Source organism: bacterium (genome assembly GCA_019695305.1).
In the GTDB taxonomy this organism is placed as follows: Bacteria; UBA10199; UBA10199; order UBA10199; family JAIBAG01; genus JAIBAG01.
In genome coordinates this window covers 229,481-324,107 of sequence record JAIBAG010000001.1, presented here as the reverse complement: position 1 = coordinate 324,107, position 94,627 = coordinate 229,481, and the positions used below count along the sequence as shown (strand labels likewise).

The following is a 94,627-nucleotide window of genomic DNA, read 5'->3' as shown; positions in this document are numbered from 1 at the left end:
ATCATCATCATCATCATGATCGTGGTGGTGAAAAAACCAATCAAACCACCAGAAGGTACGCGTTGAACTCGCACTGCGGTCAAATCCATCATCATCACCATCTTCGTCATCGTGATGTTCGCCCTGTTCACAGCCATCATCATTGTCATCGTGATGATGAGAACCTGTGGCCATAGCATGGGAAGAAAAGGCTAAAATAAAACCAAGAGTAATAAAGAGTAAAATTTTACGCATAAGATCCTCCAATTGATCTGATGGATGGGGACTTAGGACGGCTGGTCAAAAATGTCAATACGCCAAAATAAAAAGGGCACCTTTTCATCAGTATTGCGGGAAAGACATTTTAAGTAGCTTATGAGATATTATCACGTTTTTACCATATAAAATTGACTAAATATCACGTTTTTGACATATTATCTCTGTGAAACGTATAATTTTAGATCAACTCATAAAATGGAGCCGGGCACCAGGCCGTAAGCCCCTCATTTTAAGGGGAGCCAGACAGGTGGGCAAAACCTGGCTATTAAAAGAACTAGGGAAAAATTATGAACATCTGGCTTATTTTAACTTTGATGCCGATCCTCTCTTAAAATCCTTATTTGAAGCCTCCTTAAAGCCCAAAGAACTGATCAAAAAATTACAGCTCTATAGTGGGCAAACCTTAACTCCCAAAAATACATTACTTGTTTTTGATGAAATTCAGGAATGCCCCCAGGCTTTAAACAGCCTCAAATATTTTTGTGAAGAAGCTCCCGAACACCACATTGCTTGTGCCGGTTCTCTTTTGGGCATTCAAATGTCTAAAGAAAAAGGATTTCCGGTTGGAAAAGTAAATTTCATAAACATTTATCCTTTGTCATTTATGGAATTTTTAAGCGCAACCGAACACAATCATTTAAAGCAGTTTTTAATAGAACACGACATTACCAAACAAATGCCACAGGCTTTTTATACTGCCTTGTTAGAACAACTTAAATTTTATTTTTTTACAGGCGGCATGCCCGAAGTGGTGGATAGTTACGTAAAAAATCAAAATTTAGAAAATTGCCGCCATATACAAAATGATATTCTCAAATCGTACCAATTAGATTTTGCCAAACACACACCAGCAACCGACATTCCAAAAGTAATGAAGTTATGGCAATCAATCCCTCAGCAACTGGCCAAAGAAAATAAAAAATTTGTATACAGCGCTATTTCAAAAAATGCCCGTGCCCGCGAATATAACGACGCTCTTCAATGGTTAAAAGATGCCAATCTTATTTATCCTTGCCATGCCATCACTAAACCCGGAGTGCCCTTGGTACATTATAGCAGCGAAAACTTTGATAAATTTTATATGCTCGATGTAGGATTATTGGGAGCACTCAGCCATTTAACCAGTAAAACAATTCTTACTCCCAACGAACTCTTTACCGAATTTAAAGGAGCTCTTACCGAAAATTTTGTAGCACAAGAACTCACTTGCTATAGAGAACAACCACTCTACTATTGGACAACAAACAGAATGGCCGAAGTGGATTTTATAATTGAAAATGAGGGGAATGTTTACCCGCTGGAAGTAAAAGCAGGGCTCAGTAACCGATCTAAAAGCCTTGGGGTTTATAACCAAAAATATCAACCCCATATAGCTTACCGAATTTCTCAGAACAATTCGCAAAAGGATAACATCATACAAAACCTACCACTCTTTGCACTTTGCCACGTAAAATAAAAAAAGGCGTTTCCCGGTAAAGGAAACGCCTTTTTTATACTTATTTTATAATAGCTTAGCTTATTTTTTTACGAACAAGAGCTACGCCTATTAATGCAAAGGCTAATGCCATAAAACCAGTCATATTAGCCGAGGCATCGGCATTTAAGCTACAGCTAGAACCGCTACCTTGAATTTGGCTAAAAGCAGGCAATGGGACAACAGCTGGAGCAACATCCAAATTATCGCAAATGCCGTTATCGTTTTCATCCACATCCACTTCACCACAACCACACAAACCTTCTTCGGTTTTAGCGGGGTCATTGGCACACAAATCGTTACAGTTGGGAGTGCCATCTTGATCGGTATCGGTTTCAGCTACACCGCAACCGCATAAGCCAGCAACTTCCGATTTAGCAGCATCAAACGGACAAGCATCTAAGCAATCAGGCACTTCATCCGCATCGCTATCAAGGCTGTCATCACTGCCGTCACAACGGTCGTTACATTCTGCAACACCATCTACATCGGTATCCACATCATCTACACCACAACCACATTGGCCAGGCTCCATTTTATTTTCATCATTAGGACAATAGTCGCAGGTGTAATTTTCGTAATAAATATAGTTAATGGTACGAGGCACACTTTCGCCAAACACTTCAACAGCACCACAACCACAAGGTCCAACATTTTCAGTTTTACGAGGATCATTAGGGCAAGCATCCTGACAATCGACAATCAAGTCGCCATCGCTATCAAGATTATCGTTTTGACCAGGACATTGATCGTAACAATCGAAAACGCCATCACCATCGCTATCGGTTTCACCCGAACCTTCAGGGCACTCATCGATATAGCAAACAATCGAATCACCTACTTCATAGTCGGTATTTCCACATCCACATTCACCGGGTTCAGATTTGTAAGGATCGGTATCGCATTCTTCCTGACAATTAGGATAATTATCACCGTCGGTATTTACCGAATCGTCACATTCATCCACACAATCGGCAACACCATCGTTATCACTATCAGGAAAGCCTTCATCAATACCGTTTATACCGTTATCATCAATACCATTGCAGCTTTCAACATCACAGCCATCAGGTGTTTCATCACCATCGGTATCAACACTATCATCAAAGCCTTGGCAAATATCAACACAGTCGGCAACACCATCCTGATCAGTGTCAATACGGTTATCGCAGGTATCAGTACAGTTATCGATATTATCGCCATCATCGTCTTTGCCGGAGGGGGAAGCTGTAAAAATACATTGATTCTCAACACAGCTATCTTGGGTGCAAGCATTGCCATCATCACAACTAATAGCACCAGCTATAGCTAAAAATACTGTCGACAAATCAGCATCATCATTAGAACCCAAAGCTATATAGAAATTGTCACCGTCTTTATTTTCGTCTGTCCGCTCTTGCTCTGTCACATCATGATCATTTGCTGTTTTATCATCAGCAGCAGCATTACCTGTCATATCAGCAAGCACTTCACGGTATTTCTTTTCACCAGCAATTGTATTATCGTAAGCAATAGCAATAATTGTAATACCTTGCGCGCGAGCTTCTTCAGCAGCATCTTTGGCAGCACCTAAATAATCAGCTTCATGATCTGTAGCATCACTGTCATAATCTAAATGATCATCGCTCTCAGAATTATCTTCAGCCAACGAATCACGACGATTAGACTCACCATCCGATAAAAGGACAATAACTTTTTTAGTGTGCGTACCGTTTGTAATTAACTCTTTAGCAGCAACTTCAATAGCATCTTCCAAATTTGTTCCACTGCCTTGAGAGCTCATCGCAGCTGTCACTTTTGTTTTAAGCGTAGTATACGAATAAGAAGCATCGGACATGCTGTAATAAATAGCAGCGTCTGTAGTATCAGTTGGATCATTTGCATCATCAGCAGTATCATCATTAAAACGACCTACCGAAATTTTATGAGAAGTCCCTGTGCCTGTTACAGCATCAATAAAAGCGTTAGCAGCCGCAGCTTCTTTTGTACGGGTAGTAGATGAAATAGAACCAGTACGATCAAGCATCAGCACAATATCAGCCGCATTTTCCCCGCAAGGAATGGGTGCTACAGCCGCACCTTGAGCGGATGTAATTTGGAGTAAAAACAACAAACTTAGGAAAATTTTTTTCATATTGCCCTTTCTTAATGAAGTGTATGCAAGTAAGTATTCGATAGAGGCTTTAGTCCCACGGGCAAGAAATGTCAAAGTGATAATTGTGACATAAAAAAAGGGCATTCCTTTTGGGAATGCCCTTTCCTGTTTTTATTTTTTCAATAGTTTAGCTCATTCTTTTACGAACGATAGCTAAGCCCATCATCGCTACAGCCAGGGCTATAAAGCCAGCCATATTAGCCGAGGCATCGGTGCTTAAGCTACAACTACTGCCGCTACCCTGAATTTGGCTAAAAGCCGGTACGGGAGCAACAGCAGGGCTAACATCTAAGTTATCACACGTACCATCGTTATTAGAATCATCGGTAGCCGAATCGGGGCAAACATCGTTACAGTTTGCTACACCGTCTTTATCGGAATCGGTATCGGCTACACCGCAACCACACTGGCCGGGAGACGATTTAAGCTGATCATTAGGACATTCATCCACGCAATCGGCTTCGCCGTCGCCATCGTTATCGGCATCACTTACACCGCAACCGCAGATTCCAAGATCTACCTTGCTGCTATCAACAGGGCATTGGTCGCTACAGTTGGGGGTACCATCTTGGTCGGTATCGGTATCTTCAACACCGCAACCACACAAGCCGGGTTCGGTTTTATTGCTATCGTTAGGACACGAATCCAAACATTCGGCAACACCGTCTTCGTCGGTATCAATATCTTGCGTACCGCAACCACATTGACCAGCAGATTCCGATTTTAACGGATCGGCAGGACAAACGTCGTTACAATCTACAACTTGATCGCCGTCACTATCAGCATCGGCTACACCGCAACCACATATACCAGGTTCGGTTTTACCAGAATTATCAGGACATTGATCTAAACAATCAGGTGTTTCGTCACTGTCCGAATCGGTATCAGCTACACCACAACCACAAGTACCAGGTTGCGTTTTATCCTTATCATCAACACAATAGTCAATACAATCGGCTAAGCCATCACCATCGCTATCGGTATCAGCCACACCACAACCACATACACCTCTATTGGTTTTTAATGGATCATCTGAGCACTCTTCCAAACAATCAATGGTGCCATCTTTATCGTTATCAACATCGGCCGTACCGCAACCACATACACCGGGAGCTGTTTTTAACGGATCACTATCTTCGCCACCATCACACAAATCAATACAGTTGGCTACGCCATCATGATCTTCATCGGTATCGGGAACGCCGCAACCGCACTGGCCGGGCTGTGTTTTATCCGGATCGCTATCGCAAGTTTCTTGGCAATCTAAGAGCTTATCGCCATCCTCATTGCTATCGGCTACTCCGCAACCACAAACACCAGGTTCGGATTTATCCGGATCACTATCACACTCTTCCTGACAATCTAAGAAGTCATCACCATCTTCGTTACTATCAGCTACACCACAACCGCATTCACCGGGTTCGGATTTATCCGGATCACTATCGCAGGTTTCTTGGCAATCTAACACACCATCGTGATCGGTATCGCTATCAGCTACACCACAACCGCATTCACCGGGTTCGGATTTATCCGGATCACTATCGCAGGTTTCTTGGCAATCTAACACACCATCGTGATCGGTATCGCTATCAGCTACACCACAACCGCATTCACCGGGTTCGGTTTTGGCAGGGTCCGCGTCGCAGGTTTCTTGGCAATCTAATGTACCATCGCGATCGGTATCATTATCGGCCGTACCGCAACCGCATTCACCAGGAGCAGTTTTAGCAGGATCGGTATCGCAGGTTTCTTGGCAATCTACCAAACTATCACCATCGGTATTGGTATCAGCTACTCCGCAACCGCAAATGCCAGGAGCTACTTTACCAGCATCATCAGGACAGGTGTCTTGACAATCAAAAGCGCCATCTCCATCAGCATCGTTATCCGGCTGCCCGCAACCGCAAGTACCAGGAGCCGTTTTCAAAGGATCGGTATCGCAGGTTTCTTGACAGTCTAAAGCACTGTCACCATCTAAATTTGTATCGGGAGTACCACAACCACAAGTACCGGGCGCCGTTTTAGCAGGGTCCGAAGGACAATCATCATTACAATCGGCGGTACCATCACCATCGCTATCGGTATCGGCATTGCCGCAACCACAAGCTCCGGGGGCGGTTTTTGCAGGATCGTTATCGCAGGTTTCTTGGCAATCTAAAGCACCATCACCATCAGAATTGGTATCGGCTACACCGCAACCACAGGTGCCAACAGCAATTTTACCAGGATCCGAAGGACAAGCATCTAAACAATCAGCAGTACCATCACCGTCACTATCGGTATCAGCATTGCCGCAACCACAAGCTCCAGGAGCAGTTTTTGCAGGATCGTTATCGCAGGTTTCTTGACAATCTAAAGCACCATCACCATCAGAATTGGTATCGGCTACACCGCAACCACAGGTGCCAACAGCAATTTTACCAGGATCCGAAGGACAAGCATCTAAACAATCGGCTGTTCCATCACCGTCACTATCAATATCAGATTCACCGCAACCACAAATACCAGGAACAACTTTGGCTGGATCACCATCACACTGGTCAATACAATCGGCTTGGCTATCACCATCTGTATTTGTTTCAGGTTCGTTGCAACCACATTGACCAACGGTATCAAATTTAGCAGGATCAAGAGGACAAACATCAGTGCAATCCGGTGTACCGTCTTGATCGTTATCCAAATCATCTGAAACACCGCAACCACAAACACCGGGTAATTTTTTATCTGGGTCAAGAGGACAATAATCAAGGGTACAATCACTGGCACAGTTAGCACGATTTGGGTCGGATAGATTTTGCGGGTCACACTGTTCACCAGGATCAGTTACTCCATTTCCACATGTATATAAACACCGGCAACCATTACATACCGGTGAAACACTGTCATGAGTATCAGGATCAGTACAACCGGCTGTGCCAGGATCACCACATTCTTCAGCTGGATTAGGACCTACACCATTACAATCTAGACAAGCACCACAGTCTTGCGGACAAGTTTCACAAGTTTCAAAATCACTTGCATCACACAGATTACCATCACCATCTAAATCAATACCACAACCACATCCAAAAAATGGATCTCCATGCTTAGCATGACCTTTTTGCTGAGATGTATCGGATGGACAAATTGTAATTGTTCCACTCCCTGTATCATGACAAAAACATATGTTTACAGCTTTTGCCTCGCCCACATACCCACAAAACAAAAACACAGCAAACATGGCCAATAGTATTTTTTTCATAAATAACATCCTCAAATGGTTAAACGTATACCGCTGTATACAATAAAAAATTAGTGATTTGCCCCTTTGGCTAGTACTTTGCCCCTACTTAATTAAAAACAAAATTTTATGAATTTAATTATCAGATAAAAACCTAAGTGGCCTTTAACGCCGTGCATTAAAAAAGTCAATGCCCCAATCAAGTTTTTATCGGGCTAGTTGTCGGCAGGAGTAAAAAAAAGTTGCGGATTATTTGAGGGCACTGTGTTTTTTATTTTTGAATGGGGATTTTGTTAATGATTTAAGGGGGTTAGATTTAGTAACCACTTAAAAAAAGATTTATGGGTCCTCCAGACCTATTACCAATAAAAAGATCAGCTTTTCCATCACCATTAAAATCACCAGTTACCAAAGTATTTAAATGATAGCCGGCATTTAATGAAACATGATTTGTATTTAAAAAGTTACCCGTCGAATAAATTCTGAAAGTGGAAAACAATAAACTTTCTCGATCACCTGCCAACCAGAGCTCATGATTCACGACATATACATTCCCTTTAGAATTATCAGCTTGGTCTGCCCCAATTGCCAAATCACTTTGATTATCTCCGGTAATATCACCTCCGCTTAAACTATAACCTGCCATGTCATTATAAGCGACTCCATCAAAAGTAATAACATTTTGAAGTGGATCTGAAAGATTTAAATTCACATCTTGCTGCCCCAAAATAATATCGGCTCTTCCTGATTTTATTCCATCAAGATTGGAACAACCATTAGAACCAACAAGCACATCATCAAAATAGTCATTATTTACATCACCAACGGACGAAACCTCTATACCAGTTTGACATCCCACATCAGGCGCAATATAAAGATCTGCATTGTTAATATTTACATCAATAACCCCTGTAGCAGAACCCTTTATAACAAAGACAGCACCATACCTCTGATAGCCGATAGAAGTGAGGGCAATATCCATAAAAGCATCATGATTAAAATCGCCAGCACCACCAATTTCACTATAGTCACCAGGTATTAATACACCAAATTGAGACATATCTGTATCCACAACATAAGATAAATTTGTCAGATTTTTATAGATAATAATAGCGTTGTCCAAAATAGGAGACAGTGTAATAAAACCAAAATCTGTATCCCCATCAGCGTTAATATCGCCTAATGCCGCCATAGAAAAACCCAAACGCGCATTATCTTTTTTAGTTATAAAACTATGGCCTCGTATATTACCTGTTAAGCTAATATCTGATATATTAAAGACACCATGCAGTGTTTGATTGTTACACCCATCACCTCCACCATACAATACATATACCTTACCAGAATCAGGATGCACAACTCCATCCACTGTACTATCGAAATAATCTGCACTGATTAGAAAATCAGAACATCCATCATTGTCAATATCCCCTGCTGGTGCCACATTAGATCCAAATCTATCTCCTATCTGTTCTGTAACAAAAACAGCTCCTGGAATTGTGGAGCCTATGGAGGCCAAGCTAATATTTTGTGAAAGTGTAGTAGTATAATCGCAATTTAGACCATGCCCATAAATAAGGTAAACCTTTCCAAGTATATCTGATGTAGTATATGCAGGCGCCCCAATTAAAATATCAGAACATCCATCATTATTAACATCACCAGCATATGTAATCCCATTGCCCGCATATGAGCCAGCACCACCATTAAAAATAAAAGTAGCATGATTAGCCGGAATATCCCGCGCATTTCCATCACAATTATAATCATCATCCGATAAATACGCCCGTGTATTACCGGGGAAAGAATGCGCATTACTTGGCCCGCAATCTTGTGCATTAGCAAAACCATCACCATCAATATCATCATCACATGCATCACCAAATGCATCGTTATCTATATTACTTTGATCGTTATTTAAACCCGGACAATTATCATTAGCATCTAATGTTCCATCTCCATCGGCATCGGTATCGCAAACATCACCAACATCATCTCCATCCATATCCGTCTGATTAGCATTATACACACCCGGGCAATTATCTACCGTATCCAATGTTCCATCACCATCGGGATCTCCATCACAGGCATCGCCAACACCATTACCATTTAAATCTTGTTGATTAGCATTAGGCGTATTGGGGCAATTATCACTCTCATTATTTCGCCCATCACCATCTTTATCACCATCACACGCATCACCCAAGGCATCACCATCAATATTATTTTGATCGTTCGCAATATCCGGACAATTATCGGCACCATTTGGTGTGCCATCACCATCTCTATCGGTATCACAGGCATCACCAATAGCATCCCCATCAAAATCGGTTTGACTCTGATTAGCAACAAGCGGGCAGTTATCTAAACAATCAATAACAGAATCAGCATCGCTGTTTGTATCGGTAACACCACAACCACAAACTCCCGGATTAATTTTATTACCATCACTCGGACAATTATCACGACAATCAACAACCAAATCACCATCGGAATCAATATCCGGAACACCACAACCACAAATACCCACGGCTGTTTTCCCAGGATCACTTGGGCAATTATCATGACAATTGGGGGTACCATCAAAATCACTATCAGTATCAGCTACACCGCACCCACAAACTCCCGGTGTTAATTTATTGGGATCCAAATCACAGGTTTCAATACAATCTACCTGCGTATCTCCATCAGTATTGGTATCGGGAGTACCACAACCACAAATGCCAGGTGCCACTTTGCCGGCATCGTTATCGCACGCATCAAAGCACACAGCTATATTGTCATGATCGGCATCGGCATCTGGAATACCGCAACCACATTGACCAGGAGAGGCTTTGCGTGGGTCGTTAGGGCATAAATCGTTTCCTTCACTGGCTCCATCGCCATCCACATCGTCGTCACACACATCGCCCATGCTATCGTGATCGATATTAGATTGATTAGCATTGGCAACGCTGGGACAATTATCACTACCGTTGGCAACACCATCACCATCCAAATCCGAATCGCATACATCGCCAATATGATCGCCATCGGCATCGGCCTGGTTTGGATTTATCGTATTTTTGCAATTATCATTGGCATTCACAATACCGTCGCGGTCGTTATCTAAAATTACTGTTACTTCTTTGGTAACGGTGTTGTTACCCATGTTAGTGGTACGTACAGCCGTTAAGCGATAAGTAGCAGGTGATGTAATAATCGACGACACCTCTCCGGTTTTACTTAAATTATAGGCAAGCGTTTTACTGGCTGTCACATTTAAAATGGAGATTTGATTGGCATTAAATACATCCCAATTAAAGTGAACACTATCACCTTCCGAAACCACCGCATTTGCAGCATCATCTATAGTAAACGAATTGATGAACGGATTATTGGCCACTATCAGTTTAAACTGCGCCGTTGTATTGTATCCCAATTTATCGGTGGCCGAAAAAATAAGTTTTAATGTGCTGTTATCGCCCAATAAAGTTGTATTAATCGTATTGTCATAAGGATTGCCATTTACTTCAAGCGGCTCTAAAAAAAGACCTTCAATGGTATCATCATTGAGTATTTCAAAGATATCTAATCCACTAGGATCGATAGCCGAGACACGAAAATACACACTTCCAAAAATAGGATCACCATTTCTATAATTAATTTCATCACTCAAATCGCTGGATTGATAAACTCTTAAGGTAATATGCGGACCAGAGGCATCGGTACCGTTGGAAACATTAAGCGTAACTACTTTGTTTGACGTTATATCTTCATTATCGGTAGCCGTAACACGCAACTGAATAGGCCCATTGCCTACTGAAGTGGTATCCCAGTCTGCTGTAAAAAAAGCAGATGCAGGAGATGTATCAAACAAATCGGAAGGTTGATCAACACTAATTGATTTTACTCCATCGCGATCGACAGCCGAAATTTGTATTTGCACCGTACCCGATATGATTTGGCCTTCGGTAAGATTTTCTATAAAAATAAGAGGTCCACGATTTGAATTACCCTCAGGAACAATAACCGATGAGCTAAAAGAACTAGATAAGCCCGCCATATTGGTGGCTTTAATTGAAAATGGCAAGTTACCAGGCGAGGCATCTTGCACATTAAAGGACACGGTAAAGGTGCGCTCAACATCACCAAATGTGCCACTTAACTTTTCATCAACAACCGATTGCAAATAACTATTACCCGGAAACAAAATATCGGCCGTATCAATACCCAGTTTATCTTTAACGGTAACCGTAAGCGTAATGATAGATTCATCATCGGCCACTTCAGAATTTACCGCACCAATCTGTGGACCCGTAGGAATACTGTTTTGATCATTCACATTGGTTCCAGCTCTTATTTCGGTAAAATTACTAAACCCATCCCCATCACTATCCAAATTAGGCAAAATGTCGTTTGATATATCGGCTAAAATATCGGCACTCGCGCTGGCTGTGGTGTAAATAATATTATCTGCTGTAAAGGTGATGGTATCGTTGGCATCATTAGCTACGGTGTGAGTGATGTCTACGTAAGCAATGGGGGTGCCGTCGTAATTAAATACTAAAACAAAGCGATAAACCTTGGCGGGCTTTAATTTAACAATGTCGGCGGTAACAACAACACCGTTATTGGTATTGATAAAATTAAGTGCATCGTCATGAACTTTTTTATCCGCTTCTAAATCGTAAATAGTAATGCTGCCACTTAAGTGATCTACCGCACGCGCAATGGGGCCGGTTAAAGTGAGAAGATTGTTGGATGAAGAATTATCGGAAGAAGACGACGTAGACGTGCCGCAGGCCGCGAGAAGACATAACAAAGCAATGAGTAAGTAAGAACGCATGTTTCTGTTGATGATAAAAATTTATGACCGTACCCCCGGTATGAGGTCTATTTCATTTTAGATAGGAGAGATCAAGAGCAAAGATGACAAAAATATAACGCGCTGTGCAATAATGGAGCAGTTTTTATCCTATACTATCAAAAGGTAAAACCCGGCCTATATTTCTTTTTTGGACTTCTTTTCCTGCATACACAACGGTTTTTTGGAAAGTCTTTTTGGAAAAAGAAGATGCTGCTTTTTGCATGCCATCAAAAAAATGGGACGATATGGTTTGCGATGACTTAATTTCTATTAAGTGGCAACGGTTGGCCTCTACAAGAACCAAGTCAATCTCTACCCCTTTGTGATCGCGATAAAAATAAAACTGCAGATGCTGATCGTGATTATAATTTTTTTTGATATATTCCATAACAACCAAATTTTCAAACAATGCTCCTCTTAAGGGATGGTGCATCAGTTGTTTTACATCGTGTATCCCCAGCAAATAACAAGCCAGCCCCACATCATAAAAATACAACTTTGGTGTTTTAACCAAGCGTTTGCCAATGTTAGCATGATAAGGCTTGAGCAAATATACCAGATAACTGGCCTCCAAAACTGAAAGCCATTGCTTAAGAGTGGTACTGCTCACCCCCACTTCGTTAGCAAGCCCCGAAAGATTTAACACCTGGCCAATGCGCCCAGCACATAAACCCAAAAACTTCTGGAACAAACTTAAGTTTTGAATTTGCTCCAGCTGACGCACATCACGCTCTACATAGGTGGCAACATAATCGGACAAAAGTGTTGTAGCCGGAATTTTTTGATCGTAAATTCTAGGGTAAAATCCATTATACAAAAAAGCATCAACGCTATTTTTACTTTTAAAATTTTGAGCTTCGTTAATGGTAAAGGGCAACAATGTTAAAAGCCCCGTACGCCCCGCTAGAGATTGATTAATTGAATGGACCAAAGAAAAATTGTGGCTACCCGTTAGAATAAACTGGCTCTTTTTTTTACTATTTTGATCAACCAGCACCTGGATTTGCGATGTTAAATTGGGCACTCTCTGGATTTCATCCAGAATTACCCCATTATTAAATTGCTCCAAAAAACCCTTTGGATCATCTTGGGCAAAGTTTCGCAGCGATATATCCTCAAGATTTACATACTGATAAGCGGGAAAAACCATTTTGCATAAAGTGGATTTTCCCGATTGCCTTGGCCCCGTAATGGTCACCACAGGGTACTGCCTAGCCCTTTGCATCAACACCTTTTGCAACTCTCGCTTGATCACACCTCAAAGCCTACAGCAAGGCGGTGAAAATTTCAAGTACAACTTTAAATTTTCACCATTAATACAAAATAAAAGGACCCTCCTTGTGGGAGAGCCCTTTTTCCATTCCTCATTTTTTACTAGCCTCTAGTCCCTAACCCCAAACCCCTTAACACGCAGGCCAGCTAGAGCAAGAAGCATAAGCATGACCACAATACCTGCATCTTGGAACGAAGCCTGACTATTCAAGTTACAGCTTCCCCCACTACCCTGCACCTGTACCGTGGGGCCACTTGGGGCTGGAGATACGCCGGGAGTTGGGGTTCCTGTTCCAGCATCATCGGGTGTTGTTGAATTATCGGTGGTTTCACTGCCATCACAAATACCGTTATTGTTGGCACCGTTTAAGGCATCAGCCGGGCATTTATCGTTACAATCAGCAATCCCGTCGGCATCGGTATCCACATCGCTAAAACCACATCCGCAAAACTGAGGGGAAATTTTGGCAGGATCCAACTCATGCTGCGCCACTTAGGTGATCCACCGCCCGTGCAATGGGGCCGGTTAAGGTGAATAAATGTTGGATGATGAAACATCGGGAACACTGGGCGTAGCAGAACTGCAGGCGGAAAGCACACACAACAACGCAATAATAAAATAAGAACGCAACATATACATGATGGTGTATGGCTGATTCCCCCGAACGGAGGTCTAGTGCATTTTGACAAGATAGATCAACAGGAAAAATAACAAAAACATAACGCACTATGCATAACGGAGTGCTTTTTATCCAAATAAAAAGGGCGTTTCCTTTTGAGGGAAAACGCCCTTTATTGCTCTTTCTTGAAATACTATTTTATTTTTTTATGGAAAGTTTTTTTAAACCAAAACTAGCCATTAAAAGTATCATCATCAATGCAAAACTCATAGCATTTGATGAAGTTCCCGCATTTAAACTACAACTAGCCCCACTACCCTGAACTTGCGAAAAAGGCGCAGCAGGAGCCGCAGCCGCAACAGGAGCTTGATCACTACCATCGCCACCACCAGTATCTGGATTTTGTGAGTCCGGATTATCAGGGTTTTGGCTGTCGGAGGGACAAGTTCCTTCGGCTATACCACAACCACAAACACCGGGGCTGGCTTTAGTAGCATCGTTGGGACACTGATCAATGCAGTTTGCACTACCATCACCATCGGTATCGGTATCGGCTACACCACAACCACAAACACCGGGCTCAGTTTTATTTTGATCATTTGCACATAAGTCTTCACAATCAACTTTATCATCACCATCGCTGTCTAGATCAGACGTTCCACAACCACAAACACCGGGCTCGGTTTTTAATGGGTCAGCATTACACAAATCCAAACAATCGGCCGTACCGTCTTGATCACTATCCACATCGCTCACACCACAGTCACATACACCTGCTTCAATTTTGGTAGGGTCATTGGGGCAAGCATCACGGCAATCTACCGCATCATCACCATCGCTATTGGTATCAGGTATGCTGCAACCACAAACACCGGGACCATTCTTAAGAGGATCACCTTTTGAAGGATCATCGGGACATAAATCTCGGCAACCATAAATTCCGTCTCCATCGGTATCAATATCGGGCTGATCACAACCACAGCCCCCTGGAGCTATTTTATCGGGATTAAGAGGGCATTGATCGATACAGTTAGGAGTTCCATCGCTATCGATATCTTCATCAATACTGTTACAACCACAAACACCGGGTGAGGTTTTACCAGGATCATTGACACACAAATCGATACAATCGGCTACACCATCACCATCGCTATCAATATCGGTACTTCCACAACCACATTGACCAGGCTGGGTTTTAGCCGGGTCGTCCACGCACATATCGTTACAATCGGCCGTGCCATCACCATCGGTATCACCACTTGTCGCAGGATCAACAGGACATAAATCTTGACAGTCCACAACATCATCGCCATCACTATCGGCATCACTCACGCCGCAGCCGCAAATACCGGGAATAATTTTGCCGGGATCACTCACGCACTCATCGATACAATCGGGAGTGCTATCACCATCGGCATCGGCTTGATCACTCACACCGCAGCCGCAAATACCAGGTTCTGTTTTACCAGCATCACTGGGACAATTATCTCTGCAATCGTTGGCACCATCGCTGTCGGCATCGGGAGCAACGCTCACACAATGGTTTGTTCCAAAATCACAAAGGTCTTGAGAACAAGTATCTGCATCATCACACAAAATACTGCCGCTAATAGAAGTGAAAATTGAGCTAAAATTCGAAGAGTCAACAGCTACAAAAAAATCATCACCATCACCGTTTTCTTGAATGAGTTCGCCATCACTAACACCGCCTATTGTATCATCATCAGAACCATTGCTAGCCATTTGAGCCATCAACTCACGATACGGACCACCAGCCGAACCCGAGCTACCAAAAGAAATTGTAATAATACGAATTCCATGGGTATTTTTAGCCCAAAAAGCCGCATTATAAGCAGCACGTTTGGGAGTAGAGCCTGAGGTTCTAAAAGGAACAACCTCGGCAGCATCTTCGGCATCTGAATCATGTGTATTGGGAACGCCATCCGAAATAAGGATGATTGTTTTCATACCGGAATTGGCATTCAACACCAAGTGACGTGTGGCTACTTCAATTGCGTCTTCAAGGTTGGAAGATCCAGGGCTCGCATTGTCCAAGGCATCGGCTATTGCATCTTTAATAGACTGAGCACTGCCAGGGCTTGCTGTTGTAAGAGACAGAAAAATTTCTGCCGCCGTGCCACCAGCAGGAGTACCGGGCTCACCATCACCAAAACGACCAACAGCTATCCCAATACCCGATTGGGTACTGGCCACTAAATCCACAAAATGCTGTGCCGCTTGCATTTCACGCGTACGGTCTTGAGCCCCCATCGAACCAGTACGGTCGAGCATCAGAACAATATCACCGTGAGCGCTACCGCATGTTGCTTGAGCTAATATTTTTTGGGGTAATAAAAGAACTAAAAATAAAAAGACATAGGGTATTACTTTTTTCATAAGAGTCCTCCATAGACTCTTTCCCTATTTTGTGCCCGTGTTCTGCCTAGTAGCATTAACTTCCCTAGTCAATGCTAATATTCCAATTTTTTTAAAATGCGCCTTGGTCAACATCTTTGATTTTAATAAAAGCTATTGGACAAACAAGACTTGTAAAAAAAAATATTAGCCTTTTTACATAAAAGGCCATCACTGCAACTTCATTTATAATTATCGACAACTCTAGTAAAAAAGTTGCTTGTTTTTTTAAATAAAAGATAAATTTTTTGTTATTTCATTAATTTATAACCCCGCATAAAAAGAAGGATACAGACGGCGTAGATAATAAGGGAAAAAGCCCCTATAATAGATAAAGAAACTAGCGGATTTATATCAGAATGTCCTAAAAAACCATAACGAACCAGATCAACACAGTAAAAAATGGGGTTAAAATGCGAAATTTTTGCAAAAACAGGGGGTAACATGTCTACAGAATAGAAAACTCCCCCTAAATAGACGAGAGGAGTAAGCACAAAATTGGTAAAAACAGCAATTTTATCCCAAGATTCGGCTAAAAGACCGGAAATTATGCCTAAACCAGAGAAAAACATGGATGTAAGCACTAAATTTAGCAGAATAATGAATGGATGTGCGATGGGCAATTTAATGAGGAAAAAGGCCGAGACAGCCGTAGCCATTGCCACCACTATTCCACGGAGCAAACCACCAACCATATAGCCCGTTACAATTTGAAACGAATGAAGGGGCGCTACCAGATAATTTTCGATTGATTTTTCAAGCCGCGCGGCAAAAAGCGAGGTAGAACTATTGGCATAGGCATTGGTAATAACGCCCATCTGAAGCAAACCTGGAAAAATATAGGTGATGTAATCAAAACCGTGAATACTATTAATGTGGCGACCAAGCGAATAACCAAAAATTAAAATATAGAGCACAGTGGTAACAACAGGAGGCACCACGGTTTGACGAAACAGCCGCATAAAGCGAGCACATTCACGTTCAATTAAGGTAAGAAATGGTGTGAGTAACATCATTTATCTAATTTTCTCCCGGTAATTTTTAAAAACACATCTTCCAGCGTTCCACGGTCCACATGCAAATCGTCAATTTGGATATTGGGTGCCTGGTGGATAATACGATACAACGCATCCGTCATCTTGCCCGCATGCGGGCCATAGGCCACAATATCCCGGCCCTCCACATGCACTTTAAAATCGCACTCTTTGAATAATTCCTGATGAGGCTCGGTATTGGTGCGCACGGTCACTTTCTTTTCGCAGTATTTATCGATGAGCTCTTTTGGTTTTCCCATCTCACGGATTTCTCCCAAATGAATCACGCCAATTGTGTCGCAAAGCTCCTCGGCTTCATCGATATAATGCGTGGTAAGAATGATGGTGGTACCCGCTTTATTAAGTTTACGCAAATAATCCCACAGATGATGCCGCTGCTCCACATCCACACCGGCTGTAGGCTCATCTAAAATAAGTAATTTGGGTTGAGTGATTACTGCTTTGGCAATAAGAAGTCGTTTTTGCATGCCACCCGAAAGACGATAATAAGGAACGTCGGCTTTTTCTGTAAGACCAAATTCTTCGAGATACTGATCGGCAAGACTCGCCCGCTGGGCACGGGGAATACCATAAAAACCGGCTTGATACATCAGCGTTTTGCGGATAGAAAAAAAACGGTCCAGGTTCATATCCTGCGGGGCAAAACCAATGGTCTGGTGGGCAGATAAAGGAGAACGACTGACATCATGTCCAAAAACAGAAATTGAACCCGAAGATAACTTGGCCAAGCCTACAATGGAATGAATTAAAGTGGACTTACCAGCACCGTTAGGGCCCAAAAGCCCAAAAAACTGACCTTGTGGAACCGTAAGGCTCACCCCTTTAAGGGCAGCTACGCCACCATCAGTGCCGGCACTGCCAGCGCCGTAAATTTTTTTTACATTATCAATTGAAAGGGCGTTCATTTTGAACTATTTGTTATAAACACATCTAAAAAATCTGACTATGAAAAAATATTTTTTTGCTCTTTTACTTTTTACCTCTCTTAACGCACACGCTTATCAAGCAGCCGTTGTATCGGCACACCCCACGGCCAGCCGCATTGGATTAAAGGTGATGGAAAATGGCGGTTCGGCTGCCGATGCCGCAATTGCCACAGCCTTTGCCTTGGCGGTGTTAGAGCCCCAAAACTCTGGTTTGGGTGGTGGTGGTTTTTTGCTTTATTATCAAAAATCGGAAAACCGTTATTATTTTATTGATTACCGCGAGGCCGCTCCTGCTTCTTTAAAAGTTTCTAAACCGGTTGAAAGCGGTATTCAGTCGGTAGCTACTCCCGGCTTTGTAGCCGGCATGGAAGAAATTCATAACAAATGGCGCAAAGCTTCGTGGCCAGCACTTATTGATCCTGCCATCGATCTTGCTAAAAAGGGAATTTTGGCCAAAATTTCACTTAAAAATAAAATTAACGACAGCAAAGACAAATTTAACGATGCCGCCACGGCTGTGTTTGTAGATCCGTTAAATAACGGGAAATCGTCAATTACTCAAACTGATTTGGCCACAACACTGGAAAATATTAAAACAGGTGGCGCTAAAGAATTTTATAAAGGGGATTTATCTAAAAAAATTGCTTCTTTTTCTAAAAGCTTAGGTGGGTCACTCAATGCAGCCGACCTAGCCAACTACAAAGTATATTGGCGTAAAACCCACCAGTTTAATTTTAAGGGATATAATTTTATCTCAAGCCCTCTTCCTAGTTCGGGAGGAGCTGGTCTTGAGTATTTGTTTCGTCGCGCGGTAGTGAATAATTTGGCCAATGAAAAATTAAACCCCGATCGCTACGCCACCTTACTGATAGATAGCTACAAAGATTATTTTAGCTATCGCGAAATGGCCTTGGGCGATACATCCACAAATTTTGTGGCCCATACCACGCATTTAAGTGTGATTGATAAAGATGGCAACATGGCCTCTATGACCAACACCATCAACAGCCCCTTTGGCAGTGGTCTTATTGTGCCGGGTACTGGCATTGTTTTAAATAATGAAATGGACGATTTTTCCACCACACCGGGTTCGGCCAACCAAATACGTGCTGCACGCCGCCCACTGTCATCCATGGCCCCAACCATTGTAGCTAAAAACTGGGTACCCAAACTTATTATTGGCACACCCGGTGGCAAAACTATTCCGCTTAACTTGTTTCAGGTGCTTTTTCCGTATGTAGGGTGGAAAGCACCGCTTGCTAAAGAAGTGATGAAACCAAAAATTTATTACAACCCGGCTAAAGATGCTGTAGTTGCCGAAGAAAAATACTCGTCTAAAGTTTTGGAAAGTTTAAAAGAAGACAACACGGTTGAAACCGAAAAATCTATTGGTAACATTCAGGCACTTATTATTTTATCCGAACATCAAACACAAACGCTCTCTGACCCTCGCGGTGAGGGCGGCGGTGCGAGAGAATAAATAATTTTGTTATATTCATCCAAAGTGCTTACAGGCAAAGTATCCGATTCATATTTTCCAATGGAACGCAAAAAATAGCCACGTAAAAAAGCCTGAAAAGCTTGTTTTAAATGCTCGCCATGGGCATTCATATCACTAATAAGATATTCCCATTGGGTTTTAAAAACAGGATCGGCCAAAGGCTCTTTTAGAAAACCCTTTTCTTCTGCTTCACGCATACATTTATAAAATTCAATTTGTGTTTGTTGAATCAATCTATCCTCAAAAAAATGATCGGCGTGCATGAGATCGTGACACACAAACGAGAAGGCATCGCGTTCATCGTGAATGTAGGACGCAATTTCTTCTTTACCAAAAAAAAGATTTACCACACGCTTACCATTAATTTGATACGCCAGCAGTTTTTTGGCCGTTGGAATATTTGGCAGAAGTAAAATAGAATAATTGCCGCGGTACCATTCTACCAGTGCCCGGTTGATGCGCGGCGAACACAGGCGCAGACGATTTGTGGCGATAAAATAGATGATGGAGTTTTCGTGAATATTTTTTACATCGGCATGCGGAATAGATCCTTCGCACCATGTTTTGGGTTTCCAGGTTTTAAGAAAGAGAAGAAGATAATGGGCTGTGAGTTCCGCCGGATGAAGTTTCTCCATCTGACTTTGAAGCACGAGAAGTTCCGGATAAATTTTTTGAGCAATCTCGGGCAAAAGTTCGCGGGGAATAATTTTAAAACGTGGTTTGCCGAGAAGTTTTTTCACAAGTCAAAATAAGCATAAATCATTTAAAAATAAATAGAAAAAAATGTGATTCACCGTATAATAAATAAAATTTTAAACTAGGGAAATATTATGAAAAAAATTTCTTATTATATTTTCACCTCTATTCTTTTGCTATTTTCAGTATCTGCCAAGGCTACACTTGAAAATGTTAAATCTAAACTAGCAACGGCAGGCTGCCAGGAAATGCCAGGAGAAAAATATGGTATTAGCTTACAATTTAATACGTTGCTTGAACCCGGAATTGTCGACGGGCTTTTTACTATAGTTAAAAAAGAACAAACCACTTACCAATGTGCGGGGAGTAAAGTTGGTGTTATTGTTATTGATTACCCAGATGCTACAAATGCAAAATCGGCCTTAAGTTTTTTAGAAGGTTTCATCTGGGGCCCACAGGGCCGTTCGGCCATGCATCCCGAGAGAATTTATCAGCAAGATAATAGTATTGTTTTATTATCTTCTGCGCAAACAAGTGTGTTGGATAATGCTTTTGCAAACACACCTCCCTCTTTATCTAAAGCAGTGAGCGATTTATATACTCTTCTTAAGTGTCCTGCCGGGGTAAAAGAGGCCTGTACTACATTAAATGAATTTCAAAATGCGTCTATGCCTCAAACTTTAAAACCAGCCTATTTTACTTTAGCTCAAGGCATTACCCTTAATGGAAAGGGAGAAATTTTATCAAAACCATTTATGGCTTTTATGAGTGATAACAAAGCAGGCGTTCCAAAGCTTGATGTGTACGATATATATCCGGAAAATCAGGATGAAATTAAGTTTACTACTGGCTATATTGCTTCATTAAAGGAAGGAAAGCGTGACACCCAAAACCCCTTGCATCAATTTATGGCAGGAGATGTAGGCAAAAGGCCACTCATGACAACAAGCGTAAGTGATAATATGATCATGTTTAAATTTTCGGAAACTAAAACTGGGGTTTTATATACTGGTGGTGTCCGTGAAAATAAGGGTTTTTATCATGCAGTAATGAGAGGCGAACTTAAAAATGGGGAAGTAAATATAATATTAGTTACTTTTCCTATTGTACCTTAATTTTTTAACATTAAGGTTATTCATTTTGGGGCTCATTACGTCCTGATCTAAGATCAGGACGTAACGGTCACCGAAGCGAAGCGTAGTGGGATCGAGCCTCGTCCACGTAGCGTAAGCGAAGTGGTCCCCGAAATAAACAACGTGAATGGAGCGGGGTTCCCGCTCAAATAATTTCAGGCGCTTAGCTTAACTGTTGAGTGCTTTTTTCTTTTTACAGCCAGTTATGGGTGAATTTTGGGTGCAGTGGCTTTTCAACTTTCAAGAGTTGACCCCATCCCGTTCTCGGGGGATAATTTTATCACGCGGCTTGCCTAACTCTTTCATTCCCCAAACATACTTTTTATGTTAAAAAATGCTATGCCAAAAAAAATCATCCTTTTTCTTTTTTCTCTTCTTACATCTTCTATAGTTTTTGCCGGAACGGCCCCCTCGGTAACTAACCCCACAGATTCAACAGGCTATGATAGCTCTCAAGACATCAACATTGCCTTTACGCTGGATGTCTCACCCACGGCGGGATCGGTACAAATTTTGTGGGATAACCAAGATAGTGGTGGCACCGATATCACTTGGACTTTAGGCAATACTCAATCGTACGATTTTGAGGTTACTCCCTCAATGGCTGGCGCTGATTCCGATATTATGGCATCCACCAGTTTTACTTTGCCCGATGGTTTATATGATGTCACTATTTCCTATAGTGATAGTGGAACCACGCGTTCGACAGTTATTAATAACGTAGGCCTTGGCGATCCATGTGCGGCCGGAACTTACAGCGTTACCGGTGTTGATAACGGTGGCGCTTGCAGTGAATGCCCTATTGGTACTTATCAAGATGAAACCATGCAAACATCTTGCACCACCTGCCCTGCCAACACATTTGAAGCTTTTGAAGGCGGCATTGAGTGTCTTCCTTGCCCGGATGGTTACGAATCGGATGCAGGATCGATGACCTGCACCTCTATTTGTGGAAACGGTACCATCAATACCGATAACAATGAAGCCTGCGACGACAGCAACTTAGACAACATGGATGGCTGTGATGAAGCCTGTATGTATGAAGAAAATGTTGATTTGGAAGAGTTAAACAGCACTATTGATTTTGAAAGCCTTACACCCGGCGAAACTTTTGAAATTATCGGCGATAGCACAGCAAACACATCACTCACCCGTGCTATTTCATGCAATTGCACCTGGACACTCAATCCCGAGAGCTTTGGTACATTAACGGTAGAAGGCTCAAGCTGCGTAGCCCAGTTAAGTGATGTAACAGAAACAAGTCAGGCTAATTTGGAAGTAGAAGTAAGTTGTGATGACGCAAGCACCGTAACCCGCAATCAAACGCTCATTTCAACTGTAACACCCGAATCGGAAGGATCAGGTTCATCGGCAGGTGGCTGTTCGCTAAGGCCGGAGAGATAACGAGGCTCGATCCCACTTCACCCCTTTGAGGCTCCGGGGACCATTACGTCCTGATCTACGATCAGGGCTTCATGGACTCGCGACCCTCAGCTTGGGAATGGGTCCAGTTTGTTTTAAAGAAAATCCCCGCTTTTCAATATTTTAACTAATCAACTAATTCAATCACTTACACGATTGGATTTCGGAAGGCAACCGGAGGTTTCCGACCATTCTTGAAGGCCGCACCCAAAATTCACCCATAATATTTTTTTAGAAAATTATCTTGGTTCTGATGTCCAATTCCCTTCCGCATCATAATTTTTTGCGCCTGGCCATCCTGCGGCTTGCCATAATGCATCGAAGCACGGCCTTAATTTTATTGGCATAGGACGATCGTCGTCGTCATTGATAAGGACATCAGGTAAAACTATTAAATCTCTATCAAAAGAGTGGTCCCCATCCATTTCATCAAATCTGGTCAAATTAATATTAAGTTCTTTCATGCCATAAAACTTTATAGAAACTTGAATGGGATAGCTCTTTCCATATTTTTCAATAACACTTAAGTAGTGCTTAATAAAATCAATCAATTTATTTTGAATTGCATAGATTGCAATAGTTCCAGAAGTATGAACAGACGGCATTTCAGTTACTCCTTCTACTATTCCATTCCTAAATACCTGTGTATAGGCCAGATAAACTCCATCCTTGTTAATACTTTGAACTAAAAGACCATCTATATTAAATCTCCAGTTCCCAGTCGTGTAGTATATCAATTTATGATCCGTGTAAGATCTTTCTAACGATACGATATCAATATTTTCTTCTCTATCTAACGGATTGAAATGGACAATAATGAGTGGGGGTTTACGCAGTTGGCAGGGTGTTTCGCCCGCTATAATTTTTGAGGTTCGTTCTAAGTTATATTGGCGAATTGAATCGCCAATATTAGATTGATTTAGAAAAGCGGATTTGAGCTCACCAACATCTAAGGGGTATTTCCCACTAGAGTTTCTTGAGTAAAATCTAAATGTGCCAGAAAATGTAACAGCATGCGGCCCTTGGTAGCTATAAGGGATACGTATAATTAGTACGTTAGTTCCTGAAGATAGGGGAACTATTTGAAATTGACAGCCTATAATCCGGGGGCTTATCCCGTCTCTAATTGAGCTTTCTAGTTTTAATTTGAGCGAATCTAAATTAACCGTTACTCCGCATACATCTTCGGGGAACCCCGTGTTAAGGCCATCTTCAGATTTTTCACTAATCCCGAAAATTATATCTCCACCTCCTGCATTGGCAAAAGAAGACACATCCGCCAGAAACTCTTTTTTATCTTTATCGGCGTTACCCGGTACATCTTTTTTATAATCGATATTCTTATTTTCAATTACTTTATCGTGTACCAGGTCCCACAGATCTTCTTCTGTAATTTCACTGAGAGGCTTTTGTTTTATACTCATAAGTATATATGCCTGCTTTATTTTTGACAGATAGTAAATTAATAATTCAAAAATATACTAGGAGATTAGATCTTTGATTTCAACTTCTAGAGAGGAGGATATGCGTGATAATATAAGAAGTGAAGGATTGCCTTTTCCTCGTATCAGGTCATAGAGGTATCCCTTAGAAACGCCCCCTTCATAAGCAACTTTTTCTAAGCTGACACCACGTTTAGCAGTTAAAGAAGCTATACGTTTTCCCACTTTTATCAAAAGTTTAGACTCTTCGAGTGTCTTTTCAGAGGTTTTTCTTTTAGCAATCCTTTCGGCAGGCATGAAAAAACTTTACACTTTATTTCCGATATAATAGTCCGATATATCATACTTTCTATTATCAACTGACGGGAGCTTTATGAATAAAACTAATCATATTATATTTATCATATGTACTTTTTTGGTATTTAACGCATGTGGGGTTGCCAATACAGTAAGCATATCTTCATCCATTAGTGGCTATAATAAAGCAAAGAACCAGGTCCGATTAGGTGATCCCAAGAACAAAGTATTATCAATACTAGAGCCCACACAAAGAAGTCTTTTTAAAGGCGCAAGAAAACCACCAGAATCTTTTTTAGATCAGAGCGGTAAATTGACTGAGATTTATTATTTTAGGAGCAGCAGGCAAGCTGATGGTTTAACTACAGATGACGAATTTACACCTTATGTATTTTATGATGACAGATTAGTAGCCATTGGATGGGCTTCGATGGGCGGACCTCACACTCAAGGACAAACCAGACCTCAAATTAATATCCGCACAACAAACACAATATACCGCTAGAACGGTACATATGAAAATATTGGAAACTTTATTATTTCTCACAGGCACTTTTATAACCACCTGTGGTTTTTTTGGTTTTATACGTAATCTAAATACCCGAGGGTCAAATGGCTTTGTGCAGGGACTGGCAATTGGAGTTACAATAATTGTGTCAGGATTTCTTTTAAGGTCCCATCGAAGAGAAAAAATTCCCAAGTAAATTTTATAATCACCGCGTACTGGGATTTAACACCTTGAGGCCCCACCCCCGGGGTCAAAGGGGTGATTCGTTTTGTCATACACTTGCCACACATACGTAAATAAAATAAATTTTAAATAAACATCGTACGGGTATTGAGCGAGCTTGTTAGAAATGTTACTCTACTCAAGTGGAGGCAACTATGATTTCAACATGTACAGTATGTAACTTATTTTATGATCTCGAATCTGATTTTGATAAGGTGGCTCATGATGAGCATCATCGGCGTTGGAATCGGGGAATTAGAGCACTAGGCTATAAACCAATGCCATATGCTGAGAGAGAGGCTTTAAAGCGCCAAGCCGGAGAGCTTTTAAGAGAGGGAATGTCTGCAACCGAGCAAGCAGAGGGTGCAACTTTTATTCTTCGCGCATGGTATGACCGTGATTTAGAACAGGCCATCCAAAAGGGTAAAGTAAACACTTATCCTAGTTTCGATAAATACATACTGGAAAATTTACCCTCACTTAATTGTTCTCCAGAAGTGGCAGAACAAGTTAAGATAATGCATGTTTAAGCAGTAACTTTCGAACATGGCGGGGGTGATAGGCCAATTGAAACTTATCCTCGATGGTTTGAGAAAAATTATCTAAATTCCAAGCCGGACAAAGATATCCATTTTCCTGAGGGCCTTTGCTTAAAATCGTTTTTAATTTATTTTTTTGCTTATCCGTCAGAAAACTAGGCCTCCCAGTTCTGCCTCTTTCTATTAACCCTTCTACTCCTTCTGCTTCATAGCGTCTTATCCATTCAGATACTCGTGAAAGAGGATAAGAAAGTTGAAAGGCAATTTGACAGCTGGTAAACCCTTCGTGGCTTAATAAGATCGTCCTAACTCGTCTAACCAATCTAAATCGTTTATCTTCATCAGCTCGCTTTAAAAGATTTTGTAGGGATTGATAGAGGTCAGGTGTAAGTTTTATAAAACGCGGCTTCATGTTACATAACAAGTGTTTTGAAACACTTCAAAAGTGAGAAAAATATCTGTTCGATATTAGGCATTTACGTAGCTACTTTTTTGTACGTTTTGTAACACCCTTGATACCGTGGCATTGCTGATTCCCAAGCTTGAAGCAATGGCTCTTGTTGATAAGCCCTTATATTTAAGCAGTCTTATGCGTGCAGTAGAGTAATTAGCTGTTGGGCGCCCCAATCTTTTCCCGTTATTTTTGGCCTTTTCCAATCCGGCCTTGACCCTTTCTCTGATTAAGTCTCGTTCGAAACCTGCAATAGACCCTACTATGTTAAAAAGTAGTTTACCGGCTGGTGTTGTTGTGTCCATTCCTTCGGTATGGCTAATGAACTGAATCCCCAAGGCATGAAATTCATCGATTAAGGTTACTAGATGCTTTAAAGATCTGCCCAATCTATCAAGCTTCCAAACGAGTATGGCATCAAACTTTCTTTGTTTAGCTTCTAACAGCAATTGATCGAGCTGTGGACGTTTCTCCTTAATCCCCGAAATATAATCCACATACTCTTTATAAACTTCAAAACCTCTATTTTTACAATACTCCCGGAGAGGGAATAGTTGGGTAATGGGATCTTGGCCGTGATTTAGAGTTGATACTCGGGCATAAATTGCGATTTTCATCATTCATCCTTTTTAGAGTGTTATCTAATAAATTACATGTTATCTATTAGATGTCAAATGTTGTTATTTGACAGATAACTAAAAGGAGATTAGCGATGATTAAAGTGATTACTTTTAAACTTAAAGAATTATTAAAAAAAGAAGGTTACGAAGGCTGGTCTTATCGAAAGCTAGCCAAGGAAATAGGTGTATCTCATTTGCCTATATGGAAAATGTTAAACAACGCGCCCTATAACCCCTCTTTAGAAATGTTAGATAAGTTGTGTTCCTTTTTAAAAGTTCAGCCGGGGGACCTTCTAAAACATCAAAAATAACATGACGTTACCTCTGATTTACAGGTTTCTTAACCATAATGAGGAATATCTCAAAGATATTAAAAAATTAGCAAAAATACCTTGGGAATTAAAGGAGGGGCAACACCGTCACTATGAAAAACTGCCCGTAACATCAAAAGATAAATCTTACTTTGCTTATATGAGACGCATCTCTGGTGCACTCCCTTGGTTTACCGACAAAAAAAAATCACTCACTTCGGACGAATACGAAAAGCTATCAGGTCATTCTCATTATGGATGGAACCCCACGTCACTGTACCTTAAATTTCGGCACGAACTTACCGATGAACAACTTTACTGGAGAGAGCTAAAAATTGAAAAAGAATATCAGGGGGATGTGGCGGCCTTTATTACAGCCAATAATGAGGATCAAGAAACTGGACAGTTAATTAATAGCGCGCTTTCCTTTATTAAAAAATGGGGAGTAAAACCTCGCGACGAGTCAGGAAATTTACTTTGTTTTCCGTATTTAGGAGACGGCCTTACCAATAACCCTTATTATGATAGGAACTATATTTATGATGATTTAGGAGGTGGTACGTCGATTAGTCTTCCTGCTCCGGATTTTGAAAAAAAACATTATAAAAACTATCAGGAGATGTTTATTACCGATCCCCCGCCTTGGTCGAAATCACTGCCCAAAGAGAAACAGGATTTAATGCTGCAGCATTTCAAAGAACGCCGGGCCTATTGGGAAGAGCAATCTAAAATATTAAATAATCATCATAAAATGATCAGGATTAATTTAAACCAAACCCAAAGCGTGCTTCTGAAAAATTTAACTAACCTAATTGTTGAAGCAAAAAAAAGACAGCGTGCCTACATGCCACGGATAAATAAAAAAAATAAAAAACGCCTAGAACGCTGGCTAGAAATTTTGGATCTTCGTAAAAAAGGTAAAAAATGGCCCGAAATTGCTGAAAAGTTAGATCAGAAGAGATATTTGACCACCACCCCCGAGCAGCGTAAAAAAAGGAAAAGTGCCGGGGATAAAATCCATAACGAATACATTGATGAAATTGTGCCATTTATCGAAAACGATTGGAAAATTTTGCTCGGCTCCACTAACTGGGACCACCCAGAAAAGGAAGAATTCTAGGAAAAATTATATAAGTATTTCCTAGAATAAAGTCATAAAAATCAATAACTTATATTGCATCATGGTGCCACTATCCTTATGGTGGTGGCATGAAAACTTACAAATTATCTCGTAGTGTGATCCGTGTTCTTAGACTACACCCCAGTCCCCAGTATAAGATCGCTCTCCAAGCCGGTATTCATCCAAACACCCTCAGCAAGCTCATTCATGGCGCACTGCCCATTCAAAAAAATGATCCACGCGTGATTCGCCTTGGGGCTGTATTAGGCCTCTCATCTAAGAATTTGTTGGAGGCACAGCGAGAGGAGACTCTTTTAGCTAGGATTAATGAAGGAAGCCCCGGCGACGATCGCTACGACCTAGCAGAAGACGAACTTTTCAAAAAGAACGGTGGGTTTTAATGAAAACGGAAAACAAAAAGCTCGCAGCTGCACTTGAATATCAAAAAAGAGGATGGCCTGTTTTTCCACTTCATAACCCGCAAAATGGAGGCGGATGTTCATGTGGGAATAAAGAATGTAAAAGCGTAGGCAAGCATCCTCGAACCACACACGGGTTTAATGATGCCACTACGGAACCAGATCAAATTGAAAAATGGTGGAATGCTTGTCCAGACGCAAACATTGGAATATGCACAGGCGCAAAATCCGGCTTAGTAGTTATTGATATTGATCCGAGGCATGGAGGAGATACCAATCTTCTTGAACTTGAAAGGAAGCACGGAAAATTACCGGAAACTGTGGAAAGCCTTACGGGAGGTGGTGGTAGACATATTCTATTCCAGTATCCAGTAAGAAAAATTAAAACTAACGCTGGTGAACTAGGTAAAGGGATCGATATCAGAGCTGATGGTGGTTACATTGTGGCTCCTCCCAGTACGCATGTGACCGGGAAATCATACGAGTGGGAGATATGCCACCAGCCTGAAGACATTTCACTCGCCCCTTTACCTCCCTGGATTGAATCTCATGGCGACGATGTAAAACAAGATACTCATTCAAAAAGTTGGATTGTTGATGCCCTAAACAATTTAGGTGAAGGCAATCGGAACGAGACATTTACAAAGCTCGCGGGGAGACTCAACCATGATGGGTATACGCCAGAAGAAATAATAAATCTTTTACAGCCTCATGCTCATGAGGTTGGTTTCGATCAAAAGGAATTAAAAAATCTGGTAGTAGGTCTTTGCAATAGATACCCAAAAGTAAAAGGGGTGCTCCCGACACCAAATCTTATAAAACTTACCTCCCTCAAAGAACTAATGGCCGAACCGGAGGAAGTATTCGATTACTTAATTGAAGGGTTATTACCAAAAGGTGGGCTCTCTTTAATTGTAGCAAAACCAAAAACTGGTAAATCTACGCTTTCACGTCAAATAGCTCTGGCAGTGGCCAGAGGCAAAGATTGCTTGGGCCGAAAAGTCCAGCGAGGTTCTGTAATATACTTAGCTTTAGAGGAACGTAGAGCGGATTTTAAAAATCATTTTAAGGCTATGGGTGCCCTAGAGGATGAGAATATTTTAGCGTTTATTGGAATGGCTCCCAGTGATTGTATAATTCAGTTACGTGCTATTGCTGAAACAAAAAAACCCGCACTCATTATTGTAGATACCCTGGCAAGAATAACTAAAATTAAAGACCTTAATGATTATTCTCAAACAGTTTCCGGACTTGACCCTTTATTAGGTATTGCGAGGGAGGTTGGCGCTCATGTCATGCTCCTTCATCATGCAAAAAAAGGAGAGGGAAAAGGTATTGATATGGCCCTAGGTTCCACAGCTTTGACGGGAGGGGTAGACACTATCATTTGTCTTAATAGAACGGAGGAATACCGTACTATCGCCACAATACAACGAGACGGAAACGATATTCCAGAAACTATATTAAGTTTCGATCCTATTACTAAAATAACCTCTTTAGCAGGTACTCGAGAGGAAGAAGAACTAAAGCGGATGGAAAGAGCAATTTTAGAATTCCTTTATCCTCTAACAGAACCAATACCAGAAACAGAGATACATCAAAATATTGAAGGCAAACGGCCTGTTCGCCAAAAGGCGCTTAGAAAATTGGTTCAAGAAAACAAAGTGATACGAATAGGTGAAGGGAAAAAAGGGAAGCCGTACTTTTATTCTGGTAATACTGGTTTCCTAGTTCCTTTTATAGAGGAAGAACCAGAAAACCAGAATTCTTGGGACGAAAAGGAGCTTGCAAATGAAGAAACTGAGGAATAACCAGCAACCAGCAGCAATGCTCTTTGATAATCCATTATGGGATATAAACAAAACTGCCGCTATGCTCTCAGTTTCCGTGAGCACTCTCCGGGACTGGGTCTATAAACGGCAGATTCCTTTCAAGAAAGTCGGGAACCTCGTGCGGTTTGATCCTTCCGAAATCCAGAAATGGATTGAGGAAAGGAACCATTATGGCCATTGAAGTCATCAGGCTTAAAAAGGGTGCTGTCTATAAGGCAGTCCTTTATAAAAACCGTCACAGAATCAGCCGCTGTTTTGATCGTAAATACGATGCTCAACAGTGGCTAGACCAGCAACACACCCTCCATCAGTATGGTTATCAGGCAAAGATAACCTTTTTCGAGGCGTGCCGTATCTGGCTTGAAAATCATGCCCAGACTCGTAAGTCTCCACGATGTGCCGAATATGACCGAAGGATGATTGATAACTCCTTTAAGCCTTATTTTGGCGATGTGGAGCTTGGGAAAGTAAGCCCTTACAAAGTGGAGGGCTATATTGCTCAACTCCTCTCTACGGGAATTAAGAAAGCCACGGTAAATCGGTATCTCCAAACTTTAAGAGCTCTTTTAAACTACTTTGTAAAAAAGAGGCACTTATTGGTTAATCCGGTTTCTTTAGTCGGTCTTTTTCCTGAAGAAGATGCGAGCTACGATTATCTGAGCTATGAAGAAGCAGATCAGTTCCTCACATATGCCGAAGTAAAACACCAAAAGGATAAACGATGGATTTACCTTCTTTATCTTTTGGCTATTAATACGGGCATGCGTTGGGGCGAGATTGCCGCTCTACAATGGGATCGAGTTGATTTTAAAAATCAACGGATCACCATTTCGCGGAGCTACTGCGATGTATCAAAGCAGATACGCGAGACTACCAAAGGACGAAAAATAAGATACGTGGGTATTAATTCTTCCCTAATGCCAGAACTTAAGGCTCATTATGAGCGGTCCGATCAGAAGCAAGGCCTAGTATTTGTATTAAATGGCCGGGTCTTAGACCCCAAAAACTTCAAGCGGGATCGTTTTGAAAAAGACTTAAGAGAAGCAGAGGTAAAAAGAATTCGATTCCACGACTTACGACACTCGTTCGCCTCTCATTTCATGATGAAAGGTGGGAACCTTTATGATCTCCAAAAATTGATGGGACATAGCGATATCAGCACGACTGAACGCTACGCTCATCTATCACCGGAGTCACTGGTCTTACGGACAGAACTAGTCGCTGTTCATGGCGGGAAAAATAACGTCATTGATCTTAGCGAAAAACGTCGTCAACAAGCTTAAAAAAACCGACTGCACCCAAAATTCACCCATAAATGGCTGTAAAAAGAAAAAAAGCACTCAACAGTTAAGCTAAGTGCCTGAAATTCTTTGAGCGGGAAACGAGGCTCGAACTCGCGACCCTCAGCTTGGGAAGCTTGTGCTCTACCAACTGAGCTATTCCCGCACATTACTAAAATCTAAAAGACGGGTTATCCCGATTTATCGGGGTTCCCGCATTGGTACGTAAATCAAAATTAGTACTTTTTACTCGATTGTGCAACCAACTGCCAGCCAGAGGCTGGTCCGCCTTTGGCGGAAGCTACTTCCGCATAAGTACAACGAATCATCACTTACACGATTAGATTTTGGAAGGCAACCTGAAGGTTTCTGGCAACAACGCCCCTGTCTTTATTGGTTCACAATAAACAGTGAGGGCATTTTATTGGGGGATTTATTTGCGCTCCAGCCTATCAGTTTTTCAATAGTTCCATCCGCTTTTCTTTGCGCCATTTGAAGTGACGGGCCACCATCTAAATTAACAGCATGGAGGGCGCCCATTTTAACCAGTAAGTCGCCAAATTGCGCCAGAGTAATAGGTGTGCCGGTTGCTACAATTGATACACTGCCATCTATATTGGCCACCAAGGCACTGCGGGTAGCTTCACGGGGGTCGGGGTTTTTGTCCTCTTTACCATCAGCCACCAAAATAACATTGCTCTGCACAATAAGCCGATAATCTTCTATGCTGGTGCATTGAGCTTGTTGGCACACTTGGTGAGATGAAGCCTCGTATTTAAAATCATTTTTTCTTATTAACGATGCATGACCGGCCATATCAAACATTAAATATCCACCGGATGTGTAGTGATCATTGGTGGGGGCAATCACTCTGCCTTGCTGAGCACCGGGTTTAAAAAATAAAAAAGCATCTGTCCAACGGGCTACCGGGCTACCACCTTCACCAAAATACATACCCCCTGCAACCACCTGAGCCGAGGCAAAATCGGCCATGGCTAATACTTCGTCGGCACTTCCCCCTAAAGGATTGGCAAAAATACCATTCAGCTTGCCTTGTAGCTCGGCGCCTGTAAAACCTTTTTCTTTTAAATAGGCTCTTTTGGCATTGATATCCACCACGGCCAACTTGTCGATTGTGGTGGTAACAGAAACCACATGCGCCCGTTCGGCAGGCCATAGTACATGACCAGCGGCATCAACCCGCGCAGGAATTTCCATTGTTGTTAATTGAACCTTGCCCATAAAAAACCCAGGGGGGTATCGGCTTATCTATGAAAAAGTTGCTTAATATGTCATCCATCGCAACCCTTGGGGTCAGGATGCGTCATCATACAAGCGAAATAGAATACACCAGAACTAGTATGATGACGCATCCTGACCCCATTGATTGGCACAAGGCTTACAAAATTACAAAAACTTACTCTATTTTTGTAATTTCACTATAACACGCTTCAAGATTAGCACTGCTGCCATCGCAGCTCAGAATACAATCAACATTTTCACGCGTTTTATAACCACAGGCACTTTCAAAAATTTGTTTTGCAACAGGTGTCCCTGTTACATCAATTTCCCAAATGATTACCGATTGTTCTTCACCGCTAAATGCCAACACATAACGATAATCACCCACCCACTTCCCTGCCACATGGCCCAATCTGCCGTCGTCGGATATGGTAGTATTAATTAAAAAATGTGGCCACGCCAAAAAGCGGTTGGCACGATAATAAACATGAATAACCTGAGAACCAAAACCAAATGGCTCTCCAATATTGTGTACACTCACTATCCATTGTGTATCTTTGGTTTCAATTGCAAAACGTGGGTACCGGTACCTTTTCCAATGACCAAGGAATAAAGAATCATTAAAACTTATCATAAGAAAAATTAAAGCGGCATTGATAAGCACAAAAATTACAAGTGATGAAAAAACAAGTCCCCTGAGAAGCTTTTTAAGCTTATCCACGCGAAACCAGCCAGCAATCAAACAAAAAACAAAACACATGTCTATAACCAAAACACAAGGCCACAAAACATCATCCAATGCTAAAATTAACAAGTGAGACGACCTTTTGGGAAAAACTAAAAACAGTTTACTAACCAGTAAAAATAAACTGACGACACCCGCCAATAAAGACCAACGATTAAAAATTTTTTTACGGTATAAAATAAAAGCTAAAATGGGTGCGTACAAAATCCAAAAAGCTGATAAACAAATAATTAAAATTTTAAGTGATTCTTCCATGCGACACTCTCTCAACCCTTATTTTGTAATCGGGGTCAACTCTTGAAACTTGAAATTATCACAAAACGTACACCCGAGGTTTTAACTACTACAGCTAACACGGCTGCATACACCGTTACTGCACGATTCACAGTATGTAATACCATTATCATCCACACAGGTGCGCCATATTGTGCCGTCTGGCTGGGGAGCATCCGCACAACTTGGTGTAGCCCATAATTTAAAAGGGATAATCAAGACTGAAACAAATAAACAAAAGGCCAATATTAAATTTCTCATAAAAACCTTTCTGGAATTTTTTGATAAAAATTAACTTTGGGATGATAGACAATACAATATTTCCTGGCACCAAGCTATACAAACGCAAATATCATAACAAAACAAGCATCCAAATTTTTGCTTTTCATTTCTTTTTTTTAGAGGTCTAATATCTGACATGCGCAAAATTAGCGTCATTATATTAGTACTTTTTCTGGGTACTATTTCGAAAGGCTTTGCCTACGACTATAACACCCCACTCTACCAAACGGGGTCTGCAGAGGCTCTCGAGCAAGCTATTGAAATTATTAAGAAAAGCAATCAGGAAACGCCCCAAATTCCTTCCGGAAAAGACTTAAAACCAGGAAAAAAGGATTCGCGAGTGTCACTTCTACGTAAACGCCTGGTTCTCAGTGGTGATTTAAGCCCAGATGCCGCCGACAGCAAAAGCGATACTTTCGATAAAGAAACTGTGGAAGCCCTGATCCAGTTTCAACGCCGCCACGGTATTTACGATAACGGTATTTTAGGGCCCGAAAGTTTGGGGGCTCTTAACACAAGCCTGGACGAACAGATTTCCAAAGCTCAGTATAATCTGGACCGCATCCGTACTTTATCATCCAAACTTTCGGGTCGTTATATTTTGGTCAATATTCCCGATTATCGCCTTCAGGTGGTGGATAACGGAAACGTGGTGCTCACCATGAAAGTTGTGGCGGGCCGCAACGAACGTCCTTCCCCAACACTTGATTCATCCATCACGCATCTTATTTTAAACCCCGAATGGCGCGTTCCTGCATCGATTGCCGTTAAAGACAAATTACCTCTCATTCAAAAAGACCCCGATTTTTTAAACAAAAATGACTATAAGGTTTACAACAAAGACGAAGACGAAAATGGGAATCTGATTCCTGTCGATCCTTCATCGGTAGACTGGCAAAATGTAAGCACGGAAAATTTTCCGTATTTATTAGTGCAAGGCCCGGGCGATTTAAACCCATTGGGACATATTAAATTTATGTTCCCCAATAATAACGATGTGTATCTGCACGATACTCCCGATAAAGATTTTTTTAATTATCCATCGCGCAATTTTAGCTCGGGTTGTATCCGTCTTGAAAAACCCTTCGTGTTAGCCCAGTATCTCTTAAGCGATAATCCACAGTGGGACGAATATGCTATCGAAGAAACACTTAAAAGTGATACTCCCAAAGTGGCTAGTCTTAAAACTCCTATCCCTGTTCACATTGCTTATATTACCGCTTGGGCTGGCAATAATAACCAAATCGAATTTCGTCCCGATGTGTATAAATATGATAATGTCTCTGTAGCAAAAACAACCGAAGAAGCACCACCAGCCAAATTACTCGACTCACTATTCACCACAAGTTTGGATAGTCTGCCGCTTGGGAAACTAAAATATATCTTACCTTCCTTTATTCAAATTACACCCGAAAGCACTCTTAATGGCTCTCTTAAATGGAATGTTGAAAGTTTATCGTTGATGAGTGTGGATACCGACATGACCATTACCGGCGTACGCATTCAGCACCCTGGCTTAGCGTCTCGTCCTGTGATGATTCCCGATTTATCGTTAAGAGGCACCATTACATGGGATAGAGATGAAAATTCCATCTCCTTTACTAATGTAGCGGTAGGTCGCAACAATGTATGGGTAAATGCTACAGGGCGTATTGTTCATAACACATCCAAAATAGTTGATTTACATCTCTCGCTGGCCGATTCATCTATTCAAGACGTGCTTGATGCATTACCAGCAGATTTGATTCCAAAATTAAAAGGCACACAGGTAGCGGGCACTATTGGTTTTGATACAGTTTTTTATGCCGATTCACATCATCCCGAAGCAACACGCTTTGAACCGGGCATCCGTATTAACAACTATGCACTCCTCCAAGAACCGGCCAATTTAAGTGTGAAGAATTTAAAATACGATTTTATGTACTCGGCCAAACAAAAAGGAGTTGTGGTGCGCCAGATGGATGTATCTCCCAGCAATCCCAATTTTGTACCTTTAAATGATTTGGGAAGCGAAACCCGCCAAGCTATTTTAAAAGCTGAAGATATCAATTTTTTTAGCCACAGCGGTTTTAATTTAGAGGCCATACGCCAGGCTATTGTAAGGAATGTGGGAGCGCAAGGTTATGTGCGCGGTGGTTCCACCATTACCCAGCAACTCGCCAAAAATCTTTTCTTAAGCGGCGAAAGAACTTTATCACGCAAGATACAAGAAGCCATGATCACTTACGCTATGGAACAAGAGCTTACAAAAGAAAGAATGTTTGAGATTTATACCAATATTATTGAATGGGGAGTAAACGTTTATGGTGTGGCCGAGGCCAGCGACCATTATTTTTCAAAATCTCCGGCTACACTCACAAAAGCCGAAGCCACACAAATGGCATCCATTATTCCCAATCCGCAAAAGCGCGATTTCATCCAAAATACCTCATCATTTTCGGCCCGTTAACCTGGCCTATAGTGGCACCAGCGCTTCATGTATAAAAATTACCTTTTGCGCTCTACCACCACAATATCCATCATCCGTATTTTTTGGAGGCAATGGAGTGGTGTGAACTTGTTGCAGCGCAACACCTGCCATCTCTTGTATATCGCCAGCCAAAAGACGGGTATTTACAGCTAAAGACAAAAGAATGAAAAATAAAATGCCCCATTTCATGATTAATGTAGTGTAACAATCAATGAGTCTCATCTACAGTCCGAAAATGAAACTTGATAGTCCGATTGTGAGACTCTCTTTTTTACCAATTCCTTTATTTTCAAATACTTATCATTTACTACAACTTGGCATCCCCCTTGCTTTATCACCCCTCCAAGAAGTTCATTTATTAACTTTAAGGAGAGTGTATGAAAAAAATTATTGTTTTGTTGGTGTTCATTTTACTGGCTTCTCTAAGAGCCCAAGCGGGCATTTTGGAGGCAGGTTCTAAAGTGTTTTTGGCCCCCATGGCTAATGGGATGGATAAATTTGTAGCGGCCGAAATTTTAAAACAAAAATTACCGATTACCATCACTACCGACGAAAACCAGGCCCAATACGTGCTCACAGGCAGCACGGTAGATAAAGGCAGCAATCACAAATGGTACGATGTGATGTTTGGCAGCGCCGGCATGCGCGATTCGGTTCAGGCTAGTTTCATGCTGGTTAGAAAAGCTGACAAATCCATCGTATGGGCTGGCAACGCCGGCGACCGCTCGTTTTGGTTTGGAGCCTTAAAACGCGGTGGCGAACGCAAAGCCGCCATTCGCCTAGTACGCAATATGAAAAGCCAGTTGTTTAAGAAAGGTTAATTTTTTGTGATTTTAAGTATGGTATATAATGTAATTATAGTGTATATATATGAGAGAAATAATTCAATTTGAATGGGATCCTGTTAAGGCTAAAAATATCTGCTGAAACATGGAATTTCATTTAACGAGGCAAAAACCGTTTTTTATGACTCTCTTGGTAAATTAATTTCTGATCCCGATCATTCACAAGATGAAGAACGATATATTTTACTGGGAATGAGCAACACATTTAAAATTTTGGTAGTTTGTCATTGCTATCGCCACGACACTTCTACCATTAGAATTATTTCTGCAAGAAGAGCCAATAAGCAGGAAGCAAAAATTTATAGGGAAAGTACCTTATGAGAAAAAATTACGATTTTTCAAAAGCCACTAAAAATCCTTACGCTAAAAAACTAAAACAACAAATTAGCATTAGACTAGATGATGAAGTTATTCTCTATTTTAAAAATCTTGCCAAAGAAACGGGGATTAATTACCAAAGTTTGATTAATTATTATCTCCGCGACTGCATGGAAGCCAAAAAGAAAGTAAAATTGAGCTGGGATCATTAATTACTTTTTCTGTAACGCCTTACTCACCACATTAAACGTGCCCGTAGCCATAGCCACCGGTTGTTTTTGACCTTTTCGATAAAGGATAGCATGCACCACACAGAGCTTTTTACCTTTAAACATCACTTTAGGTTCACAAATAAGAGTGTCGCCTACATTAAGCGGGCTAAAGTAATTTACTTTGAGTTCTACCGTAGAGCAAAAATCCTCGGGGCCCATGGTTAAAAAAACCGCAGCACCACAGGCAAAATCAAAAAAGCCCGAAATAACACCACCATGAATGCGTCCGGCCGGTGAGAGATGTTTTTCTTTTAAATCAAGTTCCAATAACGCCGATTTTTTTTTGGGATTTACTTTTTGAACTTTATAGCCAAGCCACTGGCCATATTTGTCGGGGAGTTTGTAATTCTTAAGCGCAAATTCTTTGGCCATAGTGCATCCTTTATTTCTCTACTTTTATATACTTCTGTAAAAAAAGAACAAGGATAGAAACAAGAAAGAAGACCGCTGCCAAAAAACCGTAAACAAAAACAGACCCCTCATCCCAAACAACATTCACCTGAGGATCAAAATAACGGCCTTCGGAATTATAAGGGAGAAGAGCGCGTTCTAGAGAAGTAACGCACAAAATAATGGAGAGTAAAAAGAAAAAAACACTCGCGAGTTTAAGGAATATTTTTGCGGCTTTTTTCATGCAGAAAAAACTAAGCTGCCAAACCATCTACAAGTACTGTTACCTTGTTGGATTCTACCGTGAGCAAGCCGCCGGTAATGTTAAATTCTTTAGCTCCGTCGGCTTGTTTTACAATGAGCTTGCCTTCCTGAAGTGCCGTTAAATATTCGGTGTGCTGGGGTAAAATTCCCACTTCACCGGCTACAGACGGCGCAATTACTTCGCTGGCTTCTCCTTTTAAGAGAGCCTTGGACGGAGACAAAATTTCAATGGTCATGTTTGCCATTTTTTCCTTTATTACGCGGCCAACTTTTCAGCCTTTTGACGGGCTTCTTCGATGGTTCCTACTAAGTAAAAAGCCTGTTCAGGCAAATCATCATGCTTACCTTCCAAAATTTCCTTAAAGCCACGGATGGTGTCGGCAATTTTTACATACTTACCTTCCAGGCCCGTGAACTGAGCGGCCACAAAGAAAGGTTGCGACAAGAATTTTTGGATTTTACGGGCACGAGCCACCAGCATTTTGTCGTCTTCAGAAAGTTCGTCCATACCTAAAATGGCGATAATATCTTGAAGATCTTTATAACGCTGAAGGATCTGCTGAACCTGACGCGCAATTTTGTAATGTTCATCGCCTACTACTTGAGGGCTTAAGATACGCGAGGTAGAATCCAAAGGATCCACCGCGGGATAAATTCCCAATTCTGCAATTTGACGCGACAACACGGTTGTAGCATCCAAGTGAGCAAAGGTGGTTGCAGGAGCAGGATCGGTCAAATCGTCGGCAGGAACGTAGATGGCTTGCACCGAAGTAATAGAACCACGGGTGGTGGTGGTAATACGTTCTTGCAAGTTACCCATTTCGGTAGCCAAGGTAGGTTGGTAACCCACGGCCGAAGGAATACGACCCAAAAGAGCCGACACTTCCGAACCAGCCTGAGTGAAACGGAAAATGTTATCAACGAATAAAAGCACATCCTGACCTTCAACATCACGGAAATATTCGGATACAGTAAGAGCCGATAAAGCCACACGAGCACGAGCTCCAGGGGGTTCGTTCATCTGTCCGTAAACCAGAGCTGCTTTACTTAATACGCCCGAATCTTTCATTTCATGCCATAAATCGTTACCTTCACGGGTACGTTCGCCTACACCAGCGAAGATGGAGTACCCACCATGTTGCATGGCCACGTTGTTGATGAGTTCCATGATGAGAACGGTTTTACCTACACCCGCACCACCAAAGAGACCAATTTTACCACCACGAGAATAAGGAGCGAGTAAGTCCACTACTTTAATTCCGGTTTCAAACATCTGTACGTTCACATCTTGTTCGGTAAATTTGGGAGCGGCACGGTGAATGGGCAAAGTCTTTTTAGCATTTACAGGGCCCATTTCATCCACAGGCTGACCCACCACGTTGGTGATGCGTCCTAATACTTCAGGACCTACAGGCATCTGGATGGGAGAACCGGTATTTTTTACAGGCTGACCGCGAACCAAACCATCGGTGGTATCCATCGAGATACAACGCACGGTATTTTCACCCAAGTGCTGAGCCACTTCTACAATTAAGTTATCGGGCTGGTCATTAATACCAGGGTTGGTGAGCGTTAACGCTGTGTAAATAGCGGGCAAATCGCTGGAAGGGAATTGCACGTCCAACACAGGACCGATTACTTGAGTTACTTTTCCTAATTTATTGTCTGTCATAAAGACCTCGTTTCTGATTCATTAAAAAAATTATTTTTTACTTAATTGATTCTGCTCCGTTTACGATATCCATTAATTCTGTTGTGATGGCAGCCTGACGGGCACGGTTATACTGCAAGGTTAATTTACCCATCATATCGCGCGCATTGCGTGTGGCATTATCCATAGCCGTCATGCGGGCACCTAATTCGCTAGCTACCGATTCTAAATGAGCTTGATATAATTGTTGTGCTAAATAGCGAGGAAGAGCTTGTTCCAACACTTCTATCTTTCCTGGCTCATAAATATAATCTACCAAGTTATCACCTTGCGCATTATCGCCCTTAAAAGCATCTACAGAAATGGGCAGTAATTTTTCGATGGTTACAATTTGTGTTAACGCCGATTTAAACTGGTTAAAAGCAAAATAGTATTCGTCGTACTTGCCTTCGTTAAAACCAGCCACCATGCCTTGAGCCAATTTTTCGGCATCGGCAAAAGTAAAGCTATCGGCATATTCCAAATAAACATTACTTACATTACGCTTACGCGATGAATAAAAATCACGACCTTTTTTACCAATTACATCCACATCAATTTGTTCGCGCGTTCCCATATCTGTTTTGATGGCGTTTTCCAATTTACGAAGCAAATTGCTGTTAAAGCCGCCGCACAAACCACGATTACTGGTAAAAACCAGCACCGCAACTTTTTTGGGAGTTTCTTTGGCTACAAACAAAGGATGCGAAAAATCGGATGTTTTAAGAGCAATAGAGGCAATAATTTTTTTCATGCCCTTGGAATAAGGGCGTGACGCTTCCACAGCCTGAGAAGCACGGCGCAACTTTGCTGCTGCCACCATCTTCATGGCTTTTGTAATCTTCTGCGTATTTTTTACAGAAACAATACGCTTACGAATATTTTTTAATGAAGGCATATTTTTGTTATACCAATTAAATTACAAATAATTTCTTAAACTCATCCAAAGCTTGCTTTAAAGCTTTTACCACATCGTCATCGAGAGACTTTTTGGTAGCTAAAAGCTGAACCACATCGCTTCTTTTTGCTTCTAAATACGAAGTGAGCTCTTTTAAATAACGTTGCAAAGCCGATACAGGGTAGTCATCGACGTAACCGTTAGAAGCTGCAAAAATTTGAATAACTTGCATTTCCACTTTCATGGGTTCGTATTGGCCTTGTTTTAAAAGTTCCACCAAGCGTTCACCGCGGTTAAGCTGGGCCTGAGTAGCTTTATCGAGATCACTACCAAACTGGGCAAAAGCAGCCAATTCACGGTATTGAGCTAAATCTAAACGAAGCGTACCGGCAATTTTTTTCATGGCTTTAATTTGAGCCGAACCACCCACACGCGATACCGATAAACCTACGTTCACCGCAGGACGTACGCCCGAGTAAAACAAATCGGCTTCGAGGTAAATTTGACCATCGGTAATTGAAATCACGTTTGTAGGAATATACGCCGACACGTCACCCGCTTGAGTTTCGATGATGGGAAGAGCGGTGAGTGAACCTGCACCTTCTGCATCGGATAATTTAGCAGCGCGTTCAAGCAAACGAGAGTGGAGATAAAACACGTCGCCAGGATAAGCTTCGCGGCCGGGAGGACGACGGAGCAAGAGAGAAAGCTGACGGTAAGCCACAGCTTGCTTCGACAAATCATCATACACGATGAGTGCATGACGGCCGGTATCACGGAAATATTCAGCCATGGTGCAACCGGTAAACGGAGCAATAAACTGTAAGGGAGCCGGATCGGAAGCGTTAGCCACAACAATGGTGGTGTAATCCATAGCACCATGTTGTTTTAATTTTTCAACCACCTGAGCCACAGTAGATTGTTTTTGACCAATGGCCACGTAAAAACAGAAAACGTTTTGACCTTTTTGATTGATGATGGTGTCAACAGCCACAGCGGTTTTACCGGTTTGACGATCACCAATGATAAGTTCACGTTGTCCACGACCAATAGGAATCATGGCGTCGATCGCTTTAATACCAGTTTGCATGGGTTCATGAACCGATTTTCTTTTAACAATACCAGGAGCTTTAATATCGATACGACGATTTTCTTTAGCAGCAATAGGACCCATGCCGTCTACAGCCTGACCCAACGCATTTACCACACGGCCAATAAGCGCTTCACCCACAGGAACTTCGGCAATGCGGCCTGTACGTTTTACAATGTCACCTTCGCGAATGGTAACGTCACTTCCCATGATGGCCACACCCACATCACCTTCTTCAAGGTTTAAGGCCATGCCGTTGATGCTGCCAGGGAATTCCAAAAGTTCGCCGGCCATTACTTTATCTAAACCGTGGATACGGGCAATACCGTCACCCACCGAGATAACAGTACCTACTTCGGCACGGTCAATCACTTTATCGTAATCTTTAATTTGTTTTTTTAAGATATCACTAATTTCATCGGCTCTAATTTGCATATTTTTTTCCTTCTATTTTAACTAAACACTTCTTTGCGTAAATTTTCGGTTAATTTATTGAGTTGCGACTTGATGGTGGCATCATAAATTTCGCCACCCAAATACACCTTAATACCACCTAAAACTTCTTCTTTAATATCTTTAATGATGGATACCTGCTTGCCGGTAACACCACTTAATAAACCAGCCAATTCGTTATATTGAGCATCGGTTAAAGCAGCGGCCGTTGTAACACGAGCTTCCATTTTGCCGGCATGCTCCAACACCAAAGCTTTAAACGAATCACGAATTTGAGGAAACAAAGTAAGGCGACCTTTTTTAATGAGTAATTTTAAAAAATTAACAACTTCGGCAGTAGCTCCAACTTTAAGTGCAATTTCTTCGGCCACTTTAATACGAGCGTTAATGTCGATAAAACGATTGGAAAGTGTAGCCAACAAATCGTGCTGCACACCAAAAGCATCGGCCACTTTTAATACAAGACTCAGCACGGCTTCAGGTGTGGACGTTTCGAGCGACACATCAAAGAGCGCCTTAGCATAACGACGGGCTATCGATAATTCAATCATGCCATCTCCTTTATGCGGCCCACATAGCTTTGATACAAACGGGCATTATCGGCATCGTTTAATTCTTGTTTAATTCCTTTTTCGGCCAGTTCTTTAGCTAAAACAATAGCAGTTTCACGCAATTCTTCTTTGGCCTTTTTAAGTTCAAGCCCTGCTACTTTTTGTACATCGTCACGCATTTTTTGTGCAGCTATCACAGCTTCTTCCATAATTTTTTTAGATTCAGCATTGGCCGAATCGATGTAGCTGGCATGAATTTCGGTAGATTCTTTTTCGAGGTTTTCAATTTTTTTGCGAATAGCACGGTTATTTTGCGACGCTTCGTCAAATACGCGACGGGAACCTTCGATAGATTCACGGATAGCCAAAGAACGGGCTTTAAAATATTCAATGGCCGGCTTTTTAATGGCCCACACCAAAACAAATACTAAAATAAAAAAGTTGATACATTTATACAGATAATCTTGCCACATGTTGCCATGGGCTTCGTGCTCGCTAGCCCACACGCTAGACGTTTGAATTAACAAAAAGGTGATGAGGGGTAAAATGCGCTTCATGCAACCTTTCTTTCAAGTAAACGGGCCACAATATCGCGTGAAAGTTCCTGTACATGCTGGCGCATTTGGAGAGTGGCTTCCTTCATTGCATGATTAATATCGCCACGCATGCCTTCCAAGGTTTTTTCAGCTTCGGCACGAGCGGCATCCACAATTTTATGTTGTTTGTCACGGGCTTCGGTTACCAAACGTTCGCGTTCTTTAGAACCTTTGGCACGCACTTCTGCAATATGTGTTTCGTACTGAATTAATAAACGTGCTGTTTCTTCATTTAATGATGTAACGGTATCTTTAAGCTTATCGGTTTGACCGTGACGAGCTTCCAAAATTTTGAGTGTAGGTTGAAACACCAAGGCATTAAGAGCAAAAAGAACCACAACAAAGATGCCTAACATGTAAAAAAATGTGAAATCAGGAGTAAGGTTAATCATGGATTTCTTAAACCCTAAAAAGGGCTATTTCTGACCAAATAAATTGCTGCAAAATGGGCATCAATTTGACTTGTCAAACTCTAAAAAGAACCCGCGAGTACCATACGCCCATACCCCTGTCAAGCCAGAATGAATGGGTATTCATGTCTCTTTTTATTTTATTCTATACAAGGCAAAAAACTTAAATTATGAAGCAACTTATATGGAAACATTTTCTTTTTCGCCCCTATGGGTTATCCCCTTTGTGCTCATTTTACTCTGCATTGCTATCTTGCCGCTGGCAGCGCCTCATTTTTGGGAGAATAACAAGAATAAAGCCTTGATTTCATTAGGAATATCATCGCCTGTTTTAGTTTTGCTCTTGTTTGAAAAGCCGCATTTACTCATGCACAGTTTAAATGAATATGTCTCGTTTATCATTTTACTGGGCTCTCTTTTTGTGATTGCCGGAGGTATTTTGCTCACAGGCGACCTAGAAGCAAAGCCCATCACCAATACCCTTTTTTTAGCACTAGGATCGGTACTGGCCAGTATCATTGGCACTACCGGCGCCAGCATGCTGCTTATTCGTCCGTTGCTTAAAACCAATTCCGAAAGGCATCACACGCATCACCTGCCTATCTTTTTTATTTTTTTAGTGAGTAATGTGGGAGGACTTTTAACACCTATTGGTGATCCACCACTGTTTTTGGGCTTTTTAAGAGGGGTTCCATTTTTTTGGACACTAAAAATGCTGCCCGAGTGGGCTGTGGCTACCGTCACTCTTCTCACCATCTTTTTTATTTGGGATACCCTGGCCTATAAAAAGGAAACTAAAAAAGATATTAAGCGCGACAAAACACACATTGTTCCCCTTAAACTGGAAGGCAAACTTAATTTTTTATGGTTAGCAGGTGTGTTGGGATGCGTATTTTTAGACAGCCCATTAAGAGAAGCTGGCATGTTATTTTTTGCTCTACTCTCGCATTTTCGTACAAAAATTCATATCCGCACCAAAAATCATTTTAGTTTTGGTCCCATCATTGAAGTGGCAGTTTTGTTTATTGGCATTTTTATTGCTATGGTACCAGCACTTGAATTGCTCAGAATCAACGGAGCGTCTCTTGGCATTAACTCACCGCACCAGTTTTTTTGGGCTTCGGGAATATTATCAAGCTTTCTCGATAACGCGCCTACCTATCTTACTTTTTTTACCTTGGGGCAATCGCTTGCACAAAGCACCGATGTGCTTGTTGCCGGTGTACCCGAAACCATTTTAAAAGCCATCAGCATGGGTTCGGTAACCATGGGAGCTATGACTTACATTGGTAACGGCCCCAATTTTATGGTTAAAGCCATTGCCGATAGTACCGGGCTTAAAACACCTTCATTTTTTGGATATATGTTGTACTCCATAACTATTCTGCTGCCTTTACTTGTATTGGCTTGCTATGCGTTTATCTAAAAAAATATTGATTGTGTGCTTGATGCTTTTGGCATCGTGCCTTACCCGCAAAGAGGGCCCGCGTCCCGCCGAGGTATTAGCCCTGGTAAACGGCCATTCTATTACAGCCGAAGATTTACGTGTACGGCTTGAATTAGAAAAACCTAAAGTAGGCGAAGAAGCTTTTAACAATGAAGACAGCTTCAATACCCTTAAAGAAACAATATTGGCCAAAGCCATTAAAAACCGTGTGATTACCGACTGGGGCAAGGCAAACAACATTTGGCTTACCGATGAAGAAAAAGCCCTAAGCACCCAACAACTTAAAAAAGGTTACACAGACCGCGAATTTGAGGCTTTTTTTGAAGAACAAAATATTTCTTATGCTTTATGGCGCGAAGTAACCGAGGAAAATTTGTGGGTACGCAAAATTGTACAACAAGCCGTTTACGACAACATTAAAATTACCAATCAGGAAATTGCCGATTACTACAAAGATCATTTAAAAGAAATGAAGGAACCCGAAAGTGTAAAAGTGCGTCATTTAGTAACCAACACCAAAGAAAAAGCCGACGATATTCGCAAAAAACTAGTAGCCGGCGAAAATTTTGCAAAAATGGCCATTTTACATTCGCTCTCGCCCGATCGCGCGGAAGGCGGTGAACTGGATTATTTTATAAGGGGAACCCATCCCAAAGAATTTGATGAGGCCTGTTTTAAACTGGCACCTGGCGAATTAAGTCCTGTAATTAAGAGCCCTTATGGGTATCACATTTTTAAGCTTATTGATAAACGCCCCGAACACACAAAAACTTTGGACGAAGTAAAAAACCGTATTGCCGCCGAAATACGGACAAGCCGTATGAAAGAAGAAGAAGAAAAATGGTACGCTTCGGTAATGGCGGCATCCCAGGTAACGTTAGTGGATAACCTCAATAAAAAATAATTGTTTTATTGAGCTAAAAATTCTACCGTAGGCTTCATTATATTATGATGAAAAAAATACTCCTTTCTCTTTTTTTCTTATTTCCTCTTTTTGCCCACGCCGGACAAATGGTGGATAAAATTGTGGCTACTGTAGACAACAAAGTAATCACACAATCGGAAGTAGACGAAGCCTATGCTTTTATTAAAAGTGGGCGCATCCCGGTTAAAAATCCTAACATCACCAAAACTCAGCTTATTGAAGAACTTATTAACCGTGCCATTTTAAACGCCGAAATTGAAAAACAAAACATTACTGTTACAAGCGCCGAAATTGATAATTTAATATCCTCCAAAGCACGCGAACAGGGTATGACAGTAGATCAGCTTAAAAAGAAATTTGATGAAGCAGGAATTAAATTTGAGTTGTATCGCGAACGCGCCGAAGAAGACATTAAGCGCCAGCAATTTATGCAAAAAGTTATTATGCCCAAGGTAAAAGTTTCGGATTACGATTTGGAACAATACTACAAAGCTCACTCTTCCTATTTTATGGGCTATGGACAAATCCGCTTTTTAGAAATGTTTTTAACGCCCATGACAGTTCCAGCCGGAAAAGTTTTTAATACTTTTGTACAAGAAACAGCCTTAAGCCTTCAAAAAGGCGCAAGCTGGAGCGAGCTTGCTAAAAAATATTCTCAAGGTGCTTTTGCCTCTAAGGGCGGCGACTCTGGACTGGTAGATACAGCCACTTTAAAACCAGGCTTGCTTCAAATTTTAACGCGTTTACCGCAGGGAAAAATTTCGGACCCCATTCCTATGAGTGGTAACGGTGTTTTTATTTTTAAAGTATTAGAAAAAGGCAAACCCACTATTTTGCCCTTTTTGCAGGTAAAAGAAGCCGTTCGCGATATGTATTTTAACGGACGTGTAGAAATTGAACTTCAAAAATATTTGGCCCAAACCAAATCGTATCATTTTGTAAACATTAAAGCGCCGTGAAAAAATCAAAACCCGTGATCGCTATCTCTTTGGGCGATCCCTTAGGGATCGGCTGGGAGATTACGCAAAAAGCTTTAAAAGATCCTGCTATTAAAAAGTTAGCGCGGTTTGAAATTTTTGGAACACCCTTCAATAAAATAATATCGCTCAGAAAAGCAGGAGAATTAAGTGCACAAGCGCTTGATCAAGCCACACAAGCGGTGATGATGGGTGAATGCGATGCCTTGGTAACAGCACCGGTTAGTAAAACGCATTTGAAACTCGCAGGTTTTCCTTTCCCAGGGCAGACAGAATATTTAGCAGACGTTACAGAAACAAAAAACTCGGCCATGATGCTGGCCTCACCGCAACTTAAGGTGGTGCTGGTAACGATCCACGTGCCGCTAGCAAAAGTTCCCGCGCTGATTACCCCCAAAAAGATTTTAGAAAAAATTATTCTTACACATGCATCGCTCAAAAAAGATTTTGGAATTAAAAAACCAAAAATTGCGGTGTGCGGTTTAAACCCTCACGCAGGTGAAGGCGGCATGTTTGGCAATGAAGAAAAATTTAAAATTATTCCGGCGATAAAATCTGCACAAAAAAAGAAAATTGTAGCAGTTGGCCCACTACCCCCTGATACTGTTTTTCATGAAGCTAAAAAGGTTAAATACGATGCAGTAGTGTGCATGTATCACGACCAGGGTTTGATTGCGCTTAAAACTTTGGATTTTGACCGCGGAGTTAATTTAACGATGGGCCTCCCCATTATCCGAACATCCCCCGACCACGGCCCAGCCTTTGATATTGCGGGAAAAAATAAAGCTAATGCCAGCGCGTTTAAAGAAGCCATAAAAACTGCGGTGACCCTTTGGAAAAACCGATTAAAAAGTTAAAATATTGAAAATACTTATGTTTTTTAGCTTGTATAGAGTACATAGTATACACTATACTATATACTATGTACTCCTCCACCAAAGAGCTGATTCTTTCGCTACTCAAGGAAAAAAAAGAAATCCGCCCTCATGAATTGATTCAAACCTTGAGTCTCACACCGGCCGCCATTCATCGACACCTGGTAAAACTCACACAAGATGGACGCATCGAAAAAATAGGAAAGGCACCACTAGTTTACTACCGCCTCAAAGAACAAAAAATTATTTATGCTCCCAACACTATTTTGCATGCAGATGAAATTCAAACGATTGAAGATAATTATTTATATATTTCACCCCAAGGAAAATTTTTAAAAGGTATGGAAGGTTTTTATACTTGGGCCAAACAAACTAAACAGGATAAAAATTTTGAAAAACTGGCTCATGCTTATTTAGCCATTCTCAAAACCGCTAAAAATTTAGATTATGCTGTTATTGGAAAAGAAAAAGGTTTTGAAATTATAAAACAAAACTAACCAAAGGATCGGCCACAGGGTCTACCGTTTCAAAGGCAGCACTATGGGACGTGAGTGTATCTACCAAAATCCATTCTTTCTTTTGTTTCTCAAAAACTTTTAATTCCATGGTAGCCATCATGCTGGAATGACAAAAACGTTTTTCGCCGTTAGGACCTTCATAATTTACGCCGATGATATCGGGCGTATTGCGTTTGATGGTGCCTACAAACTTATAGCCGCTGGCTATCGCCTCAAACTGCCACACCAATAAATTATGCGTGCTCTTATTTTTTAACCAACGCCACATGCCGGTTGCTTTGTATTCGTTATTTTTCCATATAAAATAAAAAAGATGCGCTTTTAATCTAAATGGACCCAACTTAATAACCGCCGAAAGGCCTTCAAAAACAGCAGAGGCATCTTCGTGAAATTGATTACAATTACCCCAAGCCCAATTTTGTGCATACGCTGTACCCCATAAATGCGCCTGATGGGCTTCCAGGCGTTCAAAAGCAATACGCTCTTCGTTTACCGTGATACTGCCCGAAACAAAGGTAGACAGGCGTGGCTCTAAAAATTTTGTTTTGGGAAAAGGCAGTGTGTATAAAAAATTGTGAGGATACAAGGTAAGAGCTTCGGTAGGATCTTCAAAATGCAAATCCCATTCTATTTTTTTTCCATCTTCCTCAATAACACCATAGGTTTTATCTACCGAAAGATGATTTTGTAAAATTTGAATAAAGTGATCTTGATGAAAAATATCTACTTCATAGAGCGAATACGTTTTTTTAAGAGCCACCACACCCAACTGTGGATCGCTCACTATTCCCCAAAGGCTTGCCGTAGGGGCTTCTTCAGGGTTTTTAGGCGCTAAAACCGTATACCGCGCCCAAAACGAAAAACGACGCTGTGTGTCAACCAATTTGAGATAATAAACTTCATAAAAGGGCCGAATGGACCCATCCCAGCGCAAACGATTGGCAGCTTTAAGAGAATCGAACATATAAAATTAAAGTATGCTATGATTGTATAGGATGTTAAACAGGATGAAAACCTATTATTTAATCCTGCTCTTATCCGTGCCAGCTGCGGCTCAGGAGACATACCGCTTGGCACATGTTACCGCCCCACCACTCACTCGTTTTTATATTGGAATAAACGAACTTAAAACTAAATACGAAAATTCTGTTTACTATCTCTATCTCCCACAACACATCACTTACCCTTTTACACTTAAACTAGAAGGTCCGTTAGGAGGGTTTGTACTTTACCCCTTAGAAAAGCCGGACGACTTCAACAATATTCATCTGCGCGAAGATATAATTTTGGATAAAAACTCAAGGCCACAATCGCTAACAGCATTACCGCAGCTGTGCCCTCGTTTATACAGTAGACACAATAACTTTTTTTATAACGCTAAAGACGATATTTTAAACCATGTGCCATCCATTCAATTGGTTGATCGAGATGCTTTAGAAAATGATCAATATAAAACAGGAAGCGAAATGGATGGCAAAAATGTACTGCTGCTTAAAAAAGTAACTATCACCTACGATTACGAAGATTCTAAGATTATCGATAGCATTGGCGTTCATCCCCTCACCGGTAAAACGCAGGTAATTCATGAGGGCGAAGGTGGATTTTATGCCAATATTCACTATGCCATTATCCCTTATAATAAAAAGGTTTTCAGTTATGACAAACAACTGCTCATGCACATGGCACAAGGAACACTCTCCGATATCAATAAAAACGAATACCGCCCCACTCTGCGCACGCACTCATTTATACCAGGACCTTTTTTATCCAAAGATAATAGTCTGTACAGCATGTGCGAATGGGGCGACACGGCTTATCAAGCACCCAAACAGGAACTCTTTTACAATAAAATGGCACTTTGGGATTGGGATTACTCGGTAGAAAATGCAGATCATGTACTCATGATTGTGTGGGAGGGCGACGAAGAAGAGTGGCTTATTAAAAAAGAATTGATTGATCCCTTTTTTATTACCGATGATGTGATTGGTATTTTTGAACTTAAAAAAGAAGAATTAAAAAATGAAAAAATATTTAAAAACCCACGTGGAAATTTTGAGATGGTACTTATAAATGGCGATTTTTAAGTGTAGCTTGAAATAAAAGTAAAGTCATTACTGCTTGCACCAAAAGTGCAGCGTTAGCATTGTGCAATACAGCAATAGGCAACCTTAGGTTAAACACCACGTTAGAAATACCCAATAAAATTTGTACAATAAGAAGAACTAAAATAACCCAACCTAATTTTTTAAATATAAAGCCCTGCCTTATATTAAGAATGGCCGTTAAACTTAATAATAAAAATACCACTAAGGCTCCCATACGGTGTGTCATGTGCACGGCTGTGCGGGCAGGTACCCCCATCACACCATATTCATAATTAGCACCAAAGTGCATAGGCAATAAAAAGCCTTCTTTAAAATCCATTTCCGGCACAAAACGACCCTGGCAGGTAGGAAAATCGGGGCATGCAAGTGCAGCATAATTAGCAGATGTCCAACCACCCAACACAACTTGAATATCTAAAGCAATAGACGCCACAAGCGTTAAAACAAACAGCCCGCGCGAGATATTCCCCTGAACTTGCCATTCCATACGCCGGTAAACCAATACGGTGGCAAGCGTTAGCACCGTGATACCGCCCGTTAAATGCGACATCACAATAAGCGGATGCAGTTTAAGCGTAACCGTCCACATTCCCAACAAAGCCTGAAACAACACAACTGCAAATATAATAAGCGATAAGCGTCTGTTTTTTTTGTTGGTGATAGATAAAATAAGATTAACTATGATAAGCAGCCCTAAACTTCCCGCCACATACCGGTGAATCATTTCGGCCCAGGCTTTTTCGGGCTCCAAAGCTTTATGATTTGGGTCTTGTTGGTAGGACAAAGGCCCTTTGCCAATAGCATCGGACGACTGAGGAACAAACAAGTGCCCATAGCAACCGGGCCAGTCGGGACAACCAAGGCCCGCATTTTTTAAACGCGTGGTGGCTCCCAGTACCACAACCACAAAGGCTAAAAGAAAAATAAGAATAGAAAGCAAACGCATAAAGGCCTTACAATTGATAAAGCATCACATATACCACAAGCCCTGTAAACGAAACATAGAGCCATGTCGGGTACAACCACCGCACTACGCGCCTGTGCTTATCAAGCTGTTTTTTAAAAGCATGTTTTAAAGCAATCACAATAAAAGGCAAAATAAAGGCGGCCAAAATAACGTGCGGGATTAAAATCACAAAATACAAAATACGGGTCCAATTGTGATATGGATACGGCACCGAACCTACCTGATAATGGTGCATAAGATAAAAAACCAAAAAAAACGTGGAGCTTAAAACGGCCAAAAGCATCAACGTACGATGCAAGGCCTGACGACCGGCTTTTATAGCAAAGCGGCCGGCTACTAATAAAATAAAACTGATACCATTAAGTGTGGCAATAATTTCGGGTAAAATCGAAGTATGGGGGTTCATTAAGAATCCATTTTCCTGTACTTGTACCAAACCCACCCAAAAAGGCCTCCCATAAAACCAAGAGGAAGAAGGCTTAAAAAAACCGTACTGATACGAAAAGCATTAAGAGTGCCTCCCTTTTCGGAAAAACACACAGGGCAGGCATAGGTAATTCCGCTTAACAGCAGGCCAAGGATCAAAACAAAAGTAAAAAATCTTTTATTCATTTTAAAAATAAACCAACGAGTACAGTACCGGCCAAACACCTACTACAAACAACCATAATGCCAAAGTAGAAGCAAATGCATTTTTATGAAGCTTATTTAAAATAAGCCGGCGGTACATAACGCCTAATAACACTAAAGCCACCAAAACATGCAAGGCATGTGCCCCCACAATTAAATAAAAAAAACTGCCGTACACACCCGAGCTCATAGTTAAACCAAACTGAATCAGTTTAATCCATTCCACACCCTGCAATAAAAAAAAGACACTGCCGCAAATAGCTGTAATCAGATACATTTTTTTTACACGACTGATACTTGCCCCTTGAACAAACAATCGATAGGCGTAAATAAAAAGAGGAGCACTCACCATAAGAAAAAATGAATTAAATGCCGTTGTTGTTACCGGTAAACGTGGTTGACCCAAAGGTGGCCAGTTAAGAGCGCCCGATTTAATAATAATAAATGCGCTAATAAATGACGCAAAAATCATCATTTCGGTAAGAATAAAAACCAGCATGCCCAAAACCTGATTGGATATCGGTGGATTTTTAGTGTGAGCCAGAGAGTTCATAAAAACACTCTTTTACTTTCAGTGGCTTAATGGTGCCCATGGCCATTGATAGATTCGTGGGAAATCTCGGGACGTATACCCTTCCAGTTTCTGCCCTCCCACTTCATAATATCGGGAGCAATAGCAAAAAAGAAAAAGATCATAAGAGCCAAACAAGTAAGAATGAAATAATTGATGTATTTCTTTTCAAATTTAAGATGCATGAAATTGGCTGCCACCATATAGGCTTTAACAATGGCAATACCAAAAGCAGTAATAAGGGTTAAGGCTTTAATGCCAATCATGGGGCCAAGCACGCTGATGGCCAATAAAACTAAAAGGGTAATATAAACCTTTTTATAGTTTGGATGTTCGTGATGCTCGGCTGTGTGATTTTCGCTTGCATGATTATTAGACATGATAACTCCTTATTTTGCAATGTAGAGCAGCGGGAACAGAAAAATCCACACTAAATCCACAAAATGCCAGTAAATACCAATACATTCTACACGATGAAGGTTTTGGTTCTTTTTGGCATCCTGGCCAACAATATACATAATCACCATACCCGCTAACACGTGCAAGCCGTGTAAGCCTGTAGCGGTAAAATAAAACGACCAAAAAACACCTGTTGATATGGTAAAACCATGATGAAATTTTGTGGTGTACTCAAAAGCTTTAACACACATAAACACAAAACCGCCACCAATAGTGTACAAAAGATATTTGTAAGCATCGGCACCACGCTTTTCTTCGGCAGCTTTGTGAGCAAGCACCACAAAATAGCTGGAAGTTAAGAGCACAAAAGTATTAAAAGCACCGGCCCAGGTTTGAGTATGACTAGCGGCATCAGCCCAATCTTCGTGTCTTAAACGAAACAACAAATAACTTACAAGTAAACCGCCAAAGATAACTATTTCGGACGCAATAACCAGCCAGGTTGCAAGCTTGGCTGTTTTAATGCCGGTTGCCGATCTTAAATTTGCTATAGGTACTCCGTGTGACATAAACGTTCCTTATGAAAGTTAATTCGGTTGATTTTGCGGCCAATAATCTTGGTCACGGCCCGGCACACCAAATTCGTAAGGCCCACGATATACTTCGGGCAATTCGGCAAAATTACCGTGGGGAGGAGGCGACGGGGCCTGCCATTCCAGCGTATTGGCTTTCCAGGGATTAGCCGGAGCCTTTTCACCCTTAATTAAACTACGAATAAAGTTGTAAAAAAACACAGCCTGAAACGCGAGCATAACCAATAACGACACCGTTGCTAATTTGCGCAAATCAAATAAACCCACTGTGTTTAAGTCGGGAAAATTTTGGTAGTTGTAAATACGACGATGTTCACCAGCCATACCCAAAAAGAAAAGTGGAATAAAAATAAAATTGAATGAAATAATAGTGCCCCAAAAGTGAATTTTACCCAAAGTATCACACATCATTTTGCCAAACATTTTGGGGAACCAATAATAAATACCGGTAAAAAGACCAATGATGGCAATAGGCACGAAAGTATAATGAAAGTGAGCCACCACAAAGTAGGTATCATGGAAATAAATATCCATGCCCGACGAGCCAAGATAAATTCCGGTAACACCACCAATAATAAATTCGGCCACAAAAGCTAAAGCAAACAACATAGGGGTTTTAAGTTCGATGGATCCGCCATACAGGGTGGCAATCATCAAAAAACAAATTTCGGCAATAGGTACCGAAATAAGCAAAGTGGTTACGGTAAAAATATTGGCCATGCGTGGATCAATGCCTGCTACAAACTGGTGATGCGCCCATACTACAAAGCTTAAAATTCCGGTAAAAAAGGTGGAGTATAAAAAAGTTTTATAACCAAACAATTTTTTGCGTGAAAAAGTGGTCATCACTTCTACCACCATACCCATAGTGGGCAACAAAACCACATAAACTTCGGGGTGGCCAAAGAACCAGAAAAGATGTTGCCACAAAAGCGGATCCCCACCCTTGGCCGCGTCGTAAAACGCAGTACCAATCAATTGATCAAACAACAACATAGCCGCTCCGGCTATAAGCGGACCTACGGAAGCCATAAACAAAATACTAGCAATCACAATCATCCACACTACCATGGGAATATCGTACATCTTCATTCCTTTAGCGCGTGAGTTCATGAGAGTTGTAATAAAATTGATACCACCAATTAAAAAAGCTACAAATTCAAGAGCAACAGCAATAAGCCATAAAGGCGCACCCATGGGAGTTAAATTGTATTCAGCTTTGGCAGACAAAGGCGGATACGCTGTCCAAGCGCCACCAAAACCGCCATTTTTTACAAAAAAGGAAATGATCAGTATAATGGCACTGAGTAAAAAGATTTGATAGGAAAGACGATTAAGACGTGGGAACACCATATCGTCGCAACCAATCATGAGCGGAATTAAATAGTTGCCAAAAGCAGCAATAAGAACGGGCATGGCAAACCAAAAAATCATCACGGCACCGTGATTGGTAACCAGGGCATTGTAACCACTTTCGGTTACTACACCAAATCCGGGAACCGAAATTCCCGGGAAAGCCAGCTGCATACGAAACGCGTAAACCAAAAACCCACCAATTAAACCCATAAACATGCCAGTAAATAAATACTGCATACCGATAATTTTATGGTCGGTGGAAAAAAGATATTTCTTAAAAAAACTTTCGTGATGATGTTCGTTGGAATGAGACATATTGTTGTCCTTATGGATTTAACCCCAATTTAGCACTGCCCTGTGAAGAATGATTATCAACCCATTTTTGGTGGTCTTCTTCGCTTTCAATAAAAATTCTGCCTCCCATGAGACCATGACCCACGCCACAAATTTCGGCACAGGTAATATCATACTCACCTGTTTCAAGAGCTTTAAACCAACCCACAATTTCTCGCCCAGGAACCGCATCTTGCTTAAGGCGAAATACCGGTACAAAAAAACTATGAAGCACGTCTTTTGTTGTAAGTAAAAAATGATAGGTTTTATTCACTTGTACATGAAGCTCATCAATAGTGGTGATATCATCGGGAGTATCCAGTTTGCCGTCTTTACCCGCATCAACAAAGGTCCAGGCCCATTGCTGACCAATCACTTTAATAGTAGCATCGGCCGGGGGAAGTTCTTGCTTTACATGATACCAAACTTTAACGGCGGCCAGCACAATAACAATATCGCAAACAAGTAAAAGCTTGTGTGCCCAAGCAATAGGTTTTTTCTCCTGTTTGCTATCACCAGAAATATAAACCGAAGGAACTCCGGGCTTACGACGGTATTTTAGGATGAAGTAAAAAAAAAGTCCCTGCCCTAAGAAAAACCAAAAACCCATAACATACGTAATGAGATCAAACAGTTGATCGGATTGGGCACTATAGGAGGAAATACCGGGAAGAAAGTGTTGTAACATAAATTACTCCAAATAAACTAGAAAACAAAAATCAGAACAGCGCCTACATAGGCAGCAAGCAGCCCTAGTGTAAAATAAAAAAAGTACTTTGCTTCTCCTTCAGGTGTCACATTGTCGTTATCTGCCATAACTTCCTCTGTTTACTGTAATGATTGAATATAAGCAGCCACGTCTTTTATCATATCGTCCGTTGCTAAACTTGCCGCCATACCACGCATGGTAGCCCCGTTTGTATCACGAGAATCTGTACCACGAATTCCTTTTTGAAAATTATGAATTTGCGTCATGATGTACCAATCGGGCAAATACTTAAGCATGGGAGCATTCATCGCTTTTGATCCTTTTGCATCAGCTCCATGGCATGACATACAGGTGTTGTAGGTAATCTTTCCTTTTTCTTTATCACCACCTAAAGTATTTTCGGTTTTAGTGTTAGGAAGACTTGCCACGTAATGCGCTACGTTTATAACATCTTCTTCTGTTTGTAACATACGCGACATAGGACGCATTTTAAGACCATTCACGTCGTCGGGGTGAGCCCCTCTTACACCTGTTTGAAAGTTTTTAAGCTGACGCATTAAATAATCAACATCCTGGCCTGCAATTTGAGGCGCTGTAGCAAGCTTTGTTCCTTCGCCATTATCACCGTGGCAAATCGTGCACGATTCAAACAAAACTTTTCCTCGTTTTAAATCGGCCTGAACAGGGGCTTGTGCTACAGGAGTGGCGGCCGCCTTTTTCTCTTCTTCCATTTGCTTGGCCAGCAATTTGTAATCGAGCGTTTTTACGTTACCGTCAGTCGACATACGTTCAATAATATAATCAATTGGTAACTCTGGAGCTTTATTACTATTAAAATTAGCTAAAGGTTTTAAGTCGGGACCAAGACCAATTTTGGATAAAGTATCAGGAGTATCCTTTTCGCGATTGGGCGACAAACTTAACACAAAATGAATGGCCGCCAAACGATCGGATACTGACAAAGCGGCAAACGAAGGCATACTGCCCATACCATTGGTCACAGTATAAAAAGTGGCCGAAGGGCTAGAACCTTGCTTAAATTTTTCTGCGGTAAAATTGCGCGGCTTAGGATTAAATGCTGCAGCCGCCGGGCCGTCACCTTTTCCTTCAGAACCGTGACATGTCATACAATTAGACATAAACACAGTTTTACCTTTGGCAATTTGATCGGGAGTGGACGTGATATTTTGCGAAATTTCCTGCAAATCATCGGCATGCACAAAGCTTGGCATTATCAAGCCGCACATCAAAATTGCTACACTCAACACTAATTGTTTACTTTGTTTCTTTTCCATACAAAAAAAGCCAAATTAAAAAGTAAAAAAGCACCTACTAATTTTAAAAGTCTTGGGCCATGTGGCCTATACTGCCTCGTTAAATCATCGTACCGGTAAAAATAGGAACTCACTTTGTGAGCCAATTCACCAGCTCCGGCTTCAATTAACGCAAGCTTTAAATCTTGCGCTCTGTAATGACTCCCAAAAAGGGTTCTTTTTAAGTCACCTTTGGACGACACCACAAAAATTCCGGCACCATGCACATACTCATCGCCTAAGCGTTGGTAATGAAATCCTAACGCCTGGGTTAGCGATTTAATACTAGCGTCATCACCCGTTAAAAAATACCAATCATGCGGGCTGAAGGATGACTCCTTCACATAGGCTTCTTTTTTAACAGCAGCTATTTGTGGGGTTTCCTCTGGATTAATACTAAAAGTTACAATTTTAAATTCACCCTTAAAATCGTCTTTTAATTCCTTTAACCCATCTAACAAACCATTAAGCACCACTGTGCACAAACTAGGACAACCGTAATATACCGGCGTCAGAATAACAGGCTTACCCTCGTTTAAAATTGTTTTAAGATGAACCTGGTTTCCCATCTCATCTTTAAAACCAACATCTGGAAGCCTGCTTCCCACCTGGTTTGTAATCACCATTGCTTGCGGATCTATATCCGCAGCCCAGCTTACAACGCTTATTAAAATCAAAGAGCAAACAACAACAAACTTCATTGATGGTGGTGTAGTGCGTCTTCCATCCGAGGATCGCGGTACGCCACCGGCGACACACGGGACAGACGGAAACCCACCGACAACACAAATAATCCTAAAAATCCCAAAAAGAGACCCACTTCATAAAAACCAAAAACTGGAATTTTATAAAAAGTGGGGTACACCAACCAGTAAATATCAATCCATTGAAAAATTAAATACCAGATGGCTGTACACATAAGAAATATTTCGTTTCTCTTTTGTTTGCGGCCAATAAATAACAAGAAAGGCAAACCAAAATGACCCACCATGAGAATTCGCGAAATACAAAGCCAGCTAATACTGCCTTCGGTTACAATACGGTTTAAATAAAAGAAATTTTCTTCGGGTAAATTACCATACCAAATCAGCATGAATTGTGAAAAACCGGTATAAGCCCAAAATACCATGAAAGCAAACATGAGCTTGCCAATATCGTGCAAGTGGTTTTCGTTAACAAAACCAGCTAAAATTCCTTTGCGTTTTAAACGCAATACCCACAAAGCCAGCATAGCCAGAGTAGATGAAAAAAGTCCGGCCCAACAATAAACACCAAAAATTGTGCTAAACCAATGAGGTGAAAGAGACATGATGAGATCTACTGTTACAAAGGTAAAACCCCAACCAAAAAGAAACAAAAACAACGGCGCCATTTTGGTGTTTTTTAAGGTTAACGCTGCATCACCCGTTTCATCTTGCTTGAGTGAATTACAGATCATTTTGTAACCCAAAGTAAAACACACCCCAAACAAAAACAGAGCACGGATAATAAAAAATGGTTTATTGAGATAAGCTGATTTACCCTGAAGTAAATGATCATGAGCCACTACATCGGCATGCATCCATTCAAATAAATGGCCCGAACCCGCGAGCAACACAAAAAACAACACAAGTGCCACCGGCAAATAAGCACTAAACACTTCGGCTATACGGCGCACCGTCACACTCCAGTAAGATCCGGTAATGTGCTGCAAAGCTGTAAAAAAGAGCCCGCCCAAACCTAAACATAACCAGTAAAAATACTGATGTAAAAACCCGGTCCAAGCGCGCTGTTCATCTATTTTTAACGTGTGCAAAAACGACACTACACCAACCACCACAAAAGCCAGCATTAAACCAGCAAGGGCTTTTGGCATTTCATATTTTCGGGGAGCGGCATTCATACAATTCCTTACTTAAGCATGCTGTTAAAAATTTCTACGTCTTCGGCACTGGGTTTAACCGAGCGCTGCAGAGCCCGTATATAAAGAGCTGTTGCCCATCTTTCTTTCTCTAAAGTTTGAGAGGCATATGAGGGCATCAAATTTTGTCCACGTGTCATGATATGAAACAAACGCCCATCGGATAAACCGCGTACCTTATCGGATTGAAGAGACGGCGGCATGGGAAATTTGGGAACAATATAACCATCACCCTTGCCACGAGAACCATGACACACAATACAATAGGTATTAAAAGTTTTTTTGCCTAATAAAAGATTTTCTTTGGTCATGGCCAGAGGGTTTTGCAAACTATTAGCCATATCCCCTTCTTCTTTAGAATAAGGATAAGCTTTGTAGCCTACCGGTACCGTGCCTTCGGGAGCAGCTCGATACGGTTCTTCTTGTGCCTTAATATGCCATTGATCCATCATATCGGGCATATATTCAAAAGTAGTGCGATTACCACCAGCACCTGCACAAGCGCTTAACACCACCGCTATAACCATCACCAGAATGTATTGATAAAAACGTTTCATAAATTACTAACAAATCCTTAATTTAAAAAATACTACCGCTTGTTTGCACTAACATTTGTTAGTGGCCAATTTTTTTAATGTCCACCACGTGGCATTCTTTAAAAGCGTTGCTTAATTTATCTTCGTTAAACTTGGGGTCGGCATCTTCAATCATAAGACCAAAGTGATCGTTGGTAAGTCTAACATCTAAAACCGGCTTACTAAAACAAGGTAACTTCATCACACCAAAAAGTGTTAATACGGTCAGCACACCGCCAATTAAAATACCACCTTCAAAAGTAATTGGAATAAAAGCTGGCCAGGAAATAAAAGGCTTACCACCAATATTAAGCGGCCAATCAAAAGCTGAGGTCCAAGTTTCAAAAGTAAAAGCAAGTGTTGCGCCCGTTAAGCCATATACCAACGTTGCCCATGGAATCCACGAGCGCTTAAGTCCCATGGCATCTTCAATGCCGTGTATGGGAAAAGGCGTAAAGGCATCCATTTTGGTAATGCCCATAGCGCGTACTTTTTTAATAGCATCAAGCAATTGATGCTGATCGTTAAAAACGGCCAAAATTCCTTTTTCCTTAGTAGCCATAACTAGTGATGCTTTCCTTTGGTTTCCATCACCATTTTCACTTCAAACATACAAATGGTGGGTAATACCCGGCAAAAGAGTAAAAATAACGTAAAGAAAAAACCAAAACTCATAATGGTGATTCCCCAATCGGTTAATGTGGGGATGTAATAATCCCAGCTTGAGGGCAAATAATCGCGATGGAGTGAGGTGATAATAATTACAAAACGCTCAAACCACATACCAATATTAACAATGAGAGATGCCACAAACATAACCGGGATAGAGCGACGTAAATTTTTAAACCAGAAAATTTGCGGAGTAATCACGTTACAAGTCATCATAATCCAGTACGACCACGCATAAGGACCGGTTGCACGGTTAATAAACGCGAATCGTTCATACATGCTACCCGAATACCAAGCGATAAAAAATTCCATAATGTAGGCGTAGCCTACAATAGTGCCGGTAAGGAGAATAATTTTATTCATATTCTCCAAATGACCTACCGTAATAAAATCTTTTAAGTTAAATACTTCGCGCACAATGCATAAGAGAGTAACCACCATAGCAAAGCCAGAAAACACAGCGCCAGCAACGAAATAAGGAGGAAAAATGGTGGTATGCCAACCAGGCAAAATGGCAACAGCGAAATCGAAAGATACGATGGAGTGCACCGAGAGCACGAGAGGAGTAGAAAGACCCGCTAAGATTAAATAAACCATTTCATAATGGTTCCAATGCTTGGCCGAACCTCTCCAGCCAAAGGAAAGAACCGTATAAACAATTTTACGAATGGTGTTTTTAGCTCGATCACGCACCGAAGCAATATCGGGAATAAGACCAATGTACCAGAATAGAAGCGAAATTGTGAAATAAGTTGATACCGCCCACACGTCCCACTCAAGCGGTGAACGAAAATTGACCCATAATTGTCGCTGATTAGGATAAGGGAACAAATAAAAAGCGGCATACCAGGGACGACCGGTGTGAAGAATAGGAAACATACCGGCGGTCATCACAGCAAAAATTGTCATAGCTTCAGCCGAACGATTGATAGCAGTTCTCCATTTTTGACGGAACAAAAAGAGAATAGCCGAAATAAGAGTACCTGCGTGACCAATACCAATCCAAAACACGAAATTGGTAATAAATGTTCCCCAAGCTACAGGATGGTTAATACCCAATACGCCCAAACCCTGTTTGAACATATTGATCACAAGAAAAGTACCAATAGCCAAAGCCACTTGCGCCACCAAAAAACAGGCCCACCATTTAATAGATGGAAAGCGTTCCAAAGGCGCACACACACGATCGTTCACATCAGCATACACGCGACCCGGAGCAACAAGAGGTTCTTTAATAATTTTATTATTTACTATTTCCATCTCTTAACCTTTCCGCCAGAGGCGGATCAGCCTCAGGCTGACACTTTATTTCTAACTTTAGCCAAATACGTCACTTGTGATTTCACATTGGTTTCTTCCAGCACATGATACCCGCGTGGCAACTTCTTAATTTTGGAAACCTTACTATCGGGATCGTTGGTATTACCAAACACAATCGCATCGGTAGGACAGGTTTGCTGACAGGCGGTTTTAATTTCGCCGTCTTTCACCAAACGGTTTTCATACTTGGCATTCCACTTGGCTTCATGAATGCGCTGGATACAAAAAGTACATTTTTCCATCACCCCTTGTTCGCGCACGGTTACTTCGGGGTTAAACTGATATGAACGCGGTTTTTCAACTACATCGTGATAACCAAAATAATTAAAACGACGCACTTTATACGGACAGTTATTGGCACAATAACGCGTACCCACACAGCGGTTGTACACCATGGTATTTAAACCTTCTTCGTCGTGCACTGTAGCAATAACCGGACATACCGTTTCGCAAGGAGCATTTTCGCAATGCTGGCACAGCATAGGCTGATACGACACATCTGGATTTTTATCGGGATCGCCAACATAATAACGGTCAACACGAATCCAGTGCATCTCACGACCCACAATAACCTGTTCGCGACCTACTGTAGGAATATTGTTTTCAGATTGGCAGCCAATCATACACGCATTACAACCGGTACACACACTCATGTCGATGGCCATACCCCAGCGGTAACCTTTATATTCGTGTACAGGCCACAAAGTTAAATCTTCGGCTTCATGACCCTCGTTAGAGGCCTCGGGGTTTTTAGCAAATTCTTCCAAGGTGGTTTCGCGCACAATATCGCGACCTTCCATAGTATGATGACCTTGCGTAATGGCTAATTGATGATTAACTCCCGTTTTAATAACACTCTCTAAAACCAAACCACCCCAAGCCAAATTACCGTCTACAACCTGTTGAAAAGGATAAGCATCAAAACCAACACCCGTTCCCACCTTACCCGATACTTTGCGACCATAACCTACAGCAAGCGACAAAGTTTGCGGATGCATTTTGGGCTGAATATGCACCGGGAATTCACCCGACACACCGGCAGCACTAATAGCCACCACATCTCCTTCGGCCAAACGTAAATCGCGGGCCGCTTGAGGAGCCATAGAAATATAGTTATCCCACGTTACTTTTGAAATGGGATCTGGCATTTCCTGCAACCAAGAGTTGTTCACATCTTGACTGTCGCTGATGGCACGCGAAGGGCAGAGCGAAAGAATAAATTTATTTGAAACCGTGCCCAGGTTAGCCGGCACAACAGCCAGAGCAGAAGAATTAAAAGAACGCGAAGCACTGCCACCTTCTTTTTGCACAAAACCTTTTTGCAAGACTTCATCCCACGAAGTTCCACCTAAAATAGAATCATTCCAGGTTGCTTTTAAGGATGTATAGTAAGTTTGCGTGTTACCAGAAAGCACCAACAACATTTCACCCAAAGAACGCGTGCTATATAAAGGACTGATGGTAGGCTGAATAATACTATAAAGACCATTACGTGGGTTAGCATCACCCCAAGTTTCAAAAGCATGCGATTCGGCCACAACATAATCGGAAATTTTAGCCGTTTCATCTAACACTTTGGCAAAACTAACAGTTAACGGAACCTTAGAAAGCGCGTCAGCAAATTTTAACGAAGCCGGTAACGAGAAAACAGGGTTGATACCTTGAATAATAAGAGCGCCAACATTACCAGCCTTCATGTCACTTACCAATTGAGTAAGAGCACCAAAACCGCTGGAAACTTCATTTGAGCCACGGCCAAAATCCACGGTAATACCATCGTTACCTAAAGCCGAGTTAATAAAATTAACAACCGTTTGTAATGCTACTGCATGAGCGCCACGAACCGTACCACCCAATACTAAACTTTTACCGCGATTTTTAAGAAGGGTATCGGCAATATCTTCAAGGGCCTTGGCCGAAACACCGGTCAGACCAGATACTTTTTCGGCATTGTAAGCAGCAATAACAGAGGGAACGCCACCCGATTTTTTACCAACAAGATTAGCCACACCCAAAGCTACTACAAGTTCGTCTCCAGGCTTTACAGCGTGGTGCACATCGGCATTAGTACCCGTTAGTGAAAGAACCGATTCCACAACTGTCAGTTGCGACATCTCAGGCTTTTCGGCTAATTTACGATTTTTAGAGAATTTTTTAGAAAATTCTACAGGCGATACATAAGTCCCTAAAAAGTCGGCACCAAAACTTACTACGGCATCCGCTTTATCAAATGCATAGTGCGGGATCATTTTTTCACCATAAGAAGCGTCGTTAGCAAGCGATACTTCTTCGGGATGAGCCGCATCAAACATAACATGCTGGCTACCAGGATAGGCCGATAAAAAGTCACGAATAATTTTAAGTGTAGTAGGACTGGTAATAAGCCCGGTTAAAAGCACTAATTTTTTATTACCCTGACGAAGAGCATTAAACTTATTTTTAAGCGAATCATCCAACTCGGCCAATGTAAGCTCTTGGCTTAAACCCGTAATATCTTCAATAACAAGAGGCGCCTTTAAACGATCGGGATCATACAAATTTAAAACCGAAGCTTGCCCGCGAGCACACAGCGCCCCTTCATTCATCACATGCTCGGGATTACCTTCTACTTTAATAGGACGACCTTCACGTGTTTTTACCAAAATACCACAACCCGACGAACAAGAATCGCAGGTGGAGGTATAATAGTTAGCAACACCTGGCGTGGTATCAAGCGGACGATTGACGTAGGGAATAATTTTTTCAACAGGACGGCGCGTACAAGCAGCTGTGGCCATAAAAAGACCCGCACCCATCACCTTTAAAAAGTCACGACGTTCAATTTCGGTTACTTTTTGTTCTTGGGGAGGCGCCAAAAATTCGCGGCCAATGCCGTCTTTAAAACTGGAGGTCTCAAAATACTCTTCCAGGCTACCCCAGTGTTTTTTTGAATTTTTGTTCATCTCATTCATATCAATTTTTTAGTTATGACAGGTTGTACAACTGGTAGGCGCTCCCTTGGCGCGGTGACAGTCGATACAAAAACCCATCTGCAAGGTTTTGACCTGTTCAATTTTTGCCATATTGGCCACATCGCCGTGACACTCGGCACAATCCAAACCTTTTTTAATGTGCGGCATGTGGTTAAAATAAACATGGTCGGGTACATCGTGAACTTTTACCCAATCGAAGGGTTTGCCTTCATTATATAATTGATGCAATTTTTTGATGTAAGGAGAATCGGTTTTAACCACACTGTGACAATTCATACACACGTTCATGGCCGGAATAGTAGCAGGACGTCCGTTATCTACATTGGCATGACAATACTGACAGGGAATTTTATTATCGCCCGCATGGCGCTTGTGGCTAAACGGAATAGGCTGCTCGGGAGCATAACCAGTGTTATCACCCACCTTGTAAAGACTGTAGCCTACAAATGCTAATAAACAAAAAACAACAAGCAAAAGAGGAGCTAAAACTTTTTTAGGAATCTCTGGAAGCATTATTTATATGTACGCTTTAAAAATTTAGTAATGATTTGAGGAATAAAAACTGAATCCCCATTCATTTTGTATCGGGGTAATTACCTGTTGATATGTTTTCTGTAAAGTAAAAATTAGTAAAAATTTAAAATAAACGGCTGTTTTTATTATGCGAACCTTTTAAAAAAAACATCCTCACAAAATACCACTTATGTAGTGATATTTAGAAAGAACTAGCCATATAAAAAAAACAGATATATTTGAAAAACATGCATAACGACACAAATAAGGAAAAATTACTCAGAAACTGCCCTCTTTTTAATCATATTTTAGACACTGAACTGCAATTACTGATAAAACATTCAAGCATAAAGCAACTCGATAGGGGCGATTTTTTGTACAAAGCGGGTAATCCTGCAACGCATGCCTATGTTTTACTCATGGGGAGTGCCAAACTCATCCGCCATCATCCCGACGGAAAGGAACGCATTGTTCATATTTTATTGCCCGGTGAAATAGTGGGAGCTGCAGTAGCTTTGCAAGGTGGTATTTATCCTATTAGCACGTCAATTCTTGAACTATCTCAATGCCTTGAAATATCACGGGAGGCATTTCAGAGTTTTTTTATGCCTCATCCCCATATTCGGGAATTACTGATGTCGCAAATGGCCGAACGCTTAAAACAAGCCCACGAAGATCGAGTAAGCACCTTCGATTCGGTAGAAAAACGCATCGTTTACTTTCTGATCGATCTTCTAAACCGCATCAAACTCTCTTTTCCCCAAACAAGCCGGATTACAGTCCCACTCACACGTCAAGATATTGCCGATAGGGTAGGGTCTACCGTTGAAACTGTCATCCGCACCCTCACCCAGCTTGAAAAACAGAATCTCATTCTTACTCAAAACCGCTTAATCGAAATTCCCCATATCAAAAAGCTAGCTCTGGAAACAGGTATAGAGTTTTAACTCACCACCAATTCCCTCATCAATTGCGCTAACCCACGAGCAAATTGATGAATGGAACTAGCCCTAAAGACCTTACCCCCAAATAAATCGTGTGCTTTTTTTTGGCTTGCGTGTGAAAAAGCAAAGGCGCTAAACCCAATGCCGCAAGCCTTTGCCTCATGACTCGCCTTTAACACATCCTCAAAACCATAACGCCCCTCGTATCCATCGTAATCACTTGGTTTGGCATCACTTAAAACCACCAACACCCTCTTTTTGGCACTAACTTTATTTAATAGATGGGTAGCATGCCGAATAGCGGGCCCAATACGGGTATAGCCTTTAGGCCTTAACGCCTGAATGGCCAATAAAATCCGCTTCTCGTTTTCTAAAGACATAACATCATCAAAGGATTTGATAATTTCAAATGAACACTGGTGCCGTGTGTGCGAATAAAAGCTGGCTAATGCATATTGACCCAAGCCCGCTTTTTGCAGACTTAAGGCACTCACCATCAAAGCCTCACGCACTAGCGAAATAATTTCAACATCCCCTAACCATCCTTCGGTTGATTGACTGGTATCGGCCAAAAAAAGAAGAGCAAAATTATTCTCCATTCTTTTCTGTTTAAGATACAAGCGCGGCTCATCCACATTTTTACTCAAACAATCGGCATGATACCGAACCAAACCATCCAGATCGGGCTCTTCGCCTTCTTTTTCATTTTTTTTAAAACGCCGAACATTAGGCGCAATATTCATAGCCACTTGTGTGGCCATTTTTTTAAGTAACGTAATATCGCCTAATTCTGCACGCAGGCCATTTGTTTTATTTTCGTAAACGGTACACCATTCTTTTTTATATATTTTTTTTGATGTCTGCCATTCGGGATATACAAAAGTACATTTGCCTGGCAACAATTCGCTGCTTTTATTGTCGAGCAAAAAACCAGAATCAACATTCACCCGCCCCTGGGCACTTTGATTAGTGAGAATAACCGTATCAAATTCTACTTCTCCTAAAGCATCACTCATATCACCACTATCCGATCCATCCTTATTTTTATTACCTCCCTGATAGTCTTCGGCGGTGTGTACTTTTTCAAAACTGTGCACCAGTGGATTTTCGGGCTCGCTCGATAGCTCCACTTGTTGTGGACGATCTTTAATCGTAATATCGTATCCTCCTTTCTGTGTAGCCTCCCCAAAAGTACTCTCTTCGCCAAGCGTATCAAGCTTCTGCCACACTGGCATTTTTCCAAACAAAAAATCATCACGATTTTTTGGAAACACTCCCTCTACTAACGACGCCCCCATAAGCCGCATATAAAGCGCACCAAATTGTGGCCAATCGGCGGTTAATTTTAAGATAAGATAATTTTTAATATCATCGGGCAACACCACCAAAGCTTGAGGTTTTGAAAATTCATTCCACAAAGAACACGAGAACATAATTCTAAAAAGATAAGCTTCGTAATTTAAAGAAAGTTCGGAATAAAGATTGCACACTTGAGGCAAATAAAAAGTTATGCCATCAAAACTACCTGTTTTAACGCATGGAATAAGGGTAATAGGACGTCCACAAACAATAGAAGAAAAATGAGTTAATCGCTCGTGAACATTTTTAAGATAAACAGCATGTGGAAATTCGTGATTACTTTTTAAGGTTGAAAAAAAATTCCAAACAGAACCAAAAATTTTTTCGTCTAGTGACATACAGGTTAAAAAGTAAGAGACACAATATCGTTTAATGCTGCTAACGCTTCTGGGTCGTCCGTCATAACTTGAGATACAGCAACGGTGGTAGCAAGCCTTGGGGACAATCCTGATACAATAAGCTTGGCGGCATAAACTATAAGTCGGGTTGATACTGTTTCACGAAACTCATAATTTTCGATCGCGCGCATTTTAAGAGCCATTTTGCACAAACGTTTAGCCACATCCTCAGTACAGGCACTTTCGGCCATTACAATTTTTATTTCGGCTTCCAGAATTGGATAATTAAAATTGAGCGCTATAAAACGTTGCCGCGTTGAAGGTTTCATTTCTTTTAACGCACTTTGATAACCCGGATTAAAACTAACAAGGAGCATAAACTCACTTGGCGCCTTCAACACCTCATTTAATCGATCTATATACAATTCGCGACGATGATCGGTGAGTGAGTGAATTAAGACCACCACGTCTTCACGCGCTTCGGCAATTTCATCGAGATATAAAAAGGAACCCGTCTTGATAGCCCGCGTCACAGGGCCATCCTGCCAAACCGTTTCGCCTCCTTTTACTAAATAACGCCCCACTAAATCACTGGCCGAGGTATCTTCGTTACACGCAACCGTAATCAGCGGACGATTGAGTTGATGCGCCATTTTTTCTACAAAGCGTGATTTGCCGCAACCGGTTGGCCCTTTAAGAAGTAACGGTATTTTTTGCCGGTAGGCATGCGTCAACACACTTTCCTCTTCACCCTGGGGCAAATAATAAGGCGACGCCTTAGGCTTTACTAAAGTAAGGTTTTCCATAACGAATAAAGTTAACTACAAACGCACCAATACCTAACGTAAAAAGAGCGGCAGCCAAAACCAAACCTAAAAAGTGCACTTCAATTTCTTTTTGCACCGTTAAAAAATCAAGTCCCATTCTGCGTTCGAGATAAACTTGCGACACACCAGCCACAGCAAAGGCCAGTGTCATGGCAATCATCCCAATATTCGAAGTCCAAAAAGCAAACACATTAAGGCCTGTATCATTTAATTTGCGTCCCGTCATAATGGGAAGCGAGTACGTGATAATCGCAAGTACCAACATGGCATAAGCCCCCCAAAAAGCCATATGACCATGCATAGCTGTTACCAAAGTTCCATGAGTATATAAATTAACCTGCGGCAAGGTGTGCGCAAAACCCAAAAAGCCAGCTCCCACAAACGACATAATGGCACAACCCACGGTCCACAACATGGCCGTTTTGTTATCTTGCGTCTTCCCTCCTTTTTTCATCATGGCCACGGCATAAATAGCCATACCTAAAAAGGCGATGGGCTCGAGTGCACTGAAAATACCTCCCACCATAAGCCAATATTTAGGCGTTCCAATAAAATAATAATGATGCCCCGTTCCCAAAATACCCGACAAAAAGGTGAATCCCACAATCACATAAAGCCACTTTTCAATAATTTCGCGATCAACGCCGGTAAGTTTAATAAGCAGGAATGATAAAATAGAACCCAAAATTAATTCCCACACACCTTCCACCCACAAATGAACCACCCACCATCTCCAGTACGAATCAACTGTTTGGCTGATGGTAGGAATCATGCCCGGCAAATACAAAAGGGCTGCGCACAAAAGCCCAAAAAAGAGAACCATGCTGGTTGTTGTTTTTTTGGGCGACTTCCATAGTGTGGCACCAATTAAAAAAATGAAGAGCAAAACATCCACAACAACCAAATAATCAAGCGGGCGTGGAATTTCTAAAAATTTACGACCTTCCCACCAGTTAAAATGAAACCCAATAACAGCTGTAACACCCACCACCACAAGAGCTACAAGCTGCACATAAGCCAGTTTCTCCGACACAATTTCGGTGTCACATTCTTCGGGGATAATGTAGTAGGCCGACCCCATAAAACCCGCCAGCAACCACATCACAAGGAGATTGGTATGTGTGGCTCGCGCCGCATTAAAGGGTATCCAGCTATGCAACACATCATAACCCATATGGGCAAAACCCATAATAAACCCGTAAAGAAGCTGTAACGACAAAAGTAACATGCACACCGCAAAAAAGTAGTAAGCCACGCGTTGACTTTTAAATTTCATATCCATCCTCCTTAGAGCTTGTTAGTCGGCCTGAACAAAGTTCAGGGAGTTAATTTTTTACTTCCGATAAAAACGCCGCAAGTTCCGTAATTTCTTCATCCGAAAGTGGTAACCTGGGCATTTTGGCATCCGGCTTTACCGACAAGGGATCATGAAGCCAGCGGGTAATCCAAACAATATCGCGGCGCGAACCAACCCCATCAAGTGATGGCCCCACCTGTCCACCCTGACCACCCAAAGAATGACAGGCAACACACATTTGATTAAATATTTGGGGTCGAGTACCGATGGCAGCCACCGAATTTTTATCGTCAGAAACAGGAAGAGCTACTTGTGCCAAATTTGGCTTGGCCGGAAAACCATTGGTATCGATATTTCCGATCCATTTAAAAAACTCGATTAAATCTTTTTTATCCTGCTCCGAAAAATTATACTGCACCATCTTGCGCTCGCCCGGATACATTTTGGATGGATCGGTGAGCATGGAGTGAATAAAAGCCTCACCACGCCTTTCGTACACTTTGGTGAGTTCCGGTGCATAATAGGCGCCTTCTCCCAACAAAGTATGGCACCCCATACAATTATTTTTATCCCAAAGGTCCTTCCCGCGTGCCACTTCTGCTGTAATATTAGCAGTATGAGTACGTCCGGGTAATTTTTTGAACGTATCTATTGTTAAAACAACAAAAATTCCGGTACAAATAAAGGTACCTACTATAAAAAAAGTCTTCGCAGCCGATTTTGAAAGCATGCAATCTCCTTTCGATATAACTAAAATACAAATGCTCGTCTTTTACAGTTATGATCCAGATCATGGAAATGGGGGTTAAATATTTATACCGAAAAAAACTCGGGAGCTTGCTCCCGAGTTTTTCATAGATAGTTTTTTTTAATATCAATAATGGATGCCACATGATCTTCTTCAAGTCTCCCTAGTGGAGTGAGAGTTTTTTTCCATAAATCATCTTGCGACAAATCAATTGCTTTTTCATAAAATTGAACAGCGCTTTTTTCAATATCTAAGGCCGCATCCAATAAATGCACCACATCCTTTTTATGGATCATAAAAAAATGTTCCATAACTGACAAATCTTCTATTTTTTGATTTATTTCGTTTATATTAGTTAGGCTTGCTTGATGCCCAAAAAGGTTAGCACACAAATCTGAAATTTTTTGAGCATGAACCTTCTCTTCAGAAGCCATATCGAAAAAAAGATCGGCTAATATTTTGTCTAACGGAGCAACACGCAGCGACCATTCATCATACAAGGCCGCATTCCTAATCTCAATACTATAGGCCAATTTTAACACTTCTTGCGGGGATAAAAGATGAAAACTTTTCCGCAGCATGCTTTATGCGTTATCACAACACTATAAAAATGATATGATATGAATCATAAAAGTACTATTTTATTAAAAATGTAGATTTCTGATCTAGATCATACATATACATAGCCACATGATATTAACTAAATAGTATGGACAGTAAAAACCCCATCGACCATTTAAAAGCCGAACACGATCTTATTTTGCAATTCTCTTCAATTTTTTTACACATTGTTCAAAACGCAGAAACAGGCGCTCCCATTGATCTGCCTACCACACGATGGATGATCCATTTTTTAGACTTTTTTGTTGATCACTTACATCATACCAAAGAGGAAAACATTCTGTTTAAGGAAGCCGAAAAACATGGATTGATGCGCAATAATGGTCCCATTGCTTGTATGCTCCATGAGCACAAAACAGGTAGAGCTTATGTAAAAGAGCTTTTTAACTTATCAAACAATCCAATTGATACTCCCGAAACACGGCAACACTTTATACATCTAGCCCGCGGATATTTGGGGCTTATGGGTGAGCATATCTATAAAGAGAACCACATTCTTTACCCAGCTATCCAACAAATGCTGTCACCAGAAGAAATGGCTAATATTCAACTCCGTTTTGAATGCCTCAACGCATCGGAGCTGGGACAGGGAAGATTAGATGAAATTAAGCTTATGCTAAGCCTTATTGAAAAACAATTTTATGCAGTCCAACCAACTCAATCGAAGGAGATTCTATGAAAACCCGTCTTAAATTTGTGATGGCCCTTGTGTTAGGCGCATCCCTGGCTTGTAGCCAGTCAAACCAAGACACGGGAGGGAGCGCTAAAGGTGACTTTGGGCCCCCTAAGGGCGAACCCGTTGAAGCCGAAATTACCTCGGCCCCGGCAGTACCAGCCCCCATCAAGCGTGATCATCCCGCTAAATTGGTTGTTCATTTAGAAGTAAAGGAAGTAACAAAACCCATTGCCGATGGTGTAGAATATACTTTTTGGACATTTGGTGGTGATGTTCCCGGGAAATTTATCCGTGTACGCCAGGGTGATACGGTTGAGTTCCATTTACAAAATCATCCCGATAACAAAATGCCTCATAACATCGACTTACACGCGGTTACAGGGCCTGGCGGTGGCGCCGCTAGCTCGTTTACAGCACCGGGACATGAATCACAGTTTACCTTTAAAGCCTTAAACCAAGGTTTATATGTATATCACTGTGCTACAGCTCCTGTAGGCATGCATATTGCCAACGGTATGTACGGTTTAATTTTGGTAGAACCTCCCCAGGGACTTCCTCCGGTGGATCGCGAATACTATGTGATGCAGGGTGATTTTTATACGGTAGGTAAATATCGTGAAAAAGGACTTCAACCCTTTGACATGCAAAAAGCTATCGAAGAAAACGCCACCTATGTGCTCTTTAACGGATCTGAAGGTTCATTAGTTGGTGATAAAGCTATAAAAGCTAAAGTGGGTGAAACCGTCCGCTTGTTTGTAGGTAACGGTGGTCCCAATTTAGTAAGCAGTTTTCATGTGATTGGTGAAGTATTTGACAAGGTATACACCGAAGGTGGAACCAAATATCAGGAAAACGTGCAAACAACGCTTGTTCCCGCTGGCGGATCAGCCATTGTAGAATTTAAGGTAGAAGTACCAGGTACCACAATTCTGGTGGACCACTCTATCTTCCGCACCTTTAACAAAGGCGCACTCGGCATGTTAAAGGTAGAAGGCCCCGATAATAAGGAAGTATATTCAGGCAAAGAAATCGATTCGGTTTACTTGGCCGATAAAGCCGCTCCTTCAACCGCTGTTAGCGTTGCAAGCGAACAAATGAAAAAAGGAAATCTTACTCTGGATGCCCAAATTAAAGCAGGTCAAAACCTCTTTATGGGAACATGCTCTACCTGTCACCAGGCCGATGGCAAAGGTGTAGAGGGTGTCTTCCCGCCGCTGGCCGGTTCGGATTTCCTTAATGCCGATAAAGCACGCACCATGGGTATTGTTATCAACGGCAAATCGGGCCCTGTTACCGTGAACGGCAAAGACTTTAACTCGGTGATGCCACCCATGAGCCAGCTTAACGATGATGAAATTGCCAATATACTCACCTACGTTTATAACTCGTGGGGAAATAGTGGTGGTCAAATCACACCTGCCGATGTCAAAGCAGTACGTGATCAAACCACTCGTCCTCCGGGAGCAGCAAAATAATGCTTAAACGTTGTCTCATTGTTGCTTTAATCATCATCGGCCTTGGCCCCCAAGTGGGGGCCAAGGCCGATGAACTTTTTAACACTCCACTTGTAAGTATTCCTCAGGGAACATTAAAGCCGTTTTACCCTCCATCCGAAAAGGAAAAAGAAATTATCGTTCAGCCTTTTAAAATTCAAATTTATCCCGTAAGTCAAAAACAGTTTTTAAATTTTGTGCTTAAAAACTCGCAATGGCAAAAATCAAAAATTTCTAAACTTTTTGCCGATGACAATTATTTAAAAAATTGGAAAACGGATACAAAATTGGGTGAATTTAACCCCGAGGGCCCTATTGTACATATCAGCTGGTATGCTGCCCGCTCCTATTGTGAAAATCTGGGATTACGTCTACCCACCGAAGCCGAATGGGAATATGTAGCTTGGGCTACAACAAGTACGCCCGACGGGCATGCCGATATGGAATGGAGAAATAAAATTTTAGAATGGTATTCAAATCCTACAAAAAATTTGGGTTCTGTTCGTATTGGCGAAAAAAATTACTACGGGGTTTACAACATGCACGGCCTTGTATGGGAATGGGTGGACGATTTTAATGCCAACCTAACTGCTACCGATAATCGTAGTGGTGGCGAAGCCGATAAAAACAAATTTTGCGGAGCAGGCAGTGTAGCTGCCAGCGAAAAAGATGATTACGCAAGCTTTATGCGCATTGCCATGAGAAGCTCTCTTAAAGCCAACTATACAACATCAAATTTGGGTTTTAGATGCGCTGCCGACAACAGCCAAAAACTTTGAGGTACTTTATGAAAGCAAATTTAAAAAAAGATCAGGAATTAACCTTGCCAACACTCATGATGATTGCCTGGCTCCTCTTTTTTCTTTTTTCATTTTCATTTATTGCAGGAGCTGCCGATATAAATACTCAAAGTCTTTACCAATACAAAACTAGACTAATAAATCAGGACAATCAATCCATCTCCTTTAATGTATATGAGGGGTTTCCCGTTGTAGCCACCATGTTTTATGCCTCCTGCACTTATTCATGCCCCGTTTTAATATCGTCTTTAAAAAAAATGGAATCTGATCTTAAACCTGATGTAAAAAAAAATACCCGTTTTTTACTCATTAGCATGGACCCATCAAACGATACACCGACTGTATTAAAGAAAGTAGCCGAGGAACAAAAACTCGATTTATCACGATGGACTTTATCAAGCCCCGAAAACGATAACACAGCTCGAGAAATTGCTAATTTACTAGGTGTAATTTATAGAAAAACACCAGAAGGCATCATTAATCACAATACTATGATAAACCTGCTTGATAAAAATGGTTCGCCGCTACTGAGCGAGGAAGGTTTGACGGATGCGGTAGTTCATGCAAAAGAAGCACTTCAAAAATGAACAAAATTTTTAACAAAATTGCAGCCGATCCTTTTCGTCTCTTTTTTCCTTTAGGCACCCTTATGGCGCTTATGGGTGTTTTGTACTGGCCACTCACGCTAACAGGCCGTATGCATGAGCACACCCCCTGGTTTCACAAACAATTGGTACTTTTCGGTTTTTTATTTTCTTTTGTTATAGGCTTTTTAGGCACGGCTGTTCCCCGCTTTACAGCGGCCAGCCTTCTAAGCATTGGTGAAGTCGTTATTCTTTTTTTACTATGGACAGGCGGTGTATTGGGTATTTTTTACGAAAATCATTTATGGACCAGCTTGCTTATAATCCTAACCCTTATATTTTTGATAACAACTCTTGCCAAACGTTTTTTAACTCGGCAAAAAAATCCACCGCCCACATTTATTTTTATCCCGTTTGGTTTTTTGTGTCTTTTTTTATCTCAACTACTTTCTTTTTCTAGCAATCCTCAACTGCTCACCTTGTCCAAAAATCTTTTTTTTCAGGGGACCATACTTTTTTTACTGTTGGGCGTGGGTGGCTTTTTAATTAAATCCATTTTAGGCTTTGGCGCCATTCTTCCTCAAAATCCTGGCGATAAAATGCCAGATATAAGTTTTTTAAATAAATCACATACATTACTCATTACTTTAGCCAGCCTTCTGTTTTTAAGTTTTTTTATAGAAGTCTATCTTCACGAAAAAGTTGGTATGTGCTTAAAAGCCTTTATTGCCAGTTTCTTTTGTTTTTATCAGATTCAAATTCACAAAAAACCAACCAGCGGCAAGCTTACAGCCCAAACGCTCCGTTTTTCACTATGGTTTTTGGTAATTGGCTTGTGGGGTGCAACACTTGCTCCTTTCCAATATCGCGTTAGTTTTTTACACTTGGGTTTTGTGGGTGGTTTTTCGTTATCCACCTTTGCTGTTGCCACCCGCGTGATATTAAGCCACACGGGTAACGGTCATTTGCTCAATCAAAAATATACACCCTTTACCATTGCTGTAATTTTAATGAGCATTGGTTTACTAGCCCGCTTTGGAGCCGATTTTGTTCCTGCAGGATATATTCATCATCTCACCTACGGAGCTATTACCTGGGCTATTGGAGTTATCGTATGGTCAATTTTTATCTTGGCGAAAACTTTTAGCTATAAAAATTAGAACTGCGATTCTACTTTTTATGATGTTTATCATAAGCATCTCTTTATCTTGGCGTTATTTCGTTATTTAAGGAGAACTTATGTATATTCAAAACAACAAATTATATTATTCGTTTATTATCTTTTTATTCTGCTTTTTATTATCAACAAGTAGTATGGCTAATGGCACACCAGCTCCAAAAGAGTGCGAGATGGTAGGCTATGATAATGGCTTTTACCTCAAAACGTGTGATAACAATTATAAACTTAAATTTAACGTTCAATTACAACCCCAGTATCAATATTTGGGGATTGAATCACAAGATGATACCAATACCTTTCAAATTAGACGGGGCCGTCTTATTTTTAGTGGCCATGCTTTTTCGCCCGATTTAACTTTTAAATTTCAGTACGAAGCTATTGGTGGGCGCGATAACACAACGCGCGAAAATGATGCTTTTGTAAATGCTCTACGCGACGCTTATATCGCTTATAAATTTAACGACTATATTAATGTGATGGTGGGACAAGCTCGTCCGTACTTTAACAGGGAAGAATTAACGCCCGATAACGTACAACAATTTATTGGCTACACCATTGCCAATGAAGTGTTTAATCACGCACGCGATTTGGGAGTTTGGTTATCGGGAAGCGCTTTTGATAAAAAGCTGGAATACGGTTTTTATGTAAATAACGAAGGCTTGGGCAGTAACCGTACCAATCGTAATAACGACTTTTTGTTTGGCACACGCCTTGTGTACAATATTTTAGGCACACCAGGTCTTCAGCTCACAGCCATTAATCATCCCGAAGAACATCAATTGGCCCTTGGACTTGCTGCCAACTACAATACGCCCGATACCAATGCCGGCAATAACGTGATTGGTACAACAGCCGACTTTATTTACATCTATAAAAACTTCTCTTTTATGGGCGCCGGTTTTTATGCTCGCGATACCGATGCTGATAGCACGTTACTTGGGTTTAGTGGACAAGCTGGTTATTTTATTGTTCCCAAAAAATTTGAAGTAGCTGCCCGCTTTGCCGGCGTTATTCCCAAAGCCAGCGGCATTACCAATGGCTACGAAGCCGGAGCCGGATTTAACTATTATATCAAAGGACACAATCTAAAAATTCAAACCGATTATGGCATGTTGATTAATAGTGCTCTGGTGCATGGTGGGTCCGTACAAGCAGGATCAATGTTTAATGGCTTTAACCCTGGATTTAATCAGGATCAGGTCGATCATCGTATCCGCACACAAATTCAATTGTTTTTCTAAAATGTGTCCTTGAGTGAGTAGCCCTGGCTTTAGTTTGCACCATAAGGCCAGGGCTACAAATCTTTAAGATACCGATTCACAGGAATTTGTTTGAGTGTCTCGTAAAACAAATCACTCAATGTTTTGGTGAGTTGCTTGATATTCTTTTTACGAATGCCTTTGGATTCAATAGAAAAACCCAAATCTACATCAAAAATTTTATTACCGCCCTTCTCGGCCATAATCATCAAGGCGCTCTCGGCTTCGTGCTTTTCGGTTAAAAATTTCTTTTTACCGCCGGCATAAAATTTTTCTATAGTTATCTTCAGCACGGTAGCCTCTGCCGATGTTGTCATCACCTGTAACCCGCATACCGTTAAAAGCCCTTCTAACGCTTTTTGAAACTGAAGCTCCAAGGGAGGATTGACAAAAACATCTATCTCTTCACTCCCTTTAGCAATCTCTCCCACAAAAGCACTTTCACGATTGTCTTTTACCTTTAAAACTACCGGAATATCCTTCCAAACTTTAACCGGACACACATTATTGGCAAAGTTTTGCGGTAAACTGAGAACTAAATTGCTTTCTTGGGCAAAAATAGGGGTTGAAATGGTAAAAAAAAGTAAAAATAAGCTTATTTTTGTCATTTTTTATATAAAACAGCTAAAAGTTGCAAAAATCTTTAGCAAAGTACGAGATAATAAGCGAAGCGCCGGCCCTTTTAATAGCTGTTAAACTCTCTAAAACAACTGCTTTTTCATCAATCCAGCCCTGTTTAGCCGCTGCTTTTATCATGGCATACTCACCACTTACTTGATAGGCCGCTAGCGGCAACGGGATTTCGGCTTTTAGCTGAGCCACAATATCTAAATAGGCCATAGCGGGTTTAACCATAATAATGTCGGCCCCTTCATCTACATCCAGCCACGCTTCGGTGAGCGCCTCGTGACTACGGCGATAATCCATTTGATAGCTCTTGCGATCACCATGACTGGGGGCCGATTCGGCCGCATCCCGAAAAGGACCGTAAAAACTGGAAGCATACTTAACAGCATAGCTCATGATAGGAATATTTTGAAAACCTTCCGCATCAAGACGGGAACGAATAGCCCCCACACGCCCATCCATCATATCAGACGGCGCCACCATATCGGCCCCGGCTTTTACATGTGAAAGTGCCGTATCGGCCAAAAGAGACACGCTGATATCGTTTTCTACGTCGCCCTTAGAGTTAATAACCCCGCAATGGCCGTGCTCCATGTACTCGCACAGACACACATCGCTAATTATAAAAAGATTGGGGCACGCGTTTTTAATTTCGGCAATCGCCTTTTGCACAATACCCGTATGACTATGCGCGCCTGATGCTTTTTTATCTTTTTTTTGCGGAATACCAAAAAGAATTACCGATTGAATGCCCGCCTTAGAAAGAGACTTTGCTTCTTTTACAACATCGGCAAGTGTATGCTGAAAAATACCGGGCATCGATTTAACCGGCTGAGACGATTTTAGGCCTTCCTTCACAAAAAGAGGCTGGATTAAATTTTTAGGTTCAATAATTACATCGGCCAGCATATCGCGAAGGATAGGAGAAGAACGCAAACGACGTGGGCGATAAGGCTGATGCATGGGCTTGGTTTATGTGAAAGGAGCAATTGTGTCAAATAGCTTATTAAAGGCTAACTTTATAGAAAAATACGCTTAAAGGGGCTTGTATAAATCGATTTGAATATTGTCAAAATTATCAACCAAGCCTGCATCTACCAGCAATCTTAAATTGCGCACCCAATCGGCACGATGATCCAATACACCTTGTAAATATCCTCCGGTATTCATTTCCACATGAGTCACACGGCCATCTACAATATGCAATTCACCCGGCAATATGCTTTCTCTCAAATATTCATTCGCATTAACATGTGAAACGTTTGCAATATTCACGTAAGGATTTCCGTCTAAATCTAATAAAGCTGAAAAAGTATAGACACCATCAGGCAGTATCTTCCCATCTAAACGACAAATACGCCCTTCTGAATCACGATACCATCTATACTTTCGATAACCATCAGCTTTCATTGCAACATCAATCTGTTGATTAACTGGATTCTCAAAAGCGCCTTCTCCATGTTCGGTAAGAGGAAAGCGGTACAAAACACTATAATCCAGCGGATCCATCGCCATGTCTTTTAATTGCTGTTGTGTAAATAATCCCTCTTGAGGCGTCATTTGATAGCGTTCTCGTGTTTCACCACCATTGTGACGTAAAACTACCGACACGCGCGTTCCAATATCCACATCAACAGGAATATGCACTTGCGGATCGGCAGCGTCTAATTGAACAGAAATAACCGTGGCCAAATCGGCCCGTCGGGTACGGTTATACCGCAGCTCCACATCAACGGTGCCAGATAAAGGACCATCCAAAAAAGCAGGATTAAGCGCTAGGTCAAAATAAGAAATACTCCCTTGGGTATGTGAAAAAACCTGAACCTCATGAGAACTTCCGGGCACTTTAAGAACACCGCTAACTGGCACATAAAAACCAACTGCACTCCACGGCATAAAACTATCGGGCATATCATCACTGTGAATGACATTAACACTCACTCTATCACGGGGAACAAAGGCACGATTTACATTGGTGTAGAGCATAGCCACATACAACTCTGCTCCCTCCATGATAATGGGCAAATCTATATCGCCTACATAATCTATCACCACGGCATCTTGAATTTGATCCCAAATATCCTGCCTATTATGAGAATGAAGTTGCCGTAAAAGCGACACATAATATGAAAAAGCTTCTAAATTAAGACTGATCTGCTCGGTCACAAAAGGTAAAGGGCTACCAAATAAAGATTCTACCGTTGCATAGCGGGCTTTTCCATCGGTAAAATCAACACGCCTTTGATACATACCCCGCATACTCGCTTCATTCTCTGCCAAAGATACTTCTGCCATGGGCAATTCCTCGGACTCTTCTTCATGGGGTATTTCAGTCACAAGCCTAAGACCTCCCGCTGATTCTTTACGGTATAAAACTTCCGCTCGTAAAATTTGTCCTAAACCATTCACACGAATCACACCTGTTGCATCACTGGGTGTTAAATGCAAAACCTCCTGTTCCAAATCAAAGTAGGTTACTCGCACATAAATATCGGTATCGGCAGGCATAGGTCTTTCCATAATACCCTTAACTGCAAAAGTAATAATGGTTGTTCCATTTTCTTGTACGGTTTTATAACCCAAACGGGCCATGGTGAAGTTCTGCATTGGAATAGCTCGATCACGCTGACTTTCTTGTAACTCAACGGCACTGTGACTATATGCCGAGTATCGGCGAGTCAAGGCCTCCCAATTGGGCGTTTGTAAAATTGTATCTTTAGAAGGCAGATTTTGCGAACCCTTGCCCGGTTCTGACATGGCCGGTAACATTTCATGACCTTCGGCATAGTATTCCTGATAACTCATGGCCTTTCCGTCTACCCAAACTGTTTTGGCTGTTTCGAGAACACGGGTTACATGATCTAACAAATGGGCCATCACCTGGGTGTTTCCCATTTTTTTCGCTTCGGCATAGGCTCGATAATAATCTATGGCCACTACAACACCATCCTGACCTTCAATTTTAAAACTCACCCCTCGTTCTCCCAACACCATCAATTGATTGTGAACAGGTTTTGCCTCGTAATAAACACCAGCCAAACCTTCGGCCGACGACGGCAAAACGTTACCAATAAAAGAAATACCTGAGAGTAACCCGTTTAAGTAATCTACATAGTGCCCCAATTCATGCGCTGTTTGAGCAGCTAGCATATCGGTTGCTTCAATATTGCCGCCCACTTTTTTTGTTCCAAAAATTGCATAAAAATTTGCTACGTCAAAAAGAGCTCCTGTTTTTGTTAAAACCCAAACATACTGAAAAGGGATATAGTCAATTCCTGCTTGCTCCAATTGCCTCTGCACACTTCTAATATCGGAAAAAATATCCTTTAATGTTTCCGGTAAAAAACCGGTCCCTTTCTTGGCCGTGAAATAATAACTTTCTAGAGTAGATTGCAAACCTAGCAAGGAATCGAGTACAACCCCTCTTTTTCCATCGGCTATCGTGACAACATCATCGTGTGGAGGCTCGCTACTGGCGGCAGGCATTTCACGACCACGAGGACTTCTTTCAACAACAGTAGTATCGTCCTGCATGGATGGCTCTTGTGTGTCAGGAGCGTGTGGCAAAAAAGAAGGTTCTGTACGAGCAGAACCAACATCCATGGTGTAAGGAGTGGGAGTAAATGTAGCATCGGGGTCTAAACGATCAGACAGAGTACTTCTTTCGGGGATATCTCCTAAAAGAAGATCATCTAAAAAAGCCACCATTTGTTTGCCGGTACCAAATTCTCCATTTACATATACCTCATCGGTTGCAGTCACATAAAAAAGGTCATCAATGTGATTGCCATAACTCATTTCTACAGCCGTAAAGCGATAATCTGAATTTGATAACACATGCACATGCTCGTCTTTAAGCATGGCTCTCATGGTAGCTAAATCTACAATATCCGATGGCACAATGCGTTCTTTTAAAGCCAGCGCGGTTATAGCACCCGTTGCTTTTAAAGTAACAATCATGCGCAAGGCTTCAGCATAACGTTCGGCAAAATTCTTTTCATCTAAAGTGCCGTTTCCACCATGATACCATTTTTGTAATTCGCCAATACGCTCAAATACAAGGGCTTCAATACCCAACTCTCCTGCCATCTTTAAACTTTCCTGAGTAAGCGTTGTGGCCGGCATTAGTTTTGAAATTCCTCCCACAAAACCCATTACAGCGCCAATGGCCGACATCACAGCACAGCGTTCCCAAAAGTTATCGAAGGCCGCTGCTCCATGCGATGCGGAGTTAATAAGTGATTCGGTAGCCACAAAACCCAGCCCACTTAACAACACTCTTAATCCACCTGTTGCTAAAGAAGTTTCACTTAGTCCAGCTGTTCCGGCAATAATAGGCGCACTTGCCGACGCCAAATAGGCCACCACACCCGCAGGGATAGCCGTAAGTAAAAATTCGCCCCATTGTTTTGCTGTTAAATGATCGTGATATCGCTCTAAAGCAGAGGCATACCCATCCAAAGCACCTTCACGCAATTTGGCCGAAAAAAAACTGTGAGCCCCTAAAGAAGCATGCAAATCTTTTTGGGCTAATATTTTTTCCAAAAGTAGTTCCTGCTTTTTAGCCTGAATCTGACGATCCAACTCGTCTAAAGCAAGTTGTCTAATTTCCTGCTCTGTTTTTTGAGGATAGAGGCGTGTTAATGCGAGTGTTGTGTTAGCAATAATAGAATCACGATTGTCGGCAATAGCAGATTCTAAGTGAGCTTCTACCTCAGCCAGCATTTGCGGTGTAGCTTTTGATGTAAGATTTTTAAAATCTTGAGCAAGCAACACGTTACTATAAGCCACAACCAAACCATAATCTTGGCGGGATTTGGCACAGTCTATTTCGTATTGAAAATAATCATCACGTGTTAATCCAATACATCCGTCTCCCCTTAATATTCTGTTACAATTTCTTTCTACCCAGGCCTGATGAGCCTCATTTAAAACTGGATTGTTGGCTTGCTCAATGAGTGCAATAGCCTCACTAATGGTACTGGCCTGGCCCGAATCAATATATGCTTTGATTGCCTCACGAAACATCTGACGTTTTTGGTATTCTTTATATCCCAACAAACCCATTGCATTAGCATACTCCACACCGGCCCATAAACGAGTAGCCAGGCTTTTAGACTCACTTTTAACTTCTATATCTAGAGCTGTAGCAATAGCTCCCTGAAACTCGTATTGATCGCGGGCTTCATCAAAGGCCAATAAGCGTAACGAGTGTATGCGTTCTTGTTCCTTTTGTACCATTTCATACAAGTCAAAAGTTTTCTCCCAGTATGGCTTTAAATAATTGGGGAGAAGGGATATTTGGCGTGAATGAAACGGACTAAAATCGATGAGAGGCGACAGATAATCATGACTACCCCACGCTGGAATTTTGGAAAGCATCCAACGGGCTAAATCTTCTAAAACATAGGCGGCCTCATCGTAGTTTCCTTCGCTAAACAAGGCTAACGCTTTAAAAAAATCGTGGTCCCCTTTAAAAACAGAAGCCTCTGACTGTGCATTAAAAAAATCAACGGTGGATTTTACAATACGGTGAGCATCTGAGCTAATAGCAGGTTGGTTATGAGCCACAGTAACACGCTCTGGCAAACGGGAAGAAACCGCACGAACCGGCTCGTCATAAATTTCATCCTCAAAATCGGGACGAAACAAAAGATTGATGGAAGACACAAACGAATCAAGCGTGTCGCCAAAAGGCAAATAAACTTCGAGTAATTCTAAAAACCGTGGATCACGACTTAATAAATCCCATTCACCGCGATCGAGCTCATTATTGGCTATGCCAGCATAGGGATCTTGATCGTACTCGGCAAGCAAACTAACCAAAGCAGCACGATCTTCGGCCAACAGAGGATCCGACTGTTCTAAAAAATCAAACAGATCTTTTGGGTTGATACTTGCCATGCAAGATTCACTTTTTTTAAATTTAAAAAATTGATTTCTGCCCAGAAATCGCGTGTCTAAAACACGTAGTACTTTATCGGTATAATTCCAATAAAGTTTCGATATTTATTGAAAACTTCTTGTGAAGCTATAAATATTAATGATTTCAATTACTTATATTTAAAATAGAGTATTATTGAAGGGGGTTAAAACAAAAAAGGCCTCTAAAGCAAAAACTTCATCAATAAGGTAGCAAATCCTAAAAAGAAAATATTGCCCATCACATCGGTTGTCATCGTAACAATAACCGATGTTCCAACAGCAGGATCGAGTTTCATAGAACGAAAAACAAGAGGAATACCGGCCCCAACCAAACCACCCAAAACCAAATTAAGTGTAAGAGCCACAAGCAAAATAAAACTGAGTACAAGATTTCCCTCTAAAAAATAAACCATAGTGCCAATAAGCACCCCGCCCAACATTCCCAAAATAAGTCCATTGGCCATTTCTTTTAATATAACTTTATAGAGCTTTACAAATCCCAGTTCTCCCATGGCAATGGCACGGGTAACCACTGTTAAACTTTGAATGGCCGTGTTGCCACCCAAGCCGGTGACAATATTCATAATCACAGCTAAAATCACCACTTGCTGAATGGTACTTTCAAAAATATGCACCACCGACGAAATAAGGCCGGCCGTGCACAAATTAACCAGCATCCAAGGGAAACGTTTTTTTACTTTTTCCCACACGGGAGTAGCCGCACGGTCGGTTTCGGATAAGCCAGCCAAATGGTAAATATCTTCGGCGGCTTCTTCTTCCACAATATCCAGCACGTCATCTACCGTAATCACACCCACCAGTTCACGGTTTTCGTTTACAACCGGTAGTGCCAATAAATTGTATTGCGTTACAATCTGCGCTGCTTCTTCTTGAGAGGCTGTAGCCAGCACCGAATTAACTCCCTGATCCATCACATCCCGAATAAGCGAACCCGGCTTAGACACTACCAAATGTCTTAGCGACTGCACCCCCAAGAGCATATTGCTGTCATCCACCACATAAATATAAAACACTCCGTGCGTTTCGGGATGGTTACGCAAATGATTAATGGCTTCTTCTACCGTCCAATCGGCTTTTACCGCCACAAAGTTTGTGTTCATGATGGCACCAGCCGAACGGTGGGGGTAGAGTAATAATTTATCCAGAAACCGCTTATTGTTTTCGGGAAGAGAATCGAGAATATTTTTCCAGCGACCGGCCGGAATTTTTTCCATTAAGTAATGTGCGTCATCGGGTTCCAGCCGCGCAATAATATCGGTGAGTTTTTTATCCTCGATCATCTCCAAAACATCAGGGATTAAAAACTCGGGCAATTCAATAATGGTTTTTCCGGCCTTTTTTAATAAAAAAAGTGAATCGAGCAGCTTTTGCATTTCGGCCGGATCAAGCTCGGAAAATAAGATAGAGATGTCGGATGGATGAAACTTTTCAAGGGCATGCGCAATTTTCCCCTCATTCCCCGACTTGAGGAGACGCTTGGTCATCTTGACTTGGAGAGGAGATAAAGCCATCAGCTCCCATTATCAGCAGGCCCAATCAAATGACAAGAATAATGTCAGCACACAGGAGAAATTATTTAAAAAGGAACATCATCTTCCGAGCCAAACGGAGGAGGTTCGTTTGATGAAGAGCCCGAAGAACCGGACGAGGATCCATGATCGCCCCCACCGCCACCAAAGCCTTCGCCACCACCACGCGCACCTAAAAATTGGATGGCTTGAGCAACAATTTCGGTGGTAAAACGGTCTTGGCCACTTTTATCCTGCCATTTACGGGTTTGAAGACGCCCTTCTACATAAACCGGACGCCCTTTAGAGAGATATTCTTTGCACAATTCGGCTAAACGACCCCACACCACAATGCGGTGCCATTCGGTACGCTCTTGAGCCTGACCATTTTTATCGTTCCAACGTTCATTGGTGGCCACATTCAGCGTCGCCACAGCAGCCCCGCCCGGAGTAAAACGCACTTCGGGATCTTGTCCTAAATTTCCAATAATAATTACTTTGTTTACACTAGCCATATATTCCTCTTTCTTCCGTAATGTTATTAATTTATGTCTTTAAAACTTTTTCCCTCTCCAACACTCTACAATCAACAATCTTTGGGAGAAGTTGTTTTAAATTTTTTTGAAAATGAGTGGCCAACATTAAAAGTCTTCACCCCACCACCCAAAGGACTTTCTTCCCAGAAACGGTGAGGACGTCATCTAATAGACAGACTTCTTATTTTCAAAAAAATTTAAAACAACTTCTCCCAAAGATTAACCTTTAACACCCACTCTTTTTTGTCAACTTTTTTTAGAAATTTTAGCCAATAATTTTTGAAGATCACGGATCACTTCTTTATCATGCAAAGTTTTGGGAGACTTTTTCTCGTACTCCGCTAAAAGTGGCTCCAAAACTCCGCGCGCCTCTTCTTTTTTACCCTGCTCCATCAGCACTTCCCCTAACAATTGCCGGTTATCGGGATGCTCAGGGCTTAAGGCCATCGCCTGCAAGGCATATTGATAGGCTTGATCGGCATCTTTAATAATACCCTCTTCGGCCAAAGCCATCCCGGGCACTTTTAAATAAATATTCCCCAAAAGACGATAGGCCCCACCTGCATCATAAGTAGGATTCATCTCCAACACCTTCTTGGCATCCTTCACCATCTGAACAAGAGCCTTTTGATATCCCAAACCGGTGGTTTCAATATATAAACCACGCAGAACCGCCCGGTAAAAATAACAACCCGCTTCGTCCGGAAATCTTTTGACACAATTTTCGGCTTGTTCAAGAGCGAATGCCGCCTTTTTCACTCTTCCTTTAGGAGAAACCTGATTTTCCACTTCGTCTACTTGTGTGTTGAGATAATCGATAAAGACATTGGGCTTACAAGTATCTAAAAAAGGGCAAGTTTTAGGCTCTTCGGCAGTGCCAAATTGCGCTTTAAAAAGGATTAAAGTAATAAAAAAAATTCTTGTTGTTATTTTACCCCACATCATTAAAACATAATCCATGCCTCACTCTCTTGCAACCATCATTCTAGCAGCCGGCCGCGGCACACGGATGAAAAGTTCTGTCCCCAAAGTTTTGCATCCGCTCCTTGATAAACCCATGCTTGCCTCCTCGCTAAAACTATCCATAAAATCACAAAAGGTAATTGTAGTCACCAGCCCCGAGACACAAAACATCATTCAAAAAAATTTTGAAAATTATGATTTTGAAATCGCCATCCAAGATCCGCCGCTGGGTACAGGACACGCCGTAATGGCGGCCATGCCACTTCTTCATAATTTTAAAGGCACCGTGCTCATCACAAATGGCGATATGCCTCTTATTACACCAGAATCCATACAAAACCTTTTAAGTACTCATCAAAAATCAAAAGCCTTGCTTACACTCACGGCTACCAACGTAGAAAACTCCCATTTTGGCCGTGTGGTGCTGGATGCGAGTAAAAAGCCAAAAAACATTGTGGAATATAAAGATGCTACCAGCGTCCAAAAAAAAATAAAACTGGTGAATGTGGGCTTGTATGCCGTGGATGCTTCATTTTTAAAAACGGCCATCAAAGAATTAAAAAACAAAAATGCCCAAAAAGAATATTATTTAACCGATTTGGTAAACATGGCGTACAAACAAAAAAAGAAGACGGCTTTATATACGATGAAAGATGTTAACGAAGCCCAAGGCGTGAACTCACAGGAAGAACTTATGACGGCAAACAAAATAAAAATGACAAAAAATATTAAAAAACATTTAGAAAATGGCGTTACTATTTTAAACGATGCCGGCGTCATGATTGGCGATGATGTCACTATCGGATCTGGAACCATTATCTACGGCCCCTGTACTCTTTTAGGAAAAACTAGCATCGGTAAAGAATGCACCTTGGAACCGGGGCTTTTTTTAGAAAACGTCACTGTCGGCAACAAGGTTCATTTTAAAGCTTATGTGTATGCACGCGATGCTATTTTAGGAAACGAAATTGAAATTGGACCTTTTGCCCAATTGCGCCCCGAAACAAAATTAGCCAACGGTGTAAAAGTAGGTAATTTTTCGGAAATTAAGAAATCAACCATTGGCGAAGGCTCTAAAGTAAATCATTTGAGTTATATTGGTGATGCGACGATTGGTAAAAAAGTAAATATCGGGGCCGGCACCATCACGTGCAATTACGATGGTGTAAAAAAATATCAAACTATTTTAGAAGACGGTGTGTTTGTAGGCAGCGATACACAATTTGTAGCTCCTGTTACGGTGGGTGAAGGCGCTTATATTGGTGCCGGTTCTACTATTACTAAAAATGTTAAAAAGAAGAGTTTGGCACTAACCCGTAGTCAGCAGACAGAAATTGAAAACTGGGCTGATAAAAAGAAAAAATAAACTATGAAAAAAATATTTTTTTTAATTTTACTCTGTGTTTCTCGCCTATCCTTTGCGGGTGACTGTATGGAAGGCACCACAACATATACTGATATTCTAAAAGACACCGCCAATGTTAATTCGGAGGATGGCAGTATCAGTGAAGCCATTTACTGCACCGGTCGTAATCTTTATTTTTTAGTCATTCAGGGTTACGAATACTTTGCCACCCCCACTAACATTGATAAAATAAAAGGCGAACTTGTAGCTCAAAAAAATAATATCGGCTCTCTCTTAACTCCTTATATCAATTCAACAGTTGATACTACCCGCTGTCAGGCCGGGCTTCAGTTAGTGCTCCATGGTTTTAAAGAGTACGGCGACAAACTCGCCACATGCGCCATTGATATTAAAAATACAAAAGGTCTCGATTTAGATACATTGGATACACTCATCAATCGATCGGGGGAAATTGCTGTTGCCTATGCTTTTGCCGGTGACAACACCAGGCGCGCATGGATTGAAAAGCAATATAGCGAAGTAGTAGAAAAGTTTAAGGGCAAACCTGCATTTGCCAAACGCCCCAAAGCTACTTTTTTAAATGCCCTTTATGTTTTAAAAGACAAACAATCTCTTTCCTTCTTAAACACAATTGAAAAAACAGAAACAGATCCTTTTATTTTAAAACTGATTGTCAAAGTAAAGGAACGCCTTCAATGAACGTAAAGGCTCTTGTTGCTCAAATTTGTTTTTTTCTTTTAAGCGCTATTTTCGTATTAATGTTTTTTGTTAATCGCGCCGAGGGAAAAGAAGCCCCCATTGGCATGCTAGTAGCCTCTTTTGTAATGACAACATACAGCTTGTATCGTTGGTGGTATTTGGAAAGAAAAACAAAATCTACGGAAGAATGGTTAAAACAAACGCTTTCCCGCTCTAAAACCGATATCCTTACCGCCAATGTAGTAATGGGTGGGTTTGGTTTGATGATTATTTATTTACTTATTTTCTCTCCCGAAAAAGCGCCCTGGTGGCAATATCTCATCATTTTTTTATTGGCACTGGTATGTTTGGTAACGCCTGTTTTTTATGGCTTAGGCTTTTATAAAAATAGAAAAGCCCCTTCACTTTATGATGTGCTGATGGGAAAAACAAACGACTCCGTTTTATGGACAATAGAAATACGCACGCTACCCCACGCTAAAAATATTATTCCTGTTTCAAAATTTGAGTTTCATTTAAAGAGCGGCGGTTTATTACATTTAATGGTGGATCCACCTTATGTAGAACCCGTTTACGCTTTGCTGGCAAAACACAACCCGCAAATGAAATTCGGCAATTCGCCAGAAAATAAAGAGTGGTATACAATGATGCGCGGGGGAAAAACCAATTAATCCCTCAAAATTCCCTTTTCACGCCAATAGTCTTTTAAAATTTTTCCATTGGGTAAAATAGAATCCAGATAGGTACGCCCACCGGGAATCATAGGGATAACGTGCCCATGCGCGGCATCGTCGTAAGGATATTTTACGTCGAGCACATACGGGCCTTTATGCGCCAGCATCTTTTTTAAGGCGGGGATAACTTGTTCGGGTTTGGTAATGGTTTCGCCGGCTACACCAAAGGCTTTGGCAATTTCGGCCGGGTTACTTACTCCCAAATGCGTGTGACCACGAACCGATTCGTAGAAACGATCTTCCCATTGCGCCACCATGCCCAGGTATTCGTTATTAAGCACTACGGTTTTAACGGGAATATTTTCCTGAGCCAGCGTGTGCAGTTCCTGAATGTTCATCATAAAACTGCCATCACCGTCAATATTAAGAACGGTTTTATCCGGGCAAGCAACGGCCGCACCCATAGCGGTGGGCAATCCAAAACCCATAGTGCCTAAACCGGATGAACATAAAAAGGTGCGCGGTGTATGAAAACCATAATACTGCGCCGTCCACATTTGATGTTGTCCTACGCCCACGCTTACAATTGAATCTTTAGGAGCAAGCTTGGCTAGTTCTACAATTACATGCTGAGGAACAATTTTGTCTTTTTTAATTTCATATTTATAGGCAAATTCTTCTTTCCATTGAGCAACTTGTTTTTTCCACGCATCAATTTGAGGCGCTTTAACAATGGAATTCATTTCCTTTAAAAACAGTTTCACATCGCCCTGAACCGGCACATCTACTTTTACGTTTTTATTTATTTCGCTCGCATCAATATCAACGTGAATAAATTTGGCACCTTTGCAAAATTCGGCAAGTTTTCCGGTAACACGGTCATCAAAGCGAACACCTAAGGCGATGACAAGATCGGCTTTATTGATAGCAATATTAGCATAAACAGCCCCGTGCATACCCAGCATGCGTAAACTTAAATCGTCTTCTTCGGGATAACAGCCAAGGCCCATTACCGTGGTGGTAATAGGGATACCGGTTTTTTTCACAAATTTGCGTAATTCGTCGGAAGCCTCGGCCGAAATAATTCCACCACCCGCATAAATAATAGGACGCTGAGCTTCGGCAATTAACTCTACAGCTTTTTTTACCTGATTTTTGGACGGCTCATATTTAGGACTATACCCAGGACGTACTAAACGCTTATTAAAATCAACAACCGCGGTTTGCTGCTGAATATCTTTGGGAAAGTCAATGAGCACAGGACCCGGACGACCTGATACGGCAATATGAAAAGCTTCGTGTACAATGGCTGGAATATCTTGGATGTCTTTAATAAGGTAGCTGTGTTTAACACAAGGAAGAGTGGCTCCCACAATATCAATTTCCTGAAATGCATCGCTGCCCATTACACCGGTAGGCACTTGGCCTGTTAAGGCAATAAGGGGAATACTATCAAGTTTGGCATCGGTAATGCCGGTAATTAAATTGGTAGCGCCGGGACCTGAAGTAGCCAAGCACACACCGGGTTTACCGGTAGCACGCGCATAACCATGCGCCGCAAACGAGCCTCCTTGTTCGTGGCGGGGTAATACCATGCGAATTTTTTTACTTTGAGCAAGCCCTTGGTGAATTTCCATGGAGGCACCCCCAGGATAACCAAACACCACATCTACGCCTTCGTTTTCGAGCGCTTTTACAATTATATCGCGCCCCATCATGGGTTTACCTTTAATGTCTTTTTTGTCGGTGTCTTTATTTGTCATAAAAATGCAAAAAGGCCTTTATGGCCCCTTTTGAACTCGCAATTTAAAAAAACGCGTTCAAAAGGGCATTAGGCCTTATCGTTACGTACCAATTCTTCTACTAATTTAATATATCCCTGCATGGCCTGCTCTTTAGATTTACCCTTCAAACCTTCCCAGGCTTCAAACTTGGCTTTGGCCACAAAATCGAGCATACCCGGTTTTTTACCGCTTACATCACCCGCTGTAGCCTGTTTAAAAAGGCTATAGAGTTGTAACAAAATATCCGGCGAGGGTTTTTCGGATAAAGTGGTCACTTTTTGCTGAGCTTCAATAAATTGTTGATCGAGTGCCATGGGGTGCTGTTTTAACCCCAAAAACCTAAGAATCTCAAGGAAAAAAACAAAAAAATGCTGGGGGATACCTACAAGTTAGTGTAAGATAACTTTCCCATTTTTGTGGAGGAACTTATCCTATGATTATGAAGACCTTGGCCCTTATTTTAGCACTTTTCACTCTTAATGCCTGCGACTGGCTTAAAAGCTCCCCCTCCAATACATCACAAGGAAAAGTTAAAGGAAAATTCGCACGTTACACCAACGATAGGCTTAATTTTTCCATCGAATTCCCCAAAAAATGGGCTGTAGAAACAAATCCTAAGCCCAAAAAATCGGGTGTTAAAAACTTTTTAAAAATGGCCTTTAATGCCGAAAGTCCGCTGGAAAATAAAGCCGACACTTATCACGAAAGCATTGGGGTAGCTGTTATTGATACCCTTCTTTTAAAAGCCTATTTAGCCCCCACCGACCCCACCGACCCCGACGCCAACAGCGAAGAAGCCAAAAAAGAAAAAGAAGAATTATTAAAATCTAAAACCGATGCCACCAAAGTGGAAAGCAACGGCACCTTTATGGTGGGCAGCACATTGGTGGGCTGGAGTATCAGCAAAGCCTACACCGATGAAAACGGTCACACCTTAAAACAAATGGCCTACAGCATGCGCAAGGGTGTTAACCAATATAAAGTAGGCTGGGTGGGCGAGGCTGGCAAAGTGGAAATGTACCGCCCCGTTGTGGAACGCATTATTAAAAGTATTGTGTTTAATACTGTAGCACCGCGCGCTACCGACCAATCGCGCGGAAGAGATTAATTTTTTTGAAAGGATCTTATGAAACGTTATTTATTAGCCGCTTGCTTGTTAACTTTTTCGTTTTCTGCGTTAGCTAAACCGGGAAATACTTATAAAATTAGCCCCGAGCTCATACAAGCTACACAGTCCGGTATTAGTAAAAGTGCCAGCGCTCACACTAACGCTTTTAATACCGATAAAAACATTATTAAAAATAGTGATGGCGAAATATTGGCTTACATTCAGTTAAACAATACATCGGAAGCCACCTTAAACCAAATTAAAGCCACAGGTGTGCATATTGATAAGCAAATAGGGAATACCTTAAAAGTTTGGGTTACCTCCAAAACACTCAGCGCACTCGAAGTAATTGACGGTATTCAAAAAGTAAGAGCTCCCGTTTTACCCATCACACGGCAACAAGGTGAAGAGGATACCGAAGGCAATGCCATCATGCAGGCCGATGATGTGCGCTCGGGGCTTAGCATTACCGGCGACGGAATTAAAGTAGGTGTTATATCAGACGGTATTGATGGCCTGGCCGATAGCGTTGAATCCGGTGATTTGCCCGGCTCTAATACCACCTGCCGAAGAGGTGGTAGCGGTGTGCATTGTGGGAATAACGATTATGCGGATGATGTAGCGGGTGCCTCCGAAGGCACAGGTATGCTAGAAATTATTTACGACATGGCCCCCAACGCGGAATTGTATTTTGCAACCGGCTTTCCCGATACAATCGATATGATTGATGCTCTCGATTATTTAACCAATACGGCCGTGGTAGATATTATTGTGGACGATTTGGGATTTGGCAGTGA

At 41.5% G+C, this 94,627-nt stretch carries 89 protein-coding genes, 1 tRNA gene and 1 pseudogene (1 of these 91 only partly in view); 34 read left to right on the top strand and 57 right to left on the bottom strand.

The genetic code is table 11. The features are described 5' to 3' along the window. On the bottom strand, positions 1–234 hold a 234-nt coding region (locus tag K1X76_01485), incomplete at its 3' end, for a hypothetical protein (protein ID MBX7147731.1). Between the two features lie 187 nt (positions 235–421). Between K1X76_01485 and K1X76_01480 the strand changes: the two genes are divergently transcribed. After that, positions 422–1,714 (top strand): ATP-binding protein, encoded by a 1,293-nt coding sequence (locus K1X76_01480; protein ID MBX7147730.1) that lies wholly within the window; start codon positions 422–424, stop codon positions 1,712–1,714. Between the two features lie 55 nt (positions 1,715–1,769). On the opposite strand, the gene K1X76_01475 is transcribed toward K1X76_01480, so the two are convergent. The 8 genes from K1X76_01475 to K1X76_01440 all read right to left on the bottom strand — a co-directional run bounded on the left by K1X76_01475 (position 1,770) and on the right by K1X76_01440 (position 18,223). Continuing rightward, positions 1,770–3,866, bottom strand: a complete 2,097-nt coding sequence (locus tag K1X76_01475; GenBank protein ID MBX7147729.1) for a VWA domain-containing protein — start codon at positions 3,864–3,866, stop codon at positions 1,770–1,772. 148 nt (positions 3,867–4,014) lie between these two features. Beyond that, positions 4,015–7,128: a hypothetical protein gene (locus K1X76_01470; GenBank protein MBX7147728.1), complete on the bottom strand. Its 3,114-nt coding sequence runs from the start codon at positions 7,126–7,128 to the stop codon at positions 4,015–4,017. A 295-nt stretch (positions 7,129–7,423) separates the two neighbouring features. Beyond that, complete coding sequence (locus K1X76_01465; protein ID MBX7147727.1) at positions 7,424–11,935, bottom strand: thrombospondin type 3 repeat-containing protein; 4,512 nt, start codon at positions 11,933–11,935, stop codon at positions 7,424–7,426. 124 nt (positions 11,936–12,059) lie between these two features. After that, positions 12,060–13,211, bottom strand: a complete 1,152-nt coding sequence (locus K1X76_01460) for an ATP-binding protein (protein ID MBX7147726.1) — start codon at positions 13,209–13,211, stop codon at positions 12,060–12,062. Positions 13,212–13,337: 126 nt separating this feature from the next. Further along, on the bottom strand, positions 13,338–13,721 hold the full coding sequence (locus K1X76_01455) for a hypothetical protein (GenBank protein ID MBX7147725.1): 384 nt from the start codon (positions 13,719–13,721) through the stop codon (positions 13,338–13,340). Positions 13,722–14,046: 325 nt separating this feature from the next. After that, positions 14,047–16,245, bottom strand: coding sequence for a VWA domain-containing protein (locus K1X76_01450; GenBank protein MBX7147724.1), 2,199 nt, complete (start codon positions 16,243–16,245; stop codon positions 14,047–14,049). A 269-nt stretch (positions 16,246–16,514) separates the two neighbouring features. Continuing rightward, the gene (locus K1X76_01445; GenBank protein MBX7147723.1) at positions 16,515–17,279 is read right to left on the bottom strand and encodes an ABC transporter permease; all 765 of its coding nucleotides are present in this window, start codon (positions 17,277–17,279) and stop codon (positions 16,515–16,517) included. After that, a complete protein-coding gene (locus K1X76_01440; protein ID MBX7147722.1) occupies positions 17,276–18,223 on the bottom strand; it encodes an ABC transporter ATP-binding protein in 948 nt (315 codons plus the stop codon). Before K1X76_01440 ends, K1X76_01445 begins: the two co-directional genes overlap by 4 nt. A 40-nt stretch (positions 18,224–18,263) precedes the next feature. Here K1X76_01440 and K1X76_01435 point away from each other — a divergent pair, with 40 nt between their 5' ends. Further along, positions 18,264–19,724 (top strand): gamma-glutamyltransferase, encoded by a 1,461-nt coding sequence (locus K1X76_01435; protein MBX7147721.1) that lies wholly within the window; start codon positions 18,264–18,266, stop codon positions 19,722–19,724. Here K1X76_01435 and K1X76_01430 read toward each other — a convergent pair. Next, entirely contained in the window at positions 19,670–20,485 is an 816-nt protein-coding gene (locus K1X76_01430) for a hypothetical protein (protein MBX7147720.1), read from the bottom strand. The two genes, K1X76_01435 and K1X76_01430, sit on opposite strands and share 55 nt — an antisense overlap. Positions 20,486–20,575: 90 nt before the next feature. Between K1X76_01430 and K1X76_01425 the strand changes: the two genes are divergently transcribed. After that, positions 20,576–21,556, top strand: a complete 981-nt coding sequence (locus tag K1X76_01425; protein MBX7147719.1) for a hypothetical protein — start codon at positions 20,576–20,578, stop codon at positions 21,554–21,556. Between the two features lie 843 nt (positions 21,557–22,399). Beyond that, positions 22,400–22,978 carry a DUF4215 domain-containing protein gene (locus tag K1X76_01420; protein ID MBX7147718.1) on the top strand — a complete coding sequence of 193 codons (579 nt, stop codon included), beginning with the start codon at positions 22,400–22,402 and terminating at the stop codon, positions 22,976–22,978. 257 nt (positions 22,979–23,235) lie between these two features. Here the strand turns inward: K1X76_01420 and K1X76_01415 are convergent, their stop codons facing one another. Next, complete coding sequence (locus K1X76_01415) at positions 23,236–24,420, bottom strand: ATP-binding protein (GenBank protein MBX7147717.1); 1,185 nt, start codon at positions 24,418–24,420, stop codon at positions 23,236–23,238. 57 nt (positions 24,421–24,477) lie between these two features. Continuing rightward, complete coding sequence (locus tag K1X76_01410) at positions 24,478–24,735, bottom strand: helix-turn-helix domain-containing protein (GenBank protein ID MBX7147716.1); 258 nt, start codon at positions 24,733–24,735, stop codon at positions 24,478–24,480. A gap of 76 nt (positions 24,736–24,811) precedes the next feature. On the opposite strand from K1X76_01410, the gene K1X76_01405 reads away from it, so the two are divergent. After that, positions 24,812–25,240, top strand: a complete 429-nt coding sequence (locus K1X76_01405; GenBank protein MBX7147715.1) for a DUF3192 domain-containing protein — start codon at positions 24,812–24,814, stop codon at positions 25,238–25,240. A gap of 380 nt (positions 25,241–25,620) precedes the next feature. Next, positions 25,621–25,995: a hypothetical protein gene (locus tag K1X76_01400; GenBank protein ID MBX7147714.1), complete on the top strand. Its 375-nt coding sequence runs from the start codon at positions 25,621–25,623 to the stop codon at positions 25,993–25,995. Here the strand turns inward: K1X76_01400 and K1X76_01395 are convergent. Both K1X76_01395 and K1X76_01390 read right to left on the bottom strand, forming a co-directional pair. Further along, positions 25,976–26,416: a helix-turn-helix domain-containing protein gene (locus tag K1X76_01395; GenBank protein MBX7147713.1), complete on the bottom strand. Its 441-nt coding sequence runs from the start codon at positions 26,414–26,416 to the stop codon at positions 25,976–25,978. The two genes, K1X76_01400 and K1X76_01395, sit on opposite strands and share 20 nt — an antisense overlap. Before the next feature lie 56 nt (positions 26,417–26,472). Further along, the gene (locus K1X76_01390; protein ID MBX7147712.1) at positions 26,473–27,075 is read right to left on the bottom strand and encodes a recombinase family protein; all 603 of its coding nucleotides are present in this window, start codon (positions 27,073–27,075) and stop codon (positions 26,473–26,475) included. Between the two features lie 92 nt (positions 27,076–27,167). Between K1X76_01390 and K1X76_01385 the strand changes: the two genes are divergently transcribed. The 6 genes from K1X76_01385 to K1X76_01360 all read left to right on the top strand — a co-directional run bounded on the left by K1X76_01385 (position 27,168) and on the right by K1X76_01360 (position 32,040). Then, positions 27,168–27,386 (top strand): helix-turn-helix transcriptional regulator, encoded by a 219-nt coding sequence (locus K1X76_01385; GenBank protein ID MBX7147711.1) that lies wholly within the window; start codon positions 27,168–27,170, stop codon positions 27,384–27,386. Positions 27,387–27,546: 160 nt separating this feature from the next. Next, on the top strand, positions 27,547–28,506 hold the full coding sequence (locus K1X76_01380) for a hypothetical protein (protein ID MBX7147710.1): 960 nt from the start codon (positions 27,547–27,549) through the stop codon (positions 28,504–28,506). Between the two features lie 89 nt (positions 28,507–28,595). Continuing rightward, positions 28,596–28,907, top strand: coding sequence for a hypothetical protein (locus K1X76_01375; protein ID MBX7147709.1), 312 nt, complete (start codon positions 28,596–28,598; stop codon positions 28,905–28,907). Next, positions 28,907–30,736: a bifunctional DNA primase/polymerase gene (locus K1X76_01370; GenBank protein ID MBX7147708.1), complete on the top strand. Its 1,830-nt coding sequence runs from the start codon at positions 28,907–28,909 to the stop codon at positions 30,734–30,736. The genes K1X76_01375 and K1X76_01370 overlap by 1 nt, the downstream gene beginning before the upstream one ends. Continuing rightward, a complete protein-coding gene (locus K1X76_01365; GenBank protein MBX7147707.1) occupies positions 30,717–30,938 on the top strand; it encodes a helix-turn-helix domain-containing protein in 222 nt (73 codons plus the stop codon). Before K1X76_01370 ends, K1X76_01365 begins: the two co-directional genes overlap by 20 nt. Further along, the gene (locus K1X76_01360; protein ID MBX7147706.1) at positions 30,928–32,040 is read left to right on the top strand and encodes a site-specific integrase; all 1,113 of its coding nucleotides are present in this window, start codon (positions 30,928–30,930) and stop codon (positions 32,038–32,040) included. The genes K1X76_01365 and K1X76_01360 overlap by 11 nt, the downstream gene beginning before the upstream one ends. A gap of 90 nt (positions 32,041–32,130) precedes the next feature. On the opposite strand, the gene K1X76_01355 is transcribed toward K1X76_01360, so the two are convergent. The 4 genes from K1X76_01355 to K1X76_01340 form a co-directional block, all read right to left on the bottom strand. Next, a tRNA-Gly gene (locus K1X76_01355) sits at positions 32,131–32,203 on the bottom strand. A gap of 224 nt (positions 32,204–32,427) precedes the next feature. After that, positions 32,428–33,279: a phosphodiester glycosidase family protein gene (locus K1X76_01350; GenBank protein ID MBX7147705.1), complete on the bottom strand. Its 852-nt coding sequence runs from the start codon at positions 33,277–33,279 to the stop codon at positions 32,428–32,430. 175 nt (positions 33,280–33,454) lie between these two features. Then, positions 33,455–34,279 (bottom strand): hypothetical protein, encoded by an 825-nt coding sequence (locus K1X76_01345; protein MBX7147704.1) that lies wholly within the window; start codon positions 34,277–34,279, stop codon positions 33,455–33,457. Between the two features lie 81 nt (positions 34,280–34,360). Continuing rightward, entirely contained in the window at positions 34,361–34,558 is a 198-nt protein-coding gene (locus K1X76_01340) for a hypothetical protein (GenBank protein ID MBX7147703.1), read from the bottom strand. Between the two features lie 157 nt (positions 34,559–34,715). Here K1X76_01340 and K1X76_01335 point away from each other — a divergent pair, with 157 nt between their 5' ends. Continuing rightward, positions 34,716–37,028, top strand: coding sequence for a transglycosylase domain-containing protein (locus tag K1X76_01335; GenBank protein MBX7147702.1), 2,313 nt, complete (start codon positions 34,716–34,718; stop codon positions 37,026–37,028). A 6-nt stretch (positions 37,029–37,034) separates the two neighbouring features. Here the strand turns inward: K1X76_01335 and K1X76_01330 are convergent, their stop codons facing one another. Next, entirely contained in the window at positions 37,035–37,238 is a 204-nt protein-coding gene (locus K1X76_01330) for a hypothetical protein (GenBank protein ID MBX7147701.1), read from the bottom strand. A gap of 188 nt (positions 37,239–37,426) precedes the next feature. Between K1X76_01330 and K1X76_01325 the strand changes: the two genes are divergently transcribed. The 3 genes and pseudogenes from K1X76_01325 (at position 37,427) to K1X76_01315 (ending at position 38,424) form a co-directional block, all read left to right on the top strand. Further along, entirely contained in the window at positions 37,427–37,870 is a 444-nt protein-coding gene (locus K1X76_01325; GenBank protein ID MBX7147700.1) for a hypothetical protein, read from the top strand. Between the two features lie 49 nt (positions 37,871–37,919). Next, positions 37,920–38,215 (top strand): annotated as a pseudogene (locus K1X76_01320) (BrnT family toxin). Then, complete coding sequence (locus K1X76_01315; GenBank protein ID MBX7147699.1) at positions 38,212–38,424, top strand: BrnA antitoxin family protein; 213 nt, start codon at positions 38,212–38,214, stop codon at positions 38,422–38,424. The pseudogene K1X76_01320 and the gene K1X76_01315 overlap by 4 nt, the downstream one beginning before the upstream one ends. On the opposite strand, the gene K1X76_01310 is transcribed toward K1X76_01315, so the two are convergent. The 9 genes from K1X76_01310 to K1X76_01270 are packed head-to-tail and all read right to left on the bottom strand — an operon-like array spanning position 38,425 to position 44,808. Next, the gene (locus K1X76_01310) at positions 38,425–38,856 is read right to left on the bottom strand and encodes a PaaI family thioesterase (GenBank protein ID MBX7147698.1); all 432 of its coding nucleotides are present in this window, start codon (positions 38,854–38,856) and stop codon (positions 38,425–38,427) included. Between the two features lie 10 nt (positions 38,857–38,866). Next, positions 38,867–39,118 carry a hypothetical protein gene (locus K1X76_01305; protein MBX7147697.1) on the bottom strand — a complete coding sequence of 84 codons (252 nt, stop codon included), beginning with the start codon at positions 39,116–39,118 and terminating at the stop codon, positions 38,867–38,869. 10 nt (positions 39,119–39,128) lie between these two features. Next, positions 39,129–39,374 carry an ATP synthase F1 subunit epsilon gene (atpC, locus tag K1X76_01300; GenBank protein MBX7147696.1) on the bottom strand — a complete coding sequence of 82 codons (246 nt, stop codon included), beginning with the start codon at positions 39,372–39,374 and terminating at the stop codon, positions 39,129–39,131. A gap of 20 nt (positions 39,375–39,394) precedes the next feature. Then, the gene (gene atpD, locus K1X76_01295) at positions 39,395–40,810 is read right to left on the bottom strand and encodes a F0F1 ATP synthase subunit beta (protein ID MBX7147695.1); all 1,416 of its coding nucleotides are present in this window, start codon (positions 40,808–40,810) and stop codon (positions 39,395–39,397) included. Positions 40,811–40,847: 37 nt separating this feature from the next. Continuing rightward, the gene (atpG, locus tag K1X76_01290) at positions 40,848–41,726 is read right to left on the bottom strand and encodes an ATP synthase F1 subunit gamma (protein ID MBX7147694.1); all 879 of its coding nucleotides are present in this window, start codon (positions 41,724–41,726) and stop codon (positions 40,848–40,850) included. A 16-nt stretch (positions 41,727–41,742) separates the two neighbouring features. Beyond that, entirely contained in the window at positions 41,743–43,251 is a 1,509-nt protein-coding gene (gene atpA / locus K1X76_01285) for a F0F1 ATP synthase subunit alpha (GenBank protein MBX7147693.1), read from the bottom strand. 17 nt (positions 43,252–43,268) lie between these two features. Further along, positions 43,269–43,820, bottom strand: coding sequence for an ATP synthase F1 subunit delta (atpH, locus tag K1X76_01280; protein MBX7147692.1), 552 nt, complete (start codon positions 43,818–43,820; stop codon positions 43,269–43,271). Continuing rightward, on the bottom strand, positions 43,817–44,377 hold the full coding sequence (locus tag K1X76_01275; protein MBX7147691.1) for an ATP synthase F0 subunit B: 561 nt from the start codon (positions 44,375–44,377) through the stop codon (positions 43,817–43,819). Before K1X76_01275 ends, atpH begins: the two co-directional genes overlap by 4 nt. Continuing rightward, positions 44,374–44,808: an ATP synthase F0 subunit B gene (locus K1X76_01270; protein MBX7147690.1), complete on the bottom strand. Its 435-nt coding sequence runs from the start codon at positions 44,806–44,808 to the stop codon at positions 44,374–44,376. Before K1X76_01270 ends, K1X76_01275 begins: the two co-directional genes overlap by 4 nt. 202 nt (positions 44,809–45,010) lie before the next feature. Here K1X76_01270 and K1X76_01265 point away from each other — a divergent pair, with 202 nt between their 5' ends. From K1X76_01265 to K1X76_01245, 5 genes are all read left to right on the top strand, one after another. Then, positions 45,011–46,252 (top strand): sodium:proton antiporter, encoded by a 1,242-nt coding sequence (locus K1X76_01265; protein MBX7147689.1) that lies wholly within the window; start codon positions 45,011–45,013, stop codon positions 46,250–46,252. Beyond that, a complete protein-coding gene (locus K1X76_01260) occupies positions 46,239–47,177 on the top strand; it encodes a peptidyl-prolyl cis-trans isomerase (protein ID MBX7147688.1) in 939 nt (312 codons plus the stop codon). Before K1X76_01265 ends, K1X76_01260 begins: the two co-directional genes overlap by 14 nt. Positions 47,178–47,221: 44 nt before the next feature. Beyond that, a complete protein-coding gene (locus tag K1X76_01255; protein ID MBX7147687.1) occupies positions 47,222–48,157 on the top strand; it encodes a SurA N-terminal domain-containing protein in 936 nt (311 codons plus the stop codon). After that, positions 48,154–49,032 carry a 4-hydroxythreonine-4-phosphate dehydrogenase PdxA gene (pdxA, locus tag K1X76_01250; protein MBX7147686.1) on the top strand — a complete coding sequence of 293 codons (879 nt, stop codon included), beginning with the start codon at positions 48,154–48,156 and terminating at the stop codon, positions 49,030–49,032. Before K1X76_01255 ends, pdxA begins: the two co-directional genes overlap by 4 nt. Positions 49,033–49,097: 65 nt before the next feature. Then, positions 49,098–49,547: a winged helix-turn-helix transcriptional regulator gene (locus tag K1X76_01245; GenBank protein ID MBX7147685.1), complete on the top strand. Its 450-nt coding sequence runs from the start codon at positions 49,098–49,100 to the stop codon at positions 49,545–49,547. Here the strand turns inward: K1X76_01245 and K1X76_01240 are convergent. Then, complete coding sequence (locus K1X76_01240; GenBank protein ID MBX7147684.1) at positions 49,531–50,532, bottom strand: hypothetical protein; 1,002 nt, start codon at positions 50,530–50,532, stop codon at positions 49,531–49,533. The two genes, K1X76_01245 and K1X76_01240, sit on opposite strands and share 17 nt — an antisense overlap. Before the next feature lie 43 nt (positions 50,533–50,575). On the opposite strand from K1X76_01240, the gene K1X76_01235 reads away from it, so the two are divergent. After that, positions 50,576–51,652 (top strand): hypothetical protein, encoded by a 1,077-nt coding sequence (locus tag K1X76_01235; GenBank protein MBX7147683.1) that lies wholly within the window; start codon positions 50,576–50,578, stop codon positions 51,650–51,652. On the opposite strand, the gene K1X76_01230 is transcribed toward K1X76_01235, so the two are convergent. The 15 genes from K1X76_01230 to K1X76_01160 form a co-directional block, all read right to left on the bottom strand. Beyond that, positions 51,633–52,619: a COX15/CtaA family protein gene (locus K1X76_01230; protein MBX7147682.1), complete on the bottom strand. Its 987-nt coding sequence runs from the start codon at positions 52,617–52,619 to the stop codon at positions 51,633–51,635. The two genes, K1X76_01235 and K1X76_01230, sit on opposite strands and share 20 nt — an antisense overlap. 7 nt (positions 52,620–52,626) lie before the next feature. Then, positions 52,627–53,046 carry a DUF420 domain-containing protein gene (locus tag K1X76_01225; GenBank protein MBX7147681.1) on the bottom strand — a complete coding sequence of 140 codons (420 nt, stop codon included), beginning with the start codon at positions 53,044–53,046 and terminating at the stop codon, positions 52,627–52,629. 207 nt (positions 53,047–53,253) lie between these two features. Continuing rightward, positions 53,254–53,823: a cytochrome c oxidase subunit 3 gene (locus tag K1X76_01220; GenBank protein MBX7147680.1), complete on the bottom strand. Its 570-nt coding sequence runs from the start codon at positions 53,821–53,823 to the stop codon at positions 53,254–53,256. Between the two features lie 26 nt (positions 53,824–53,849). Next, positions 53,850–54,221 (bottom strand): cytochrome C oxidase subunit IV family protein, encoded by a 372-nt coding sequence (locus K1X76_01215; protein ID MBX7147679.1) that lies wholly within the window; start codon positions 54,219–54,221, stop codon positions 53,850–53,852. A 9-nt stretch (positions 54,222–54,230) separates the two neighbouring features. After that, positions 54,231–54,809 (bottom strand): cytochrome c oxidase subunit 3, encoded by a 579-nt coding sequence (locus K1X76_01210; GenBank protein MBX7147678.1) that lies wholly within the window; start codon positions 54,807–54,809, stop codon positions 54,231–54,233. Positions 54,810–54,827: 18 nt separating this feature from the next. Further along, entirely contained in the window at positions 54,828–56,504 is a 1,677-nt protein-coding gene (locus tag K1X76_01205; protein MBX7147677.1) for a cbb3-type cytochrome c oxidase subunit I, read from the bottom strand. Between the two features lie 10 nt (positions 56,505–56,514). Next, on the bottom strand, positions 56,515–57,210 hold the full coding sequence (locus K1X76_01200) for a cytochrome c oxidase subunit II (GenBank protein ID MBX7147676.1): 696 nt from the start codon (positions 57,208–57,210) through the stop codon (positions 56,515–56,517). A gap of 140 nt (positions 57,211–57,350) precedes the next feature. Beyond that, positions 57,351–58,526 carry a c-type cytochrome gene (locus tag K1X76_01195; protein MBX7147675.1) on the bottom strand — a complete coding sequence of 392 codons (1,176 nt, stop codon included), beginning with the start codon at positions 58,524–58,526 and terminating at the stop codon, positions 57,351–57,353. Then, on the bottom strand, positions 58,499–59,245 hold the full coding sequence (locus tag K1X76_01190) for an SCO family protein (protein ID MBX7147674.1): 747 nt from the start codon (positions 59,243–59,245) through the stop codon (positions 58,499–58,501). Before K1X76_01190 ends, K1X76_01195 begins: the two co-directional genes overlap by 28 nt. Continuing rightward, positions 59,242–60,399, bottom strand: coding sequence for a molybdopterin oxidoreductase (locus K1X76_01185; GenBank protein ID MBX7147673.1), 1,158 nt, complete (start codon positions 60,397–60,399; stop codon positions 59,242–59,244). The genes K1X76_01190 and K1X76_01185 overlap by 4 nt, the downstream gene beginning before the upstream one ends. A 35-nt stretch (positions 60,400–60,434) precedes the next feature. Then, complete coding sequence (locus K1X76_01180) at positions 60,435–61,001, bottom strand: c-type cytochrome (GenBank protein MBX7147672.1); 567 nt, start codon at positions 60,999–61,001, stop codon at positions 60,435–60,437. A 58-nt stretch (positions 61,002–61,059) separates the two neighbouring features. Next, positions 61,060–61,581, bottom strand: coding sequence for a DUF3341 domain-containing protein (locus K1X76_01175; protein ID MBX7147671.1), 522 nt, complete (start codon positions 61,579–61,581; stop codon positions 61,060–61,062). A 2-nt stretch (positions 61,582–61,583) separates the two neighbouring features. Then, on the bottom strand, positions 61,584–62,948 hold the full coding sequence (gene nrfD / locus K1X76_01170) for a polysulfide reductase NrfD (protein ID MBX7147670.1): 1,365 nt from the start codon (positions 62,946–62,948) through the stop codon (positions 61,584–61,586). Positions 62,949–62,980: 32 nt separating this feature from the next. Then, the gene (locus tag K1X76_01165) at positions 62,981–65,959 is read right to left on the bottom strand and encodes a TAT-variant-translocated molybdopterin oxidoreductase (protein ID MBX7147669.1); all 2,979 of its coding nucleotides are present in this window, start codon (positions 65,957–65,959) and stop codon (positions 62,981–62,983) included. Between the two features lie 9 nt (positions 65,960–65,968). Next, a complete protein-coding gene (locus K1X76_01160) occupies positions 65,969–66,493 on the bottom strand; it encodes a cytochrome c family protein (GenBank protein ID MBX7147668.1) in 525 nt (174 codons plus the stop codon). A gap of 248 nt (positions 66,494–66,741) precedes the next feature. On the opposite strand from K1X76_01160, the gene K1X76_01155 reads away from it, so the two are divergent. After that, positions 66,742–67,440 (top strand): Crp/Fnr family transcriptional regulator, encoded by a 699-nt coding sequence (locus K1X76_01155; GenBank protein ID MBX7147667.1) that lies wholly within the window; start codon positions 66,742–66,744, stop codon positions 67,438–67,440. Here the strand turns inward: K1X76_01155 and K1X76_01150 are convergent. From K1X76_01150 to K1X76_01130, 5 genes are all read right to left on the bottom strand, one after another. Further along, positions 67,437–69,134, bottom strand: a complete 1,698-nt coding sequence (locus tag K1X76_01150) for a VWA domain-containing protein (GenBank protein ID MBX7147666.1) — start codon at positions 69,132–69,134, stop codon at positions 67,437–67,439. The genes K1X76_01155 and K1X76_01150 overlap by 4 nt on opposite strands. Positions 69,135–69,139: 5 nt before the next feature. After that, on the bottom strand, positions 69,140–69,940 hold the full coding sequence (locus tag K1X76_01145) for a CbbQ/NirQ/NorQ/GpvN family protein (GenBank protein MBX7147665.1): 801 nt from the start codon (positions 69,938–69,940) through the stop codon (positions 69,140–69,142). Then, positions 69,912–71,237: a cbb3-type cytochrome c oxidase subunit I gene (locus K1X76_01140; protein MBX7147664.1), complete on the bottom strand. Its 1,326-nt coding sequence runs from the start codon at positions 71,235–71,237 to the stop codon at positions 69,912–69,914. The genes K1X76_01145 and K1X76_01140 overlap by 29 nt, the downstream gene beginning before the upstream one ends. Positions 71,238–71,286: 49 nt before the next feature. Next, positions 71,287–71,988, bottom strand: a complete 702-nt coding sequence (locus K1X76_01135; GenBank protein MBX7147663.1) for a cytochrome c — start codon at positions 71,986–71,988, stop codon at positions 71,287–71,289. Positions 71,989–72,110: 122 nt separating this feature from the next. Then, positions 72,111–72,587, bottom strand: a complete 477-nt coding sequence (locus K1X76_01130) for a hypothetical protein (protein MBX7147662.1) — start codon at positions 72,585–72,587, stop codon at positions 72,111–72,113. Positions 72,588–72,715: 128 nt separating this feature from the next. On the opposite strand from K1X76_01130, the gene K1X76_01125 reads away from it, so the two are divergent. The 6 genes from K1X76_01125 to K1X76_01100 all read left to right on the top strand — a co-directional run bounded on the left by K1X76_01125 (position 72,716) and on the right by K1X76_01100 (position 78,601). Further along, positions 72,716–73,306, top strand: coding sequence for a hemerythrin domain-containing protein (locus tag K1X76_01125; GenBank protein ID MBX7147661.1), 591 nt, complete (start codon positions 72,716–72,718; stop codon positions 73,304–73,306). Beyond that, positions 73,303–74,778, top strand: coding sequence for a nitrite reductase, copper-containing (gene nirK / locus K1X76_01120; GenBank protein MBX7147660.1), 1,476 nt, complete (start codon positions 73,303–73,305; stop codon positions 74,776–74,778). The genes K1X76_01125 and nirK overlap by 4 nt, the downstream gene beginning before the upstream one ends. Then, positions 74,778–75,575 (top strand): formylglycine-generating enzyme family protein, encoded by a 798-nt coding sequence (locus tag K1X76_01115; protein ID MBX7147659.1) that lies wholly within the window; start codon positions 74,778–74,780, stop codon positions 75,573–75,575. The genes nirK and K1X76_01115 overlap by 1 nt, the downstream gene beginning before the upstream one ends. Before the next feature lie 8 nt (positions 75,576–75,583). After that, the gene (locus tag K1X76_01110; protein ID MBX7147658.1) at positions 75,584–76,183 is read left to right on the top strand and encodes an SCO family protein; all 600 of its coding nucleotides are present in this window, start codon (positions 75,584–75,586) and stop codon (positions 76,181–76,183) included. After that, a complete protein-coding gene (locus K1X76_01105) occupies positions 76,180–77,340 on the top strand; it encodes an NnrS family protein (GenBank protein MBX7147657.1) in 1,161 nt (386 codons plus the stop codon). The genes K1X76_01110 and K1X76_01105 overlap by 4 nt, the downstream gene beginning before the upstream one ends. Before the next feature lie 79 nt (positions 77,341–77,419). Continuing rightward, positions 77,420–78,601, top strand: coding sequence for an OprO/OprP family phosphate-selective porin (locus tag K1X76_01100; protein MBX7147656.1), 1,182 nt, complete (start codon positions 77,420–77,422; stop codon positions 78,599–78,601). 53 nt (positions 78,602–78,654) lie between these two features. Here the strand turns inward: K1X76_01100 and K1X76_01095 are convergent, their stop codons facing one another. From K1X76_01095 to K1X76_01070, 6 genes are all read right to left on the bottom strand, one after another. Continuing rightward, positions 78,655–79,227, bottom strand: a complete 573-nt coding sequence (locus K1X76_01095) for a YajG family lipoprotein (protein ID MBX7147655.1) — start codon at positions 79,225–79,227, stop codon at positions 78,655–78,657. Positions 79,228–79,243: 16 nt separating this feature from the next. After that, complete coding sequence (gene hemB, locus K1X76_01090; GenBank protein ID MBX7147654.1) at positions 79,244–80,209, bottom strand: porphobilinogen synthase; 966 nt, start codon at positions 80,207–80,209, stop codon at positions 79,244–79,246. Between the two features lie 72 nt (positions 80,210–80,281). Continuing rightward, the gene (locus K1X76_01085; protein MBX7147653.1) at positions 80,282–85,150 is read right to left on the bottom strand and encodes a hypothetical protein; all 4,869 of its coding nucleotides are present in this window, start codon (positions 85,148–85,150) and stop codon (positions 80,282–80,284) included. A gap of 203 nt (positions 85,151–85,353) precedes the next feature. Next, positions 85,354–86,703: a magnesium transporter gene (mgtE, locus tag K1X76_01080; GenBank protein ID MBX7147652.1), complete on the bottom strand. Its 1,350-nt coding sequence runs from the start codon at positions 86,701–86,703 to the stop codon at positions 85,354–85,356. Between the two features lie 65 nt (positions 86,704–86,768). Next, positions 86,769–87,215 carry a single-stranded DNA-binding protein gene (locus K1X76_01075; protein ID MBX7147651.1) on the bottom strand — a complete coding sequence of 149 codons (447 nt, stop codon included), beginning with the start codon at positions 87,213–87,215 and terminating at the stop codon, positions 86,769–86,771. A gap of 267 nt (positions 87,216–87,482) precedes the next feature. Beyond that, entirely contained in the window at positions 87,483–88,196 is a 714-nt protein-coding gene (locus K1X76_01070) for a tetratricopeptide repeat protein (protein ID MBX7147650.1), read from the bottom strand. On the opposite strand from K1X76_01070, the gene glmU reads away from it, so the two are divergent. From glmU to K1X76_01055, 3 genes are read left to right on the top strand one after another with little or no spacing between them, the layout of a single operon-like run. Beyond that, positions 88,195–89,565: a bifunctional UDP-N-acetylglucosamine diphosphorylase/glucosamine-1-phosphate N-acetyltransferase GlmU gene (gene glmU, locus K1X76_01065; protein MBX7147649.1), complete on the top strand. Its 1,371-nt coding sequence runs from the start codon at positions 88,195–88,197 to the stop codon at positions 89,563–89,565. The genes K1X76_01070 and glmU overlap by 2 nt on opposite strands. Before the next feature lie 3 nt (positions 89,566–89,568). Beyond that, positions 89,569–90,264 (top strand): hypothetical protein, encoded by a 696-nt coding sequence (locus tag K1X76_01060; GenBank protein MBX7147648.1) that lies wholly within the window; start codon positions 89,569–89,571, stop codon positions 90,262–90,264. Next, complete coding sequence (locus K1X76_01055; GenBank protein ID MBX7147647.1) at positions 90,261–90,935, top strand: hypothetical protein; 675 nt, start codon at positions 90,261–90,263, stop codon at positions 90,933–90,935. Before K1X76_01060 ends, K1X76_01055 begins: the two co-directional genes overlap by 4 nt. Here K1X76_01055 and ilvB read toward each other — a convergent pair. Together ilvB and K1X76_01045 are read right to left on the bottom strand one after the other, a co-directional pair. Further along, a complete protein-coding gene (gene ilvB / locus K1X76_01050; GenBank protein ID MBX7147646.1) occupies positions 90,932–92,656 on the bottom strand; it encodes a biosynthetic-type acetolactate synthase large subunit in 1,725 nt (574 codons plus the stop codon). The genes K1X76_01055 and ilvB overlap by 4 nt on opposite strands. A gap of 113 nt (positions 92,657–92,769) precedes the next feature. Continuing rightward, entirely contained in the window at positions 92,770–93,036 is a 267-nt protein-coding gene (locus tag K1X76_01045; protein MBX7147645.1) for an acyl-CoA-binding protein, read from the bottom strand. Positions 93,037–93,161: 125 nt separating this feature from the next. On the opposite strand from K1X76_01045, the gene K1X76_01040 reads away from it, so the two are divergent. Then, positions 93,162–93,830, top strand: coding sequence for a hypothetical protein (locus K1X76_01040; protein MBX7147644.1), 669 nt, complete (start codon positions 93,162–93,164; stop codon positions 93,828–93,830). A gap of 18 nt (positions 93,831–93,848) precedes the next feature. Continuing rightward, a protein-coding gene (locus tag K1X76_01035) for a S8 family serine peptidase (GenBank protein ID MBX7147643.1) crosses the window boundary here: on the top strand, positions 93,849–94,627 show its beginning. Its footprint extends 1,084 nt past the window's final position; 779 of the gene's 1,863 nt are visible here — the first part of the coding sequence; its start codon is at positions 93,849–93,851; the stop codon falls past the right edge of the window.

Coding starts and splice junctions, on each gene's coding strand:
- K1X76_01435 (MBX7147721.1), top strand. CDS start 18,264: ATGAAAAAATATTTTTTTGCTCTTTTACTTTTTACCTCTCTTAACGCA.
- K1X76_01115 (MBX7147659.1), top strand. CDS start 74,778: ATGCTTAAACGTTGTCTCATTGTTGCTTTAATCATCATCGGCCTTGGC.
- K1X76_01165 (MBX7147669.1), bottom strand. CDS start 65,959: ATGAATGAGATGAACAAAAATTCAAAAAAACACTGGGGTAGCCTGGAA.
- hemB (MBX7147654.1), bottom strand. CDS start 80,209: ATGCATCAGCCTTATCGCCCACGTCGTTTGCGTTCTTCTCCTATCCTT.
- K1X76_01100 (MBX7147656.1), top strand. CDS start 77,420: ATGTATATTCAAAACAACAAATTATATTATTCGTTTATTATCTTTTTA.
- K1X76_01450 (MBX7147724.1), bottom strand. CDS start 16,245: ATGAAAAAAGTAATACCCTATGTCTTTTTATTTTTAGTTCTTTTATTA.
- K1X76_01255 (MBX7147687.1), top strand. CDS start 47,222: ATGATGAAAAAAATACTCCTTTCTCTTTTTTTCTTATTTCCTCTTTTT.
- K1X76_01145 (MBX7147665.1), bottom strand. CDS start 69,940: ATGGAAAACCTTACTTTAGTAAAGCCTAAGGCGTCGCCTTATTATTTG.
- K1X76_01410 (MBX7147716.1), bottom strand. CDS start 24,735: ATGCCTGCCGAAAGGATTGCTAAAAGAAAAACCTCTGAAAAGACACTC.
- K1X76_01105 (MBX7147657.1), top strand. CDS start 76,180: ATGAACAAAATTTTTAACAAAATTGCAGCCGATCCTTTTCGTCTCTTT.
- glmU (MBX7147649.1), top strand. CDS start 88,195: ATGCCTCACTCTCTTGCAACCATCATTCTAGCAGCCGGCCGCGGCACA.
- K1X76_01075 (MBX7147651.1), bottom strand. CDS start 87,215: ATGGCTAGTGTAAACAAAGTAATTATTATTGGAAATTTAGGACAAGAT.
- mgtE (MBX7147652.1), bottom strand. CDS start 86,703: ATGGCTTTATCTCCTCTCCAAGTCAAGATGACCAAGCGTCTCCTCAAG.
- K1X76_01135 (MBX7147663.1), bottom strand. CDS start 71,988: ATGCTTTCAAAATCGGCTGCGAAGACTTTTTTTATAGTAGGTACCTTT.
- K1X76_01110 (MBX7147658.1), top strand. CDS start 75,584: ATGAAAGCAAATTTAAAAAAAGATCAGGAATTAACCTTGCCAACACTC.
- K1X76_01175 (MBX7147671.1), bottom strand. CDS start 61,581: ATGGCTACTAAGGAAAAAGGAATTTTGGCCGTTTTTAACGATCAGCAT.
- K1X76_01040 (MBX7147644.1), top strand. CDS start 93,162: ATGAAGACCTTGGCCCTTATTTTAGCACTTTTCACTCTTAATGCCTGC.
- K1X76_01235 (MBX7147683.1), top strand. CDS start 50,576: ATGAAAACCTATTATTTAATCCTGCTCTTATCCGTGCCAGCTGCGGCT.
- atpC (MBX7147696.1), bottom strand. CDS start 39,374: ATGACCATTGAAATTTTGTCTCCGTCCAAGGCTCTCTTAAAAGGAGAA.
- K1X76_01310 (MBX7147698.1), bottom strand. CDS start 38,856: ATGGCCAAAGAATTTGCGCTTAAGAATTACAAACTCCCCGACAAATAT.
- K1X76_01380 (MBX7147710.1), top strand. CDS start 27,547: ATGAGACGCATCTCTGGTGCACTCCCTTGGTTTACCGACAAAAAAAAA.
- K1X76_01130 (MBX7147662.1), bottom strand. CDS start 72,587: ATGCTGCGGAAAAGTTTTCATCTTTTATCCCCGCAAGAAGTGTTAAAA.
- K1X76_01070 (MBX7147650.1), bottom strand. CDS start 88,196: ATGGATTATGTTTTAATGATGTGGGGTAAAATAACAACAAGAATTTTT.
- K1X76_01305 (MBX7147697.1), bottom strand. CDS start 39,118: ATGAAAAAAGCCGCAAAAATATTCCTTAAACTCGCGAGTGTTTTTTTC.
- K1X76_01150 (MBX7147666.1), bottom strand. CDS start 69,134: ATGTCACTAGACGAAAAAATTTTTGGTTCTGTTTGGAATTTTTTTTCA.
- K1X76_01340 (MBX7147703.1), bottom strand. CDS start 34,558: ATGAGAAATTTAATATTGGCCTTTTGTTTATTTGTTTCAGTCTTGATT.
- K1X76_01335 (MBX7147702.1), top strand. CDS start 34,716: ATGCGCAAAATTAGCGTCATTATATTAGTACTTTTTCTGGGTACTATT.
- K1X76_01475 (MBX7147729.1), bottom strand. CDS start 3,866: ATGAAAAAAATTTTCCTAAGTTTGTTGTTTTTACTCCAAATTACATCC.
- atpH (MBX7147692.1), bottom strand. CDS start 43,820: ATGATTGAATTATCGATAGCCCGTCGTTATGCTAAGGCGCTCTTTGAT.
- K1X76_01225 (MBX7147681.1), bottom strand. CDS start 53,046: ATGAACCCCCATACTTCGATTTTACCCGAAATTATTGCCACACTTAAT.
- K1X76_01275 (MBX7147691.1), bottom strand. CDS start 44,377: ATGAAGCGCATTTTACCCCTCATCACCTTTTTGTTAATTCAAACGTCT.
- K1X76_01045 (MBX7147645.1), bottom strand. CDS start 93,036: ATGGCACTCGATCAACAATTTATTGAAGCTCAGCAAAAAGTGACCACT.
- K1X76_01095 (MBX7147655.1), bottom strand. CDS start 79,227: ATGACAAAAATAAGCTTATTTTTACTTTTTTTTACCATTTCAACCCCT.
- K1X76_01140 (MBX7147664.1), bottom strand. CDS start 71,237: ATGAAATTTAAAAGTCAACGCGTGGCTTACTACTTTTTTGCGGTGTGC.
- K1X76_01160 (MBX7147668.1), bottom strand. CDS start 66,493: ATGCTTCCAGAGATTCCTAAAAAAGTTTTAGCTCCTCTTTTGCTTGTT.
- K1X76_01395 (MBX7147713.1), bottom strand. CDS start 26,416: ATGAAGCCGCGTTTTATAAAACTTACACCTGACCTCTATCAATCCCTA.
- K1X76_01350 (MBX7147705.1), bottom strand. CDS start 33,279: ATGGGCAAGGTTCAATTAACAACAATGGAAATTCCTGCGCGGGTTGAT.
- K1X76_01470 (MBX7147728.1), bottom strand. CDS start 7,128: ATGAAAAAAATACTATTGGCCATGTTTGCTGTGTTTTTGTTTTGTGGG.
- ilvB (MBX7147646.1), bottom strand. CDS start 92,656: ATGATGGGGCGCGATATAATTGTAAAAGCGCTCGAAAACGAAGGCGTA.
- K1X76_01220 (MBX7147680.1), bottom strand. CDS start 53,823: ATGAACTCTCTGGCTCACACTAAAAATCCACCGATATCCAATCAGGTT.
- K1X76_01445 (MBX7147723.1), bottom strand. CDS start 17,279: ATGATGTTACTCACACCATTTCTTACCTTAATTGAACGTGAATGTGCT.
- atpG (MBX7147694.1), bottom strand. CDS start 41,726: ATGCCTTCATTAAAAAATATTCGTAAGCGTATTGTTTCTGTAAAAAAT.
- K1X76_01155 (MBX7147667.1), top strand. CDS start 66,742: ATGCATAACGACACAAATAAGGAAAAATTACTCAGAAACTGCCCTCTT.
- K1X76_01085 (MBX7147653.1), bottom strand. CDS start 85,150: ATGGCAAGTATCAACCCAAAAGATCTGTTTGATTTTTTAGAACAGTCG.
- K1X76_01270 (MBX7147690.1), bottom strand. CDS start 44,808: ATGATTAACCTTACTCCTGATTTCACATTTTTTTACATGTTAGGCATC.
- K1X76_01210 (MBX7147678.1), bottom strand. CDS start 54,809: ATGTCACACGGAGTACCTATAGCAAATTTAAGATCGGCAACCGGCATT.
- K1X76_01365 (MBX7147707.1), top strand. CDS start 30,717: ATGAAGAAACTGAGGAATAACCAGCAACCAGCAGCAATGCTCTTTGAT.
- K1X76_01125 (MBX7147661.1), top strand. CDS start 72,716: ATGGACAGTAAAAACCCCATCGACCATTTAAAAGCCGAACACGATCTT.
- K1X76_01440 (MBX7147722.1), bottom strand. CDS start 18,223: ATGAACGCCCTTTCAATTGATAATGTAAAAAAAATTTACGGCGCTGGC.
- K1X76_01330 (MBX7147701.1), bottom strand. CDS start 37,238: ATGAAATGGGGCATTTTATTTTTCATTCTTTTGTCTTTAGCTGTAAAT.
- K1X76_01205 (MBX7147677.1), bottom strand. CDS start 56,504: ATGTCTCATTCCAACGAACATCATCACGAAAGTTTTTTTAAGAAATAT.
- nrfD (MBX7147670.1), bottom strand. CDS start 62,948: ATGGAAATAGTAAATAATAAAATTATTAAAGAACCTCTTGTTGCTCCG.
- K1X76_01060 (MBX7147648.1), top strand. CDS start 89,569: ATGAAAAAAATATTTTTTTTAATTTTACTCTGTGTTTCTCGCCTATCC.
- K1X76_01265 (MBX7147689.1), top strand. CDS start 45,011: ATGGAAACATTTTCTTTTTCGCCCCTATGGGTTATCCCCTTTGTGCTC.
- K1X76_01180 (MBX7147672.1), bottom strand. CDS start 61,001: ATGAAACGTTTTTATCAATACATTCTGGTGATGGTTATAGCGGTGGTG.
- K1X76_01260 (MBX7147688.1), top strand. CDS start 46,239: ATGCGTTTATCTAAAAAAATATTGATTGTGTGCTTGATGCTTTTGGCA.
- K1X76_01420 (MBX7147718.1), top strand. CDS start 22,400: ATGCAAACATCTTGCACCACCTGCCCTGCCAACACATTTGAAGCTTTT.
- K1X76_01385 (MBX7147711.1), top strand. CDS start 27,168: ATGATTAAAGTGATTACTTTTAAACTTAAAGAATTATTAAAAAAAGAA.
- K1X76_01390 (MBX7147712.1), bottom strand. CDS start 27,075: ATGATGAAAATCGCAATTTATGCCCGAGTATCAACTCTAAATCACGGC.
- K1X76_01360 (MBX7147706.1), top strand. CDS start 30,928: ATGGCCATTGAAGTCATCAGGCTTAAAAAGGGTGCTGTCTATAAGGCA.
- K1X76_01325 (MBX7147700.1), top strand. CDS start 37,427: ATGAAAAAAATTATTGTTTTGTTGGTGTTCATTTTACTGGCTTCTCTA.
- K1X76_01400 (MBX7147714.1), top strand. CDS start 25,621: ATGATTTCAACATGTACAGTATGTAACTTATTTTATGATCTCGAATCT.
- K1X76_01230 (MBX7147682.1), bottom strand. CDS start 52,619: ATGCGTTTGCTTTCTATTCTTATTTTTCTTTTAGCCTTTGTGGTTGTG.
- K1X76_01405 (MBX7147715.1), top strand. CDS start 24,812: ATGAATAAAACTAATCATATTATATTTATCATATGTACTTTTTTGGTA.
- K1X76_01200 (MBX7147676.1), bottom strand. CDS start 57,210: ATGTTACAACACTTTCTTCCCGGTATTTCCTCCTATAGTGCCCAATCC.
- K1X76_01190 (MBX7147674.1), bottom strand. CDS start 59,245: ATGAAGTTTGTTGTTGTTTGCTCTTTGATTTTAATAAGCGTTGTAAGC.
- nirK (MBX7147660.1), top strand. CDS start 73,303: ATGAAAACCCGTCTTAAATTTGTGATGGCCCTTGTGTTAGGCGCATCC.
- atpA (MBX7147693.1), bottom strand. CDS start 43,251: ATGCAAATTAGAGCCGATGAAATTAGTGATATCTTAAAAAAACAAATT.
- atpD (MBX7147695.1), bottom strand. CDS start 40,810: ATGACAGACAATAAATTAGGAAAAGTAACTCAAGTAATCGGTCCTGTG.
- K1X76_01185 (MBX7147673.1), bottom strand. CDS start 60,399: ATGCCAAAAGCCCTTGCTGGTTTAATGCTGGCTTTTGTGGTGGTTGGT.
- K1X76_01425 (MBX7147719.1), top strand. CDS start 20,576: ATGAAAAAAATTTCTTATTATATTTTCACCTCTATTCTTTTGCTATTT.
- K1X76_01370 (MBX7147708.1), top strand. CDS start 28,907: ATGAAAACGGAAAACAAAAAGCTCGCAGCTGCACTTGAATATCAAAAA.
- K1X76_01465 (MBX7147727.1), bottom strand. CDS start 11,935: ATGCGTTCTTACTTACTCATTGCTTTGTTATGTCTTCTCGCGGCCTGC.
- K1X76_01055 (MBX7147647.1), top strand. CDS start 90,261: ATGAACGTAAAGGCTCTTGTTGCTCAAATTTGTTTTTTTCTTTTAAGC.
- K1X76_01240 (MBX7147684.1), bottom strand. CDS start 50,532: ATGTTCGATTCTCTTAAAGCTGCCAATCGTTTGCGCTGGGATGGGTCC.
- K1X76_01375 (MBX7147709.1), top strand. CDS start 28,596: ATGAAAACTTACAAATTATCTCGTAGTGTGATCCGTGTTCTTAGACTA.
- K1X76_01245 (MBX7147685.1), top strand. CDS start 49,098: ATGTACTCCTCCACCAAAGAGCTGATTCTTTCGCTACTCAAGGAAAAA.
- K1X76_01415 (MBX7147717.1), bottom strand. CDS start 24,420: ATGAGTATAAAACAAAAGCCTCTCAGTGAAATTACAGAAGAAGATCTG.
- K1X76_01195 (MBX7147675.1), bottom strand. CDS start 58,526: ATGGAAAAGAAACAAAGTAAACAATTAGTGTTGAGTGTAGCAATTTTG.
- K1X76_01315 (MBX7147699.1), top strand. CDS start 38,212: ATGAGAAAAAATTACGATTTTTCAAAAGCCACTAAAAATCCTTACGCT.
- K1X76_01345 (MBX7147704.1), bottom strand. CDS start 34,279: ATGGAAGAATCACTTAAAATTTTAATTATTTGTTTATCAGCTTTTTGG.
- K1X76_01215 (MBX7147679.1), bottom strand. CDS start 54,221: ATGTCTAATAATCATGCAAGCGAAAATCACACAGCCGAGCATCACGAA.